The 80,755-nt window shown below is 67.5% G+C and carries 77 protein-coding genes and 2 pseudogenes; 49 read left to right on the top strand and 30 right to left on the bottom strand.

The features are described from left to right. The 30 genes and pseudogenes from QZ588_RS04755 to QZ588_RS04610 all read left to right on the top strand — a co-directional run. Positions 1 to 78 (top strand): annotated as a pseudogene (locus tag QZ588_RS04755) (elongation factor Tu); the annotation flags it as partial. A gap of 7 nt (positions 79 to 85) precedes the next feature. Further along, complete coding sequence (gene rpsJ, locus QZ588_RS04750) at positions 86 to 397, top strand: 30S ribosomal protein S10 (protein WP_295540425.1); 312 nt, start codon at positions 86 to 88, stop codon at positions 395 to 397. 68 nt (positions 398 to 465) lie between these two features. Then, positions 466 to 1,116 (top strand): 50S ribosomal protein L3, encoded by a 651-nt coding sequence (gene rplC / locus QZ588_RS04745; protein WP_295540423.1) that lies wholly within the window; start codon positions 466 to 468, stop codon positions 1,114 to 1,116. Between the two features lie 7 nt (positions 1,117 to 1,123). After that, complete coding sequence (gene rplD, locus QZ588_RS04740; protein ID WP_295540421.1) at positions 1,124 to 1,726, top strand: 50S ribosomal protein L4; 603 nt, start codon at positions 1,124 to 1,126, stop codon at positions 1,724 to 1,726. Further along, positions 1,723 to 2,019, top strand: a complete 297-nt coding sequence (gene rplW, locus QZ588_RS04735; RefSeq protein WP_295540419.1) for a 50S ribosomal protein L23 — start codon at positions 1,723 to 1,725, stop codon at positions 2,017 to 2,019. The genes rplD and rplW overlap by 4 nt, the downstream gene beginning before the upstream one ends. Before the next feature lie 26 nt (positions 2,020 to 2,045). Beyond that, positions 2,046 to 2,873, top strand: a complete 828-nt coding sequence (rplB, locus tag QZ588_RS04730) for a 50S ribosomal protein L2 (protein WP_295540417.1) — start codon at positions 2,046 to 2,048, stop codon at positions 2,871 to 2,873. A 20-nt stretch (positions 2,874 to 2,893) separates the two neighbouring features. After that, a complete protein-coding gene (gene rpsS, locus QZ588_RS04725) occupies positions 2,894 to 3,172 on the top strand; it encodes a 30S ribosomal protein S19 (RefSeq protein WP_295540415.1) in 279 nt (92 codons plus the stop codon). A 24-nt stretch (positions 3,173 to 3,196) separates the two neighbouring features. Continuing rightward, on the top strand, positions 3,197 to 3,529 hold the full coding sequence (rplV, locus tag QZ588_RS04720; protein ID WP_295540414.1) for a 50S ribosomal protein L22: 333 nt from the start codon (positions 3,197 to 3,199) through the stop codon (positions 3,527 to 3,529). Positions 3,530 to 3,543: 14 nt separating this feature from the next. Beyond that, positions 3,544 to 4,224, top strand: coding sequence for a 30S ribosomal protein S3 (gene rpsC, locus QZ588_RS04715; protein WP_295540412.1), 681 nt, complete (start codon positions 3,544 to 3,546; stop codon positions 4,222 to 4,224). A 3-nt stretch (positions 4,225 to 4,227) separates the two neighbouring features. Further along, positions 4,228 to 4,641: a 50S ribosomal protein L16 gene (rplP, locus tag QZ588_RS04710; RefSeq protein WP_295540410.1), complete on the top strand. Its 414-nt coding sequence runs from the start codon at positions 4,228 to 4,230 to the stop codon at positions 4,639 to 4,641. Next, positions 4,638 to 4,853: a 50S ribosomal protein L29 gene (gene rpmC / locus QZ588_RS04705; protein ID WP_295540407.1), complete on the top strand. Its 216-nt coding sequence runs from the start codon at positions 4,638 to 4,640 to the stop codon at positions 4,851 to 4,853. Before rplP ends, rpmC begins: the two co-directional genes overlap by 4 nt. 44 nt (positions 4,854 to 4,897) lie before the next feature. Next, entirely contained in the window at positions 4,898 to 5,170 is a 273-nt protein-coding gene (gene rpsQ, locus QZ588_RS04700; RefSeq protein WP_295540405.1) for a 30S ribosomal protein S17, read from the top strand. A 57-nt stretch (positions 5,171 to 5,227) separates the two neighbouring features. After that, the gene (rplN, locus tag QZ588_RS04695; RefSeq protein ID WP_295540403.1) at positions 5,228 to 5,596 is read left to right on the top strand and encodes a 50S ribosomal protein L14; all 369 of its coding nucleotides are present in this window, start codon (positions 5,228 to 5,230) and stop codon (positions 5,594 to 5,596) included. A 33-nt stretch (positions 5,597 to 5,629) separates the two neighbouring features. Beyond that, the gene (gene rplX / locus QZ588_RS04690; protein WP_295540401.1) at positions 5,630 to 5,947 is read left to right on the top strand and encodes a 50S ribosomal protein L24; all 318 of its coding nucleotides are present in this window, start codon (positions 5,630 to 5,632) and stop codon (positions 5,945 to 5,947) included. Positions 5,948 to 5,958: 11 nt separating this feature from the next. Further along, positions 5,959 to 6,498, top strand: coding sequence for a 50S ribosomal protein L5 (gene rplE / locus QZ588_RS04685; RefSeq protein WP_295540399.1), 540 nt, complete (start codon positions 5,959 to 5,961; stop codon positions 6,496 to 6,498). 8 nt (positions 6,499 to 6,506) lie between these two features. After that, complete coding sequence (rpsN, locus tag QZ588_RS04680) at positions 6,507 to 6,812, top strand: 30S ribosomal protein S14 (protein WP_295540397.1); 306 nt, start codon at positions 6,507 to 6,509, stop codon at positions 6,810 to 6,812. A gap of 108 nt (positions 6,813 to 6,920) precedes the next feature. Further along, a complete protein-coding gene (gene rpsH, locus QZ588_RS04675; RefSeq protein ID WP_295540395.1) occupies positions 6,921 to 7,316 on the top strand; it encodes a 30S ribosomal protein S8 in 396 nt (131 codons plus the stop codon). A 13-nt stretch (positions 7,317 to 7,329) separates the two neighbouring features. Beyond that, on the top strand, positions 7,330 to 7,863 hold the full coding sequence (rplF, locus tag QZ588_RS04670; RefSeq protein WP_295540393.1) for a 50S ribosomal protein L6: 534 nt from the start codon (positions 7,330 to 7,332) through the stop codon (positions 7,861 to 7,863). 10 nt (positions 7,864 to 7,873) lie between these two features. Further along, entirely contained in the window at positions 7,874 to 8,230 is a 357-nt protein-coding gene (rplR, locus tag QZ588_RS04665; protein WP_295540391.1) for a 50S ribosomal protein L18, read from the top strand. A 10-nt stretch (positions 8,231 to 8,240) separates the two neighbouring features. After that, positions 8,241 to 8,747, top strand: a complete 507-nt coding sequence (rpsE, locus tag QZ588_RS04660; RefSeq protein WP_295540389.1) for a 30S ribosomal protein S5 — start codon at positions 8,241 to 8,243, stop codon at positions 8,745 to 8,747. After that, positions 8,744 to 8,938 carry a 50S ribosomal protein L30 gene (gene rpmD, locus QZ588_RS04655; protein ID WP_295540388.1) on the top strand — a complete coding sequence of 65 codons (195 nt, stop codon included), beginning with the start codon at positions 8,744 to 8,746 and terminating at the stop codon, positions 8,936 to 8,938. The genes rpsE and rpmD overlap by 4 nt, the downstream gene beginning before the upstream one ends. Position 8,939: 1 nt before the next feature. Further along, entirely contained in the window at positions 8,940 to 9,377 is a 438-nt protein-coding gene (rplO, locus tag QZ588_RS04650; protein ID WP_295540387.1) for a 50S ribosomal protein L15, read from the top strand. Between the two features lie 121 nt (positions 9,378 to 9,498). Continuing rightward, complete coding sequence (gene secY, locus QZ588_RS04645) at positions 9,499 to 10,851, top strand: preprotein translocase subunit SecY (RefSeq protein ID WP_295540385.1); 1,353 nt, start codon at positions 9,499 to 9,501, stop codon at positions 10,849 to 10,851. 104 nt (positions 10,852 to 10,955) lie between these two features. Next, a complete protein-coding gene (rpmJ, locus tag QZ588_RS04640; protein WP_295540383.1) occupies positions 10,956 to 11,069 on the top strand; it encodes a 50S ribosomal protein L36 in 114 nt (37 codons plus the stop codon). Between the two features lie 83 nt (positions 11,070 to 11,152). Further along, positions 11,153 to 11,509, top strand: a complete 357-nt coding sequence (gene rpsM / locus QZ588_RS04635; RefSeq protein WP_295540381.1) for a 30S ribosomal protein S13 — start codon at positions 11,153 to 11,155, stop codon at positions 11,507 to 11,509. 88 nt (positions 11,510 to 11,597) lie between these two features. After that, positions 11,598 to 11,984 carry a 30S ribosomal protein S11 gene (gene rpsK / locus QZ588_RS04630; RefSeq protein WP_295540379.1) on the top strand — a complete coding sequence of 129 codons (387 nt, stop codon included), beginning with the start codon at positions 11,598 to 11,600 and terminating at the stop codon, positions 11,982 to 11,984. Between the two features lie 16 nt (positions 11,985 to 12,000). Then, positions 12,001 to 12,621, top strand: a complete 621-nt coding sequence (rpsD, locus tag QZ588_RS04625) for a 30S ribosomal protein S4 (RefSeq protein ID WP_295540377.1) — start codon at positions 12,001 to 12,003, stop codon at positions 12,619 to 12,621. A 33-nt stretch (positions 12,622 to 12,654) separates the two neighbouring features. Further along, on the top strand, positions 12,655 to 13,668 hold the full coding sequence (rpoA, locus tag QZ588_RS04620; protein ID WP_295540376.1) for a DNA-directed RNA polymerase subunit alpha: 1,014 nt from the start codon (positions 12,655 to 12,657) through the stop codon (positions 13,666 to 13,668). Positions 13,669 to 13,726: 58 nt separating this feature from the next. Next, on the top strand, positions 13,727 to 14,125 hold the full coding sequence (rplQ, locus tag QZ588_RS04615) for a 50S ribosomal protein L17 (protein ID WP_295540375.1): 399 nt from the start codon (positions 13,727 to 13,729) through the stop codon (positions 14,123 to 14,125). A 94-nt stretch (positions 14,126 to 14,219) separates the two neighbouring features. Further along, positions 14,220 to 15,020: an SAM-dependent chlorinase/fluorinase gene (locus tag QZ588_RS04610; RefSeq protein ID WP_295540373.1), complete on the top strand. Its 801-nt coding sequence runs from the start codon at positions 14,220 to 14,222 to the stop codon at positions 15,018 to 15,020. A 39-nt stretch (positions 15,021 to 15,059) separates the two neighbouring features. Here the strand turns inward: QZ588_RS04610 and uvrA are convergent, their stop codons facing one another. The 3 genes from uvrA to QZ588_RS04595 form a co-directional block, all read right to left on the bottom strand. Further along, positions 15,060 to 20,687 carry an excinuclease ABC subunit UvrA gene (gene uvrA, locus QZ588_RS04605; RefSeq protein ID WP_295540372.1) on the bottom strand — a complete coding sequence of 1,876 codons (5,628 nt, stop codon included), beginning with the start codon at positions 20,685 to 20,687 and terminating at the stop codon, positions 15,060 to 15,062. A gap of 185 nt (positions 20,688 to 20,872) precedes the next feature. Then, positions 20,873 to 22,120 (bottom strand): serine hydrolase, encoded by a 1,248-nt coding sequence (locus tag QZ588_RS04600; RefSeq protein ID WP_295540371.1) that lies wholly within the window; start codon positions 22,118 to 22,120, stop codon positions 20,873 to 20,875. Beyond that, positions 22,117 to 22,731, bottom strand: a complete 615-nt coding sequence (locus QZ588_RS04595) for a hypothetical protein (RefSeq protein WP_295540369.1) — start codon at positions 22,729 to 22,731, stop codon at positions 22,117 to 22,119. Before QZ588_RS04595 ends, QZ588_RS04600 begins: the two co-directional genes overlap by 4 nt. A gap of 139 nt (positions 22,732 to 22,870) precedes the next feature. Here QZ588_RS04595 and QZ588_RS04590 point away from each other — a divergent pair, with 139 nt between their 5' ends. From QZ588_RS04590 to QZ588_RS04555, 8 genes are all read left to right on the top strand, one after another. After that, a complete protein-coding gene (locus QZ588_RS04590; RefSeq protein ID WP_295540367.1) occupies positions 22,871 to 25,351 on the top strand; it encodes an NAD(P)-binding protein in 2,481 nt (826 codons plus the stop codon). Positions 25,352 to 25,690: 339 nt separating this feature from the next. After that, complete coding sequence (locus QZ588_RS04585; RefSeq protein ID WP_295540365.1) at positions 25,691 to 26,134, top strand: Hsp20/alpha crystallin family protein; 444 nt, start codon at positions 25,691 to 25,693, stop codon at positions 26,132 to 26,134. 57 nt (positions 26,135 to 26,191) lie between these two features. After that, a complete protein-coding gene (locus QZ588_RS04580) occupies positions 26,192 to 26,584 on the top strand; it encodes an Hsp20/alpha crystallin family protein (RefSeq protein ID WP_295540363.1) in 393 nt (130 codons plus the stop codon). Between the two features lie 315 nt (positions 26,585 to 26,899). Then, positions 26,900 to 27,397: an Hsp20/alpha crystallin family protein gene (locus tag QZ588_RS04575; protein WP_295540361.1), complete on the top strand. Its 498-nt coding sequence runs from the start codon at positions 26,900 to 26,902 to the stop codon at positions 27,395 to 27,397. 134 nt (positions 27,398 to 27,531) lie between these two features. After that, a complete protein-coding gene (locus tag QZ588_RS04570; RefSeq protein ID WP_295540359.1) occupies positions 27,532 to 28,110 on the top strand; it encodes a Uma2 family endonuclease in 579 nt (192 codons plus the stop codon). A gap of 234 nt (positions 28,111 to 28,344) precedes the next feature. Next, entirely contained in the window at positions 28,345 to 30,975 is a 2,631-nt protein-coding gene (locus QZ588_RS04565) for a DEAD/DEAH box helicase (protein WP_295540431.1), read from the top strand. After that, a complete protein-coding gene (locus tag QZ588_RS04560; RefSeq protein WP_295540357.1) occupies positions 30,972 to 32,243 on the top strand; it encodes a ribonuclease H-like domain-containing protein in 1,272 nt (423 codons plus the stop codon). The genes QZ588_RS04565 and QZ588_RS04560 overlap by 4 nt, the downstream gene beginning before the upstream one ends. A gap of 120 nt (positions 32,244 to 32,363) precedes the next feature. Then, positions 32,364 to 33,062, top strand: a complete 699-nt coding sequence (locus QZ588_RS04555) for a response regulator transcription factor (RefSeq protein ID WP_295540356.1) — start codon at positions 32,364 to 32,366, stop codon at positions 33,060 to 33,062. On the opposite strand, the gene QZ588_RS04550 is transcribed toward QZ588_RS04555, so the two are convergent. After that, the gene (locus QZ588_RS04550; protein WP_295540354.1) at positions 33,004 to 35,238 is read right to left on the bottom strand and encodes a M1 family aminopeptidase; all 2,235 of its coding nucleotides are present in this window, start codon (positions 35,236 to 35,238) and stop codon (positions 33,004 to 33,006) included. The genes QZ588_RS04555 and QZ588_RS04550 overlap by 59 nt on opposite strands. Positions 35,239 to 35,505: 267 nt before the next feature. Here QZ588_RS04550 and QZ588_RS04545 point away from each other — a divergent pair, with 267 nt between their 5' ends. The 3 genes from QZ588_RS04545 (at position 35,506) to QZ588_RS04535 (ending at position 39,904) form a co-directional block, all read left to right on the top strand. Beyond that, positions 35,506 to 36,690 (top strand): ChaN family lipoprotein, encoded by a 1,185-nt coding sequence (locus QZ588_RS04545; RefSeq protein ID WP_295540353.1) that lies wholly within the window; start codon positions 35,506 to 35,508, stop codon positions 36,688 to 36,690. Positions 36,691 to 36,715: 25 nt separating this feature from the next. Next, the gene (gene yegQ, locus QZ588_RS04540; protein WP_295540430.1) at positions 36,716 to 38,107 is read left to right on the top strand and encodes a tRNA 5-hydroxyuridine modification protein YegQ; all 1,392 of its coding nucleotides are present in this window, start codon (positions 36,716 to 36,718) and stop codon (positions 38,105 to 38,107) included. A gap of 159 nt (positions 38,108 to 38,266) precedes the next feature. Next, the gene (locus QZ588_RS04535) at positions 38,267 to 39,904 is read left to right on the top strand and encodes an amidase family protein (protein ID WP_295540352.1); all 1,638 of its coding nucleotides are present in this window, start codon (positions 38,267 to 38,269) and stop codon (positions 39,902 to 39,904) included. Between the two features lie 88 nt (positions 39,905 to 39,992). On the opposite strand, the gene QZ588_RS04530 is transcribed toward QZ588_RS04535, so the two are convergent. From QZ588_RS04530 to QZ588_RS04510, 5 genes are all read right to left on the bottom strand, one after another. Next, positions 39,993 to 44,021, bottom strand: coding sequence for a chemotaxis protein CheB (locus QZ588_RS04530; protein WP_295540351.1), 4,029 nt, complete (start codon positions 44,019 to 44,021; stop codon positions 39,993 to 39,995). 228 nt (positions 44,022 to 44,249) lie between these two features. Continuing rightward, complete coding sequence (locus QZ588_RS04525; protein ID WP_295540350.1) at positions 44,250 to 45,998, bottom strand: ABC transporter ATP-binding protein; 1,749 nt, start codon at positions 45,996 to 45,998, stop codon at positions 44,250 to 44,252. A 399-nt stretch (positions 45,999 to 46,397) separates the two neighbouring features. Continuing rightward, positions 46,398 to 49,133 carry a cation-transporting P-type ATPase gene (locus QZ588_RS04520; protein ID WP_295540349.1) on the bottom strand — a complete coding sequence of 912 codons (2,736 nt, stop codon included), beginning with the start codon at positions 49,131 to 49,133 and terminating at the stop codon, positions 46,398 to 46,400. Between the two features lie 101 nt (positions 49,134 to 49,234). Then, complete coding sequence (locus QZ588_RS04515) at positions 49,235 to 49,360, bottom strand: hypothetical protein (RefSeq protein WP_295540347.1); 126 nt, start codon at positions 49,358 to 49,360, stop codon at positions 49,235 to 49,237. Between the two features lie 45 nt (positions 49,361 to 49,405). Further along, complete coding sequence (locus QZ588_RS04510) at positions 49,406 to 49,861, bottom strand: EF-hand domain-containing protein (RefSeq protein ID WP_295540345.1); 456 nt, start codon at positions 49,859 to 49,861, stop codon at positions 49,406 to 49,408. Between the two features lie 647 nt (positions 49,862 to 50,508). On the opposite strand from QZ588_RS04510, the gene QZ588_RS04505 reads away from it, so the two are divergent. Further along, on the top strand, positions 50,509 to 50,790 hold the full coding sequence (locus QZ588_RS04505; protein WP_295540343.1) for a hypothetical protein: 282 nt from the start codon (positions 50,509 to 50,511) through the stop codon (positions 50,788 to 50,790). A 58-nt stretch (positions 50,791 to 50,848) separates the two neighbouring features. Here the strand turns inward: QZ588_RS04505 and QZ588_RS04500 are convergent, their stop codons facing one another. Next, positions 50,849 to 52,462: a PAS domain-containing protein gene (locus tag QZ588_RS04500; protein ID WP_295540341.1), complete on the bottom strand. Its 1,614-nt coding sequence runs from the start codon at positions 52,460 to 52,462 to the stop codon at positions 50,849 to 50,851. Positions 52,463 to 52,985: 523 nt separating this feature from the next. Between QZ588_RS04500 and QZ588_RS04495 the strand changes: the two genes are divergently transcribed. Continuing rightward, complete coding sequence (locus tag QZ588_RS04495) at positions 52,986 to 54,035, top strand: class I fructose-bisphosphate aldolase (protein ID WP_295540339.1); 1,050 nt, start codon at positions 52,986 to 52,988, stop codon at positions 54,033 to 54,035. 342 nt (positions 54,036 to 54,377) lie between these two features. Then, positions 54,378 to 54,863 (top strand): response regulator, encoded by a 486-nt coding sequence (locus QZ588_RS04490; protein ID WP_295540337.1) that lies wholly within the window; start codon positions 54,378 to 54,380, stop codon positions 54,861 to 54,863. 45 nt (positions 54,864 to 54,908) lie between these two features. Here the strand turns inward: QZ588_RS04490 and QZ588_RS04485 are convergent, their stop codons facing one another. Then, the gene (locus QZ588_RS04485; RefSeq protein WP_295540335.1) at positions 54,909 to 55,331 is read right to left on the bottom strand and encodes a response regulator transcription factor; all 423 of its coding nucleotides are present in this window, start codon (positions 55,329 to 55,331) and stop codon (positions 54,909 to 54,911) included. A 427-nt stretch (positions 55,332 to 55,758) separates the two neighbouring features. Here QZ588_RS04485 and QZ588_RS04480 point away from each other — a divergent pair, with 427 nt between their 5' ends. After that, positions 55,759 to 57,009, top strand: coding sequence for a hypothetical protein (locus QZ588_RS04480; protein WP_295540334.1), 1,251 nt, complete (start codon positions 55,759 to 55,761; stop codon positions 57,007 to 57,009). A gap of 147 nt (positions 57,010 to 57,156) precedes the next feature. Here QZ588_RS04480 and QZ588_RS04475 read toward each other — a convergent pair whose 3' ends face one another. Beyond that, positions 57,157 to 58,332 carry an ATP-binding cassette domain-containing protein gene (locus QZ588_RS04475; RefSeq protein ID WP_295540333.1) on the bottom strand — a complete coding sequence of 392 codons (1,176 nt, stop codon included), beginning with the start codon at positions 58,330 to 58,332 and terminating at the stop codon, positions 57,157 to 57,159. A gap of 316 nt (positions 58,333 to 58,648) precedes the next feature. Between QZ588_RS04475 and QZ588_RS04470 the strand changes: the two genes are divergently transcribed. Beyond that, positions 58,649 to 58,951 carry a type II toxin-antitoxin system RelE/ParE family toxin gene (locus tag QZ588_RS04470; RefSeq protein ID WP_295540331.1) on the top strand — a complete coding sequence of 101 codons (303 nt, stop codon included), beginning with the start codon at positions 58,649 to 58,651 and terminating at the stop codon, positions 58,949 to 58,951. A gap of 815 nt (positions 58,952 to 59,766) precedes the next feature. Here QZ588_RS04470 and QZ588_RS04465 read toward each other — a convergent pair. The 3 genes from QZ588_RS04465 to QZ588_RS04455 all read right to left on the bottom strand — a co-directional run bounded on the left by QZ588_RS04465 (position 59,767) and on the right by QZ588_RS04455 (position 62,974). Next, positions 59,767 to 60,624, bottom strand: coding sequence for an SIR2 family protein (locus QZ588_RS04465; protein WP_295540330.1), 858 nt, complete (start codon positions 60,622 to 60,624; stop codon positions 59,767 to 59,769). Continuing rightward, positions 60,621 to 61,649: an AAA family ATPase gene (locus tag QZ588_RS04460; RefSeq protein ID WP_295540329.1), complete on the bottom strand. Its 1,029-nt coding sequence runs from the start codon at positions 61,647 to 61,649 to the stop codon at positions 60,621 to 60,623. The genes QZ588_RS04465 and QZ588_RS04460 overlap by 4 nt, the downstream gene beginning before the upstream one ends. A 92-nt stretch (positions 61,650 to 61,741) precedes the next feature. After that, positions 61,742 to 62,974: a site-specific DNA-methyltransferase gene (locus QZ588_RS04455; RefSeq protein ID WP_295540327.1), complete on the bottom strand. Its 1,233-nt coding sequence runs from the start codon at positions 62,972 to 62,974 to the stop codon at positions 61,742 to 61,744. A 124-nt stretch (positions 62,975 to 63,098) separates the two neighbouring features. Between QZ588_RS04455 and QZ588_RS04450 the strand changes: the two genes are divergently transcribed. Beyond that, a complete protein-coding gene (locus tag QZ588_RS04450; protein ID WP_295540326.1) occupies positions 63,099 to 63,350 on the top strand; it encodes a helix-turn-helix transcriptional regulator in 252 nt (83 codons plus the stop codon). Next, a complete protein-coding gene (locus QZ588_RS04445) occupies positions 63,322 to 63,948 on the top strand; it encodes a hypothetical protein (protein WP_295540325.1) in 627 nt (208 codons plus the stop codon). The genes QZ588_RS04450 and QZ588_RS04445 overlap by 29 nt, the downstream gene beginning before the upstream one ends. A 42-nt stretch (positions 63,949 to 63,990) precedes the next feature. On the opposite strand, the gene QZ588_RS04440 is transcribed toward QZ588_RS04445, so the two are convergent. The 4 genes from QZ588_RS04440 to QZ588_RS04425 all read right to left on the bottom strand — a co-directional run bounded on the left by QZ588_RS04440 (position 63,991) and on the right by QZ588_RS04425 (position 68,475). Beyond that, a complete protein-coding gene (locus tag QZ588_RS04440; RefSeq protein ID WP_295540323.1) occupies positions 63,991 to 65,331 on the bottom strand; it encodes a DNA methyltransferase in 1,341 nt (446 codons plus the stop codon). A 127-nt stretch (positions 65,332 to 65,458) separates the two neighbouring features. Further along, positions 65,459 to 66,292 carry a carbohydrate ABC transporter permease gene (locus tag QZ588_RS04435; protein WP_295540427.1) on the bottom strand — a complete coding sequence of 278 codons (834 nt, stop codon included), beginning with the start codon at positions 66,290 to 66,292 and terminating at the stop codon, positions 65,459 to 65,461. Next, positions 66,292 to 67,179, bottom strand: a complete 888-nt coding sequence (locus tag QZ588_RS04430; RefSeq protein WP_295540322.1) for a carbohydrate ABC transporter permease — start codon at positions 67,177 to 67,179, stop codon at positions 66,292 to 66,294. Before QZ588_RS04430 ends, QZ588_RS04435 begins: the two co-directional genes overlap by 1 nt. Before the next feature lie 12 nt (positions 67,180 to 67,191). Further along, the gene (locus tag QZ588_RS04425; RefSeq protein WP_295540320.1) at positions 67,192 to 68,475 is read right to left on the bottom strand and encodes an ABC transporter substrate-binding protein; all 1,284 of its coding nucleotides are present in this window, start codon (positions 68,473 to 68,475) and stop codon (positions 67,192 to 67,194) included. Positions 68,476 to 68,751: 276 nt separating this feature from the next. On the opposite strand from QZ588_RS04425, the gene QZ588_RS04420 reads away from it, so the two are divergent. Then, positions 68,752 to 69,063 (top strand): antibiotic biosynthesis monooxygenase, encoded by a 312-nt coding sequence (locus QZ588_RS04420; RefSeq protein WP_295540319.1) that lies wholly within the window; start codon positions 68,752 to 68,754, stop codon positions 69,061 to 69,063. Between the two features lie 166 nt (positions 69,064 to 69,229). Here QZ588_RS04420 and QZ588_RS04415 read toward each other — a convergent pair whose 3' ends face one another. The 11 genes and pseudogenes from QZ588_RS04415 to QZ588_RS04365 form a co-directional block, all read right to left on the bottom strand. Continuing rightward, positions 69,230 to 70,150 (bottom strand): F0F1 ATP synthase subunit gamma, encoded by a 921-nt coding sequence (locus QZ588_RS04415; RefSeq protein ID WP_295540317.1) that lies wholly within the window; start codon positions 70,148 to 70,150, stop codon positions 69,230 to 69,232. Between the two features lie 25 nt (positions 70,151 to 70,175). After that, a complete protein-coding gene (locus QZ588_RS04410) occupies positions 70,176 to 71,717 on the bottom strand; it encodes an alternate F1F0 ATPase, F1 subunit alpha (RefSeq protein WP_295540315.1) in 1,542 nt (513 codons plus the stop codon). Between the two features lie 144 nt (positions 71,718 to 71,861). Next, positions 71,862 to 72,677 carry a hypothetical protein gene (locus tag QZ588_RS04405; RefSeq protein ID WP_295540313.1) on the bottom strand — a complete coding sequence of 272 codons (816 nt, stop codon included), beginning with the start codon at positions 72,675 to 72,677 and terminating at the stop codon, positions 71,862 to 71,864. Between the two features lie 10 nt (positions 72,678 to 72,687). Next, entirely contained in the window at positions 72,688 to 72,960 is a 273-nt protein-coding gene (locus QZ588_RS04400; protein ID WP_295540311.1) for a F0F1 ATP synthase subunit C, read from the bottom strand. Between the two features lie 134 nt (positions 72,961 to 73,094). After that, positions 73,095 to 73,793 carry a F0F1 ATP synthase subunit A gene (locus tag QZ588_RS04395; protein ID WP_295540309.1) on the bottom strand — a complete coding sequence of 233 codons (699 nt, stop codon included), beginning with the start codon at positions 73,791 to 73,793 and terminating at the stop codon, positions 73,095 to 73,097. Beyond that, on the bottom strand, positions 73,790 to 74,173 hold the full coding sequence (locus QZ588_RS04390) for an ATP synthase subunit I (protein ID WP_295540308.1): 384 nt from the start codon (positions 74,171 to 74,173) through the stop codon (positions 73,790 to 73,792). The genes QZ588_RS04395 and QZ588_RS04390 overlap by 4 nt, the downstream gene beginning before the upstream one ends. Then, the gene (locus QZ588_RS04385) at positions 74,170 to 75,363 is read right to left on the bottom strand and encodes a cation:proton antiporter (RefSeq protein WP_295540306.1); all 1,194 of its coding nucleotides are present in this window, start codon (positions 75,361 to 75,363) and stop codon (positions 74,170 to 74,172) included. Before QZ588_RS04385 ends, QZ588_RS04390 begins: the two co-directional genes overlap by 4 nt. Next, positions 75,363 to 75,773, bottom strand: a complete 411-nt coding sequence (locus tag QZ588_RS04380; protein WP_295540304.1) for an AtpZ/AtpI family protein — start codon at positions 75,771 to 75,773, stop codon at positions 75,363 to 75,365. Before QZ588_RS04380 ends, QZ588_RS04385 begins: the two co-directional genes overlap by 1 nt. Beyond that, positions 75,773 to 76,201: a F0F1 ATP synthase subunit epsilon gene (locus tag QZ588_RS04375; protein ID WP_295540302.1), complete on the bottom strand. Its 429-nt coding sequence runs from the start codon at positions 76,199 to 76,201 to the stop codon at positions 75,773 to 75,775. The genes QZ588_RS04380 and QZ588_RS04375 overlap by 1 nt, the downstream gene beginning before the upstream one ends. Further along, the gene (atpD, locus tag QZ588_RS04370) at positions 76,194 to 77,591 is read right to left on the bottom strand and encodes a F0F1 ATP synthase subunit beta (protein ID WP_295540300.1); all 1,398 of its coding nucleotides are present in this window, start codon (positions 77,589 to 77,591) and stop codon (positions 76,194 to 76,196) included. Before atpD ends, QZ588_RS04375 begins: the two co-directional genes overlap by 8 nt. Before the next feature lie 621 nt (positions 77,592 to 78,212). Next, positions 78,213 to 80,615, bottom strand: a pseudogene (locus QZ588_RS04365) (glycosyl hydrolase family 65 protein); the annotation flags it as partial. Between the last annotated feature and the right edge of the window lie 140 nt (positions 80,616 to 80,755).

Genomic DNA, 80,755 nt, shown 5'->3' with positions numbered 1-80,755 from the left:
GAGGAGGGGCTGCGCTTTGCGGTGCGCGAAGGCGGTCGTACCGTCGGCGCCGGCGTGGTGGCGAAGATCATCGAGTAATCAGGACATGGCCAACCAACGTATTCGCATCCGCCTGAAGGCGTTCGATCACCGTCTGATCGACCAATCCGCACGGGAAATCGTCGACACCGCCAAGCGCACAGGCGCCCAGGTTCGCGGACCGGTACCGCTGCCCTCGAAGCACGAGCGCTACACGGTGCTGATCTCCCCGCACGTGAACAAGGACGCCCGCGATCAGTATGAGCTGCGCACGCACAAGCGCCTGATGGATATCGTCGATCCCACCGATAAAACGGTGGATGCGTTGATGAAGCTCGATCTCGCGGCCGGCGTGGATGTGTCCATCCGGCTCAGTTAGACAGCACTAAGATCGTCGCGGCATGGATCTCGGGTAACCACCATGCCGTCGAGAACGGGAAGACAGACATGAGCATTGGAGTAATCGGGCGTAAGGCCGGCATGACGCGTATCTTCGCAGAAGACGGCGCCAGTACCCCCGTGACCGTCATCGAGGTCACGCCAAACCGGGTGAGTCAGGTGCGTACCGAGGAGACCGACGGCTACCGGGCCGTCCAGCTGACCAGCGGCTCGCGACGTGCGTCGCGGATCACCAAGCCCATGGCTGGCCACTTTGCGAAAGCCGGTGTCGAAGCGGGCGACAACCTGTGCGAGTTCCGACTCGATGACGGTGACGGCGACGATCTGGTCGCCGGTGCCGAGGTCGGTGTCGGCGTGTTCGAGGCTGGCCAAAAGGTCGACGTGCGCGGCATCACCAAAGGGCGAGGCTTCTCGGGCGGTATTCGCCGTCACCACTTCCGTGGCCAGGATAACAGCCATGGAAACTCACTCTCGCACCGCGCCCCAGGCTCCATCGGCCAGTGTCAAACGCCCGGCCGGGTCTTTAAGGGTAAGCGCATGGCCGGTCAGCACGGCAATGTCAATCGGTGTCAGCAAAACCTGGAAATCGTGCGCATAGACGTGGAGCGGAACCTCCTGCTGGTCAAGGGCGGCGTACCCGGTCCTGCGGGCGGTCGCTTGGTGGTGCTGCCGTCGGTTAAGCAAAAGAACAGGGGTTGAGGGAGTCATGCAGCTCAACGCAGCCAATGGCGTGACGGTCGAGGTCTCCGACTCGGTCTTCGGCGTCGACTACAACGAGTCGCTCGTGCATCAGGTGGTCACCGCGTATTTGGCGGGCGCCCGCGCTGGCACCAAGGCGCAAAAGAATCGAGCCGCTGTCAGTGGCGGTGGCTCCAAGCCCTACCGGCAAAAGGGCACCGGCCGCGCTCGGGCGGGTACCACCCGCAGTCCGCTTTGGCGCTCTGGCGGCAAAGCATTCGCGGCTGAGCCGCGCAGCTATGCGCAGAAGGTGAATCGGAAAATGTACCGGGGCGCAATCCGGGCAATCCTTTCGGAGCTCTCGCGTCTCGGCCGGGTGCATATCGTGGAGACGCTCGATCTCGAAGCGCCGAAGACACAGGCCCTGAAGTCGCAGCTCGCCGCCCTTGGTCTGGACGAGGCCCTGATCGTCGTTGACGAGCAGAACGCGTACCTGACGCTGGCTGCTCGCAATCTGCCACGCGTCGATGTGGCGACCGCGTTGCGGGTCGACCCGGTCAGTCTCATCGGCTTCGGGCACCTGGTGCTGACGAGACCGGCACTCGAACGATTGGAGGCGCGTTTCGCATGAACCAGGAACGCTTGATGAAGGTCCTGCTGGGGCCGGTGATTTCCGAAAAGTCCACGATCGCCGCGGATGCCGATGGGCAGTTCGTGTTCCGGGTCGCCACGGATGCCACCAAACAAGAGATCGGGCGCGCGGTGGAATTGCTCTTCGACGTCGAGGTGAACGCCGTCCAGGTGCTCAACGTCAAGGGTAAGAACAAGCGCTTCGGCGCACGTAACGGCCGTCGCCCAGGCTGGCGGAAGGCTTACGTGGATCTGAAGCCCGGTTACGACATCGATTTCGGCGCTGGCGCCTGAGCGGCGACACAGCGGAGTAGACCGATATGGCTATCGTCAAAATGAAACCTTCGTCGCCCGGGCGGCGGTTCATGGTCAAGGTGACCAGCCCCGAGCTTCATCAGGGCCCGCCCATGGAGGGACTGGTTGCAAAGAAAACCCGTAGCGGCGGCCGCAACAATGCCGGTCGCATCAGTGTTCGTCATCGCGGGGGTGGGCACAAGCAACGCTACAGGATCGTCGATTTCAAGCGCCGCAAGCAGGACGTTCCTGCCGTGGTCGAGCGATTTGAATACGATCCGAATCGCTCCGCCAACCTGGCGCTTCTGAAGTATCTCGACGGCGACTGGTCCTATGTCCTCGCCCCGAAGGGCTTGAAGGCCGGGGATACGGTCGTCGCCTCCGAGACAGCCCCCATCGCCGTCGGTAACTGCCTGCCGTTGCGCAATATACCGGTGGGCACCGAACTCCACGGCGTCGAGCTGCGACCCGGAAAGGGTGCCCAGATCGCACGCTCCGCCGGGGCTTCGGTGCAGTTGGTGGCACGTGAGGGCGATCAGGCCACATTACGCCTGCGCTCGGGCGAAATGCGCCGGGTGCACGCGGAGTGTCGCGCGGTCATCGGCGCCGTGGGTAACGGTGAGCACAGCCTCCGCAAGCTGGGCAAGGCTGGCGCGACGCGCTGGCGCGGCGTCCGTCCTACGGTGCGCGGCGTTGTCATGAACCCGGTTGATCACCCCCATGGCGGCGGTGAGGGTCGGACCAGTGGTGGCCGCAATCCCGTCACGCCCTGGGGTGTGCCGACCAAAGGCTACAAAACCCGCAAGAACAAGCGCACCGACGGCATGATTGTGCGTCGTCGCGGTCGTAAGTAAGCAGCTTCGAGGTTCAGTCAGTGCCACGCTCAATTAGAAAAGGCCCTTACATCGACCACCATCTGGCGAAGAAGGTGACCGATGCGGTGGCTCAAAACAGCAAGCGCCCAATCAAGACCTGGTCCCGGCGTTCGATGGTCGTGCCCGAAATGGTCGGCTTGACCATCGCCATTCACAACGGTCGCCAGCATGTGCCGGTGCTGATCAACGAAAACATGATTGGCCACAAGCTTGGTGAATTTGCGCTCACGCGGACGTTCCGCGGCCATGCCGCGGATCGTAAGGCCAAGAAGCGCTGAGCTGAGACGATCAGGAGACTCATCATGCAAGCGGTGGCGACACTGAAATATGCACGTGTTTCTGCGCAGAAGGCACGCCTCGTCGGCGACCAGATTCGGGGCCTGCACGTGGAGCGTGCCCTGAACGACCTGCAGTTCAGCACGAAGAAATCGGCAGATATCTTCAAAAAGATCCTCGAATCGGCGATCGCCAACGCCGAGAGCAACGCCGGAGCTGACGTCGACGAGCTGAAAGTTGTCGCCGTGCAGGTGAACGAAGGACCGACCATGAAACGCATCCGGGCCCGCGCGAAAGGGCGGGCCTCACGCATCTTGAAACGTACCAGTCACATTAGCGTGACGGTCGCCGAAGACTGAGGTCGCTAGAGGTCATGGGACAGAAAGTTAATCCGACCGGCATTCGACTCGGCATCGTCAAGGACTGGACGTCCACTTGGTATGCCGATTCGAAGGACTATGCCGACTTCCTGAACAACGATCTCGAGGTCAGGGAGTACCTGAAGAAAAAGCTCGCCGCAGCATCGGTCAGCCGGATTCAAATCAACCGGCCAGCGAAGAATGCGCATATCACCATCCATACCGCGCGGCCGGGTGTGGTCATTGGGAAGAAAGGCGAGGAAATCGATAAGCTGCGTGGCGAGGTCTCGCGACGCATGGGCATTCCGGTGCACATTAGCATCGAAGAAATTCGCAAGCCCGAGCTCGATGCCCAGCTGGTGGCCGAGGGTATTGCACAACAGCTCGAGCGGCGCATCATGTTCCGTCGCGCCATGAAGCGCGCAGTGCAGTCCACCATGCGGGCCGGTGCCGGTGGTGTTCGTGTCAATATCGCCGGCCGCCTCAATGGTGCGGAGATCGCCCGTTCCGAGTGGTACCGCGAGGGACGCGTGCCGTTGCATACCCTGCGTGCGGATATCGACTACGGATTCGCCGAGGCGCGAACCACTTACGGCATTCTGGGTGTCAAGGTGTGGGTGTTCCGGGGCGAGGTCTTCGAAGGTATGCCCGAGGAGCCGCAGCCAAGTGAGAAGCGCAGTTCACGGAGGGGGTAAGACATGCTGCAACCGAAAAGAACCAAGTTCCGCAAACAGCATAAGGGTCGCAATCGCGGTCTTGCACAAAGTGGCAACCAGGTCTCGTTCGGCGAGTTCGGACTGAAGGCTACGGGTCGGGGACGTATCACCGCACGGCAGATCGAGGCGGCGCGCCGCGCCATCACCCGAAAAGTGCGGCGCGGCGGTAAGCTCTGGATCCGGCTGTTCCCGGACAAGCCGATCTCCAAGAAGCCACTTGAAGTGCGCATGGGTAAGGGCAAGGGCAACGTCGAGTACTGGGTTGCACTGGTGCAGCCAGGTCGCATGCTGTACGAGATCGAAGGTGTCTCCGAGGAACTGGCGCGCGAAGCCTTCCGCCTCGCCGCGGCGAAGCTGCCGGTGCAGACAAGATTTGAGAAGAGGACGATGCTGTGAGCAAGGCCGCCGAGCTACGCGGGCAGGCGCGGGAAGACCTGGAGAAGCAGCTGCTCGAGCTGCTGAAAGAGCAGTTCAACCTGCGGATGCAAAAGGGCAGCGGGCAGTTGAGTCGCCCATCGCAGTTCAAGGTCGTTCGCCGTGAGATCGCACGCATCAAGACGGTGCTCGCGGAACAGTCGGCCGCCCATAGCGCCGACGGTGGCCACTGATTGTGCCAGCATACAATGGCGGCGCCACAGGCAGCCCAGCCCAGATGGATGACAACACCATGTCCGAAGAAAACAGCAACCGAATCGCGAGCGGCCGTGTGGTCAGCAATGCCATGGACCGCACCATTACCGTGCTCGTCGAGCGGCGCGTCAAGCACCCGATCTATGGCAAGTTCCTGCGGCGGTCGATGAAGCTGCACGCCCACGACGCCGACAATGCCTGTAACCCCGGTGACTGGGTTCGGGTCGAGCAGTGCCGCCCGTTGTCCAAGACCAAGTGCTGGCGTCTGATCGACATCGTTGAGAAAGCGCGCTGATGCGTCGGATGCCGCCGCCGGGATGAGAGGACTATTTTTCAGAGGTAGGACTAGACAATGATTCAAATGCAAACCCGCCTCGGTGTCGCGGATAACAGCGGTGCGCGGGCCGTACAGTGCATCAAGGTCTTGGGTGGCTCGCATCGGCGCTATGCCAACATTGGCGACATCGTCAAGGTGACGGTGAAGGATGCCATCCCGCGGGGCAAGGTGAAGAAGGGCGATGTGTTCAGCGCCGTGGTGGTTCGCACGCGCAAGGGCGTGCGTCGTCCGGACGGCTCACTGATCCGCTTCGACGGTAACGCTGCCGTGCTGCTGAACAACCAGTTACAGCCCATTGGCACGCGCATCTTCGGGCCGGTGACACGTGAATTGCGAAGCGAGCGGTTCATGAAGATCATTTCGCTGGCCCCCGAAGTGCTTTGAGTGTGGGGTCGCATCGGCCAGGGTGGAAAAGCAATGCGCAAAGTTAAAGTGGGCGACGACGTGATGGTCGTCACCGGTAAAGACAAGGGTAAGCGGGGCACCGTGCTGCGTGTCATCGACACGAGCCACGTCGTCGTCGAGAATGTCAATATAGCCAAGAAGCATCAAAAGCCAAACCCCAACAAGGGCGTCGGCGGCGGGATCATCGACAAGGAAATGCCGCTGCACGTCTCCAACGTCGGGCTCTACAACCCGGCGAAAGACGGCCCCGACCGGGTTGGCTTCAAGGTGCTTGGCGACGGCCGCAAAGTGCGGATCTTCAAGTCCGACGGCGAAGTCGTCGACGTTTGAGTTGAGCAGATATGTCCAGACTCGCAACACAATATCAGGAGCAGATCGTCCAACAACTGCAGGAACGCTTTGACTACGGCAGTGTGATGCAGGTGCCACGGTTGGTAAAAGTCACCCTGAACATGGGGGTCGGCGAGGCGATCAACGATAAAAAGATCATGGAGAATGCCGTCGGTGATCTGACCCGGATCGCCGGTCAGAAGCCCATCGTGACCAAGGCCCGGAAGTCGGTGGCGGGCTTCAAGATTCGCGAGGGCTGGCCGATCGGCTGCAAAGTAACGTTGCGGCGCGAGCGTATGTATGAGTTCCTTGATCGACTCATCAATATCGCGATTCCGCGCATCCGTGACTTCCGGGGCCTGAGTCCCAAGGCATTCGATGGCCGCGGCAACTATTCCATGGGTGTGCGTGAGCAGATCATTTTTCCGGAAATCGACTACGACAAGATCGATACGATTCGCGGGCTTGATGTCACGATCACCACGACGGCGCGCACCGACGATGAGGGACGCGCGTTGCTGGATGCATTCAATTTTCCGTTTCGCACATAGGTCGAGTCATGGCGAAAAAGAGCATGGTGGCGCGTGAAGTCAAGCGGGCACGGACAGCGGCGCGGTTCGCTGCGAAGCGCGAGCGTCTCAAGGCCATTATCAACGATCGCAGCGCCGAGCCTGAGACGGTTGATGGCGCCGTCATGGCGCTACAAAAACTGCCGCGGGACGCGAGCCCCGCGCGCAAGCAGCGGCGTTGTCGTGTCAGTGGTAGGCCACACGCGGTCTATCGCAAGTTTGGCCTTTGCCGGAACAAGCTGCGCGAAGCGGTGATGCGTGGTGACGTGCCGGGTGTGGTGAAGGCGAGCTGGTAATTGCGGCCTGGCTACCAGGTCCATAATCGGGGGCAGCGGCGGGCATCGCAGCAGTCCCAATCCGGGTATCGCGTCGACGGCGGCGGCCTGACCTGAGGAGTCAAACCTATGAGTATGTCGGATCCCATCGCGGATATGCTGACGCATATTCGCAACGGCCAGGCACGCGGAAAGATCACGATCCGCATGCCGGCCTCGAAACAGAAAAGCGCCATCGCTGCATTGCTCAAAGACGAGGGGTACATCACCGATTTTGCGGTGCATGAGGCCGACGGTAAGGTGCAGTTGGAGCTGCGGCTGAAATATTTCCGTGGTAAGCCCGTCATCGAAGAGCTCAAGCGCGTGTCCCGGCCAGGGCTGCGCATCTATCGCGGTTGCAACGAGCTGCCCCGGGTGTGGGCGGGGCTCGGTGTGGCCATCGTCTCCACGTCCAAAGGTCTGATGACGGACCGCCAAGCCCGGGAAGCGGGTCACGGCGGCGAAATCATCGCCTACGTTGCGTAACAGGAGGCCGGACATGTCACGAGTTGCAAAAGCACCCGTTGCGGTCCCTGCCGGCGTGGAGGTGCGGGTCAGCGGTCAAGAAGTCGCGGTCAAAGGACCAAAGGGCACCATGGATTGGAGAGTGCATGATAGCGTATCCGTCGCGGTCGACGATGGCCTGGTGCGCGTCGCCCCTGAAGGCGGCCGTCCCGAACATTGGGCCATGGCCGGTACGACCAGGGCGCTGATCAATAATATGGTTGTGGGTGTGAGCACCGGCTTCGAGCGAAAGCTCAGTCTTGTGGGTGTCGGCTACCGAGCACAGGCCAAGGGCAAAGTCCTCAGTCTCTCCCTCGGCTTCTCGCATCCCATCGACTACGCGGTGCCAGACGGTATCGACATCGAGACGCCCGCCGCGACCGAGATCGTCGTCAGGGGCTCGGACAAGCAGCGCGTCGGTCAGGTGGCCGCCGAGATCCGCGGCTTCCGCCCGCCGGAGCCATACAAGGGCAAGGGTGTGCGCTACGCCGATGAGTACGTCGTGCGTAAAGAGGCGAAAAAGAAATAGGGTGTCAGTGATGGACAAGAAACAATCACGGCTGCGGCGGGCCGCCCGGGCCCGCGCGAAGATTCGCGAGCTGGGCGCGCACCGGCTTTGTGTGCACCGTTCGCCACAGCATATCTATGCGCAGATCATCACGCCCGCCGGCGACCACGTCGTCACCAGTGCGTCCACGCTCGACAAAGAGTACCGCCAGAGCGCCGAAGGGCATTCCGGCAATGCCGCGGCGGCGGCGGCGATCGGGCGCCTGGTGGCCGAGCGGGCACGGGCAGCCGGCATCGAGCACGTGAGCTTCGATCGCTCCGGCTTCAAATATCACGGGCGTGTCAAGGCGTTGGCCGATGCCGCGCGCGACAACGGGCTCAAGTTCTGAGGAAGGGCACATGGCAGCATTCAATCCCAAGCCCGAAGGTGACGAGCTCCTCGAAAAGCTCATCTCGGTCAACCGTGTCGCCAAGGTGGTGAAAGGTGGTCGCGTCTTCGGTTTCGGCGCGCTCACGGTCGTCGGTGACGGCAAGGGGCGGGTCGGCTTCGGTACCGGCAAAGCGCGGGAGGTTCCGGTGGCGATCCAGAAGGCCATGGAATCGGCACGCAAGAACATGGTCGATGTTCGCCTCAAGGGCAGTACGTTGCAATATCCGTTGGTGGGCCGCCACGGCGCCGCCCGGGTATACATGCAGCCGGCGTCGGAGGGAACCGGTATCATCGCCGGTGGCGCCATGCGGGCCGTGTTCGAAGTGGTGGGTGTGCAAAACGTGCTCGCCAAGTGCCTTGGCACCAACAACGCCATGAATGTCGTGCGTGCCACCATCAATGGCCTCACCGAGATGGCCGACGCGGAGCTCGTCGCAGCCAAGCGCGGAAAGCCTGTCGAGGAGATCCGGTCATGAAGGACGAGTCGACGATGATGCGGGTTCAGCTTTACCGCAGTCTGCATGGCCGGCTGAAGGCTCACCAGGCCTGTGTCAGGGGCCTCGGACTGCGGCGCATGCATCAGATCGTTGAGGTGGAAGATACGCCAGCCACCCGCGGTATGCTGAACAAGGTCACCTACATGGTGCGTGAAGTCACCGGGAGCTGACATGCAACTTAACGATTTGAAGCCGGCGCCGGGCAGCCGTCCCTCGCGCTTGCGGGTTGGTCGCGGCATCGGCAGCGGGCTTGGCAAAACCGGCGGTCGCGGTCACAAGGGCCAGAAGTCCCGCACCGGTGGATTCCACAAAATTGGCTTCGAAGGCGGCCAGATGCCGTTACAACGGCGTCTGCCGAAGGTGGGCTTTCATTCGCGCGGCGCCTCGGACCGCGACGAAATCCGCCTCGGCGAGCTGACACGGATCGCGGGTGACGAAGTAACGCTGGATGCATTGCGCGCCGCCGGTTTGATCAGTCGCGCCGTCAAGCGGGTGAAAATCATCAAGTCCGGGAAGCTCGATCGGGCGCTGACCGTACGTGGCCTGGCAACCACCCATGGTGCTCGGGCCGCCATCGAGGCCGCCGGCGGCTCTGTGCTGGAGGATTGAGCGCGGCTGACGCGCACCGCGACCGTGCCTCAGCGACCGCGCCGACCGAACAGCGACGATCAGCACCCGGCCCCACGCATCGGCCGCAGGCTAGCTCAACCACAGGTTCGACGAGAAACCTATGGCGAAAAGTAGTGTATCCGCCATGCAATCCCTTGGGGGGATGGGCAGGCTCACCGAGCTGCGACAGCGCTTGCTGTTCGTGCTCGGTGCCTTGCTGGTCTACCGCATTGGCACCTTCATCCCTGTGCCCGGGGTCAACCCGGAGGCACTGGCCGTCCTGTTCGACCAAAACCAGGGCTCCATTCTGGACATGTTCAACATGTTCTCCGGGGGCGCTCTGGAGCGGGCGAGCATCCTGGCGCTGGGCATCATGCCGTACATCTCGGCCAGCATCATTATGCAGCTGATGGCCGCGGTGATCCCGAAGCTCGAGCAACTGAAGAAGGAAGGCGAGTCCGGACGTCGCAAGATCACCCAGTACACCCGCTACGGTACGGTGGTGCTTGCGACCTTTCAGGCCATCGGCATCTCCATCGCCCTACAGGGCCAGACAGCAGGTGGCTCGCCCATCGTCGTGCAACAGGGCTTTGGGTTCGTCTTCACCGCGGCGGTGTCCCTGGTGACCGGCACCATGTTCCTCATGTGGCTCGGAGAGCAGATCACCGAGCGCGGCATCGGCAATGGCATCTCGCTGATCATCTTCGCCGGCATCGTCGCCGGACTCCCGGCCGCTGTGGGCGGTACCTTGGAGCTGGTACGCACCGGCGAGATGAATGCCCTGACCGTGCTCGCGCTGTTCGCTTTGGCGCTGGCGGTTACGGCCTTCGTGGTGTTCGTCGAGCGCGGGCAACGGCGGATCACGGTCAACTACGCCCGGCGACAGCAGGGGCGGCGGATGATGGCGGCACAGAGCACACACCTGCCGCTGAAATTGAACATGGCAGGGGTGATCCCGCCGATCTTCGCATCCAGCATCATCCTGTTTCCGGGCACACTCGGGCAATGGTTCGGCCAGTCGGAGGATCTGCGCTGGCTTGCGGACATCACAGCGAAGCTATCGCCCGGCGAGCCGATCTATGTGATCTTCTACGCCGCGGCGATCATCTTTTTCTGTTTCTTCTACACGGCGTTGGTGTTCAATTCCAAGGATACGGCGGACAACCTGAAGCGCTCCGGGGCGTTCATACCAGGCATTCGTCCCGGCGAGCAGACCGCACGCTATATCGACACCGTAATGACGCGCCTGACGGCCGCAGGCGCCTTGTACATCACCGCAGTGTGCCTGCTGCCGGAGTTTCTGATCGTCGGCTGGAATGTACCCTTCTACTTCGGTGGCACCTCGTTGCTGATCGTCGTGGTGGTCGTGATGGATTTCATGGCCCAGGTGCAGGCACACCTGATGTCGCACCAATACGAGGGGCTGATGAAAAAGGCAAACCTCAAGGCGCCGGGCGCAGGTCTCACGCGCTGATCCGCGCGCGGATCAAGGGATTCGGCTTGCTGGACTAAACGGTAACGCGGACGTCGCCGGGATGCCGCTTCAGGCATGGTGGCGGCTGACGCTGGGAGAGAGCAATGAAAGTACAGGCATCGGTGAAGAAAATTTGCCGCCACTGCAAGATCATCCGCCGACACGGCAAGGTGAGGGTGATCTGCAAGGATGTCAGGCATAAGCAGCGTCAAGGCTGAGGTTTGTTTACTTGACGCAACAGACTGGGATTGGTATCCTGCGCGGTTTACGTTCGCGCACCGACCACTAAGGAGTCGAGAGCATGGCCCGCATAGCCGGTGTCAACATACCTGATCGTAAGCATGCGGTCATTGCGCTGACTGCCATCTATGGCGTCGGACGTACCCGTGCGGCGCAAATTTGCGATTCTGCAAACGTTCCGGAGACGACACGAATCCAGGATCTCTCCGAAGACGAGATCGATCGACTGCGCACCGAGGTGGGCAGGCACACGGTGGAAGGCGATCTTCGCCGTGAAGTGTCGATGAATATCAAACGCTTGATGGACCTCGGTTGTAACCGTGGTATCCGCCACCGCCGCGGCCTGCCGCTGCGCGGACAGCGGACGCGGACGAACGCGCGCACGCGCAAGGGTCCACGGCGCCCCATCAAGCGCTGACGACCACGCTGTCAGCGCGTGAGACAACGAGTTTTTTACACGGGCCGCCGCATCTCGCGGTGGTCGCGTTTCTTAGCGGGAGTTCTCGGTGGCCAAGCCGGTTAAAACACGCAAAAAGGTCAAGAAGCAGGTGGCGGATGGCATCGCCCATGTGCACGCGTCCTTTAATAACACGATCATCACGATCACCGATCGTCAGGGTAACGCGTTGGCATGGGCCACCGCGGGCGGCTCCGGCTTCCGGGGGTCGCGCAAGAGCACACCCTTCGCAGCCCAGGTTGCGGCATCGCGTGCGGGTGCGGCGGCCAAGGAGTTTGGCGTGCTCAACCTGGACGTCAACGTGAAAGGCCCGGGCCCTGGTCGCGAGTCTGCGGTGCGTGCGCTGAACAACGCGGGCTTCAAGGTGACGAGCATCACCGATGTGACGCCCATCCCCCACAATGGCTGCCGTCCGCCGAAGAAGCGGCGGGTCTAACGGAGAGGGTTTCGCAATGGCAAGGTACATCGGACCCACCTGCAAGCTGGCGCGTCGAGAGGGCACCGACCTGGGCCTCAAGAGCCGGGCGCGTGCGCTGGAAACGAAGTGCAACATGGAGAAGACGCCGGGGCAGGCCGTCGAGCGCCGGCGGCGGCTATCGGACTACGGTGTCCAGCTGCGCGAGAAGCAGAAAGTACGCCGCATGTATGGCGTCATGGAGAAGCAATTTCGCGGTTATTACCAGGAGGCAGCGCGGCGCAAAGGGGCCACTGGCGAGAACTTGCTCCAACTGCTGGAGCGCCGCCTCGATTCTGTCGTGTATCGCATGGGCTTCGGGTCGACTCGGGCCGAGGCACGGCAGCTGATCAATCACAAGGGCGTGCTGGTCAACGGCAAGGCTGTGTCCATCCCTTCCTTCGTGGTCTCGCCCGAGGACGAGATCGAGGTCCGAGAGAAGGCGAAGAAGCAGGTGCGGGTGCAAAATGCCATGGCACTCGCCGAGCAGTATGGGTTCGTCGATTGGATCGAGGTCGACACCAAGGCCGCCAAAGGCGTGTTCAAGCGCATTCCCGATCGCACGGATCTGCCAGCGGACATCAACGAATCGCTGATCGTCGAGCTGTACTCGAAGTAACGCATTCAGGGTATCGAGCCCAGAGGTTTGAATATGGCAGAGGCCGGGAGCGGATTCCTCAAGCCGCGCATTGTCAAGGTGGAGCCGGTGGCCGGCTCGAAGCATCGGGCCCGGGTCTCGTTGGAGCCACTCGAGCGTGGGTTCGGTCACACGCTGGGTAATGCCTTGCGGCGTATCCTATTGTCGTCGATGGACGGCTGTGCGGTTACGGAAGTGGAGATTCAGGGCATCCTCCACGAGTACACCACCATCGAAGGTGTTCAGCAAGACGTTCTGGAGATTCTGCTCAACCTGAAAGAGCTTGCTGTCGCGCTGAATGGGCGCGACGAGGCAACGTTCACGCTGAGCAAGGTCGGTCCCGGGCCGGTGAGCGCAGGCGATATCGCCATCGATCACACCGCTGAGATCGCGAACCCTGAACTGCTGATCGCCAATCTGACCGGTGAGACGGAGCTTAGCATGACCATCACCATCCGCCGGGGGCGTGGCTATGAGCCGGCCACCCAGCGTGATGCGGACATGGGTGAGGATCGGCCGATCGGCAAGCTGCCGTTGGATGCATCCTTCAGCCCGGTGCGGCGTGTCGCCATCGAAGTGCCGTCGGCGCGTGTCGAGCAGCGGACCGACCTTGATCGACTCGTAATCGATTTGGAGACCAACGGCACCATCGATCCACAGCAGGCCATCCAGCGTGCCGCGGGCATTTTGCGTGATCAGTTGTCGAGCTTCGTTGATCTCGAAACCTCGGTGGGTGGCGAGGCGCCGGCGGAGCATGCGCCCAAAGAGCCGCCGTTCGACCCTATTTTGGTGCGGCCGGTGGACGAGCTGGAGCTCACAGTACGCTCCGCGAATTGTCTCAAGGCCGAGAACATTTATCTCATCGGCGATCTGATCCAGCGCACGGAAGTCGAGCTGCTGAAGACGCCCAATCTCGGCAAGAAATCCCTCACCGAGATCAAAGACGTGCTGGCGACGCGTGGGCTGTCGCTAGGGATGCGGCTCGACAATTGGCCGCCCGAGAACATCGACGAGCTGATGGTCAAATAATCTCCCGGGCAGCCCCCAGCGGGGCTGAGCCCGGGCTTGAGCAGACGGAATAAAGATCATGCGCCACCGTAAAGCAGGCAGGCAACTCAATCGCAACAGCACTCATCGCAATGCGATGTTCAGCAACATGGCGGGCTCGCTGATCCGCCACGAATTGATCAAGACCACGCTGCCGAAGGCGAAGGAGCTGCGTCGGGTGGCGGAACCGCTGATCACGTTGGGAAAAACCGATTCCGTGCATCATCGCCGCCTCGCCTTCGCGCGCTTGCGTGACAAGGTCGCCGTCGGCAAGCTCTTCACCGAGCTGGGTCCGCGTTACCAATCACGGCCAGGTGGCTATTTGCGTATCCTGAAGTGTGGGTATCGCCCCGGCGACGCCGCCCCCATGGCATACGTGGAGCTCGTGGACCGCCCGGTGTCCGATGAGTCGGATACCGATACGCTGAATACCGATTGACATTGGTGATGGCGCAGGACAAGGCGCCATCCCCACGAGGCGCAGCCCCATTCCACGCAAGGCCGGATTTCTCCGGCCTTTTTTATTGAGTCCGATGCATCGCGTCACGCGTCGGCACACCATTGCGCGAGCCCGGCGGCCGCGGCGCATCGGGCTGATCACCGATTTCGGCACCGGTCCATACATCGGCCAGATCCGGCTCCTGCTCGCCGCCGCGGCGCCCGCCGTCGCCGTCGTCGACCTCATCTCGGATCTCACGCCCTGTCGTCCGGATCTCGCCGGCTATGTCTTACCCGGCTTGCTGCGCGGGATGCCGGGTCACACCCTCTACGTCTGCGTCGTCGACCCCGGCGTCGGCAGTGGGCGCGGCATTCTGGCGGCCCGCATTGGCACTGACTGGCTGCTGGCACCGGACAACGGCCTGCTGTCCCCCTTGCTATCGCAAACTGCGCCGTCCGCCGCGCCTTACCGGGATCTTTGGCGAGTGGACTGGCGGCCGGCCACGGCGTCCGCCAGCTTCCACGGCCGAGACGTCTTCACCCCTATTGCGCAGCAAATCCTCGCCGGCCGCTTACCTCAGGCGTCTCCCATCGAGCCGGCGGCGATGGTGGGGGCTGGCATGCCCCCAACCCTGGCGGCGGTGTGCTACCTGGACCACTATGGCAACGCCATGACGGGTATTCCCGCCCGGTCCGTCGGCTCGGATCGTGTCGTCAGCGTCGGGGGCGCCCGACTGCCGCGGGCGCGGACCTTCTCAGACGTCCCCGTCGGCGATGCATTCTGGTACGAGAATGCGTTCGGCTTGCTGGAGATCGCCGTGAATCAGGGGCGGGCCGACACCCAGCTCGGACTGCGTCCCGGCGATCCGGTCAGCCTGCATCCCGAGCCCGCCTGAGCGAGCCGCGCCAGGGCATACAACGCCCCCGCACGGCAACTATCCGCCGAGGCCGAATTTGCCCTGCAGTGCCGCCGCCGTGTGGCCATGGCCAGCCGCGGCGATTGCCATCGGCGGACCCTCCGCAACCATGCGTCCGCCGTCAGCCCCGCCCTCCGGGCCCAGGTCCAGCACCCAGTCGGCGGCGGCGATGAGGTCCAGGTCGTGCTCGATGACGACGACGCTGTGCCCGGCGTCCACCAGGCGTTGGAGCACGGCGATGAGGCGCTCCACGTCCGCCATGTGCAGACCCACGCTCGGCTCGTCCAGCACATACAGCGTCGGCCGCTGGGCCCGGCCCTCGGCGTCGCTGCGGGCCTTCGCCAGCTCTGCCACCAACTTGATGCGCTGGGCCTCGCCGCCGGACAGGGTGGGGCTCGCCTGCCCCAGCGTGAGATAGCCCAGGCCGACGGCCTGCAGCAGCGCCAGCGGCCGGCCGACGGCCGGGTGGGCGGCGAACAGCTCCAGGGCGCTGTCCACACTCAGGCCCAGCACCTCGCCGACACTGTGGCCACGGTAGCGAATACTGCGGGTCTCGGCGTTGAAACGGCTGCCGTGGCAGACCTCGCAGGGCAGGGTGACATCCGGCAGAAAGCTCATTTCCATGCGCTGCACGCCCTGACCGTCGCAGGCATCGCAGCGGCCGCCTTTGGTGTTGAACGAGAACCGGCCCGGCCCCCAGCCGAGCATGCGCGCCTCCGGCACCGCCGCGAACAGGCGCCGGATGTGATCCCAGAAGCCGACATAGGTGGCCGGGCAGGAGCGCGGGGTTTTGCCGATGGGCGTCTGGTCCACCTCCAGCACCCGGCTCAGGGCCCGCCAACCCTTGAGCGCCCGACACCCCTGCAGCGGCGCCCCGCGGCGCCCGGATGGCGCCTGTCGGTCGCCGCCCAGCAGCCCCTGCACCGAGCGGGCGAGCACGTCCCGCACCAGGGTGGACTTGCCGGAGCCCGACACGCCGGTGACGCACACCAGGCGCGCAAGGGGGAGGGACACCTCCAGATCGTCGAGGTTGTGGAGGTGGGCGCCGCCGATGACGAGCCGCTTCGACGGCGCCGGCGGGCAGGGGCGCGGCTCACGCCGGGGCGGTGCCGACGACCGCGCCAGATAACGGCCGGTCACCGACGCCGGGTTGGCCGCCAGCTCGGCGGCGCTGCCGCGCGCCACCAGATTGCCGCCCCCGGCGCCGGCGCCCGGCCCCAGGTCGATGATTTCATCGGCGCTGCGCATGGTGTCCTCGTCGTGCTCCACCACGATGACGCTGTTGCCGCGATCGCGTAGATCCACCAGGGTGTCGACGAGGCGGGCATTGTCGCGGTGGTGCAGGCCGATGCTCGGCTCGTCGAGCACATAGCAGACGCCCCGCAGATTGGAGCCGAGCTGTGCCGCCAGCCGGATGCGCTGCGCCTCGCCGCCGGAGAGCGTCGGCGCGCCGCGGTCCAGGGTCAGATAGCCAAGCCCCACCTGCGCCAGAAAGCCGAGCCGGCCCTGTATTTCAGCGATTACGTCGGCGCCGATGGCCTGCTCGCGGGCGTCCAGCCGCAGCTGGCCCAGCCAGTGGGCCGCCGTTGTCACCGTCAGCCCGGAGAGCTCGGCGATGTTGCGCTCGTGCAGGCGCACGGCGAGGGCCTCGGCGTTGAGTCGGGCGCCCTGGCAGCTGGGGCAGACACTGGCCGCGGCGCCCGCGCCGTTGGCCTCGAGCCACTGCCCCTCCTCGCCGGTCTGCTCGGCGTCGAACCCCGTCAGCGCCACGCCGGTCCCGAAACAGCCGGGGCACCAGCCGTGCTTGGAGTTATAAGAAAAGAGTCGTGGGTCCGGCTCCTCGAAGCCCTTGCCGCAACCCGGGCAGGTGCGGCTGGTGGAGTAGGTGACCGCCGGCGCCGAGGCGGCGGCGGGCAGCACCCGCACCAGGCCGTGACCCAGATCCAGTGCCTGCTCCAGACAGGCCGCGAGTGCCGCCTCGGTGGTGGCGCCCGGGTCCAGCGCCGCCACCGGCAGGTCGATATCATGCTCGCGGAAGCGATCCAGCTTCGGCCAGGGCTGGGTCGGCACGGGCTCGCCGTCCACCCACAGCAGCTCATGGCCTCGCCGCGCCGCCCAGGCGGCGAGGTCGTTGTAGATCCCCTTGCGCGCGATCACCAGCGGGGCCAGCAGCGTCACCGTGGTGCCCGCGTGCTCGCGGCGCAGCCGCTCCAGGATGGCCGGCCTGGGCTGCGCGGCGATGGGCAGCGCGCACTCCGGGCAGTGCTGCACGCCGAGCTTGACGTAGAGCAGGCGCAGAAAGTGATGGATCTCCGTCAGCGTGCCGACGGTGCTCTTACGCCCGCCGCGGCTGGTGCGCTGCTCGATGGCGATGGTGGGCGGGATACCGAAGATGGCATCCACATCCGCCCGCGCCGCCGGTTGCACGAACTGCCGCGCATAGGCGTTCAATGATTCCAGGTACCGGCGCTGCCCCTCGGCGAACAGGATATCGAAGGCCAGCGTGCTCTTGCCGCTGCCGGAGACGCCGGTGACCACGACGAAGCGCTCGCGTGGAATCGACAGGGTCAGATCCTTCAGATTATGCTCGCGGGCATGCCGCACGAGGATCGCGTTGCGGGTGTCGAGTGACGCGGCGCCGAGGGCGTCGTCCAGCGCGTAGATCGCTTGCGGCTCTGCGACCTGGTCCTCGTGTGGCGTGACCTGCGCGCCGGGAGTCGCCGCCGTCTCCCGCAGCGCCTGGCCCGTGTGGCTGGTGGGATGTCGAGCCACCGCCGCCGGCGTTCCGGTGCAGACCAGCTGTCCGCCGCCGTCGCCGCCTTCGGGTCCCAGGTCGATGAGCCAGTCCGCGGCCTGGATCAGATCCAGGTTGTGCTCGATGACCACCAGTGAGTGGCCGGCATCGATGAGCCGGCGGAAGGCCTTGAGCAGGGTCGCGATGTCGTCGAAGTGCAGCCCGGTGGTGGGCTCATCCAGCAAGAACAGCAGGCCCGCGCCGCGGCGCTTCCTGAGGGACTTGGCCAGGTGTCCGGCGAGCTTCAGGCGCTGCGCCTCGCCGCCCGACAGCGTCGGCACCGGCTGCCCCAGGCGCAGATAGTCCAGCCCCACGTCCGCCAGCGGCTGCAGCACGCGGGTCACCGCCGGCTGCGCGGCGAAGCGCGCCAGGGCCTCGGTGACGGTCAGATCCAGCACCTGCGCGATGTTGAGACCGGTCGCCGCCGCCGCCGGGACGCCGGCGGCGGGCGCCGGCAGGCGCACCGCCAGCAGCTCCGATTTGTAGCGGCGGCCGTTGCAGTCGGGGCAGCGCAGATAGACGTCGGACAGGAACTGCATCTCGACGTGCTCGAAGCCGGAGCCTGCACACGTGGGGCAGCGCCCGGGGCCCGAATTGAAGCTGAAATGGCCCGCCTTGTAGCCGCGCTCCTGCGCCATGGGGGTGGCGGCGAACAGCTTGCGGATGGGGTCCAGCGCGCCGACGAAGCTGGCCGGGTTGGAGCGCGACGTGCGCCCGATGGGCGACTGGTCCAGCATCAGCACGTCATCGATATGCTCGGCACCGGTCAGCGCCTCGCAGTCACCCGGGGTGCCCTCCGGGTGTCCCTTGGCCTTGGCCAAATGGCGGAACAGGATGTCGTGCACCAGCGTCGATTTGCCGGAGCCGGAGACGCCGGTGATCACCACCAGGCGCCCGAGCGGGATGTCCACGTCGATGCCTTGGAGATTATGCGCCCGGGCGCCGCGGATACCGATCACCGGATCAGCGGCGGCGGCGGGATGGGGCTGTCGTGGCGGCTCCACCCGTCGGCGCCCGGCCAGGTAGTCGCCGGTGAGGGAGCCGCTGGTCTCCAACAAGGCCGAGGGCGTGCCCTGGAACACCAGCGCGCCGCCGCGCTCGCCGGGGCCCGGGCCGATGTCCAGAATGCGGTCCGCCGCCCGCATCACCTGCGGGTCGTGCTCCACCACCAGCAGGGTGTTGCCCTGATCCCGGAGCCGGTGCAGGATGCCCACCACCCGATCCATGTCCCGCGGATGCAGTCCGATGCTCGGCTCGTCGAGCACGAACAGCGTATTCACCAGCGAGGTGCCCAGGGCCGTGGTGAGGTTGATGCGCTGCACCTCGCCGCCGGAGAGGGTGCGCGACTGCCGGTCCAGCGTCAGATATCCCAGGCCCACCGCCGTCAGGTACCGCAGGCGCGCGCGGATATTGCCCAGCAGCAGCGCCATGGCCTGGTCCATACTGCCAGGCAATTGCAGATCGTCGAAGAACACCCGGAGCCGCGCCATGGGCAGGCGCATGAGGTCGTGCACGTTGAGCCCGGGCAGACCGAGCCAGGCGGTGGCCGCCATCTGCACACGCGCATGGCGAAAACGCTCGCCCCGCGTGAGTGCGGCATCGGCGAGCCCGTGGTCGCCGATGCGACAATCCAGTGCGGCGTCCTTGAGCCGGGCCCCCTGGCAGGCGGGGCAGACGTCGTAGCTGCGGTAGCGCGAGAGCAGCACCCGCACATGCATCTTGTAGGCGCGTCCCTCCAGCCAGGCGAAGAACCGGCGGATGCCGTACCAGACACGCGCCTCCCACTCGCCTTCGCCCTCCAGCACCCATTCCCGGTCCGCCGCCGAGAGGTCCCGCCAGGGCACATCCGTCGGCACGCCGCGGCGGTGGGCGAAGGCCATCAGGTCCTCCTGCACCTCGGCGTAACTGTCGGACTGGATGGGCTTGATGGCGCCCGCCAGCAGGCTCTTCGACGCGTCCGGCACCACCAGCGACCAGTCGATGCCGATGACGCGTCCGAAGCCCCGGCAGGTATCGCAGGCCCCGAGCGGCGAGTTGAATGAGAACAGCGCCGGCTGCGGGTCGCGGTAGTGGATATCGCAGTCCGGGCAGTGCAGGTCGGCCGAGAAGCGCCAGGGCGCGCCGGGATTGCGATCGGCATCCAGCGGATACACCCGAAGCCGCCCGCGACCGTGCTCCAGCGCGGCGGCGAGCGCCTCGACGGCGCGGCCCTGGTGCTCGGCGTCCAGCCGCAGGCGATCCTGGACCACTTCCAGGCACCGGTCGGTTTCGGTCAAAAAGCGGATGTAACCCTGCTGGCCGAGGAGCTCCTTGAGCTGTGTCGGCGTCATGGACGCCGGCAGCGGCACGTCGAAGCTGATCAACGCCCGCACCGGGTCCGGGCGCGCGCCGGCCTCCACACGGTCCTGGCCCGTACGATGCCTCAGCGCGCCCCAGATACTCTCCGGCGTATCCCGGCGCACCTCCCGGCCGCAGCCGCGGCAAAACAAGCGCGCGCTGCGGGCGAACAGGAGCTTCAGGTGATCGTTCAGCTCCGTCATGGTCCCGACGGTGCTGCGCGACGTGCGCACCGGGTTGGTCTGGTCGATGGCGATGGCCGGCGGGATGCCGTCGATGCGCTCGGCGCGCGGGCGGTCCATCCGGTCCAGGAATTGGCGTGCGTAGGGCGAGAAGGTCTCCACGTAACGCCGCTGGCCTTCGGCATAGACGGTGTCGAAGGCCAGCGACGATTTGCCCGAGCCTGACACGCCGGTGATGACGATCAGCTCGCCGAGGGGCAGGTCCAGGTCCAGGTTCTTGAGATTGTTCTGCCGCACGCCGCGCAGGCGGATGCGATCATGGGCGTCGCGCATGGTGGGTGTTCGGGGCGGGGCGGCGGCACGCGGCGGCGACCGCTTGGTAAACCCCGCATCATCGCAGGCATCGGCGGCGCGTCAAGTCAGCGCTGGGCGGCCGTCGGCCCCGGATGCCCCGGCCCGCGGCGACGCGCCCCAGGCGACGCCGGCGCGCGCCAGCCCTGCCGGGGGTGGGCCGGGCGCTATCCGCCCGGCGCTGGCGTGCCCGCGCACTCGGCGGGCGGCGTTTCGCCCAGGGCTCGCAGCCAGATGCAGAGCAGCTCGACACCCATCCCGCGGCCGCCGGCGGCACTGGTCAGCACCACCAATCCGGCTTGGCGCTCGGGCACGGCCGCAAAGAGCCCGTGCCAGTTGGGCGGATTGTCCCCGGGATGGTAGACCAGGGTATGGCCGGTATCCGGCAGGGTCTTGAGCGCCATGCCGAGGCCGTACTCGGAGCCGGCGAAGAGCAGCGCGTTCGCGGTGCTCGGCTGCGGCGTCAGGGAGCGCTGTACCAGCTGCGGATCGAGCACGCCGCGGCCCGGGGGCTCGCCGCAGGGTCCGCGCATGAGCGCCGCGACGAAGCGCGCATAGTCCGCAGCCGTGGTCTGCAAGCCGGCGGCCCCGAGCGCCGAGAAGCTCCGCGCCGGCGCCGGTGCGCCGGTGTCGTCGTAGGTGACGGCCAGCGGCGGGGCGGGGTCGGGGCGCTCCGGCAGGCTGGAGCGGAACATATGGAGCCGCCGCAGGATGCGTCCCTCGGCGAGATTCGCGAAGCGCTCGTTGGCCGTTTGGCGGATGATCATCTCCGCCAGCGCATAGCCGCCGGCGGAGTCGTCGAAGCCGATGCCCGGCGGCGCGAGGATGGCCACCGGCTGGCCGCCGGCGTCCAGCGCGCCGGCGTAGGACTGATTCAGGCTTTGCACCGTCTCGTCCGGTCCGAAGCCCGCGTAGCGGGAGATGGACAGCCCCGCCGTATGGCTGAGCACGCGCCGCGGTGTGACGGCCGCCGGGTCGTAAGGAGACTCCGGCAGATTCCGCCCACGCAGATACCTGCTCACCGGCTGGTCGAGGTCGATGCGCCCCCGGTCTGCGAGGGTCAGCAGCGTCCAGGCGGTGATGGGCCAGGTCATGGTGCCCACCTGAAAGATCGTATCCGGCGAGAAGGGGATGCGCTTCTCGGGCTCGGCCCAACCGTAGCCCGCCGTCCAGCGTAGGTGTCCGTTACCGACCAGCGCCACCGCGGCGCCCGGCAGCGCGTAGCGTTGGATCAGCACCGGTACGGCGTCCTGCACGGCCAGGTCGGCGCGCTCCACCATCGCCTGCTCGGCGGGCCCGAAGTCGCAGTCGCGCCCGGGCTGCGAGCGCGCGGCCTCGGCGCAGGTCATCAGGCCGAGCAAAAGGATCGCGGCGCGCCGGAATAGGTGCCTGGGCTTGCGGCGGGCGGGTCTCATGCGTCTGTGGGGGCGCCTGGGCGCAGCCGCCGCGCCACGGTGACCGCCGCCAGCACAGCCGCCGGCAGTAGCAGCCACGGCAGCCAGCCCGCCGCACCGGCGTCCAGTGCCAGAATGAGCCCGATGATGGCGAAGACGATGGCGCGGTCGCCGGTGTTCATGGGGCCGTCTGCGCGCCGGGCATCGCCGCGGGCGAGGGGTGCCAGGCCGGCGATGTCCACCAAGAGGCCCAACACCACCAGCACCACCACCGGCGCCGCCGGCACACCCGGATAGGCGGCGAGCGGCAGGTAGAGGCAGACGTCGCCGGCGGCGCTGATCACCGCGCGCACCGCGGGATCCGCCGGTGCCGCGCGATGGCGCTCCGCAAGACCGGTGGCCACGGTCAGGGCCGCGGCGCGCGCCGCCAGTGCGCACGGCAAGAGCAAAAGCACCGTGTGCAAGCCCGGCAGCACCGCCGGTAGCACGAGCAGCAGCAGGCCCACCAGTGCGGCGCCGGCGAGCACGGCGCGGTGCAGGGCATCCGGCGTCGTGCCGGACGTCGCGGCGCGTGCCGTCAGGGCTGCGAGGGACTCACGCAGCGGTTGCCGCAAATTGTCGAAGAAATCCATGTATCGACTCCGAGTTGCATGACACCGTATCGGCGGCTTCGCCGCCGATGATGGAGGCCGGCGGTGGCTTCCGGCCCGCTCGCCCGCATTGTCGCCGGTCTTGAGCATCCACCGCCAGCGTGTCCCGAAGGAGCCCGCCATGACCGTCGCCACCATTTCCCTGCCCAGCCACCTCGCCGAGCGCGTGCGGCCCGTGGCGGCACGCGAGCCCGATCCGCGGGGGGAATTGGTCCTGTACTGGATGCACCATGCCGTGCGTGGTCATGAGAATCCGGCCCTGGACACGGCCCGCCATGCCGCCGCGGCCCTTGGGCTGCCGCTGCTGGTATACCAGGGCCTCGGCGGCCGCCACCGCTTCAACGCCGACCGCCATCATGCCTTCATTCTGGAGGGTGCCCGTGACGCCCATGCGGAGCTCGCCGCGCAGGGGCTGCGCGCCGTCTTCCACCTGCCGACCGATCCGGGCGCCGCGCCGTCGCCCCTGTATGCCCTGGCGCAGCGCGCGGCGCTGGTGATCACCGAGGACTTTCCGGCCCCGCCGCATCCCGCCTGGACCGAGCGGCTCGCCGCCCGCAGCGAAGCCCCCGTATGGCGCGTAGACTGCGCCTGCGTCATACCCATGCGGCTGCAGCCGCGTCGCTTCAAGCGTGCCTTCGAGCTGCGCCGCGCCAACGAGCAGGCCTATGCCGAGCGCATCGCGCCCCCCTGGCCGGTCTGCGACGCCGCCGCGGCGCCCTATGCCGGCGCATTGCCATTCACGCCGCTGGACCTGAGCACGGCGGACATCCCGGCACTCTGTGCCGCCTGCGCCATCGATCACAGTTTGCCGCCGGTGGCCCACACCCGCGGCGGCGCCCGGGCGGGCTATGCGCGCTGGGACACGTTCAGGCGCTGCGGCCTCGACAGCTACCACCGCCGCCGCAACGACGCCGCCGAGGCCTGGCCGCGCGGCGTCAGTCGTCTGTCGCCCTATCTGCACCACGGCCATGTCGCCGTGTTTCGCATCGCCCGGGAGGCGGCCGCCGCCGGCGGCGAAGGCGCCGAGAAGTTCCTCGATGAGCTGCTCATCTGGCGGGAGCTGGCACACAACTTCTGCTTCTTCGCCGACGACCCCGAGGCTTGGGACAGTCTGCCGGGCTGGGCCCGGGAAACCCTCGACAACCATGTCGACGATGCGCGCGAGCGGGTGCTGGATCACGAGCGCCTGGCGCGCGGCGCCAGCGGCGACCGGCTTTGGGATCTGGCGCAGCGCTCACTGCTGGCGCATGGCGAGCTGCACAACAACCTGCGCATGACCTGGGCCAAGGCCATTCCCCAGTGGACCGAATCGCCGCGGCGTGCCCTCGCCGAGCTCATCGATCTCAACCACCGCCATGCCCTCGACGGCTCGGATCCCAACTCCTACGGCGGCCTGTTGTGGACCCTCGGGCTGTTCGATCGGCCGTTTGCGCCGGAACGCCCCGTCATCGGTACCCTGAGGCCCCGCAGCACCGCCGATCACGCCCGCCGCCTTGACCTCACCACCTACGCCCGCCGGGTGCGATCACCGGCGAGCGGAGGGCGTCTGCGTATCGCCGTCATCGGCGCCGGACTCGCCGGGCTCGCCGCGGCAAGGGCGCTGGCCGATCAGAACCACGAAGTGGTGGTGTTCGAAAAATCCCGGGGTCGCGGTGGGCGGGCCGCCACGCGGCGCGTGGCGCAGGCACCGGACGGTGCGGTGGTGGCGGATCATGGTGCCCAGTATTTCACCGCCCGCGATCCCCGCTTCGCGCGCCGGGTGGCGAGCTGGGCCCGGCGCGGCGTCGTCGCACCCTGGCCGGCGCGGCTCGGCGCCGTCTGTGATGGCCGCGTGGTCCCCGCCGGCGATGGCGACGCCCGCTGGGTGGGCGTCGCGGGCATGAGCGCGCTCGGGCGCATGCTGGCGGACGGACTGGACCTGCGGCTCTCCACCCGGGTCGCGCCACCGGTGCGGACCGACGCGGGCTGGACCCTGTTCAGCAGCGACGATGCCACCGGCAGCACGGCAAGCCCTGTTGCCCTGGGGCATTTCGACCGGGTGCTGGTGAGTGCGCCCGCGCCGCAGGCGGCGCCATTGCTGGCGGCGGCGCCGGCGCTGGCGGCGCACGCCGCGGCGGTGCCCATGACCCCCTGCTGGACTGTGCTGCTGGCGCTCGCCGCGCCGTTGTGCCTGGACTGGGACGCCCTGTTCGTCAACGACGGTCCCCTCGGCTGGGTGGCCCGGGATTGCGGCAAACCGGGGCGTGCCCGGGGGCGGGCGGGTCAGGTGTGGGTCTTGCATGCGACGAGCGCGTGGACGCGGGCGCACCTGGAGGACGCGCCCGAAGCGGTGGCGAGCGCCCTGATCGGCGCCTTCGCGGCACTTGTGGGCGCCACCCTGCCGACGGTCGTCTGGCAACAGGCACACCGATGGCTTTATGCCCGTGCCGAGCAGCCCTTATCGGCGGGCTGTCTATGGGATGCGGCCCTCGGCATCGGCGCCTGCGGCGACTGGTGCGCCGATGGCCGCATCGAGGGCGCCTGGCTCAGCGGTGAGGCGCTGGCGGGGCGGGTGCTCGGCGCCGCGGCTGCCACCGCAGGCACCGCCTCCTGGGGCGGCTGACCCGGCCTGGATGCGCGCTCCAGGCCGCTGTCGGCGCCGTTCGGCCGGTCCGGAGCGCCCCTGTTCCGAGGCCTGCGACCCTGCCCCTTGACGCCGCCGGAATTTGGGCCAAACTCTGAATTAGCACTCAGCATCAAAGAGTGCTAAAACTTTGTGACGGCGGTGGTGCTGCCATCCTCGGCCAGCTACGCGGGTCCGGCCAACACCGGCCGGCGGCGGTGTCGGGGTCCGTGCCTACCCGTGACCCAACCTGCCAAGCGGGAGGCCCCAGCGGCGGCGCTCGTCGCCCCACATCGTGCAACCCAAACTGCGCACCACCGGCGCAGAGGAGCGACAGCGATGTTCGGAACCTTCACCGGTCTGCAAGGCAATGTGTTCGACCAACTGAACCGCCTCCAGCGCGAGCTCGACGAGTCCTTCGGCCTTTGGCCGCAGGCGGCGGAGCTGCGCGCTCCCGGCTGGGGCAGCTGGCCGCCCATCAATATCGGCGCGACGGCCGAGCGGGTGGACGTCTATCTGTTCGCACCCGGTCTCGACGCCGCTGAGCTGGACATCAACATCCAGCGGAATCTGCTCACCGTCGCCGGTCAGCGGCGCCTGGAGCGCGGCGAGAAGCAGCGCTGGTATCGCACCGAGCGCCACAGCGGCGAGTTCCGCCGGGCGGTGACCCTGCCCGAGGATGTGGACCCCGAGCGCGTGGACGCGAGCTATCGCGACGGCGTGCTGCACGTGTCGGTGCAGCGGCGCGCATCGAGCCAGCCGCGACGGATCAGCATCAGCTGACACCGCAGCGCTCGTCGTGAGCGCCCGCCATCAGCCATCCGATTCCTGGAGGACACCATGACCACCGAAACCAGCCGCAACGCAACCGAAACCGCCCGCAGCCCGGCGCGCCGGGCCGACGAAGCACTGCGACCGCCAGTCGACGTCTTCGAGGACGCCGAGGGCATCACCATCGAAGCCGACATGCCCGGCGTGTCCAAGGACCGCCTGCATGTGCAGGTGGATGCCAACACGCTCCGGATCGAGGGCGAGGTGCAAATCGAGCTGCCCGAGGCCGCCGAAGCGTTGTATGCGGATGTGCGCAGCACCCGCTACAGCCGCAGCTTTACCCTGAGCAATGAGCTCATGACGGACCAGATCGACGCCAGCCTCAAGGACGGCGTGCTGCGGCTGCACATCCCGAAGCATCCGGAGCAGCGCCCGCGGCGCATCGAAGTGCGGGCCGCCTGAGGGGCTGGCGCTCGGGGGCCAGGACCGCGTGCTTCCGTGCGGCGGTCATCGATCCTCGGCCGACGCCCGCACTCATGAGCGAGCGTCCCGAGTCGATGACGACGACGGCAAGGACGACGACGGCAATCCGAGGACGGAATTCAGCGTCGATGACATGCCGGGCGACCTGCTGTACGGGGGTGCCTAGGGGTCCGAGGGGTGCCGGGATGGGTTCCGCCTCGGTCCCGGCCCCTTCAGCGAGCGCGAGCGGTGAGCCCCAACGGCGAACCGTCGTCCCCAACGTTTTTCACAACCCAACTGACAGGAGGTTAAGCCATGACGACGCTACAGCAAGTGCGCGAAGGCCTGAGCCAGGCCTGGGATCGTGTCGTGGACGGCTGGGATCAGCTGTACCGGCAGGCTTCCGGCGCCATGACCAAATTCACCGGTGGGCGCGGCGACAAGAGCGCCGGCGAGGCCCGGGAGTTCGCCGCGCGCAGCACCGGCTGGGGCCTGCTCGCCGCCGAGGTCTTCGATGACGACGACCGCGTGGTCGTGCGCGTGGAGGCCCCCGGCATGAGCAAAGACGACCTCCAGCTGGAGGTCCAGGACGATTGCCTGATCGTCCGCGGCGAGAAGCAGATGGCCCGCGAGCGTACCGAAGGCCGCTGGCACGTCAACGAATGCGCCTATGGCAGCTTCCAGCGGGTGGTGCCGCTGCCGGACACCGTCGACACCGCCAGGGCTGACGCCAGCTACCAGCACGGCGTGCTGCGCGTCGAGCTGCCCAAGGCCGCGCATCGCCGCCGCCGCGTCCAGGTGACGGTGCACTGAGCCCCAGCCGCCTGCGGTGGACAATGCGGCGGGCTTTTGGATAGTGTTTGTGCGTCCGCCATGTCACGCAGCGGCGGCCCGTATCGCCGCCGCAATCCTGGCCATACGCCGCCCCCACGCCCCGCAGGTCAGCCATGACAGCCGCCGCCGAGCATAGCCCCCTGGACGCCGACAGCTACCTCGCCTGGGAAGCGCAGCAGCCGGACAAGCACGAGTATGTGCGCGGCGAGGTGTTCGCCATGGTCGGCGCGCGGCGCGAGCACGTCGTGGCGACGCTGAATCTGGCGACGGCCCTGAAGCAGCGCCTCCGCGGCGGCCCCTGCCAAGCCTATGTGTCGGACCTGAAGCTCCGCGTCGAGGCGGCGAATGCCTTCTTCTACCCGGATGTCATGGTGTCCTGCGACCCCCTGGACCATGCGGCGGAGCTGTACATCGAGCATCCGACTCTCGTCGCAGAGGTGCTCTCTGACTCCACCGCCGCCTTCGACCGCGGCGACAAGTTCGCCGCCTACCGTACCCTGCCGTCGCTCGAGGAGTATGTGCTGGTGGACATTCCCTCCCGCCGGGTGGAGAGCTTCCGGCGCGCGTCGGACGGCGAGTGGCTGCTGCATGTGTATGCCCCAGACACCGAAGTCTGCCGTTTCTCATCGCTGGACGTCTCGGTCCCCCTCGCCGAGGTCTTCGAGCACCTGGCGCCGGAGCGGTCGGGATAGCGGGGGGCACAGGCTCACGGACTGAGCCTGTGCTGCGGTAGGCTCCGTCAAACACCGCCGGAGCCAGCCATGTCCGCCATCATCGATCACCCACCCGTCGCGCCCGATCTGGCGCCGCCCGCAGGACCGGCGCCCGCCGGTGCCGTCGCCACCACGCCCGATGACGACCGCGTCCACCGCCTGCTCCGCGGGCTGAAGCGCAAATACGGCGGGCGCATCACCGGCGAGCTGGCCATGCCGGCGCAGGCCGCGCGCTTCACCGCGCTGCCGCCGGACCTGCATCCACGGCTGCGGGCGGCGCTGGTGGCGCGGGGGCTGACCCGGCTCTATGCCCACCAGTGCGAGGCCTGGGACCGGGTACGGGCGGGCGAGCACCTGGTGGTGGCCACGCCCACCGCCTCCGGCAAAACGCTCTGCTACAACCTGCCGGTGCTGGATGCGGTGCTGACGCGGCAGGCCAAGGCACTGTATCTGTTCCCCACCAAGGCGCTGGCCCAGGACCAGGTGGCGGAGCTCTCGGAGCTGAATCAGGCGTTGGCGGGGGCGGCTGCCGCGGCGACCGCATCGGTGTCGCAAGCGCGCTCGAACGAATGCGCCGGTATCCAGCGCAAGACCGGCGTGAGCGGCGGTTTCGAATGCGGTGTCGGGCGCGCGGGCGAGCGCGGCGTCGCCGCTGAATCGCTCGGCATCAAGGCCTTCACCTTCGACGGCGACACCCCGGGCGATGCCCGCAAGGCCGTGCGCACCCGCGGCGACATCGTCTTGTCCAACCCGGACATGCTGCACCAGGCCATCCTGCCCCATCACACCAAGTGGGCACAGTTCTTCGAGTCGCTGCAGTTCATCGTCGTCGACGAGCTGCACGGTTACCGCGGCGTCTTCGGCAGCCATGTGGCCAATGTCTTCCGGCGGCTGCGGCGCGTCTGCCGTTTCTATGGGGCCAGTCCCGTGTTCATCTTCGCCTCCGCCACCATCGCCAATCCGGCGGCGCTGGCGGGGCGGCTGATCGGTGCGCCGGTGCATGCGCTCACCGACAGCGGCGCACCGCGGGGTGAGCGCCACCTGCTGCTGTGGAACCCACCGGTCATCGACCCGGACCTCGGCATCCGCGCCTCGGCTCGCTCGCAGACCACGCGCATCGCCCGGGCGGCGACCAGGCAGGGGCTCAAGAACATCGTCTTCGCCCGCTCGCGGCTGATGGTGGAGGTCATCACCAAATACCTGAAGGACGTCTTCGATCGCGATCCGCGCCGACCGCCGCGGGTGCTCGCCTACCGCGGCGGCTACCTGCCGAGCGAGCGCCGCAGCGGCGAGCGCGCGCTGCGGGCGGGTCGCGTGGACTCGGTGGTGAGCACCTCGGCGCTGGAGCTCGGCGTGGACATCGGCGCCCTGGACGTCGCCGTGCTCAACGGCTATCCGGGCACCATCGCCGCCACCTGGCAGCGACTCGGCCGGGCCGGACGGCGCAATCGCCCGAGCCTGGGCGTGCTGGTGGCCACCAGCGACCCGCTGGATCAGTACATGGTGCGCCACCCGGAGTTCTTCCTGGGTGCATCGCCGGAGCACGCCCGCATCCATCCGGACCAGCTCCTGATCCTGATGGATCACGTGCGCTGCGCCGCCTTCGAGCTGCCGTTTCGCGACGGCGAGGCCTTCGGCGACTGCACCGAGGATCTCGGCGAGATGCTCGCCTATCTGCGCGACGAGGGGCTGCTGCAGCGCACCGGCGCCGATGGCGGCGGGCAATGGTTCTGGGTGGCGGACAGTTACCCGGCCAATGCGGTGTCCCTGCGCTCGGTGGCGGAGGGCAACTTCGTCGTCATCGATACCACCGGCGGCCAGCAGACCATCATCGCCGAAGTGGACGACTCGGGGGCGCCCGGGACCGTCTACGAGGGCGCCATCTACATGGTGCAGTCCCAGCCCTACCAGGTGGAGCGACTCGACTGGAGCGGCCGCAAGGCCTATGTGACCAAGACCCGGGCGGACTATTACACCGACGCCATCGACTACACCAAGCTCAAGATTCTGGCGGAATTCGACCGGCAGGAGAGGGTGCCGGCGTTGTCCGCGGCGGACGGCATCGGGGCAGCGCGCCATGCCGACGGCGACGCCGAGACCACGCGGGCTGGGGCGGACGCTGCCATGGCGGCCGTCGCCCAGGGCGAGGTGCACCTGGTGCGGCGCTATCCGGGGTACAAGAAAATCCGCTATTACAGCCACGACAACATTGGCTACGGCCACATCGATCTGCCGGATCAGGAGATGCACACCACGGCGGTCTGGTGGCAGCTGCACCCGCGGGCGCTGGCACGCGCCGTCGCCGCCACCTTCGGCAGCCGGGAGCGGTTGGTGGAGGGCTTCCTCGGTGCCGCCTATGCGCTGCACCACGTGGCGGCGCTACGGGTCATGGCGGAGGTGCCGGATCTGGGGCGTGCCGTCGGCGATGGGCAGGGGCGCTGGTTCGCCGCCATAGGCGCCGACGGTCGCGGTCAGCTGCGCGGCCCGGACAACCAGCCCCTGGATGGGCCGCCGGCGGGCGGATTCGAGCCGACGCTCTTTCTCTACGACAACTATCCCGGCGGGGTCGGTCTTTCGGGGCCGCTGTTCGATGGCGCGGCGGTTCTGGTGGCCGATGCGCTGGCGCTGGTGCGCGCGTGTGCCTGTACCGGCGGTTGCCCGGCCTGCGTCGGCCCCATTCTGCCGGGGGACGAGCAGCGTCCGTCATCGCCGAAGTACCTGGCGGCATCGGTGCTGCGGCTGCTCGCGGGGCACCCCGGCGACGGCGGCGACCGGCGCGCGGACGCACCGACGGCGGCCGGGACATCCGCCGCGACGGCATCGCGCCGGTGGGGGGATGCATGAGCAGCCTGCGTGAGCGCCTGCGGCGGGTGCGCGGCGACGCCGTAACGGCACCGGCCGCCGATGCGAGCACAGCCCCGGGCCCTGCGCAGCCGAGCCTGGCGGCGCGGCTGCGGCGCCTGGGCGCGGCCCGCGCCGGCGCACCCCAACCGGCGCCGCCGGCGGCGGTGACCGCACCAGTCGAGCGGGTGCTCGACGAGGCGGCCCTAGCCGCCGAGCTCGGCGCCGAGCGCCTCGCCCCCGGCGTGCTGCGGCTGACACAAAGCCGCCCCCTCGCCCTGGCCCACGGTCGCTGCGCCCTGCGCCCGGAGCCGGCGGCGGTGAGCCTGCTGCAGCCCGACGCCCCCACCGATCCACGCGGCTGGGTGGTGCTGGACACCGAGACCAGCGGCCTCGCCGGCGGCACCGGCACCTGGGTGTTCGTCGTCGGACTCGCCCGCTGGCGCGACGGCCATCTGGCGCTGGTGCAGTATCTGCTGACGCGCCTGGATGCGGAGGCGGCATTCCTGGCGCAGGTGCGCACGGACCTGGCGGCGGCGGAACTGCTGCTCAGCTACAACGGCAAGACCTTCGATGTGCCCTTGCTGGCCGCCCGGCTGCGGCTGGCCAGGCTCGCCGAGACCGCCGCCCATCTGCCCCATCTGGACCTGCTGCATCCGCTGCGGCGGGCTTTCGGCGGCGTTTGGCCGGACTGCCGCCTCGCCACCGTGGAGCGGCGCTTGCTGGCCCATGTGCGCGCCGACGACCTGCCGGGTGCCGAAGCGCCGGCGGCCTGGCTGGCGTGGCTGCGCCGCGGCGACGCCAGCCGGCTGGGAGCCGTGCTGGCGCACAACCGCGTGGATCTGCTCTCCGTCGCGGCGCTGCCGGCGCGCCTGGCGGCGGTGCATCGGGCACCGGCTGCCCACGGCGGCGATGTGCTGCGCATCGCCCGCTGGCGCCTCGCCCGTGGTGACGGCATCGCGGCCCGGCAACTGCTGGTCGCCGCGCAGGCTGAGACCCCGAGCGCACCGGCGCGACACCTGCTGGCGCGGCTGCACCTGCGGGCCGGGGATTGGCGCGCGGCGGTGGCGCTGTGGGAGCAGCTCGCCGCGGTTGGCGACGCGGCGGCGCTGGAGGCGTTGGCGAAGCATTACGAGCATCGTGCCAAGGACCTGCGGCGGGCGCTGGCCTGCGCGCAGGCGCTGCCGCCGGGTCCGGAGCGCGAGCGCCGGTGTCGGCGTTTGGCAGACAAGATGCCGGGCGATGTCGACCGGCGGGCGATAGATGATTGATCCAGCCGATGGACGTAATTGACGTTTCTCGGGGTTACGGCAGTATAGGCTCGCGTTGAATCCTCAACTGCTGTCCGTGTTGAGGCGGTTTCAGAGACATTGCTGTGACGGAGGGCCCGTATGTCCAGCATCAAAGTCGTGCTCGCCGACGACCACAAAATGATTAGGGAGTCCATCGGCGCGCTGCTCTCCAGCCAGCCGGACATCGAGGTCGTCGCCAATGCCGGCGATGGCGCCGAGGCCATCATCCTGGCACAGGCCTGGAAGCCCGACATCGTCCTGATGGATATCTCCATGCCGATCGTCGACGGCATCGAGGCGACGACACAGATCGTCAAGCAGTTGCCGCGAACCCGCGTGATCGCCCTGTCGGCGCAGGGGGAGCGATCGTTCGTCTCGCAGATGGTGGAGGCCGGCGTCCAGGGTTATGTGCTCAAGGATGAATCCGTCGCCACCCTGGCCGACGCGGTGCGCGCCGTCGCCGGCGGTCAGACCTGGCTGCCCGGGTCGGAACAGATCCTGGGCGGCCCCGAAAAACGACTCCTGTCCCGGCGCGAGCGGCTGGTGCTCAAGCAACTGGCCGACGGCAAGCGCGCCCGTGAGGTGGCGCAGCTCATGGGCATCAGCACCAAGACCGTCGACACCTACCGCCGGCGCATGATGTCCAAGCTCGGCCTGACATCGCAGGCAGAGCTGGTGAAATACGCCGTGGCGCTCCACGGTGGTCTCGACACGCGCATGCGCGCCGGCGGTGGCGCACTCAGCGACTCACGAGGGTGCTCGGCGTCGGCATCCGCAGCTGCGGGCGGGCATCACTGAGCCATTGGGTGAGGGCGGAATCCCCGGGCGGCCATTGCCCCTTGACCTGATTGTCCGGCGCATCGCCGGTGAAGGTCAGGTAGCCATACTTGCCGTAGTGCGGCAGCTTGCGCGCCAGGCCGGGCACCGCCGCCGGGGTGGCGGCCGCCACCCAGCCGATGGCATGTGTCGCATCGCCGACGGCGACGGCGGTGCTGACATCGGTGTGCGCCGTTCCCGCCAGGGTCAGTGTCCGGGTGTCGGCATCGAGGACCAGCCCCGGCGCCGCGCCGGCGACGGCGTCGACGAAGGCATTCTCCCAGCCGAACAGCCAGACGGCGCGGTCCTGCGGCAGGGTCGTCAGCGTGTCGTCGAGCACGATGTCCCAGCCCGCCTGGCCCCGTTGCCAGGCCTGCGCGAGCTTGCGGTAGGCCCGTTGCCGGGGTGCCGGCGCCGCCGCCGGCAGTACCATGAGCCCGCGCTCGGCGCCGAAGAGATTGCTCAGCGAGGCCGGGGACTCCGCCGGCAGCAGATGCCGGAAGGTCTCGAACTGCGGATCCACCGCCACCCGCGCCGGCGCGGCGTCGAGCTGCACCTCGAAGCGGGCGGTGCGCCCGTCGAAGGGCGCCAGCACCCGCTGCGGCGTGCCGTCCCCGGCGTGCACCACCACCGGCACATCCATGGGCAAGGCCGCGTCCTCCTGCACCTGGTGCACGCTGCCGGTGACGACATAACCGCCGTCGCTGCCTTGCGCCACCTCGACGTCGTCGAGCGCGAGTCGGGCGGCGCCCGGGCGCGTGGTCCAGGCCGCGAAGAAGGCCGCCAGATCGCGCTCGCCCGCCTGCTCGAAGGCGCGCCTCAGGTCGTCGAAGTCGGCGCTGCGAAAGCGATTCTGGTCAAAGAAGCGGCGCAGTCCGTCGCGGAAGTCGTCGTCCCCGAGCATGACCCGCAGCATGTGCAGGGTCATGAGCATCTTGCCGTAGCCGATGGCCTGGGAGGCGCTGCCGTGGCGGCCGCGGAACGCGGTGAGGGGGAAGTCGGCGCCGTCGCGCACATAGTCCGCATAGGCCTTGAGCTGATCGCGCCGGTAATCGGCGCCCGCCCCGGCCAGGGCCTGGTTGAGGTGATCCGAGAGATAGGCCGTCAGGCCTTCCGCCCAGTTGCCGGCGGCGTAGTCCACATAGACGCCGTTGCCCCACCAGTTGTGAAGGATCTCGTGGGGGTAGGAGCTGTGCAGGATGAAGGGCAGGCGCATCACCCGCGAGCCGAGCAGCGTGAACGAGGGCATGCCGTAGCCGGTCTCCCAGAAGTTCTCCACCAGCGCGAATTTGGCATAGGGATAGGCGCCGATGAGCGCGCTGTAGCGGGCGAGGTAATCCGCCGTGGCCGCCAGATATCTGTCCGCCAGCGCCTCGTCCGGCAGGCGCAGATAGGCCTGGGCTTCGCCGTGGGGCGTGGGCTGGCGATAGAGCTTGAACCTCGCCGCGCTGAGATAGAGCTCGTCCTGGGGCTGTTCCTCGGTCCAGCGCACATGCGCGTCGTCACCGCCGATGGGCTCCGGGCCGGCGCCCTGGGAGACGGCGAGCCAGCCCGGCGGCAGCCGCACGTCCAGCTGCATGCGGTTCAGGGCGCCGGGCATGGTGGGATACCAGCCGGTGTAGCCGGTGAGAAACACGCCATCGGCGTCGATGGTGCCCACCAACTGCTGGCGCTCCCGGCCCATGCCCTCGCGCACGCTGGTGAGGGGGTGGCGGATGCGCCCGCCGTAGCGTAGCGTCACGGGCTGGTTGGTGGCCGGGGTGAGCCGGAAGCGCTCCAAATGGCCGTCGCGGCCGATGCGCTCGAGCACCGCCTCGCCGTTCTCCACCCGCGGGCGCAGTCCCTGGTGCAGCAGAAAGACGAACTGCGCCGTGTCCTCGGGCAGGGTTATCGTGTCCGTTGCGTGCAGAGTCCCGGCTTCGGGGTCCAACACGGCGTCGATACGATGGCCGATGACCGGCTGCTGCTGCCCGGCAACGCCCGGCTGCGGGGCCGACAATAGCGCCCCTAGTATGAGTGCGAGCAACAGCGTCACTGGCACCGATACTCGCAGCTGCGGCGTTGCCGTACGCTGTTCATCGGACGGATGCCAGCCGGCGCCGGGCGTGTCGGCGGTGGTTGCGGGTATGGCGTGGGGGAACTTTAGGGCTCGGCGCATGGTCGCTCCGTGGTTGCTTCGGCGGTGGGCTGGCGTGGTCCAGACCCATCGCATCCGGGTTTCTCGGTTGTTGCGGGCTGGGTGGCGGCTGCCGACCGCCCCGACAATTGCTCAACGCCGGATCGCGCGGCAGTGCCGGCCAGCGTTGCCCGGCGCTGGCGCCCGCCGTGTCCGGGCTGGCGGCGCACCGCGTCGGGACGCGCCCGGGACGACGGCTCGCCGCGACCCCATAATGGCGTTCTCACTCAGACAATCACAGCAGGTGCCATGATCCAATCCGTCTTCACTGTTTTATTCGTCCCCGTGCTGCTGCTCGCGACCCTGGCCGCGGCGGCCGCGAGCGCTGCGGATACCGAGACCCCGGCCACAGGCATGCTGCCCGGTCAGGACGAGATCCACGACACCGCAACCGCGGTGGTCGAGACCGCCCGCGTCGCCGGTATCGACGACCTGCTGGCGGGGCTCGGCGACACGCGTGTCGTCTATGTCGGCGAGTCGCACGACCGCTACGAGGACCACCTGAATCAGCTGCGCATCATCCGCGGCCTGCACGAGCAGGGGCGCAACGTTGCCATCGGCATGGAGTTCTTCCAGCAGCCCTTCCAGGCGGCGCTGGATGCCTTCGTCGCCGGTGAGATCAGCGAGTCTGAGCTGCTCAAGCGCACCGAGTATTTCACCCGCTGGCGCTTCGACTATCGGCTCTACCGCCCCATCCTGCGCTTCGCGCGCGAGCACGGCATCCCGCTCATCGCGCTGAACCTGCCGAAAGAGATCACGGATCAGGCCGGTGACGGCGGCATCGAGTCCTTGAGCCCGGAGCATGCGGCGCAGATCCCGGCGGACATCGACCGCGACAATGCGGCCTACCGCGAGCGCATCGAGGCCGTGTTCGCCATGCATCCCAAGGATGACGACGCCGACTTCGAGCACTTCCTGGACGTGCAGCTGCTCTGGGACGAGGGGATGGCGGCACGCGCCGCCGAGTATCTGCGCCGGCACCCGGACAAGACCCTGGTGGTGCTCGCCGGCACCGGCCACGTGGAGTACGGCCACGGCATCCCCAGCCGGGTGGCACGGCGTCTGGATGTGCCGGCGGCGACGGTGGTGAGCGGCAGCATGCGCCCCTTCGACCCGGCGCTCGCGGACTTCATCCTCTATCCGCAGCGGGTCGATCTGCCGGACACCGGTCTGCTCGGCGTCATGCTCGACGCCGAGGCCGACGGCGAGGGCCTCGGCGTCGAGGGCTTCAGCGCAGACAGTGGTGCCGAGGCGGCCGGTGTCGAGGCGGGGGATCGCATCGTCAGCGTCGGTGACAGCGCCATCAACAGCTACGCCGATATCCGCATCGCCCTGATGGACAGCCGCCCCGGGGACAAGCTGCCGGTGGAAGTGCTGCGCAAGAAGCTGGTGGGTGGCAGCGAGCGCCTCACCTTCGATGTGGAGCTCCACTGACATGGGGCATGGGGCGGCGCCGGGCATGGCGGCGGCGCAGCGCCACGGCGCCGGACCGGCTGTGGCCACCGCACCACGCCGGCCCGAGCTGCTGGCCCCGGCCGGCACACTGCGTGCCCTCGAGTATGCGCTCGCCTACGGCGCTGATGCCGTGTATGCCGGTGTGCCGCGCTACAGCCTGCGGGTGCGCAACAACGCGTTCGATCTGGCCACGCTCGCCCGCGGCATCGACACGGCCCACCGGCGGGGCCGGCGCTTCTACCTCGCCGCCAACGCGCTGCCACACGGCGCCAAGCTCAAGACCTTCCTCGAGGACATGGCACCGGTGGTGGCGCTGGGGCCGGATGCGGTCATCATGGCCGATCCGGGGCTGATCCTGCTGGTGCGCGAGCGCTGGCCCGAGCTGCCCGTGCACCTGTCGGTGCAGGCCAACACCACCAACGCCGCGGCGGTGCGCTTCTGGCAGCGCCAGGGCATCGCGCGGGTGATCCTGTCGCGGGAGCTCTCGCTGCAGGAGATCACCGAGATCCGCGACGCCTGCCCGGACATGGAGCTGGAGGTCTTCGTGCACGGCGCCGTCTGCATCGCTTACTCGGGCCGCTGTCTGCTCTCGGGCTATTTCAATCACCGCGACGCGAACCAGGGGACCTGCACCAACGCCTGTCGCTGGGAGTACCGACTGGCGCAGCCGGCGGCATCGGACAGCACAGAGTCAGACCCCAGAGCGCGGCCCATCGATGCCGCGGACCTGCTGGCCGCCGAGCCGGCGGCTGCCGGGCACCGCCATCCCGCCGCCGATGAGGTCTGGCTGCTCGAAGAAGCCCGCCGCCCGGGCGAGTACATGCCGGTGTTCGAGGACGAGCAGGGCACCTATGTGCTCAATGCCAAAGACCTGCGCGCCGTGCAGCATGTCGCGGCGCTCAGCGCCCTGGGCATCGACTGCCTCAAGATCGAAGGCCGCACCAAGTCGCATTACTACGCGGCCCGCACCACCCGCGTCTATCGCCAGGCCATCGATGATGCCGCCGCCGGAAGGCCTTTCCGCCGGGAGCTGCTCGAGGAGCTGGAGGCGCTGGCCAACCGCGGCTACACCGACGGCTTCTATCGCCGCCAGGCGGGCTCGGCGGCCCAAAACTACAGCGACGGCGCGTCTCGCAGTCGACGCCGCATCTTCGTCGGCGAAGTGATCGGCCCGGACACGGCCACCGGGCTGGTGGAGGTGGCGGTGAAGAATCGATTCGCCGTCGGCGACGACCTGGAGCTGGTCACGCCGGCAGGCCTGCGGCGCTGGCGGCTCGAGGCGATGCTCGGGCCCGACGGCGCACCCCTGACCACGGCGCCGGGGGACGGTTGGCGGGTACGGCTGCCGCTGCCCTGGCCGCAGGCGCGCTACGGACTGCTGACGGCGGCGGTGTAATGGCACATCCGCCCGGGTGCCGGGTCCGCCTCGGGGCTGTTTGCAACAACACCGCCGTCGAAACGCCGAAGGCCATGGCCACCTTGGCTGCTTCGCCCCGGCCGTACCAGCCACCGCTGGCTTGGGGTATGCTCCGGCGCGGGCTGGGGGAATCGAACAATGACTCATCGAGCGCATACGGCCCGGCGGTGGCCGCTGGCGGCGCACTGCGCCGCCGTCTGGCTCGGCGCCGCCGCGGCGGCCGTGTCCGCCGCGCCACCGCAGCCGCCCGCGGACGAGCGCCCGCCGACGGCCTTCGACGTGGTGGAGGCGGACATCGCCTCGGTGCAGGCGGCCTTCGCCGCGGGTGTGCTCACCGCCGAGGCGCTGACACGGGCTTATCTGGCGCGCATCGAAGCCCTGGACCGGGCGGGACCGCGACTGAACAGCCTCATCGCCGTCAATCCGCGCGCCGCCGATGACGCCGCCGCGCTGGATGCCGAGCGCGCCGCCGCCGGTGCGCGGGGGCCCCTGCACGGCATTCCCGTCATCGTCCGCGACGATCTGGACACCCTGGCGCTGTCCACCACGGCGGGGTCGGCTGCGCTGCGCGGCCACGAGCCGCTGCGCGATGCCTTCGTGGTGGCGCGTTTACGCGCGGCCGGGGCGGTGATCCTCGCCAAGGCGAATCTGAGCGAGCTCGGGCTCGCCGCCGGCCGGCCCGGCTACAGCTCCGCCGGCGGCCAGACCAGCAACCCGTACAACAGGCGCCGCGCCCCATCCCTGGCCGGCGACGGTGCCGCCGTGGCGGCGAGCCTGGGCATGCTGGCGGTGGGTACCGATACCGTCGGCGGCGTGCGCGGGCCTGCGGCGGTGTCGGCGCTGGCGGGCCTGCGCCCCAGCCTCGGTCTCACCAGCCGGGCCGGCGTGGTGCCCACGGCGCTCAGCATCGAGGTCACCGGATTGCTCGCGCGCGGCGTCCGCGACCTCGCGCTGGCGCTGGAAGCGGTGGCCGCCGAAGATCCATCGGATCCGCGCACCGCCGACCCGCCCGGGCGTCCGGGCCACTATGCCGACGGCCTGGCAGAGGCCACCCTCGACGGCGTCCGCCTGGGCGTTGCCGCGGACTATCGCGGCGGGAACGGCGAGGTCGACCGCGCCTTCGCCGGCGCCCAGGCGCTGCTGCGCGCCCAGGGAGCCGAGCTGGTGGAGGTGGCGCTGCCCGACGGGGTGCTGAACGCCCGCGCCGAAATGCTGGACCGCCTCATCGAGACGGAATTCCGCGATCAGGTGAACGCCTATCTGCTGCACACCGAGCAGGGCAAGCCGCACAGCCTGAAGGAGCTTCTGCGCATGAGCGAGTCGTCGCTCATCGCCGGCTCGCCGACGCCGGTGACTTCCGGCCAGCTCGGCGTCTATCGCGCGGCCCTGCGCAGCCCCGGACTCGCCGACCTGCAGTATCTGCACATCCTCTCCAATGGCCTTCCGGCCGCGCGCGCCGCCATTGCCGATATTTTCGCCGAGCAGGCGCTCGATGCCCTGGTGCTGCCCACCATGCTCTGCCCGGCGTCCTCGCTGCTGCACGACTACGATGGCAGTTACGACTGCGATGCGGATGATCCGCTGCAGCCCGCCTACGTTGCGTCGGTGGCTGGCCTGCCGGAGCTGACCCTGCCCATGGGCTGGACCAACGCCGGTCTGCCCCTGGGTCTGTCCCTGGTCGGTGAGCCATTCTCCGAGGCGCGTCTTCTCGCCCTGGGTCACGCCTTCGAGCAGGCCGTCGCCGCCCGGCGCCCACCGCAGCTGCCGTTGCCCTGAGCCAGCCGCAACCACGGCTGTCGGCGCCTGCGGCTGCCCTGGATATACCGGCGCGGCATCCGAGCCCAGAGCCAGCCCGGAGAGTCATTTAGAAATCGCGCAGCAGTGCCCTGATCTGCTCCACGCCGGCGGGCTTCAGCAGGTAGCGATCGAAGGGCGTGGGTGCGGCCGATGCCTCCGCCCCCTGGCCGTAGCCCGTCAGGGCCACGAGCCGGAAGGCATCCGGGCCGTAGGCATCGCGTAGCCGTCGGGCGACCTCGTCGCCGTCGATATCCGGGAGTCCGATATCGAGAATCACCAGCGCCGGCTTGAACGCCGCCACCGCCGCCGGCACTTCGCCGCCGCGGGTGACGAGCTGCACGTCTTGGCCCAAGAGCTTCAGCAACCTGACCAGGGCTTGACCGACGGCGGGCTGGTCATCCACCACCAGCACCCGCCGTCGCCGTGGCTGCGCCACCCGCTGCGGCTTGGGATCGACGGCGCCGGTGCCGTCACCGGCGAGCGGCGGCAGGCTGAGGGTCAGCTCACTGCCGCGGCCTTGCCCCTCGCTGTGTGCCACCAGTGTGCCGCCGTGCAGTTCCGCCAGCTGCCGCGATAGCGCCAGGCCGAGTCCGAGACCACCGTGGTGACATGCCTGTGCTTCCGCCAGGCGGGTGAAGGGTTCGAATACCCGCGGCAGGTCTTCTGCCGCGATGCCGATGCCGGTATCGCGCACGCGCACGCGCACGCGATCCCCGACCGTCGCCGCCGACAGGGTGATGGTGCCGCCGTGGTCGGTGTAGTGTGCGGCATTCATCAACAGATTGGAGAGGATCTGGGTCAGGCGCTCGCGGTCGCCCTCGACCATCAACGGCGTGTCGGGCAGCTCGAGTGCCAGATGCTGGAAGCCCGCCTGGATGGCCGATTGCGCCTGGGCGACGGCGTCGCGGATGCTCTCGGTGAGGTCCATCGGGCGCCGGCGCAACTCCACCTTGCCACGGCTGATCCGGCTCAGGTTCAGCAGATCGTCCACCAGCCGCATCAGATGCTGCACCTGTCGCCCAATCATCCCGATGGACTGCGCAACGGGCTCCGCCAGGGGTTTCTCCAACCGCAGTGCCTCGACTGTGGTGCTGATGGCGGCGAGGGGGTTGCGCAGCTCATGGCCGAGCACCGCGAGGAAGCGGTTCTTCTGACGATTGGCCTCGCGCAGGGCCTCCTCGGCCTCGCGGCGCGCCGAGATATCCTCGAAGGTGCAGATAATGGCGTCGATTTGCCCCTGCGCATCACGCAGCGGCGCGGTATTGACGGACACCCAGAATGTGCTGCCGTCCTGATGCCGCAGCAGCATCTCCTCGTCGTATACGCTCTCCCCGGTGCGCAGGGAGCGTGTCACCGGCAACGCCTCGAAGGGGAAGGGGCTGCCGTCGGGGCGCAGCGCCCGCACCCCTTCGATATGGGCGGCGAAGTCCACGCCGGTGTAGTCCCGTCCGTAGAGCTTGTTCGCGCGGCTGTTGATGTAGCGGATGTGCGTAGTCTTGGCATCGACCATCACAACCGCGGAGGGCATCCGCTCCAGGACGGCGCGCAAGTGCTCCTGGCTGCGGCGCAGGGCGTCCTCGGTATCCTTGCGTGCGGTGAAGTCGACGAAGGTGACGACGACGCCGTCGATATGGTGATCAGCAGTCCGATAGGGTCGCAGACGCGCCAAATACCAGCGGCCCTGATCGGTGGTGACCTCGCGCTCCACGGGGGCCAGGTCGTGCAGCACCCGCGTCGCATCCTGCTCCAGCGTGCCGTAGCGGACACGCCGATGCAGGTCTCGGATGGGTCGGTTCTCGTCGCTGGCCTTGATGCTGAAGAGCTCCGCCAACTGGGGGGTGAAGCGCTTGATGCGCAGTTCGCGGTCGAGGAACAGGGTGGGTATCTCGGTCGCCATGATCAGGTTCTCGAGATCGTTGCGGGCGCGCGAAACCTCCTCCAGCTTGTTCTTGAGCTCGGTATTGAGGGTCTGCAGTTCCTCGTTGATGCTGTGCAGCTCTTCCTTGCTCGTTTCCAGTTCCTCGGCCGTGGAGCGGTACTCTTCGTTCAGGGATTGCAGCTCTTCGTTGGCTGCACGCAGTTCTTCGTTGGTGGCTTCGAACTCGTCGCGGGCTGTATGCAACCGCAAGTGCGTCTCGCTGAGCTCTTCCTTCAGCCGCTGGACCACCGCCGGTGAGACTTCGGTTTCGTCGGTCAGCGCGGCGGCGGGACGTGCCGCGCCGGCATCCAGGAACAGCACCAAGGCCAGGCGCTCCGCATCGTCGTGCACGGGCCGCGGCTGCACCAGCATGGCCACCGCATGCGGCGTGCCGTTGAACTGCACGGGCACGAAGGCGGACAGGGTGTGCTCGTGCTTCTCGAAGGCCGCATACAGGGCGGCGCTCAGCTCGGCCTGTAGCTCCCGGCGCACGATGCGCGTGATGTCCTGCACCACCGGCCCCGGCGGCAGTTCCAGGTAGCGGCCGGCGGTCTCGGAGAGATGGATGGCCCGACGTTGGTCGTCCACGAGGATGCTGGGCGGTGCGAGTGCTTCGAGCATGGTCTGGTGCGTGGCTGGCAGGCCCGCGCGGGCCTGCGCTCTGGTCTGCGGCTCGGGTCCGGTGCGCGCGGGCAACGGCTGGGCGGCCAGCATGTTGGGCAGCAGTGGCAGGGCGTGGCCGGTGAGCTCCCGCGCCACATAGATGCAGTGCTCCTTGTCGAGGACGTTGAAGTAGTCCCGCCCGGCATGCTCGGAGATGCCGAGAAACAAATAACCGCCGGGGCGCAACGCATAGCGCAGGATGCCGAAGATTTGTTCCTGCAGCTCCCGATCCAGATAGATCAGCAGGTTACGGCAGGAGATCAGATCCTGGCGCGCGAAGGGCGGATCGCGCAGCAGGCTGTGGTGTGCAAACAGCACCGTGTCGCGCAGCTCGCGATTGATTTGATAGTGCGCGTCCTCGCGCACGAAGAAGCGACTCAGCCGCTCGGCGCCGACATCCGCCTCGATGGCGGGCCCGTAGCGACCTTCGCGGGCGATGGCCAGGGCGTGATCGTCGAGATCGCTGGCGAACAGCTGAATGCGCCTCGGCTCCTGGCGTTGCGCCGCGGCTTCCAGCAGCAGTATCGCCAGGCTGTAGGCCTCCTCGCCGGAAGCGCAGCCCGGCACCCAGATCCGCAGCGGCGCGTCCGCCGAGCCGTTGTCGAAGAGCTTCGGGATCACCTGCCGGCGCAGCGCCTCCCAGGCCGGTGCATCGCGGAAGAAGCCGGTCACCGAGATCAGCATATCCCGAAACAGGCCCTGCGCCTCTTCGGCGGTATCCCGCAGAAAGTCGAGATACTGCTGCAGCGAGTGCAGGCCGTGAACCTGCATGCGACGATGCACGCGGCGCAGCACCGTGGCGTGCTTGTAGTGGGAGAAGTCATGGCCGGTGCGGGCGTTCAGATAGCCGATGATGTGTCCGAGCACGGCCCGCTCGTTCGCCGCCAGTGCCTCCGGCGCGGCGGGCCGGTGCCGGAGGCTGTCCCGATCCCGAAGTAGCAGCGCGAGCCGTTCTGCAAGTGCATCCACCGGTAACACCAGGTCGGCGGCGGCGGTGGCGATGGCGGCACGCGGCATGCCATCGAACTCGGCCTCGCCGGGATCCTGCACCAGGATCACGCCGCCCGCCTCCTTGACGGCCTTGGTGCCGACGGCACCGTCTGCGCCGACGCCGGAGAGAATCACCGCGAAGCTGTTGCCGTGGTGAGCGGCCAGGGAATGGAACAGCAAGTCCACCGCGGTACGTCGCTCAGCCGCCCGCGCGAAGGGCACCGCGCTGACCATCGTGTCCGTGACCTCGAGCCGGCGGTCCGGCGGGCTCACGTAGACATGGTCCGGCTGCAGCGCCACGCGCCCGCGGACCTCGGTGACCGGCATCCGCGTTCGTCGACCGAGGATCGCCGCCAGCCCGCTGTGGTAATCGGGCGAGAGGTGCATCACGACGATGAAAGTGGCGCCCGGCAGCGCCGGCAACGCCGAGAGGAGTCCGCAGAGCGGCTCGAGCCCTCCAGCGGAGGCACCGATACCGACGATGGGGGTTGTGTGTTGCGGAGACTCGATTGCTGTCGTTGGCATCGGCGTCTGCTGGGCGAATGGCGTTCGGGATTCGTGACCGCTCGGTGAAAGCGCCGTGGTCCCATCGCCGGAAGCGCATCAGGCCGCGGGGAGCCAACGGCCATAGATTACCAAATACCGGTCATATGCGAAGCGTTTTCGGGAGGCATTTCTGCACCGAGCACAGTCAAGACAGTGGTTTTTCGTGTATCAGAGACGGGCATTTGATGGCCGGAAAACCGCCGAGTCTCATAGCGCCTGCATCGCGATGAGCCTGCGGAAACGGGAGTCCTCTCGGTCGCGCAGTGTCTGGTAGGTTCCGGTCTCGATCAGTCGACCATGGTCGAAGACATAAATCTCATCGACATTACGTATCGTGGACATTCGATGCGCGATAATGATCACGGTGATCTGCCCCCTGAGGGCGTCGATGCTCTGTTGGATGGCATATTCCGATTCCGAGTCCAGCGCACTGGTGGCTTCATCCAAGATCAACAGCGCCGGCTTGCGAAACAGCTCGCGTGCGATGAATAGCCGTTGGCGCTGGCCTCCCGACAGTCGCATGCCCCGGTCTCCCACTAATGTCTGATAACCCTCCGGGAGGCTCTCGATCACGTCGGCGATATGGGCCTGCTCCGCGGCCTTGCGCACACGCTCGCGCAGGCCAGGATCGGTCTCGACGCTGCCCGTCCAGAGGCAGATATTATTGGCGATGGTGTCGTTGAAGATCACGGTCTCTTGCGAAACGTAGCCGATTTGCCGGCGCCAGCTATCCAGTTGGATGCGCTCGCTTGGCATGTCATCGATCAGGATGCGACCGCGTTGGGGCTTGAGCATGAGCGTGATCAGATCCACCAGAGTGGACTTGCCGGAACCGGATTGCCCCACGAATGCCACCGTCTGCCTGACGGCGATATCGAGGCTGACGTCGCTGATCGTGTCTCCGCGTCGCGGATCATAGCTGAAGCAGACGGCCTCCAGGCGAATGCCCTGGCTGAGCGGCGCTATGACTTCGCTGCCGTCCGGCTCCTGTTGCTGCGCCAATGCGAGCGATTCGTCGCGGAACAGCTCGACGCTGCCGATATTATTCAGCGCGATCTGCCAATTGTCCTGGACGTGCATCAAGGCGTTGAAGGCGCGATAGAACAGCAGGATCGACACCAGGATGGGTGTGATGGGCTGTTGTAGCAGCACGAGCTGGACCAGGACGATCAGCGCGATGAACACCATGCCCAGGGGCTCGCGTGCATTGTAGGTCAGGGCCCCGGCGATACCGGTGCGGATTTCGTGGCTCGTCAGCCGGCGTATCGAGGTGTCGATCTCGCGCTGGATTGGGGTCATCTGACTCGTGGCGACCAGGTATTTGAACGCGTGCAGTGCCTGAATCAAGAGATTGGCGAGATGGCTGTTCTCCCGCGCCCGACTGCGTGAGAGGCTGCGCACATAGCCGTTGAGCCAGCGGAAGAGAAACAGCATGACCACACCGAGCAGCAGCGCCATGAGGCCGAAGCGCCAGGCGATCATGAAGGCGAATCCCAGGTAAATGACCGTGTAGACGATATGCGTGCCGAGCTTGGTCAGGGAGTGGAATGCGTCGAGCGCTTGGCTGGTTTGGCTATTGATAATGTTGATGAAGTGACCACTGTCGCGGCTCTCATAGTAACTGTAGCGCATGCGACTGTACTGCTGAAACAGCCTGCCCTTGAGCTCGCGCAGCAATCGCCCACGGAAGAGTGCGCTCAAACCGTGCGCGGCGAATGCGAGCATCCCCTTCATGAGAATGGCCGCGGTGATGATGAGCAGCACTGAAGTGGTCGAATACTGTATACCCACGACATCGAGCAGCTCTTGTAGCCATATCGCCAGTCCATTCTGGTCCAGGCTTTCGCTGAAGGCCGCATCCGGGCCGCCGAGGCTCGCGAGCAGTGGCAGGATCATGACGATGCCGACGCCTTCGGCGAGTGCGGCGACCACGGCGAGCGCGAAGATGAAATACATCCGTATTCCGAGATACGTATGGAATACGTATAAATAGTGTGGGAGATCGCGAGCCGGATTATTCATTGGATTCAAGCGTTCGTCGGAGTCCCGCCGTCTCGATGATGCTGCGCGCGCAGCGGCGGGCGCGATGGGGTAGGCCAGGATCGGCGACTCGCCCGGCGCAGGTTTTCGACGACCCGACCGGCCGGACCTACGGATGGACGCTGTCCGCGCTGGCGGCGAGGATCCGGACGATCGGTGTCATGACGGGCGGGATCACGGTGTTTGGGGCAGGGATGGTACCAGCGGCGGAGGCCCAGGCGTGTGAGCGGCACGCAGGCCTGGCATCGATGCGCCGCGGCCCAGATTCGGGCCGAAACGACGGGGGCGCGACAAAAGGCCGGGCGCGCGCTGGAATCAGGGGCGGTCGTCAGACAGGTCGCACCGCGGGGGACCATGGCGGCGTCGCGTCGGGGCCGCCCGGCGACGAGGGAGCACGCGTCGCGTCAACTGTACGATCAGCACCGGGAGCGCAGAAAACCCCGCCACCAGCAGCCAGCCGGCGGGCGGCAACGGCTGGATCGACAGGATCTCGGCGGCCACCGGCACCCAGACGGCGAGTGCCAGCAGGGCGATACCCACGGCGATGGCGATCCAGACCATGGGGTTGCGGGTGATCTCGTTGACGAGCATCGGCGAGTTGGCGCCACGCATATTGAGCACATGCAGCAGGCGCCCGAGGCCGAAGGTGAGGAAGCCAATGGTGACGGCCTGGCCGGTGTCGAGCTGGAGCCAGACGAAGGCCAGGGTGAAGGCCGCCAGCACGGTGGCGGCGATGAGGGCGCCGTAGCCGGTGATGGCCAGCCAGTGGCGGCGCTCGAGGACGGGCTCGCCCCCGGCCCGTGGCGATTCGTCCATGACGCCGGCGCGGCTCGGGCTCAGGCCCAGCGCCAACGCGGGCATGACGTCGGAGACGAAGTTGATGTAGAGGATCTGCAGCGGCAGGAGCGGCAGCGGCGCGCCGATGCTGGCCGCCGCTGACACGGCCATGATCTCGGCGAGGTTGCCCGAGAGCAGATAAACGATGAAGCGCCGGATATTGGCGAAGATGGTCCGGCCATGCTCGATGGCGTGGACCAGGGTCTCGAAGGCGTCGTCCTTGAGCACGATGTCCGCCGCCTCGCGGGCCACCTCGGTACCGCGCTGGCCCATGGCGATGCCGATGTCCGCCTGCTTCAGCGCCGGGGCGTCGTTGACGCCGTCGCCGGTCATGCCGACCACCCAGCCGGCGTCCTGATACAGGCCGATCAGGCGCAGCTTCTGCGCCGGGCTAATGCGGGCGAAGACGTCCCTCGCCAGCAGCCGCTCGCGCTCTTGGTCGTTCAACCTGTCGAGGTCGGGCAGTTGCGAAGCGTCGACGGCTTGCGCATCCGGCGTGGTGAGGCCGATCTCCGTGGCGATGGCCTGGGCGGTGGCGGCATGATCGCCGGTGCCCATGACGACACGGATACCGGCGTCCTGGCAGGCGGCGATGGTGGTGTCGATGCCCGGCCGCGGCGGGTCGTAGAGTCCGGCGAGGGCGAGCAGGGTCAGCGCCGCGTAGGGGTCGGCATCGGCGCCGTCGGCGTGCTTCTCGGCGATGGCGAGCACGCGCAGTCCGTTTGCCGCCAGCGCCTCGCCGCGGGCTTGCCAGTCCTCGCGGCCGGCGTCGGTGAGCTCGGCCTCGCCGGCTGCGGTGCGCGCCCGGGCGCAGCGCCCGAGCACCGCCTCCGGCGCGCCCTTGACGGCATAGCGATAGCCGCCGTCATCGGTGTGGATGGTCGCCATCAGCTTCACATCGGGGTCGAAGCTCAGCTCCCGCACTTCGGGCAGGCGCTCGAGCAGGGCGTCCCGCCGCAGACCGGCCGCGGCGGCGCCCTCCAGCAGCGCAACCTCGGTGGGATCGCCGACGCTGCCGTCGTGCTGCAGGCTGGCGTTGTTGCAAAGGGCGCCCACGGTGAGGGCGGCCGCCAACGCGGGGGCCTCCTCCAGCGCCACCGCCGTATCGTCGTCGCGCAGAAAGCGGGCGCCGTCCGGCGCCTGGTCCAGGGTCAGCGTCTCGTCGGCGAGGGCGAGCCGGGCCAGGGTCATGTGGTTTTCGGTGAGTGTGCCGGTCTTGTCGGTGAAGATCAGGCTCGCGGTGCCCAGGGTCTCCACCGCCGAGAGCCGCTTCACGACGGCGTTGCGCCGGGCCATCTTGTGCATGCCGCGGGCCAGCGCCAGGGTGGCGACCACCGGCAGGCCCTCGGGCACCGCGGCGATGGCCAGTGCGATGGCCGTCTCCAGCATGACCACCAGCGCCTTGCCCGCGATGAGTCCCGCCGCCGCCACCACGGCGGCGATGGCGACGGTGAGCCAGATGAGCCGGCGCCCCAGCTGCTCCAGGCGGCGCTCCAGGGGCGTGGCCGACGACGCCGCCGCTTCCACCAGGCTGGAGATGCGCCCGAGCTCCGTGTCCATACCAGTGGCGACGACGATACCCAGGCCGGAGCCGTCGGTGACCGCCGTGCCCTTGAAGGCCATGTTTCGGCGCTCCGCCAGCGGCGGATCATCGCGCTCCAGCGGCGCGATGCCCTTGGTGACGGGCACGGACTCGCCGGTGAGTGCCGCCTCGTCGCATTGCAGCCGGTTGGCCTCGAGCAGGCGCAGGTCCGCGCTCACCACATCGCCCGCCTCCAGCAGCACGATGTCGCCGGGCACCAGCTCATCCGCCGCCAGGGTTCGCTCGCGGCCGCCGCGGCGCACCCGGGCCCGGGTCTTGCCCATGCGCTGCAGGGCCTCCATGGCGCGGGTGGCCCGCAGCTCCATGACGAAGCCGATGACGGTGTTCACGGCCACCGCGGCGCCGATGGCGATGGCCTCGACCACGCGGCCGAAGACCGCCGCCGCCACCGCCGCGGCCAGCAGCAGCAGCACGATCAGGCTCGCGAGCTGGTCCACCAGGATGCGCCAGGCAGACCGCGAGCGCGCCTCGCGCAGGCGGTTGGGGCCGTGCTCGTCGCGCCGGCGCCGCACCTCGGCGTCGTCCAGGCCCTGCTCGATGCTGCTGCCGAGGCGCTCGACCACGGCGTCGGCGGCTGCCTGGTAGGGCTTGGCGGATGCTGGCTGGTCCATGCGATGGCGCTCCGGCGCGCTTGGTGTTTGGCTCTCGTCAGTCTTCGCCGCCCCGGCAGCGCCCGTTTCGACGGGCGTATCCCAGGCGCCGGTGGCGCCGCTCAGCCCAGTACTGTCACCGCCGCGCGCAGCATCTGCGCCGCATAGCCCATCTCGTTGTCGTGCCAGGCCAGCACCGTCGCCAGATCGCCGTCGCCCACCGTGAGGGTGATGGTATTGCCTGTCATGCGCTGCCGCGCCTGGTGAGCCCTGGGCATTGGCGTCCGCCCCGGCTAGGGCCGCCCGCGGCCACCGTGAAAGCGGACGAATTCTTCAGGCGAGAGATCGCCGCTGCCGTCGGCGTCCATTGCAGAGAAGCTCGGCGCATAGGCGGCGCCGCGCATGGGGTAGCCCTGCTGGGCGCGCTGGCTTCGCCGCTCGGCGCGGGTCTGCTGGAGCTCGTCGCTGCTGATGCGCCCGTCGTTGTTACGGTCGAAGGTGTCGAACGCCGGCATGCCCGCGCCCCAGCGCGGACCCATCATGCCGGACCCCATGCCCGGACCCATGCCCGGACCCATGCCCGGACCCATGCCGGGCACCGCACCGTAGCCGGGGTGATGCGGACCCGGTCCCCAGCCCGCGCCCGCGCCCGCGCCCGCGCCGGGCTGGGCGCCGGCGACCGGGGCGCAGGCGACGCCCGCGATGAGTAGGGCGAGGGTGGACCAGCGATTGTGGGTTGATCTGTGCATGAAGACCTCCGGTGGATTGATGAGCCAATCTGCCCGGGCACCGGTCAGGCCCCCCGGCGGCCAAAGCCCCGAGCATGTCTCCGAGGGAGGCGTTCTTGGCGCCGACACGGGCGACGTCGTCGTTGTCCAGGCCCGCGAGCCGGACGACCAGCAGGGCCTGATCCGCATTGGCGGAAGCATCGGGCATAACGGACTTGCGATCAGCTGTTGGGTGCTGGGTGGTGTGCTCACCATCGCGGCAGCAGATGACGTGCCAAGGGGGATGGGCAGCTGCGCGGGACTACGGCGCGGAGCACGGGAGCGTCGGCTCACCGGCCGCCACCCATGCCGTGCGTGGGCGGTGCAATCCGCGGCGGTGCGCGCCGCTCATGCGCCGCGGGCGTCGGCCTGGCTCAAATGCCCCGCCGTCCTGGGGTAATGCACCGTTCCAGCGGTCCGGCGCGCCGCCGCGGCGGCGCGACTACGACCCCGCGGGCGCCGGCTGATACTCGGGACAGAAATAGGCGGTGTGCCCACAGGCCTTGATTTGCCCGAGGTCGCCGCCGCAGCGCGGGCATGCGGCGTGGCATGCCGGCCGCAAGCAGCATCCACGAGCGTTGACGCGCGTCAGTAAGCGCAGCGGTCCGATCAGCCGCCATCCGCGAGCCATGACCATTCACAACCGCGAAATCGCCGAGCAGTTCTCCCGCCTGGCCGATCTGCTGGAGATTTCCGGTCTGGGTCCGAAGCACGTCAAGGCGCTGCACCAGGACCTGTACATCGACAAGGCGCTCGGCGTGCGCATCGCCGTCTCCACCGATGCCCACAGCCAGGGCAACCTCGACTTCATGCGCTTTGGCGTCGACCAGGCCCGCCGCGGCTGGCTCACGGCGGACGACGTCATCAACACCCGCGGCCTCGACGACCTGCTGACGCTGCTGCGGCGCTGACGCAGCCCATACGGTGCGCAGCGGCGCCGATCGGCGGATCGCGTGGTGGCCGGCAAGCTCAGCAGTCAGGCCGCCCATGGTGGCGTTGCGCATCGCCGAGCTGACGTGGGCTGTCCGCGGACGGCTCGACGGCGACCGCAACGACCAGCGTCACCCGGGTTCCGCGCTCGGGGGCGCTGTCGATGTCGATGCGCCCGCCCAGATGCGCCAGCCGCGTCTGCATGCTGAACAGGCCGAAGCTCATGGTGTCGAGCCGCCGCTGTTTCAGAACGCCCGTATCGAAACCTTTGCCCTTGTCCCGCACCACGGCGGTGATTTCGGCATCGGCACTGCGCATCAGGCCGACCTCGGCCTCGCCGACCTGGGCATGCTTGACGACGTTCAGCAACAACTCGCGAATACACTCGAACAGCAGGAACCTCACATCCGCCCTGAGTGGCTCCGCCGCAGCATCCGCCTGTACCCTGACCTTGAGCGCGTGTTGCTCCTGCATGCGCGAGGCGAGCCAGTGCAGTGCTTCGACGAGGCCGGCGTCGTCCAACACGGGTGGACTCAGCTCGACGGCAAGGGAGCGCGATGCCTCCAGGGCTTCGCTCAGCATGGCTTCGATGTGCTCGGCGATGGGCGCGCGCGCCTCGCAGGGCTTGTCCTGCTTGAGCCGTCCCACCTGCATGCGCGCCCCCACGATCAGCTGCTGGACGTGATCGTGCAGGACCTTCGCAAGCCGCTTGCGCTCATGCTGCTCGGCCTGACTGAGCTGGCTCGCCAATGCGCGCAGCTGATCGGCCTGTCGCTGCGCCTCCGTCGTGCGCTCGGCCGCCTGCTGCTCCAGGCTTTGGTTCAGCGCCACGAGTGAGTGCTCCATGTGCCTGCGCCCAGAGATATCGTCGAAGATGGCGATGGCCGCATCGATGTGTCCGTGCCCGTCGCAGAGGGGTACGCAGCTCACCGCCACCGGCACGCGCTTGCCGTCGACATGATGAATGAGCATATCCTCCCCCAGCACCGTCTCACGCCGGCGCAGCGCGCGCGTGACCGGTAGCGCCTCGCTCGGGAAGGGCGTGCCGTCAGGACGCAGGGCTTGCACGCGCGCCAGATGAGTATCCAGATCCGTGCCCAGGAGGTCGCAGCCGTAGAGCTCGACGGCACGTCGGTTGACGAAAGAGAAGCGACCGCTGGCGGCGGCGATGATCGCCACTGCGACGGGCACTGCGTCCAGCACGGCATGCATCTGGTGGGGCTGCTGGGGCGTTATCATCACCCCCGGCAGCCGGTCCCGCTCGGTCACGTCCTTGATGGCCAGCACGATCGCCGCGGCGTTCTCCTGCTGGATTTTGTGGGCATTGAGCAGCATCGCCTTGCGGCCAATTGCCGGGAAGTGATGCTCCACTTCGAGCGCCTCGATGCGGTTGTGCTGGGGCAGTACGTCCTCCAGCAGCGTGCGCAGACGCGGGATGTTCCAGTGGCCGTCGTGCAGTTCGAACAGCAAGCGTCCGGCCGTCGCCTCGGGCGACACCCGGAAGGTCTGGTAGAACGCATGATTGGCGCTTTGCACGCGCAGGTGGTCGTCGAGGACCAGCATTGGATCGTGCACCGTCTCGATGATGCCGTTGGCATAGTCGAGGGTACCGAGACGCATCGCCGCGGCCTGCTTGAGCTCAGTCTTATCCATGGATGGCCTTCTCGTTCGCATTGTTGGTTGGTTTCCTGACCGGGGGAGCCTGGGATGCTCCAACGGGGCGGTGCACGCAGATGCCATGCTGGCGGCCAATCTAAGCCTTATGCTCGCGACGGCAAATGGGTGATTCCCTTGTTCGTGTACGAGGCAAAGTATAGATCAGCCGCCTGCACCTTGTCTGAAGTCGGCCCCGCCTGCGGCGGTCAGGGCGAGCGATCCAGGGGCAACGCCCGGCTGGCCGTGCGGGAGCGCGTCAACCCGTCACAGGACGGCGATGGACATACCCCGCCGCGCCAGTACCTTTGCGCGGTTGGATCATGTTGGGCAAGAGCTTACAGGTACAGCATGTTGCCATATTCGGGGGGGGGGGGCAAAATGTGTTTCGCCCGCGTGTTGCCATCGGTGCGGGCAACACGGGCCTCGACGCCACGCCGGCATGGCTGTTGCTGTACTCACGTATCCGCTGACCAACCGCAAGCCCATGTGGCAGCGCACATCGTAGGAGAGGAGGCAGATCATGATCGACATTCCCGCAATCCTCGGCGACGAGGCAGAAACCCTGTTGAGCCATCGCTGCCAGGGCATCGGGCAGGATCTCTTGCACTTGCCCGGGCCGGATTTCGTGGACCGGGTCCTGCTCGCGGGCGACCGCAAGCCGGGTGTGCTGCGCAACCTGCAAGCCCTGTTCGGCCACGGCCGCCTCGGCGGCACCGGCTACCTGTCGATCCTGCCGGTGGATCAGGGTGTCGAGCACTCCGCCGGCGCCTCCTTTGCGCCCAACCCGCGCTACTTCGACCCCGAAAACATTATTCGCCTTGCGCTGGAGGGCGGCTGCAACGGTGTGGCGTCGACGCTGGGCGTGCTGGGCGCCGTCGCCCGCCGCTATGCTCACAAGATTCCCTTCATCGTCAAGCTGAACCACAACGAGCTGCTCACCTACCCGAACAGCTATGACCAGACGCTGTTCGCAGACGTCGAGCAGGCATTCGACATGGGAGCCGCCGCGGTGGGCGCGACGGTGTACTTCGGCTCCGAGGCGTCGCGGCGTCAGATCGGCGAGGTGAGCGCCGCGTTCCAGCGCGCCCACGAGCTGGGCATGGCCACGGTGCTCTGGGCGTATCTGCGCAACGGCGCCTTCAAGCAGGGGGATACCGATTACCACACGGCGGCGGACCTGACGGGGCAGGCCAACCACCTCGGGGTCACCATCGAGGCCGATATCGTCAAGCAGAAGCAGGCCACCACCGACGGCGGCTTCAAGGCCATCGGCTTCGGCAAAACCCATCCGCGTATGTACGAGGTCCTCACCGGCGAGCATCCCATCGAACGTGTACGCTATCAGGTGGCCAATTGCTACATGGGCCGCGCGGGCATGATCAACTCGGGTGGACCGTCCGGCCGCGACGATCTGCATCAGGTGGTCCGCACCGCGGTGATTAACAAGCGCGCCGGCGGCATGGGATTGATCACCGGCCGCAAGGCCTTCCAGAAGCCCATGGAAGATGGCATCGCATTGCTGAACGCGGTGCAGGATGTCTATCTCTCCAACGCCGTGGGCATCGCCTGAGCCGCCGACGCGGCGCCCCACTGCTGCGCCATCCGGCCAGGGCGGCGGCGGGCCGGGCGGCCTGCTGCCTTCGCCGGGCTCGCTGCGACGGCCGTCCGCCGAGCGGTCTCACAGAGGCGTCGTGCGGGCACCGCCATGGCGTGCGCGACGGTGCGCCTGCAGCCAAACTCAAGGGCACAAGATCAGAGCCGGTCCAGCGGCTGTTCTGATGTCGACCCACGGAGCGCAATGCCTATGCTCAGACAACCGATGCCGTCAGCGTCGAGCGGTGATCTGCACCGCGTCGGGCGCGGGGCTGCAGGCGTGGCCCACGCCGGCGCGGTGCCTCTGGACGCGAACTCCATGGTGACGCCTCGGATCGGCTCGCCGAGCGCGAGCACCGTGGCGCTGCGACGCGCCACCGCCCCATGCGTCGCTGCGTCCGGGGCACGGGTGTCGTCATCCGAGCAAGCCGGCGGCGGGCGGAGTGGGCAGTCCAGCATTCTGGTGGCCGACGACAACGACGCCGTGGTCGAGGCCCTGGCGATGCTGCTCGAGCTCGCAGGGTTCAGCGTCATCAAGACCTATGATGGCCTGCAGGCGGTGGCCGCCGCCGAGCGCGAGCGACCAGACATCGTGCTGCTGGATATCGCCATGCCGGGCCTCGACGGTCGTGCCGCCTGCCGGCGGATTCGGGGACTGCCGGGCGGCGGGCGTGTGCGCATCATCGCGCTCTCAGGCTGGGATCCGGACAGCGACGGTGGCCAGTCCGCCGAGACCGGCTTCGATGGCCATCTTGTCAAGCCCGTGGCGTCTGCGGAACTGCTCAGGATGCTCGGCTGCCGGTGATCCGACAATGCCGGGGCCGACGACACGGCGCGGCGGCGCCCGGGGTCAGTTGACGGCGATGCGCTGGTACTGCGGCCGCCGGCTGGTCACTGCGCCCGTATCCGCATCCGCGCTCGCAAAGCGCGCCAATGCCGCGTCCACCTCCGCGAAGATGAAGGGCTTGAAGATCACCGTGTCGGCGCCGACCGCAGCCAATCGCGGTGTCACCTCCTCGAGCAGCTCCGGAAAGCCCGTAATGATGATGGGACGCGGCATACGGCCCTGGGCATGGAGCTGTTCCAGGACATCGATGCCATAGATATCGGGCATCAGAAACTCGATGACGATGGCATCGAAATCCTGTTTTTGGCAGAAAATGGTGGCAAGCCGTCCCTCATAGGCCGGCATGGCCTGATGGCCGCCAGCCACGAGATGATCGGCGAGCACCGTGGCAAGGATATGGTTGGATTCGGCAACGAGGATCTTCATAGGCTTGGGGAATGACTGCGATGCAATAGTTGCGGAGGACGACGGGCAGCCCGGCAATGGCAATGCCGCGCCATTGGCGGCGGTCTAACCGGCGTGGGTTGCGGCTTACAGACTGCGCGTGCCGGCCCAACTCTAAGACGGTGCGATTTGTCCGGGAATAAGCGCCACTCCTCGCACAGCCCTCAGGTTTACCCCGACCCCGCCCCCGACCCCGCTCTTGGCCGCTGGGGATTTGGTGTGCCGCGAGCGCGGATCGGCGGCCTCACCGAGCTGCCCGGACAAGACCGGCGATACCGGTCGCTCTGGCGTGTGGCGTCGACGCGTGCTGGCTACACGTGCACCCCACCGGATACACTGTTGTTGGTCTGATGTCGACGCGCCCACCGCGGTGCGCCTGACACGGGGGCGACCCAGCTATGACACGACGATGCCAACAGCCTCGAGCCAACCCGGTCCCGACAAGCTCATCGCGCTCGTCGAGCGACTGATCCTGGAGCAGCAACGCGTGGAGCCGTTGGCACTGCTGCTGGCGGCGGGTGTGCTCGCCCACCCCGACTACGAGGCCTGGCGGTCGGGGCACCGGCAATGGTTGCAGGACGCCCTGCAGCTGCCGCTGGCCGATACATTGGCGCTGCTGCGGCGGGCGGGGGCACAGGCCCGCGCTGCGGGGCTGGTTCCCACGGCGGCCCAAAACCATCGCCGGGGCGATGATTCCGCGCCGCTCGAGTCAGGCCCGAGCGTCGAGCTCCAGCGGGCCCTCGCCACCGCGTACGCGCCGCCACCGGCGCGCCGGCAGCTGGATCTCTTCTACGACAGCGCCGATGGGTTACTCGAACAAACCCTGCGCGAGGCGGTACTGGCGCGGCGCTTGCCCGCCGCCCGGGAGGCCCTGGACAAGCTCCAGCGTCGTGACCCGGCGTATGCACGCGGCAGCGATTGGCGGCGTCTGATCGACTGCCTGGCGCGAGCCGGCCATACTCCCGGCGCCGCACCCTGCCGGTCCAAGGCGGCGGCACTGCTGCGGGATATCGATGAGATCACCCCCGTCGCCGGCACCCTGCTGGGCCCACAGACGTGGGACTGCCTTGTGCTGCTTTGGGCAGCGCTGGCGCAGGCCGCGGACGGCCTGCGCTTTGACCCGGCCGAGCCCCGGCTGCACGCCAGCTCCGCGCTCGCGCGGCTCGGGCGCTGGCAGGAGGCCCGGGCCGCCATCATGGCGGAGCCCGGCTGGCGGGATCTGCCCGACCTGCTGGCGCCCTACGTCCGCGCCTGTCAGCACAGTGGCGACGCCCGCGCCGCGCGCGCCGCGCTGCTGGCATCCTGCTGGTCCCATCCGCACACGGCGGAGCGCATCCTCGCCGCCGGCGACTGTCCGGACAGCCGGCTCGCCGCGCATTGGCAGGCCTTCTGCGATCTGGAGCCACCCACCGCTGCCGCTGCGGCCTCGGCCGCGATGCTCGCCACCGAGGACTTTCCCGCCTGGTGCCTGCTCGTGGACCCCGGCCTGGCGGCGGATGCGCCCGCCGACGCGACGACGGACCCGCATCGGGCCGCCGCCTACGGCGCGGCCAAGGCGCTGGCCACTGCCCCGGACGACCTCGACCAGCGACGCGCGTTGGGCGCCGCCCAGCCGGCGCTGCTGGCGATCTTTCTGCAGCGGCGCCGCAGCGCGGGATGATGCCGTCGCCGCCGGCTACTGTCTCCTCTGCGGGCGCATGCACCGGCACGGCAACGGCCGCTCGCCAAAGCGTCGTCCAGGCGGCAGCCGCGTCGCGCTAGCCGTCGCCCCGGGTCGGATCGGGTGATGGGGCAGTCCGGACTGCGCTCAGCCGTTCGCCGGCCCGAGGCGCAGGCCGCTGTCGGCAGCGAACAGCAGCAGCGACGCGGGGTCGACGGCGAGGGTGATCTCCTTGTCTTCCCTCACCGCTGTGTCGCCCGCCATGCGCGCGGTGACGCGCCGCCGTGCCGCGCCGCCGGCATCGTCGTCCTGGCGCATGGTCTGTTTGTGCCCGAGTGCCCGCATCCCCGTGGTATCCGCCGGAATTTCGAAGTGCACGAAGACATCGGCGCCCAGCCATTCCACGAGATCCGGCCGAACGCGGAACTCGCCCGTGCCGGCGCCCGCCGGCGGGCGGTCCACCAGATGAAAATGCTCCGGGCGGATGCCAGCGATGACCGCATGGGTGCCGGCGGGCAGGGCGTCGCGCAGCCGCTGCGGCATGGGCAGGCTGGTCATCGGCAGGACCAGTTGACTGCCCTCGATCCGCGCCGGGAGCAGGTTCATGGCCGGTGCGCCGATAAAGCCTGCGACAAACACGTTCGCCGGGTGCCGGTACAGGTCCTGGGGGCTGCCCACCTGCTGGATCTCGCCGCGACGCAGCACGGCGATGCGGTGGCCGAGGGTCATGGCCTCGGTCTGATCGTGGGTGACATAGACCGTGGTGGTGCCGAGCCGCCGCTGCAGCGCCGCGAGCTGATTGCGCATTTGCACGCGCAGCCTGGCATCGAGGTTCGACAGGGGCTCGTCGAGCAGGAAGGCCGCCGGCTCCCGCACGATGGCGCGTCCCATGGCCACGCGCTGGCGCTGTCCGCCGGAGAGCGCGGCGGGCTTGCGGTGCAGCAGTTCGCCCAGCTCGAGCAGCTCCGCTGCACGCGCCACCCGGCGGTCTGCCTCGGCGCGGTCCACCTTGGCGAGCTTCAGCGGGAAAGCCAGATTGTCGCGCACGCTCATGTGCGGATAGAGCGCATAGCTTTGGAACACCATGGCCATGTTGCGGTCCTTCGGATCGCGTCCCGTGACCGTCTCACCGCCGACCCGCACCTCGCCGCTGCTGGGCCGCTCCAGTCCGACGATCAGCTTGAGCAGCGTGGACTTGCCGCAGCCGGACGGACCCACCAGCACGAACAGCTCGCCGTCCCCGATGGTGAGATGCGTCGGCTTCAGCGCCTCGGTGCCGTCGGGGAAGCGTTTGGCGACGCCGTCGAGGATGATGTCGGACATGGGAGCTGCCGAAGTTTGAAGGGTGAAGGGTGAAGGGTGAAGGGTGAAGGTAGCCTGGAGCCCGACATGGCAGGCTGCGCTTGACGACGAGAGCGGTCGGCGCAACCCTATCCTAAAGCGGCAGCGAGATCAGAGGTAGCCTGATGCAAACCGCCAAAGAGCAAGTCGTGGAAGTTTTGAGGAGACTTCCTGGCGATGTCAGCATGGAAGACATCCAATATCATCTGTATGTCCAAGAGAAGATTCGCAAGGATCAGGAATCCATCGCTGCCGAGCGGTCCCTCGACACCGTCCAAGCCAAGGAGCGGCTGGGCAGATGGCTGGAGAAGCAATCTGGGCAGCGGAGGCACTCGATGACATTGAGGCCATCGCCGCCTACATCGCTCGCGATTCATTGGTGCTGACACGCCGGGTCGTCAGCGCGTTCTTCGAGTGCTCGGACCTCCTGCTGACCCAGCCTCGGATGGGACGCATGGTACCGGAGCGGCAGGACGAGAATATCCGCGAGCATTTCGTCTACAGCTACCGGCTCATCTATGCACTCGCAGCCGAGGATATCCACGTTCTCGCGGTCATGTACGGTCGGCGGTCGCTCGAATCAATCGGCGAGCGCCGCTAACAACCACAGGTCGGTCGTACCAAGACCCGAGAATCACGGTGCCGGCGGTTGAGTCGGCCGAGGGAACTGCCCCCTCAACCGCTCGCAGAACCCGGCGCGAGCCTCTCGACTCACCGGGCTCCTGTTGTTCCAACCCTCAATGCCCGTGCTTGTCGCCAAGCCGTCTCCAGGCTCAGCGTCGTGGGATCACAGAGGATAATGTCGTGATCGCGGGCTCATCCTGCGCAAGGAGTTGGCCTACGATGCGACTGGAACAACCCGACCCCTTTGCTCGGAACCCATTACAGGCCCCTTAACGCTCGTAAGGGCCGGTCCGTCCTCGGACCGTGCGTCGATACTCAGTGCCTCGCTTTGCTTCACTTGGCAGGCTCCCTTGGCATCACGATCCGAGTTCCCGCGGTTCCACCGAAGTGCCTGAATCGAACTCGCGCCCTCTCGATGCCGGACACCGCCCACCCAGTCAACAGGCTCCCGATGGGCTCGTCCCAGAGATAGTTGTGGCCTCTGGTTTTGATGTCTGCTACTCAGTTTCGACACCTCTACGAGGGTTCGTGGTCACTCGCCTTCTCGATTCCTACGTGACGCACCACATGGATGCGCCTTCTCCCCCTACGCCCACGACCATGGTCTTCAGCCAAGGCTGCTCGGGTGTGTTTGGAGCCGGCCCCTGCAGGCAGACTCCGGCGGGTCGGTTCCGCCATCACTTCGGCAGCTTCTCATGCTGCCCGGTCAGCTCCGTGCCGACCGAAGCCACATTACTACGGCACCCACAACTGGCTTGACAACCACCGAGGGATACCCGCCGGCAACGGAATTTATCCCTGAGGATTGATACTTCTATATTCATCAACGCGACTTTGCAGGTCCTGAAGCGCTGTCAGAAGACCGTCATGATCGGGGCCGTACTCGAGCGCCCGGATGTTAAATGCGTCTGTCCAATCTTGTAGAGCATATGTGCTGTGCTCCCCTTCAAGAACGAGCGCATAATGCGGGCGCTGACTTGTGGCGGTGATCCTCACATCTTCAAGGACCAGGAGCACGTCCGGGTCGTCAAGGCTGCAGCCAATAAACACGCAGGTGTTTGTTAGGAATATTGATTTGAGGAGCGTGTAGAAATGTGGGTAATTTTGCTTTGCCGAATGATATTCGGATTTTGTGAAAACCATTCGCTGGATGTCATCAATTGTGCCGTGGGCTTTAATTATCAGTCTCGTATCCGCGCGCAATTCATCACCTAGCGAATCGGTATAGTAATTGACTACCTTGTAACCTTCTTGGGATGAGGAGAGGCACAGGCGCTCGTATATCTTGTCAAAATTTGTCGTTATTACCAATCTGGAATCGAGGGCCAGGATAATGCGATGTAGTTCGCCTGGTTGAAATCCGGGATTGTTGAAGTGTGTATTGAGAAAATCGTGATAGTCCGATCGATCCGTCTCTTGTGTAATCGCCTGTAAACATAACAGATAGCGCTTCTCCGCGATCATTTCTTCGATGGCTGCTCTTGCCTCATCGCTCCGCACCAAAGTGCAAGCGTCGCGCAGTAGCTCTTGCCAGCCTTTCGGTCGCCTGCCTTCTGGATCAGCCGCGGAAGCAGAAGCGCCGGCGCCCAAGAAAAGGACGCAACGCCTCCTCGCAACTTCTCTTACTAAAGCATCTGGCCAAGCGATCACGGGGACTCCCGAATATTGGTCAGCAACTTGTCGCAAAGCGAAGAGATCAGCGTAGCATAAGATTTTACTTGCGTATACTGGCTGCCCACCAACCCATCTGCACTCGAGAGCTCGTGTATTGGCGACTTTGCAGATTGCGCCATTGGTATAAGACTGTATAGATTGGGGATGTGTCCCAGTTCCAAGTCGGTTCTGTCCAGTTGATTGGGCATCAGGAAAGCCATGGCCTCGTTCACTGTGCCTGGTATTTGCTTCATAATGCGGTCGTACGATTTAACCGGCCTTCGGCCAGTCTTAAAAGATCTTGTGACATATTGCTGCACCGAGTATCCGGCGAAACGAAACCTGTCGTTGGTCTCGGCGATTATGTTGTACTTGTGGAAGACTTCGGGCTGTTCCTCTTTCGTATCCTCTATCGATTTTTCGTACTGCTTTTGCCATTGCTGTATCCATCCGGATATGTTTTTTATTCCAAGTAAACTGAATATGTCGCATCCAAACGGGGTTACAATGAAATCGCAGGATAATATGACAGATCGGTTTAAAGCGCCGAGAGACGGTCCGACGTCAAATACTATTAAGTCATAGCGGTTGTTTAACGTGCCAAGCAACTCGTTGCACCAGTTAGTGACTCTGTAGCCGCCGATGTCCCGCGCTCGCAGGCCCGCCCAGGCGTCGCTCAGCTTGTCTTCGATGATGCTCATTCTTGGATGTCCAGGTATTATGTCGGTGAGAAAGCGATTCCCCGAGCCCAAAATTGGGTTTATCGCGGTATTTGCTGTAGGCTCGCCCTCGCTGAGAGGGGATAAACACGAAAAGATTGTTTCGTGTTCCGGGTTCTCATTCAGGTAGATATCTTCGCAAGTTTCATCGCTCAAAATAGACTGGGTTGCATTGCATTGCGGGTCCGCGTCTATAAGTAAAGCACGCTTCCCCTTTTGCGTATTGAGAAACGAAACAACATTGCAGGCGAGTGTGGTCTTTCCGACGCCGCCTTTATTGTTGAAGAATACGAGAGATGTCATGGCCGAGATCACGTGATTAAGGGCGTTGAGTATTCCAAGGGCATAAGAGCCCTATCGGAGTGTGGCCCTCGTAAGCCATTAGATCCAAATGTTTAGCCGAGGTTCAGGTTGTTCTTGACATTTTGAGGCTTGTGCCGGACCGATTCAGTAGTCCACCAACCCGCCCGTTCCCTAGCGATGAGCACCTCCGTTGGAAAGAGCGCGTTCAGTTTGTTCCTCTGATCGGCCAGGATCTTGCGGTCTTGCTCGAGCTCCGCGAACCGCCGCACAATGTCGTCCGTCGGACCAATCTCGATACCAAGCCAGCGGCGGGCCTTGAGCTCCGCTGCCATGTAGGTGGTGCCGGCCCCGCCGAAAGGATCGAAGACGAGATCTCCCTCGTCCGTCGACAGCTCGACCACCCGGTCCAAGACCTTGAGGGGCAGCTCGTTCGCGCCGTTGCGGCGCTTGTACTTGGCGTGCCGCACCGGGGACACGTCCCACCAGACATCGGAGAGGTTGACTCCTTTCGGGTTCATCTTGGCCTTGTAGCCGCCGTAGTCGCGCAGGTCGCCGGCGCAGTGGGGGCAGACCTGCATGGGCAGGCGGTCCGGGTGGAAGACGCGCGCCTGCGGTCCTTTCACGTAGTAAAGCAGGGAATAATGGGACGGGTATAACCGGCGCTGGATGGGTAGGCTGTACTTGATGTCCACGGCGATCCAGTGGACGAAGCTCAGCCGGCCGTTCAGGAAGGCGGCGAGCTCGGCGTTCCAGCGCGGGAGGTTCCAGACAAACAGGGCGCCGCCGGGCTTAAGGAGGCGGATGCACTCGGTGAGCCAGGACTCGCACCATTCCAGGTAGCGCTCGGTCTTGAGATTGTCGTCGATGCTGGATGGGTAGAGCTTTTTCAAATTGAAGGGCGGGTCGGCAAAGATCATGTCCACCGAATCGCTGTCCAGGGTGGGCATCAGGTCCATGCAGTCGCCTTCATAGAGACGGCCCAGGTGGGTTTCCAGCGTGACGCGAGGTGCGGTGGTGGCGGCCTGCGGCTGCGCGTCGGATGCCGGCTGCGGCTCCAGCAGCTTGGCAACGGTCGCCGCATTGGCTTGGATGGCGTTCAGCGTCTCGCGGGACAGGCGGCCCATCGCGAGCATCAGCTCGAGTTCTGTGATGCCCGCCGCCGCGAGCACCTGCGGCAGGTCTTCGCCGCTCGGCAGTATGTTGGCGTCGTTGTAGTGACGCAGCCGCGCCACCGGCACGCCGCTGCGCTCAGCGAAGTCATTGATCTCGCGTCGATCACCAGGCGCGACGTCGAGGGCACGGAAGAACTGATCGGAGAAGCTCATCGACTATCCTCTGTTGTCCCGCGGGCATCCTAGCACGAGGGGAGTACAACCTGAAGACTATAGTCCGTCGACTATTGTCTGATGGGTGCTTAGGCTGCCGACTGCTATCCGGTCGGAGCGGAACATGGAGCCTGAGCAGGCTTTCGGCATTGTGCTGCGCGATCTGCGGCGCAGGCGCTCACTGTCGCAGGAGGCATTGGCGCAGGAGAGCGAGCTGGACCGGACGTTCATCTCGCTATTGGAGCGGGGTCTGCGGCAGCCGTCGCTGACGACCATCCTCCAGCTTGCCGGCCCGCTCGGCGTTCGCCCGGAACAGCTGGTGGCTGAAGTCGCCAGGGTCTTGGCCCATGGAGGATGGAACCGTGCGGCTTCTTGAGTATCACGACATCCTAAATCCGGAGCTGTTCCAGCGCTCGGCAGCCTTGCAGCAAGCCTGGGATGATGTGCGCGAGGCCGTCGCGCTGACGGATTGGCCGCAGGGGGCCGGATCTTTCACCATCTATCCGGAGAGCGGCAAGAAGAGCGGCGAGGGCAACGGCGTCAAGCTTATCAAGGTACCGTGCATCCGCGCCCTTCGTGAGCGCGGCTGGGACGTCGAGCGGCTGCCCGATGTCGGCTCCAGTGTCCTGCGCACCGGTGACTTGGATGCCTTGAAGACGACGCCGGAGGGCTTTGTCGCCTTTGAGTGGGAGACGGGGAACATCTCATCCAGCCATCGGGCACTGAATAAGCTGTTCCTCACTATGAAGGAGACGGCGACCATCGGCAGCTTTCTCGTCGTGCCCAGCAACCGACTCAAAATCTACTTGACCGACCGCATCGGCAACATCGGCGAGTTGGAGCCCTACTTTGGCCTTTGGCGAGATCTGACCGGCATCAACGGCGCGCTGCGCATTGTCGTCGTCGAGCATGATGCCGAGAGCTTCGATGTGCCGAAGATCCCAAAGGGCACGGACGGTCGGGCTTTGCGATAGCGCCCGCAAGCGGTCGCTTGCCGTGCGGGCGTAGTGTGGTTGTTACTCCTTCTTCAGAAACACGATGTATTCCTCGCGCATCGTGTTTGCAATGCCCTTGATGGCGCGCGGTATCTCCGCGCTGAACGAGAAACCAAGCGATTCGGCAGCGTCGCGCAAGATCTTGTGCAGCCCGATCACTTGATCCGCGGGCAGCTTGAGCACCTTGCTCAGTTGGTTGTTGTTGGTGCCGACAACGATGACACAGTGGCACCCTTGCTTCAGCACTCTGTGGCACTCGCGCAGCGCGCCGTTCATGTCCTCCAGGTAGCAGTCGTACTTGTCAGCAAGTCTGCTGCCGCCGCGCAACCCGATCATGCTTTTGTCGAGGTGCGCGCGGTCGGCGCCCAAGGCGGCCAGGTGGAAGGCGTCGTTCTTGGCGTAGTCGATTGCGAAGCTGTACGGTGGAGAGAACAGGATCGCGTCCACGGACTCGTCGGCGAGGTCAAGCTGCCGTGCATCGCCTTGTCGAGCGTCGATCCGGCCCAGATCGAAGCCCTGAGCGCCGCGGACCTGCTGGAACTTGCGGCAGCAGTGGAGATACCGTTCTAGGACGCCTTGGAACTGTTCTAGCGGCGGCTTCCGTTGCGAGCGTTGCGTGTAGCCCATGGTGTCCAGGAACGCCAGCAACAGCAACGCATAGGTCTCCGCCGTCTCGCGATCACGGAAACGACGGCCGGACACCACATAGTCGGTTCCCTCCTCCATGACCCGACGTAGATCGTCGTCCTGCGCCAGCTGCTGCCCGGCAGTGGAAAGTGCGACACCGTGGCGGCGGACGAAGTAATCGAACGTCGTTTCGGCCTTCGTCCATGCGCCCTCCGCCCGCGCTAGGGACATGGTGAGCCCGGACGCCTTGGTCTCGGTCATGAACGCGCAAAAGGGGCTGATGTCGACGCCAATCGCATCGGCACCCAGCAAAGCCGCCTCGATCGGCACGGTGCCCGAGCCCATCATCGGGTCCAAAACCGTCTTACCGGGGCCGACGCCGATCACGTTCAGAATACCTCGGACCATCTGTGGGTGAAACTTGCCCCGATAGGGGAAAAGCCCATGTGTGGCGTACCCGGTGCGGAAGCTGTTGGTCTTGAAGAATGACCTGAGCCGCGCCGAGGAGAAGTCGGGGAGCTTCAGGGTCTCGCCGACGCAGGTCAGAAAGTGCCGCGTGGGGCGCCCGTCGACGGAGCAGAAGTATGCCGCCTGTTGGACGAGTGCGGCGCCGGACAGCGTCTGCGCCTCCAGCCAGGCCAAGTGCAGCTCGTAGACCTCACGCAGACCCGGGATGAGTGTCAGGTTGTCTGGTAAAAGGCAGGCGGGAAAGGCCTGCGTCAGAGGGTCGTCCAACTCGGGTCTGTCCTTTGTTTGTCCGAAATCGAGTCTGCCGGCGCGCCGCCGAGGATGGCCCACGCTTGCTCGAGTCGCAACTCCCAGCCCCCAGCCCTCAGCCCCTCGAGCCTACTGGAGGCTGCTCTCATCCCTTCACCGCCCCCGCCGTCAGTCCGGCGACGATGCGGCGCTGGAAGACCACCACCAGCAGGGTCACCGGCAGCGTCACTACCACCGAGGCCGCGGCGATGGAGCCCGTGGGCAGCTCGAAGCGGGAACTGCCGGTGAAGAAGGCGATGGCCGCGGGCACGGTGCGGGCGTTGTTGGTGGAGGTGAGCGCGGCGGCGAACAGAAAGTCGTTCCAGGCGAAGATGAACACCAGGATCGCGGCGGTGAACACGCCCGGCGCCGCCAGCGGCACGATGACATGGCGGAACGCCTGCAGCCGCGTGGCCCCGTCCACCCGTGCCGCCTGATCCAGGTCCCAGGGGATCTCGCGGAAGAAGGCCGAGAGGGTCCAGATGGCCAGCGGCAGTGTGAAGGTCATGTAGGGCAGGATCAGCCCGGGCCAGGTGTCGTACAGCCCGAGATTGCGCCAGAGCTCGAACAACGGCCCGATAACCGCCACCGGCGGGAACATGGCGATGGACAGCGCCGCCGCCAGCACCAGCTGCCGGCCGCGGAAACGCAGCCGCACGATGGCGTAGGCGGCGAACATCGCCAATAGCACCGCCAGTAGCGTGGCGATGCTGGCGATGCCGATGGAGTTCCACAGCGCCGCCGGGAACTGGTCATCGGCGAAGATGGCCCGGTAGTGCTCCAGGCTGATGCGCTGCGGCAGGAAGCGCTGGTCGCCCAGATCCGCCGCGGGCTTCAGCGACAGGGACAGTATCCAGGCCATGGGCAGCAGCGCATAGGCCATCACCAGCAGGCTGCCGAGGCGCCAGAAGAGCCGGTCCAGCAGGCTCGCGCGCGCCATCATTGCCCGTCCTCTCCGGACTCCTGCGCCGAGAAGCTCGCGCCGAAGCCGCGCACGAAGAGCACGGCGATGGCGACGACGCAGGCGAAGATCAGCACCGACACCGCGGAGCCGAGCCCGAGGTTGAGCCGGGTCACCAGCGCGTGATAGCCGACGATGGAGACGGTCTCGGTGCCCTGGGCGCCGCGGGTCTGCACGTAGACGGTATCGAAGATGCGAAAGGCATCCAGGGTGCGGAACAACAGTGCAACGAGCAGGGTATTTGTCATCAGCGGCAGCGTGACGCGGAAGAAGCGCTGCACCGCATTGGCGCCGTCCACGCGGGCCGCATCCAGCAGATCCTGCGGCACCAGAGTCAGGCCCGCCAGCAGCAGCAGGGCCATGAACGGGGTCGTCTTCCAGACCTCGGTCAGGATGATCACCACGAAGGCGGACCAGCGCTCCGTGAGCCACGCATGCTCCACACCCAGCCAGGGATTGACGAAGCCCGTCACCGGGTCGAAGGCGAACTTCCACGCCAGCGCGGCCACCACGGTGATGACGGCATAGGGCACCAGTACCGCCGCGCGCACGCTGCGGCGCAGGAACAGCACCCGGTGCATCACCAGTGCGAGCCCCATGCCCAGCACCAGCTCCAGGCTCACCGAGCCCAGGGTGATGACGGCGGTGTTGGCGAGGGACTCCCACCATACCGGCGAGGTCAGCACGCCCGCATAGTTGGCGAGGCCGACGAAGGCGCGCTCCTGCGGAAAGCGCAGGTCGTAACGAAACAGCGACAGCCAAACCGCGTAGAGGATCGGATAGGCCGTGACCACCAGCATGGCCAGCACGGCCGGGCTGCACAGGAGCCAGCCCAGGCGTTCTTCGGTGGGATCAGCGGGCTTCATGGGCGACTTTGGTCATAGTAGGCCCCGGGAGTGGAGGGCCCGCGCCACGGCCTCGCGCAGGCGCGCCGCATCGCGCTCGGGGTCGATATTGGCCATCGGATGCAGGGTCCGGTTGATGGCGAGGGAGACGTCGTTGTAGAGCGGTGTGCGCGGGCGCTGCACGGCATCTTGCAGTGTCGCGCGCAGCAGGTCCGCGAACGGGAAGGTCTCGCGCACCGCCGGGTCATCATAGAGTGCCGCCGTCGTCGGCGGCAGCCCGCCGCGCCGGGCGGCGAGTCGCTGATGCTCGGCGCCGGCGATGCAGGCGGCGGCCCGCAGGGCGAGCTCCGGATGCTCGGTGTAGGCGCCGACGCCGAGGTTGATACCGCCGATGGCGACCCGGCTCGGCCGGCCCGGGGCCACCGCCGGCCAGCGTGCCCAATGCATGTGCCGGGCGACGGCGGGCGCATTGGCCCGGGCGCTCGGCCAGACATAGGTGTAGTTGACCATGAAGGCGGCTCCGCCAGCCTCGAAGGCGAGCCGCGCCTGATCCTCGCGGGCGCCGGCGAGCCCGGGCGGCGTTGCCGGTGAGCGGGCGAGGCGGCGCATGACCGCCAGCGCCCGGCGCGTGGGCTCTTCGGGCAGCGCAGGCTCGCTGCCGTCGGCGTTCAGCACGCTGCCGCCGGCGGACGCCAGCAGCGACACGAACAGCACGGTCAGCCCCTCGTAGCGGGCGCCCTGGGCCTGGATGCTGCCATCGGCGCCCAGCGCCTCGGCCTGGCGGATCATGGCATCCCAGGTCGCCGGCGGGGTGGTCACGCGGTCGGTGCGGTACCACAGGAGTTGGGTATTGGTTGTAAAGGGCGCCGCCCAGAGCCGATCTTCCCAGCTGGCGCTGTCCACGGTGGCCTGGATGCGTCCGGCGCGGGCCCGTTGGGCCAGGTCCTGGGGCCAGGGCAGAATCCAGCCCGCGGCGGCGAGCTCCGGTGTCCAGATGACATCCATGCCGATGAGGTCGATGGCGCTGTCCCCCGCCGCGAGCCGACGCACCAACTGCTCGCGCTGGCGGTCGGCGTCCGCCGGCAGCGGCTGCAGCACCACCCGATAGGCGCCGTCGGACTGCTCGGCGCAGCGTCGCGCCGCTTCGGCAAAGGCGCCGGAGGGCTCGTCGAAGACATACCAGTTGAGGGCCGGCACCGCCGGCGCCCCGCCGTCGCAGCCGCCCAGGCCGACGATGAGGGCCAGCAGCAGCATGGCCAGGGATTGGCTCGCCGGCCTGGGGCGGCGGGCTCGGGCGGTGGTGCCTGTTCCGATCATGGTCATGCTCTGTGGCCAGGTGGGCGTCTGGACATCGTCCGCAAGCCTGCCACCAGCACTCTAGCAGTTTGCAGATGTCGTCCGGCAAGTCCCGGAGCTGGAGGATAGGCCGCTGACGCTGACGGACAGTTCGCCCCGCCGAGGGGTCACCCGGCCGACGGTCGGGCAGCGGCACGACCCTTGCCAAACCGCTTGTGATGCGGTCACCATCAGCGGCCGTTTGCTGGCGCCGGCGCCGTTGCGCCGGCGCAAGCCCGCCACCCGGAGGATTTCAGCATGTACGTCGTCACCAACCGAGTCCCGGTCGCGCCGGCTTGGCACGAGCAGTTCGAGGAGCGCTTCCGCCGTCGTGCGGGCCAGGTCGAGCAGCAGCCCGGGTTCGTGCGCATGGAAGTGATGCGCCCGCAGACCGAGGACACGCCCTATGTGGTGCAGACCGTGTGGGAGGATCGCGCCGCGTTCGATGCCTGGATCAAGTCCGAGGACTTCAAGGTCGCCCACGCGAACCCGCTGCCGAAGGATGCCTACGCGGGAGAGGGCCGGTTGGAGGCGTTCGAGGTGATTATCACGGCGAAGGCGGGCGAATAACTCACCGACGACTCACGTCCCTGTGACTGCTCTGGCGCGCAACAAGGCCCCGGCCTTGTGCGCGCTGCGTGGGCAACTCGAGGCACTGCTGATGCAGGGCGGGGTACCGGGACGGGATTCCCCTCTGGCGGGGCATGTTGTGACCGGGAACCGGTCCGGTGGCGTTTCAGGACGCCGCCTCGAAGCCCGCCACCACGTCCAGCAGCTCGCTGGTGATGGTGGCCTGGCGCTCGCGGCGGTAGCGGCCGGTGATGTCCTCCAGGCGCTCGTCCAGGTTCTTCTCCGCGGCCTGCATGGCTTTGAGGCGGCTGCCATGCTCGGCGGCCAGGGACTCGGCACAGCAGCGAAACAGCACGCTGAAATAATGCTGGCGCAGCAGATGGCCGAGCAGCCGGCCGCGGGGCAGGGTATAGCGCGGTAGCCGGCGCGACGGCCAGGGTGCCTGCGCCCGCCGGCGGAAGTGGGCCGGATCCAGCGGGAAGAGGCGCTGGTCCCGGGGCTCGTAGCCGCTGCGACCCGTCGGGCGGTTGTGGTAAAGGTAGACGTGCGCGACGCCCTCGGATTGCCAGGCGTCGACGCGCAGCAGCAGCCGCTGCACGATGGCGGTGATGCCCGCGGCGGCGCTTGGGGTGGGGAAGATCTCCACGCCGCCGCCGGCGACGGACTCAAGGCCCGGTGCGACGCGCTCGCCGACGGCGAGCCAGTGGCGCACCGCCCCGGCCTTCGGGGCCCGCTGCAGGACATGCTCGACGATGGCTTCGTTGAAGCGCCCGCAGAGGCCGTGGTCGGTGCCGAGGACGATGACCGCGGCGGCCCCGTCGGATCGATCACCCGGCCCATCGCCCAACTCGTCGCCCGACCCATCGCCCGCACCGCCGTCGGTGCTGCCCGGCGCGGCGGCCATCGGCATCTCCCGCAGCACCGCGCGCAGCCCGAGCTCGACGCTGCCCTCGTACTCGGCCAGCGCCGCGGCGGCCTGCTCGTACTGGCGGATGCTGACCGCGGACAGCGCTTTCATGGTCCGCACGATCTGCTGCAGATCGTCCAGGTTCTCCATGCGCTGCTTCAGCGATTCGATGCTGGCCATGATGCTCGCTCTGGGATGCGCGTCGTCAGTGCGCTTCCGGTAGGTCCGCGATGGCGGCCCGGGCCGTCTGCGTCAGCGTCTCCCAGGCGTCGTCGTCCAGCGCGCGGCCGGTATCGATGCGCTCGCAGAGGTCGGCGTGCTCGGCGCGCACACGCGCGCGGATGCGCTGCTCGGCCCCGGCGACGGCATCCAGCGGCACCTGGTCCAGGAGGCCTGCCTTGGTGGCCAGCAGCGCCGCGATCTGCTGCCAGGGGGCGAGGGGGCTCGCGGCGTCCTGGCGCAGGATCTGCCGCACCCGGCGGCCGTGGGCGATGCGTTGCCTGGTGCGCTCGTCCAGGCGGGTGGCGAAGCGCGCGAAGGTCTCCAGCTCTTCGAACTGGGTGTAGGCGAGCTTGAGATCCCCCGACACCCGGCGAAAGCTCGGGTACTGGGTCTTGCCGCCGACCCGCGACACCGAGCGGCCGATGTCGATGGCCGGCAGCATCCCCTTGCGGAACAGCGTCGGCGACAGATAGATCTGGCCGTCGGTGATGGAGATGAGATTGGTGGGGATATAGGCACTGATGTCCTGGGCCTGGGTCTCCACCACCGGCAGCGCCGTGAGTGACCCGCCGCCGCGCTCCTCGCGCAGGTGCGTCGCCCGCTCCAGCAGGCGCGAGTGGATATAGAAGATGTCCCCCGGGAAGGCCTCGCGGCCCGGGGGTCGGCGCAGCAACAGGGAGAGCTCGCGGTAGGCGCGGGCGTGGCGGGTGAGGTCGTCGTAGACGATGAGCACATCGCGGCCCTGGTCCATGAAAAACTCGCCCATGGCGGTGGCCGCATAGGGCGTGATGAACTGCAGGCCCGGCGGGTCCTCGCCGGAGGCGGCGACGACGATGCTGTGCGCCATGGCCTGCTCCCGCCGCAGGCTTTCGACGGCGCGGGCGACGGCGGTGCCGCGCTGGCCGATGGCGCAGTAGATGCAGATGACCTCCCGGGCGCCGTCGCCGCCCGCGCGCTCGCGGCGCTGGTTGATGATGGCATCCAGCGCCACCTGCGACTTGCCGGTTTGGCGGTCGCCGACGATGAGCTCGCGCTGACCGCGACCGATGGGGATCATGGCGTCCACGGCCTTGATGCCGGTCATCAGCGGCACGCTCACCGGTGCGCGATCCATGATGGCCGGGGCCGGACGCTCGATGGGCCGGCGCTCACCGGTCTTCGGCAGGCCGCCGCCATCGAGGGGCCGGCCGGTGGCGTCGACGACCCGACCGAGCAGCGCCTCCCCCACGGGGGTGTCCGCCTCGCGGCCGGTGGCGCGCACGCGCATGCCCGGGCGCAGTTCCCCGCTATCTCCCAGCAGCACGACCCCCAGCGCCGTCTCATCCAGGTTCACGGCGAGCCCGAGCACGCCCCCCGGCAGTTCCACCAGCGCTTCGGCGCCCAGCCGGGGCAGCCCGTCGATACGGGCGATGCCGCCGCCGAGCGCCAATAGCGTGCCGACGTCGTCCAGCGTCGGACCGCCCCGGGCTTGCGCCACGGCGTCGCGGATGTTGGTGAAGCTTTGGTCGAGCGTTTGCAGGAGCACGATGAAGTCTTGGGACGTTTGGCGTTTGAAGTGCGTGGGTGGGCGCAGGATGACGGCGGCTCAGCGCCTGGTGCTGACACATCCGGTGGTCGAGCCGCTTCGGCGACGGCCGGGTGAGCGGCTTGCGGCCACAATAGCTTCCAGTCAGCCCGTCGCCGCATCCGCTTGGCGCTCGGACTCGGGCTCGGTATTGGATGCGGTGTCGGTGCGCTCGCCCGGGTGTTGGTCCAGGTGCTCGGCGAGCGTGCGCTCGAAGTTGTCGAGGTAGTCCGCCAGGCTCCAGGCGAGCCGGCGGCCGCCGGCGGTGAGGGCGATGCCGCACACCAACGCCGGGTCGTGCTCGAAGTCGGGGTGCTTGTCAGCGCCGAAGTGCGCACGGACCAGCTCGCCCAGGCGGCCGCGGCGGTTGTCGTCGAGCGCGAAGCCGGTGCTGACGACGAGCTCGCGGCTGCTGCGAAACGCTTGGCGCTCGTCCTCGTCGAGGTTGTCCAGCCAGGCCCCCAGGGTGGCCACCATGCGGTCCTCCAGTCCGACGTCGGCGAGGTCCGAGAGCGCCTTGCGGGCAAGGTCTGCGAAGCCCTCGGTAGTCCGCCGGCGCAGCTGTTTGAGGAACGCGCGCTGCTCGTCGCGCAGCTGCTGGTGCCAGTGCTCGCGCTTGTCATCCACCTCGGCCCGGGCCTCGTCGAGCAGACGCTGCTTTTCGCGCTCCGCCTCCTCCCGGGCCTGCTCCAGCACCGCGTCGCGGCGCTCTTCGAGCCGGTCCATACGCGCATGCAGGCGCCCGCGCTCGCGCTCAGCGGCGTCCTCACGCTCGCGGGCGGCGGTCACGCGCTCGGCGATGCGTGCCTCCCGGCGGGCCATCGCCGCCGTCACCGGTGCGTACAGGAAGTGCTTCAGCAGCCAGACCAGCACCAGAAAATTGATGATCTGGGCGGCGACGGTGAGCCAGTCGATTTGCATGACGCCAGCCTCAACCGCCGGCGGCGACCTGGTTCCAGAACGGGTTGGCGAAGATCAGGATCATGGACACCACGAAGCAGTAAATCGCCGTGGACTCGATCATCGCCAGCCCCACGAACAGCGTACGGGTGATGGTCGCGGACTCGTCCGGCTGCTGCGCCATGGCGGTGAGCGCCTGCGCCACCGCGCGACCCTCGCCGAGGGCCGGGCCGATGGCGCCGATGGCGATGGTGATGCCGGCGGTGACAATGGAAGCGATGGCGATGAGGGCTTGAGGGTCCATGTCGTTTACTGTTCGAGGTTCGAGGTTCGAGGTTCGAGGTTCGAGGTTCGAGGTTCGAGGTTCGAGGTTCGAGGTTCGAGGAACGGGTGGCGGTAGCCCCGGGTGTGCAGGTCTGAGAGCGACGGTTGGCGCGCCTAGCCCCCGGGTCCGCGCTCGTCATCATGCTCATGCTGCGCCGAGCTGGCGGAAGCGATGTACACCATCGCCAGCACGGCAAAGATGTATGCCTGGATCATGCCGGTGAGCAGGCCTAGCAGCTGCATCACGATGGGGAACAGCAGGGGCGTCAGGCTGATGAGGATGCCGACGATGACCGTGCCGCTCATGATGTTGCCGTAGAGACGCACGGCGAGCGCGACGGTGCGCGAGAGCTCGCCGATGAGATTGAACGGCAGCATCAGCGGCGTGGGCTGCACATAGCGACGCAGATAGCCGGCCGGGCCGCGATGCAGCACGCCGTAGAGGGGCACGGCGATGAGCACGCAGAGCGCCAGCGCCATGGTGGTGGACAGCGAGCCCGTCGGCGGCATGTAACCGGGCACCACCGATAGCAGGTTCGCGGTTGCGATCAGGATGAACAGCGTGCCCACGAAGGGCAGATACTGCCCGGGCTCCTGCCGGCTCACGTCCCGGATCTGATCCTTCAGGCCGGTCACCAGCACCTCCAGGAGGTTCTGCCAGCGCGAGAGCCGGGGGCCGGTGCTGAGCCGGCGGGTGATGAGCCAGGCGCCGCCGGTCAGCAGCAGCATGATGAGCCAGGTGTAGGCCAGGGTCGCGTTGATGTGCAGCGGTCCCCACTGCCAGAGGATGATCTGATCGGGGCTGATGGTCATCGTGGTTGCCTCCCGGCGGGATTGTCATCCGCGGCGCCGTCGGTCGTCGGCCCGGGGCTGTCCGCCACTCCGCCGCGGGGCTCCCGGAAGCGGCGCAGTAGCAGCGCACGGGCGGCGATGATGCCGAGCAGTCCCGGCACGAGCGTCACCCAGCCGTCGCCGGCCCACCGCTCGCCGGCCATCAACAGCACCCAGCATCCGCTTAGCAGCAGGAGCATGCGCAGTAGCAAGCTTGCGCCCAGCAGCAGGGCCGGGTGGCGCGAGCGGCCCAGCGCCCGCACGGTGCGATAGAGTCCGGCGAAGAACAGCCAGCCGAGCCCGGCGCCGGCGCCGAGGGCTGCGGCTGCTACGACGACCGCCATGTGCGCGTCTGCGCTCATGCGGGCACCTCGCCGGCGCGGCGCAGCGCGAAGCGCGTGGCCACCGGTCCCAGCAGCTCGAACAGCACCGTGGAGCCGAATACCGTCGGCAGGATGAGCTGCTCCAGCGCCGGGAACCGTTGCGCCGCCACCAGGGCCAGACCCAGGGCGACGCCGGCCTGCGGCAGCACCGCGAAGCCGATCCAGTGGTAGATGCGTGGCGGTGCACCGCCCAGGCGGCCGCCCAGCTGCGCGCCGGCGTAGAGTCCCGCGCTGCGCAGCAGAATGTAGACGGCGCCGATGAGCCCCACCGACAGTAACGACTCAAGCTCCAGCGCGGCGCCGGCGAGGAGGAAGAAGAGGATCAGGTAGGGCCATTCGATGCCCTCGATGGCCTGGAACGGACGACTGTGATGTTTCGCGCGGCTCGCCACCACGGCGCCGAGGGTGACGCAGGCGAGGAGGTAAGACACCTCCAGCCAGAGCGCGATGCCGGAGCACAGCATCACGAAGCCCAGCGCCTCCGCCTGGGTGGGCTCGCCGGCGCGCACACGGCCGGTGAGCCAGGCCATGGGCAGACCCAGGAGGGCTCCCAGGGCGACCGCGCCCGTCAGTTCCCAGACCGCGCCGAGGAGCTCGCGGGCCTCGCCGCCTGCGCCGCCGAGCACCTGTGCCAGGCTGAAGAGCACGGTGAAGAGCATGATGCCCCAGGCATCGTCGATGGCCACCAAGCCGAGCAGGGTCTGCGTGAATTCGCCGTTGGCGCCGGCCTCGTGCACCACATCAAAGGTGGCCGCCGGGGCCGTCGCCGGCGCGATACCGGCCAGCAGCAGCGCCGCCTGGAGCCCGGCGCCCGCCAGCAGCAGTCCGATGCCGACGAACAGGCTGGCGAGCAGCACCTTGCTCGCGGAGAGCACCAGCACGCGCCGGCCGAGCTTGCGCAGCGCGTCCGGCGTCAGTTGCCCGCCGATCAGAAAGCCGATCATGGCCAAGGCGATGTTCGTCAGCACCGGGAACCAGCGCTCGGTGAAGGGCGGCAGCAGGTCCAGCACGGAGGGCCCCACCAGAACCCCCGCAAGCAGCAACAGCGTTACCCGCGGCAGCGGCGTGTGGCGGCCGATGAGGTCCGCCAGCAGCCCGGCGATGAAGATGGCGCCGATGGTGATCAGCATCGGCGCCACCTGCGTGGCGTAGTGACCCGCATGCTCCATCAGTGATCCCCGCTTTCGCGCTTGACCCAGTACCAGGCGTTCAGCACACCCAGCGCGACGCCCAGCAACAGGCAGGTCAGGGTCCAGGAGGCCTCGGCGGCGGGCCAGATGCGATCCAGCCAGAGCCCGAGTGCGACGCCGGCGAGGGTCGGAATGGCCACCGCCCAGCCCACCATGCCGAACATGCCGAGCCAGAAAAAGATGCTGCGATCCTCGCCGGCGCGGGCGCGCGCCTTGCGCGCTGCCTTGCGGGCGACGGTGTCGCGGAAGCGTTGCTCCGGCGGCCGGTGCGGATGCGTCGGCCGTTGCGCCTGATGATCGGCGGCGGCCCCGGATGGCTGTGGAGCGTCTGCGCGTGCGGACGCCGTCTGCGACTCCTCGCGCCCGCGCCGGGCATCCTGTGCGGCCATCAGTGCTCCGCCTCCCACCGCATGAAGCGCCTGAGCGTGCCGGCCTCCAGCCGCGCCAGGGCGCTGCGGGTCTCGCGCTCGTGCTCGTCCAGGCTGCGGAAGGCGTCCTCCACCGTCTGCCGCAGGCTCGCGCAATCGGCCCCGGGCACGGCGTTGAAGCAGGCGACGCGCACGTCATCGCCGGCCTTCACCAGCGTGCCCGTGTCCACGGCGCACAGGTGCTCGGCATGGTCAGCGTCGGTATAGAGCAGGATGCCCGGCACCAGCGCCGCCACCCAGTCCGCGTGGCGCGGCAGGATGCAGAACGCGCCGTCTTCGGCCTCGGCGATGACCTTCACCACCGGTGCGTCCACCAGGGTTTCGGTGGGCAAAAAGACCCGCAGCCGCAGGGTCCGCTCGCCGTCGCCGGTGCGCGCGGGCTCACCCATCGAGGGCCCCCTTCATGTACAGCGCCTGCTCGTCCACGTCGGCGAATTCCCCCGCCAGGATGCGCTCGCAGCCATCCAGGGTCTGCGCCAGCGCCACCAGCTGTCCGGGCTGGCCGGTGAAGTGCTCGGTGGTGAAGAATGGCTGGGTGAGGAACCGCTCCAGCCGCCGCGCCCGGCTCACCGTGGCGCGGTCGCTGCGCGAGAGCTCCTCTTCGCCGAGCATGGCGATGATGTCCTTGAGCTCTTCGTACTCCGCCAGGGTGGCGCGGACATCCTGCGCCACCCGGTAGTGACGCTCGCCGACGATGGCGGGGGTGAGCATTTTCGACTCCGATTGCAGGGGGTCCACGGCGGGATACAAACCCTGGCTCGCGCGCTTTCTCGACAGCACGATGGACGCGGACAGGTGCCCGAAGATGTGCGCGGCGGCGGGGTCGGTGAGGTCGTCCGCGGGCACGTAGACCGCCTGCACCGAGGTGATGGCGGCGCTCTGTGAGTTGCAGATGCGCTCCTCCAGCTCCGCCAGCTCGGTGGCCAGCGTCGGCTGGTAGCCCACGCGCGAGGGGATGCGCCCCATGAGTTCGGACACCTCGGTGCCGGATTGTACGTAGCGGAAGATGTTGTCGATCAGCAGCAGCACGTTGCGCTGCGCCTGGTCGCGGAACCATTCGGCGATGCTGAGCGCCGCATGGCCGACGCGAAAGCGCGCCCCCGGCGGCTCGTTCATCTGCCCGAACACCATCACCGTATGGTCGAGCACCTGGGCGTCGCGCATGTCGCGGTAAAGCTCCTCGGCCTCGCGCGAGCGCTCGCCGATGCCGCAGAACAGGCTGATGCCCTGGTAATGGCCCACCATGTTGTGGATCAGCTCGGTGATCAGCACCGTTTTGCCGACGCCGGCGCCGCCGAACAATCCGGCCTTGCCGCCCGCCTCCAGCGGTGCCAGCAGGTCCAGGGCCTTGATGCCGGTGGTGAAGATCTCGGTGCGGGTGACCCGCTCGGCCAGCGGCAGTGGCGGACGGTGGATGGGCCAGTAGGCGATGTCCGCGCGGTTGCCCGCGGTCAGCGACTCGCCGCGGTCGATGGTTTCACCGAAGACGTTCAGCATCCGCCCGAGCAGCGGCTCGCCCACCGGCACCGTCAGCGGACCGCCGGTGTCGCGCACGGCCATGCCGCGGGCGAGGCCGCGGGTGGGGGTCAGCGCGATGCAGCGCACCCGCTCGCGCTCCAGCAGGCTGTGCACCTCCAGCACGATCTGATCGTCGACGCCCGTGCGCAGCGCCTGATTGCGCACCGGCAGCGGCGGCGGGAAGGCCACGTCCACCACGCTGCCGCGCACGGAGATCACACGGCCGGCCTTGGCTTGGGATGTGTCCAGGGGCGGACTCATGCCGGCGGCCCTGTGAGAGTGACCTGCGGCCGCGATGACCGCCGCAGGGCAGTCACGCGCAGATCCGGGGAGGGCTGCCGCTGCCATGCCAACGTGTCGACTGCATGCACTGCCACCTTCGAGGAACCTCCTTTCGCCGGGCAACCTGCCATGCGCATTGCCGCAAGGAACGCGCCAGGGCATCGCCGTTTCCGTCAGTCTGGCGCGCCGGGCTGCGCCGGTGGCGACGCCCGCCGGACGGCTGCTACCGTCCGGCGCCGCCCGCGGCGGCGGGCACAGGCGCGATGTCGGGCTTCGCCGCCGCTCAGCACTGACCAACCATGAACGCGCCGCCGTTCGTCGATCGACGCCAGGACCCCCCACACGATGGCGTGAGAGCCAGCACGCAGCCGTCCGCCGACACCGGCCGGCGCTGCCTCATTGCCCGGCGCCGTGGGGGATTTGCCCCCGCCGCTGGTTGCGCTGCACCGTTTCGGCCCGTCCACCAGGGCGCTGGACGGGCATCACTCCGTCGCCGACGGATGCCGGATATTCGGTACGTCGATCTCCCGCGCCGATCAACCGGGATGCGGGATACAGCGCGACGCGAAACGCCGGGCGACCGGTTGGCTGCACCGGCGCTCAGGGGCCCTGTACGGCGACGGGCATCTCGGCGATGGGCACGACCTGGGAGTCGCCGGGCTGCAGGATGACGCTGCGGTCGTCGATGCGCAGGCGGATGGCACCCAGTTGTGCCGAGACGGCGCGGATCTGTATTGCTTCATGGGTGATGTGCAGCGCCAGTGTCTGGCCGCGGTAGCGCAGCCGAATCCGCAGGCTGGTCAGCTCGTCCGGCAGCAGGGGGTTGAGCCAGAGCTGCTCGTCGCGGACTTCGATGCCGGTGTAGCAGCGCTGCATCAGGTCGACGGTGCCGGCCATGGCGCCGAGGTGAATGCCCTCGGCGGTGGTGCCGCCCTGGATGTCTGCCACATCGCTCTCGACGGCCTCGCAGAACAGCCGCCAGGAGCGCGGACGGTCCGAGCGCGCCAGCACCCAGGCATCGACGACGCGGCTGAGCGTGGAGCCATGGCTGGTGCGCGCGCCGTAGTAGGCGACGTTGCGCGGGATCATTTCGGGGTCGAAGTCGTAGCCGAGGCGCTCGAACAGCTGTGCCACCACCTCGGCGGAGAGCAGGTAGAAGAGCATCAGCACGTCCGCCTGCTTGGTGGCCTGGTAGCGGTTCGGTGAGTCGCCTTCGGCCTCCAGGATGCGATCCAGGCGCTGGATGTCGCCGTACTTTTCGCGGTAGCCGGCCCAGTCCAGCTCCTGGAGCTGCTCGAAGCCCTCGAACTGGCTGATGATGCCGTCGCCGTGAAAGCACACCCGCAGCTTACGGCTCACCGTGTCCCAGTGGTCGCGCTCGTCGGGGGTGATGCCCAGCTGCGCCACCAGCTCGTCCCAACGCTCCCGCGGCAGATGCGCGGGCAGCGACAGCGCCCGGCACAGCACCCAGACGGCCATCACCGTGGTGTAGGCATGGTTGTCGAGACCGGGCGCCTCGCGGTCCGGATAGTGGGTATGGAACTCGTCCGGGCCGACGACGCCCTTGATCTCGTAGCGGCCGAGGCTCTGGTTGAGCTGCGCCTGACTGGCCCAGAAGCGGGCGATCTCCAGCAGCATCTCGGCGCCGAAGAAGGACAGGAACTCGGTGTCGCCGCTGGTCTGGTAGTACTGCCAGATGTTGTAGGCGATGGCGGCGTTGACGTGGCGCTGCAGGTGCGTCTCATCGGGAGTCCAGTGGCCGGAGCGCGGATTCAGGTGCAGCTGCTGGCTCTCTTCGCGGCCGTCGCTGCCGGACTGCCAGGGGTACATGGCGCCGCGGTAGCCGGCTTCGCGTGCCGCGGCCCGGGCGGCGGGCAGGCGCCGCCAGCGGTACAGGAGCAGGGAGCGGGTGATCTCCGGCAGGCGCAGGTTGAGTGTGGGGAAGATGAACAGCTCGTCCCAGAAGATGTGGCCGCGGTAGGCCTCGCCATGCAGGCCGCGGGCGGGCACGCCTGCGTCCAGGTCCATGACCCGCGGACCCGCGGTCACCAGCAGGTGAAACAGGTGCAGGTGGAGGATGGCGGCGGTGCGTTGGTCGGCATCGTTGGCTGGCGCCAGCTCCAGGTCGAAGCGTTGCCAGAGCTGCTGCCAGATGAGCGCGCTGGTGGTGAGCAAGTCGGCGAAGCGCGGCAGGTCGGTGATGGCATCGCGGGCCGCGAGACCGCACTCGCTGATGGCGGCGTCGCGCGAGGTGTAGAGGGCGACCAACTTCTCGATGACGAGGGGCTGGTCGGCGTCGAGTTGCAGCGTGAAGCGCTGGCCGATGCGGTCGCCGTCCCGGTGCAGGCTCGGTTCAGTGGCCAGTGCCTGCTCGCCCCGGTAGATCCGGGTGCGGGCGGCCAGTGCGATCTCCAGACGCGACTGGCGGGTGCGGACCTTGAGCCAGATGCCGTCCTCGCCGACGGGGTCGGTGGCCAGGGGCTCGAGATGCTGCCCTTCGAGTCCCTGGTAGCGCTCGACGCCCGCGTTGGTGACGCCGCCGTCCAGGGCGCTTTCGACGGTGATGCTGCCCGACCAGTCCTCCGCGGTGATCTCGGTTTCCAGCGCCGCCAGATGTTGCTGCGATATGTGCACCAGGCGGCGCTGGCGAAGCTTGGTTGTACGTCCGCTGTCGTCGCGAAAGCGTACCTCGCGCGCCAGCACGCCGCTGCGCATGTCCAGCCCCTGGTGGTAGTCGAGGATGTCGACGGCATCCAGCGAAAACCGGGTGCCGTCGTCAAAGGTCAGGCGCAGCGGCAGCCAATTTGGGAGGTTCACCAGATCCTCGTTCTCCACCACGCGCCCGTGCACCTCGCTGCGGGCGCGGTCGTAGCCGCCGGCGAGATAGGTGCCGGGATAGTGATGTTCGTCGGCATCCGCCTCCGGCGCGGCGCCGCGGGTGGCGAAGTAGCCGTTGCCCAGGGTGCAGAGGGCTTCGCGCAGACGTTCCTGCGCGGGTTGATAGTCGTGGTAGTGCCAATGCCAGTCGTTCATGGCCGTCTCTCCTATGATGGTTCGTGCCGAGGTTATACCCGGCGCATGTCAATGTCCGGCGCAGGCGTCTGCGGGCTGGGTTGCAGCGGGCGGGGGACGCCGTGAATACG

This window comes from uncultured Thiohalocapsa sp., from assembly GCF_913062725.1.
Lineage (GTDB): Bacteria > Pseudomonadota > Gammaproteobacteria > Chromatiales > Chromatiaceae > Thiohalocapsa.
The sequence above is the reverse complement of the archived record's forward strand: the minus strand, read 5'-3'. Positions and strand labels throughout refer to the sequence as shown.

Coding starts and splice junctions, on each gene's coding strand:
- QZ588_RS04475 (WP_295540333.1), bottom strand. CDS start 58,332: ATGTCCGACATCATCCTCGACGGCGTCGCCAAACGCTTCCCCGACGGC.
- QZ588_RS04560 (WP_295540357.1), top strand. CDS start 30,972: ATGAGCAGCCTGCGTGAGCGCCTGCGGCGGGTGCGCGGCGACGCCGTA.
- QZ588_RS04550 (WP_295540354.1), bottom strand. CDS start 35,238: ATGCGCCGAGCCCTAAAGTTCCCCCACGCCATACCCGCAACCACCGCC.
- QZ588_RS04600 (WP_295540371.1), bottom strand. CDS start 22,120: ATGAGACCCGCCCGCCGCAAGCCCAGGCACCTATTCCGGCGCGCCGCG.
- QZ588_RS04490 (WP_295540337.1), top strand. CDS start 54,378: ATGGTGACGCCTCGGATCGGCTCGCCGAGCGCGAGCACCGTGGCGCTG.
- QZ588_RS04545 (WP_295540353.1), top strand. CDS start 35,506: ATGATCCAATCCGTCTTCACTGTTTTATTCGTCCCCGTGCTGCTGCTC.
- yegQ (WP_295540430.1), top strand. CDS start 36,716: ATGGCGGCGGCGCAGCGCCACGGCGCCGGACCGGCTGTGGCCACCGCA.
- rplB (WP_295540417.1), top strand. CDS start 2,046: ATGGCTATCGTCAAAATGAAACCTTCGTCGCCCGGGCGGCGGTTCATG.
- QZ588_RS04470 (WP_295540331.1), top strand. CDS start 58,649: ATGGCTGGAGAAGCAATCTGGGCAGCGGAGGCACTCGATGACATTGAG.
- QZ588_RS04480 (WP_295540334.1), top strand. CDS start 55,759: ATGCCAACAGCCTCGAGCCAACCCGGTCCCGACAAGCTCATCGCGCTC.
- rpsD (WP_295540377.1), top strand. CDS start 12,001: ATGGCAAGGTACATCGGACCCACCTGCAAGCTGGCGCGTCGAGAGGGC.
- QZ588_RS04380 (WP_295540304.1), bottom strand. CDS start 75,773: ATGGCCGCACAGGATGCCCGGCGCGGGCGCGAGGAGTCGCAGACGGCG.
- rpsE (WP_295540389.1), top strand. CDS start 8,241: ATGGCAGCATTCAATCCCAAGCCCGAAGGTGACGAGCTCCTCGAAAAG.
- QZ588_RS04500 (WP_295540341.1), bottom strand. CDS start 52,462: ATGGATAAGACTGAGCTCAAGCAGGCCGCGGCGATGCGTCTCGGTACC.
- QZ588_RS04510 (WP_295540345.1), bottom strand. CDS start 49,861: ATGCACAGATCAACCCACAATCGCTGGTCCACCCTCGCCCTACTCATC.
- QZ588_RS04595 (WP_295540369.1), bottom strand. CDS start 22,731: ATGGATTTCTTCGACAATTTGCGGCAACCGCTGCGTGAGTCCCTCGCA.
- secY (WP_295540385.1), top strand. CDS start 9,499: ATGGCGAAAAGTAGTGTATCCGCCATGCAATCCCTTGGGGGGATGGGC.
- QZ588_RS04610 (WP_295540373.1), top strand. CDS start 14,220: ATGCATCGCGTCACGCGTCGGCACACCATTGCGCGAGCCCGGCGGCCG.
- QZ588_RS04505 (WP_295540343.1), top strand. CDS start 50,509: ATGACCATTCACAACCGCGAAATCGCCGAGCAGTTCTCCCGCCTGGCC.
- QZ588_RS04520 (WP_295540349.1), bottom strand. CDS start 49,133: ATGGACCAGCCAGCATCCGCCAAGCCCTACCAGGCAGCCGCCGACGCC.
- QZ588_RS04565 (WP_295540431.1), top strand. CDS start 28,345: ATGCCGGCGCAGGCCGCGCGCTTCACCGCGCTGCCGCCGGACCTGCAT.
- QZ588_RS04485 (WP_295540335.1), bottom strand. CDS start 55,331: ATGAAGATCCTCGTTGCCGAATCCAACCATATCCTTGCCACGGTGCTC.
- rpmD (WP_295540388.1), top strand. CDS start 8,744: ATGAAGGACGAGTCGACGATGATGCGGGTTCAGCTTTACCGCAGTCTG.
- rplV (WP_295540414.1), top strand. CDS start 3,197: ATGCAAGCGGTGGCGACACTGAAATATGCACGTGTTTCTGCGCAGAAG.
- QZ588_RS04535 (WP_295540352.1), top strand. CDS start 38,267: ATGACTCATCGAGCGCATACGGCCCGGCGGTGGCCGCTGGCGGCGCAC.
- QZ588_RS04580 (WP_295540363.1), top strand. CDS start 26,192: ATGACCACCGAAACCAGCCGCAACGCAACCGAAACCGCCCGCAGCCCG.
- QZ588_RS04400 (WP_295540311.1), bottom strand. CDS start 72,960: ATGGACCCTCAAGCCCTCATCGCCATCGCTTCCATTGTCACCGCCGGC.
- rplW (WP_295540419.1), top strand. CDS start 1,723: ATGAACCAGGAACGCTTGATGAAGGTCCTGCTGGGGCCGGTGATTTCC.
- QZ588_RS04590 (WP_295540367.1), top strand. CDS start 22,871: ATGACCGTCGCCACCATTTCCCTGCCCAGCCACCTCGCCGAGCGCGTG.
- rplE (WP_295540399.1), top strand. CDS start 5,959: ATGTCCAGACTCGCAACACAATATCAGGAGCAGATCGTCCAACAACTG.
- rplP (WP_295540410.1), top strand. CDS start 4,228: ATGCTGCAACCGAAAAGAACCAAGTTCCGCAAACAGCATAAGGGTCGC.
- QZ588_RS04525 (WP_295540350.1), bottom strand. CDS start 45,998: ATGTATTTCATCTTCGCGCTCGCCGTGGTCGCCGCACTCGCCGAAGGC.
- QZ588_RS04575 (WP_295540361.1), top strand. CDS start 26,900: ATGACGACGCTACAGCAAGTGCGCGAAGGCCTGAGCCAGGCCTGGGAT.
- QZ588_RS04420 (WP_295540319.1), top strand. CDS start 68,752: ATGTACGTCGTCACCAACCGAGTCCCGGTCGCGCCGGCTTGGCACGAG.
- rpsJ (WP_295540425.1), top strand. CDS start 86: ATGGCCAACCAACGTATTCGCATCCGCCTGAAGGCGTTCGATCACCGT.
- QZ588_RS04460 (WP_295540329.1), bottom strand. CDS start 61,649: ATGACATCTCTCGTATTCTTCAACAATAAAGGCGGCGTCGGAAAGACC.
- QZ588_RS04375 (WP_295540302.1), bottom strand. CDS start 76,201: ATGGGTGAGCCCGCGCGCACCGGCGACGGCGAGCGGACCCTGCGGCTG.
- rpmJ (WP_295540383.1), top strand. CDS start 10,956: ATGAAAGTACAGGCATCGGTGAAGAAAATTTGCCGCCACTGCAAGATC.
- QZ588_RS04450 (WP_295540326.1), top strand. CDS start 63,099: ATGGAGCCTGAGCAGGCTTTCGGCATTGTGCTGCGCGATCTGCGGCGC.
- rpsC (WP_295540412.1), top strand. CDS start 3,544: ATGGGACAGAAAGTTAATCCGACCGGCATTCGACTCGGCATCGTCAAG.
- rpsH (WP_295540395.1), top strand. CDS start 6,921: ATGAGTATGTCGGATCCCATCGCGGATATGCTGACGCATATTCGCAAC.
- rplF (WP_295540393.1), top strand. CDS start 7,330: ATGTCACGAGTTGCAAAAGCACCCGTTGCGGTCCCTGCCGGCGTGGAG.
- rplQ (WP_295540375.1), top strand. CDS start 13,727: ATGCGCCACCGTAAAGCAGGCAGGCAACTCAATCGCAACAGCACTCAT.
- rplD (WP_295540421.1), top strand. CDS start 1,124: ATGCAGCTCAACGCAGCCAATGGCGTGACGGTCGAGGTCTCCGACTCG.
- rpsN (WP_295540397.1), top strand. CDS start 6,507: ATGGCGAAAAAGAGCATGGTGGCGCGTGAAGTCAAGCGGGCACGGACA.
- QZ588_RS04555 (WP_295540356.1), top strand. CDS start 32,364: ATGTCCAGCATCAAAGTCGTGCTCGCCGACGACCACAAAATGATTAGG.
- QZ588_RS04515 (WP_295540347.1), bottom strand. CDS start 49,360: ATGACAGGCAATACCATCACCCTCACGGTGGGCGACGGCGATCTGGCG.
- QZ588_RS04445 (WP_295540325.1), top strand. CDS start 63,322: ATGGAGGATGGAACCGTGCGGCTTCTTGAGTATCACGACATCCTAAAT.
- QZ588_RS04570 (WP_295540359.1), top strand. CDS start 27,532: ATGACAGCCGCCGCCGAGCATAGCCCCCTGGACGCCGACAGCTACCTC.
- QZ588_RS04390 (WP_295540308.1), bottom strand. CDS start 74,173: ATGAGCGCAGACGCGCACATGGCGGTCGTCGTAGCAGCCGCAGCCCTC.
- QZ588_RS04415 (WP_295540317.1), bottom strand. CDS start 70,150: ATGGCCAGCATCGAATCGCTGAAGCAGCGCATGGAGAACCTGGACGAT.
- QZ588_RS04435 (WP_295540427.1), bottom strand. CDS start 66,292: ATGGCGCGCGCGAGCCTGCTGGACCGGCTCTTCTGGCGCCTCGGCAGC.
- QZ588_RS04425 (WP_295540320.1), bottom strand. CDS start 68,475: ATGATCGGAACAGGCACCACCGCCCGAGCCCGCCGCCCCAGGCCGGCG.
- QZ588_RS04430 (WP_295540322.1), bottom strand. CDS start 67,179: ATGAAGCCCGCTGATCCCACCGAAGAACGCCTGGGCTGGCTCCTGTGC.
- rpsQ (WP_295540405.1), top strand. CDS start 4,898: ATGGATGACAACACCATGTCCGAAGAAAACAGCAACCGAATCGCGAGC.
- rpoA (WP_295540376.1), top strand. CDS start 12,655: ATGGCAGAGGCCGGGAGCGGATTCCTCAAGCCGCGCATTGTCAAGGTG.
- QZ588_RS04530 (WP_295540351.1), bottom strand. CDS start 44,021: ATGCCAACGACAGCAATCGAGTCTCCGCAACACACAACCCCCATCGTC.
- rpsM (WP_295540381.1), top strand. CDS start 11,153: ATGGCCCGCATAGCCGGTGTCAACATACCTGATCGTAAGCATGCGGTC.
- QZ588_RS04455 (WP_295540327.1), bottom strand. CDS start 62,974: ATGAGCTTCTCCGATCAGTTCTTCCGTGCCCTCGACGTCGCGCCTGGT.
- uvrA (WP_295540372.1), bottom strand. CDS start 20,687: ATGCGCGACGCCCATGATCGCATCCGCCTGCGCGGCGTGCGGCAGAAC.
- rplO (WP_295540387.1), top strand. CDS start 8,940: ATGCAACTTAACGATTTGAAGCCGGCGCCGGGCAGCCGTCCCTCGCGC.
- QZ588_RS04405 (WP_295540313.1), bottom strand. CDS start 72,677: ATGCAAATCGACTGGCTCACCGTCGCCGCCCAGATCATCAATTTTCTG.
- rplC (WP_295540423.1), top strand. CDS start 466: ATGAGCATTGGAGTAATCGGGCGTAAGGCCGGCATGACGCGTATCTTC.
- rplR (WP_295540391.1), top strand. CDS start 7,874: ATGGACAAGAAACAATCACGGCTGCGGCGGGCCGCCCGGGCCCGCGCG.
- QZ588_RS04585 (WP_295540365.1), top strand. CDS start 25,691: ATGTTCGGAACCTTCACCGGTCTGCAAGGCAATGTGTTCGACCAACTG.
- rplX (WP_295540401.1), top strand. CDS start 5,630: ATGCGCAAAGTTAAAGTGGGCGACGACGTGATGGTCGTCACCGGTAAA.
- rplN (WP_295540403.1), top strand. CDS start 5,228: ATGATTCAAATGCAAACCCGCCTCGGTGTCGCGGATAACAGCGGTGCG.
- QZ588_RS04495 (WP_295540339.1), top strand. CDS start 52,986: ATGATCGACATTCCCGCAATCCTCGGCGACGAGGCAGAAACCCTGTTG.
- QZ588_RS04395 (WP_295540309.1), bottom strand. CDS start 73,793: ATGACCATCAGCCCCGATCAGATCATCCTCTGGCAGTGGGGACCGCTG.
- QZ588_RS04385 (WP_295540306.1), bottom strand. CDS start 75,363: ATGGAGCATGCGGGTCACTACGCCACGCAGGTGGCGCCGATGCTGATC.
- atpD (WP_295540300.1), bottom strand. CDS start 77,591: ATGAGTCCGCCCCTGGACACATCCCAAGCCAAGGCCGGCCGTGTGATC.